Raw genomic sequence first — 115,343 nt, 5'->3', positions numbered from 1 at the left:
AGCCACGGTGATCGGGCTGGGTGGCTACACCTCGATCGTCACCGATGCCGCTCGCGAGGTGGCGGAGGACGCCGTCACGGTCACCTCTGGCAATTCGCTCACCGCGGCGTGCGCCTACGAGGTGCTCAGCGCCGAACTGGCCGCGCTACCGCCGGGGCAGCGGCGGGTCGGCATTCTCGGCGCACTCGGCAACATCGGCGCGGTCATGGCCGAACTGCTCGCCCCGCTGGCCGATTCACTGATCCTGGTGGGCAGGCCGGGCGCAGGCACGCGCTTGCGCCGAGTGGCCGCCGAGCTACCGGGCGAGGTGGTCGTGAGCGAGGATCTGACCGCACTGCGTGAGTGCCGGGTGGTCGTGACCGCCACCAACTCGGCCGAGCCGCTGATCACCGCGCGGCATCTCGCCGCCCGCCACCCGGTGCTGATCTGCGATCTGGCCGTTCCGGGCGACGTGGACCCGGCCGTCGCCGAGCAGCCGCACCTCACCCTGGTCGACGGAGGCCGCATGGCGCTGCCGCTCGGCCAGACCCCTTCCCTACCCGAAACCGGGTTGCCCGCCGGAGTCGTCTACGCGTGCATGGCCGAGACGCTGCTGCTCGGCTTCCAGCCGCGTACCGCGAGCCCGTCCTACGGCGCGCTCACCGTGGCCGGTGTCCGCGCGGCGCGGAGTCTGGCCGCTCGCCACGATTTGCGCCCGGTTCTACTGCCGACAGGAGCCACCTCCGTGATCACTCCGACGACCTCGTCCGCTCCGATGTTCCTGGGCGCGGCCGACTTCGCTCCCACTCGGGCGGGCGGCAAAGCCGCCACCCTGCACGACTTGCTGACCGACGGATTCGCCGTTCCGCCCGGGTTCGTCGTGCCCGCCGATCTGGACCTGGACGGCGTCGGCGACGACGATCTGTCCGGCTGGGTGCGGGCGATCGGCGGGTTCCCGGTGGCCGTGCGCTCCAGCGGCGTCCTGGAGGATCTCGACGACGCCAGTTTCGCGGGCCAGTACGAGTCCTACCTGGACGTCGCGGACGCGTCCGCGCTGCGCACGCACATCGAGCGGTGCCGGGCGTCGGTGCGCAACGAACGCGTGCGCGCCTATCTGTCCCGCCACGGCATGGCCGACGCCGAAGCGACCGTGGCCGTCCTGGTGCAGCGCATGGTCGAGGCCCGTTGTGCCGGTGTCGGATTCAGTATCGATGTGCTCACCGGCATCGAGGGGCACGCGGTGCTGGAGGCGTGTCACGGCGTAGGGGAGCGGCTTGTCTCCGGACAGGTCACCCCCACTCGCTACACGCTGCGGCTGTCGGACGGGGGTGTGGTGGCGCGCGAGGCGGGCGACGAGGACGTCCGGCTCGCCGACGCCGACACCGAGGCGTTGGCGGCGCTGTTGCTCGCGGTGCAGGCACGCAGGCATCGGCCGCAGGACATCGAATGGGCGATCGATGACGACGGTGGCTTGTGGCTGCTGCAATCCCGTGCGGTCACCGCGATCAGCTGGCGCACCGACATCGACCAGTTCTCCGATGCGGACCTGCGCGACGGCGGTGTCTCGGCCCGAGTGTGCACACCCATGATGTTCTCGCTGTACGACAACGCCTTCCAGTACTCGATGCAGCGTTTCTTCGAGGGTTTGGGCTTGGCCGAGCCGGGCGAGGAGCCGGACTGGATGGCTATGTACTACGGCCGTGCCTACTGGAACGTGAGTGCGGTGAAGAAGTGCTTCCAGCGCATACCCGGCTTCGACGAGCAGCATTTCGACGACGACCTCGGTGTCCTCAACGAGTACGGCCCGGAGGGGCCGATCCGCACGCCGAACACGCCGCTGTCCATCGCCCGCGCACTGCCGGTCGCGCTGGCGGTGCAGCGCAGCTACCGCGAACAGCTCACCACCGTCGACGCATTCGCCGCGAGCTGGCCCGTCAAGTACCAGGCGTGGCGCGAGCGGGTGCGCGCGCTGCCGCGCACCGACCGGGCGACCTTCGCCGCCGACCTGGCCGACTGTCTGCTCACTCTGCACGCCGCGACCGAGCGCACCTACTTCACCACGATCTACCACAACTCCAGCGTGCAGACCGACTTCAAACAGCTGCTGGACAAAATCGACGCGGCCACCGGCGCGACCAGCTCCGCCATCGACCTGATGGGTGGCCTCGCCGAGATCAGTCACATGGCGCTGCAACGCGGGATCGTCGAATTGCACTGGGTGGCCGGAGAATTCGGCCTCGACGGTCCGGAATGGGACGAGGCGCTCGCGGCTTTCCTCGCCGAGCAGGGCTTCCACGCCGACGCGGAACTCGACCTGACGTGCCCGCGCTGGTCGGAGGACCCGGGGCGGGTGCGGTCGATGATCGCGGTGATGCTCGAACACGGCACCGCGCCGGCCGACCCCGCGGCCACACTGGTGGAGCAGCGCAAGCGCTACGAGTCCGAATCGGCCGCGGTGCGCGCCCGGGTTCGTGCCCGGCCCGCGACGCGGGTGCGGTACGCCAAGGCGCTGGACAAGCAGATCGAGCGGATGCGCCGCTATCTCGTCGCCCGGGAACGGATGCGGGAGTTCTCATCGCAGTGCTACGCCATCGTGCGCGCGTACGTGGTGGAGGCGGGCACCCGCTTGGCCGCCGCGGGTGCGCTCGAGCACGCCGACGACGCCTTCCAGCTGACCATCCACGAACTCGTCGAGTTGGTCGCGGGCCGCGCCGACGCCGCGCATCTCGCGCCCGTGGTCGCCTACCGCCGTGCGATGTACGAGGGTTATCGCGATCTGACGCCGCCACACGAACTCGGTGGCGGCGTGACGGTGGCGGCGGTGCGCGCCGACGGCGACGGCGACCTGCGCGGCCTCGGATGCAGTCCCGGTGTCGCCGAGGGAACGGCCCGGGTGATCACCGCGCTCACCGGCATCGACCAATTGCGCCAGGGCGATATTCTCGTCACACGTTTCACCGACCCGGGGTGGACTCCCGCGCTCGGCTTGGTGGCGGGGGTGGTGACCGAGGTGGGCGGCATGCTGTCGCACGCCGCCGTGATCGGGCGCGAGTACGGCATTCCCGCCGTACTGAATGTGGCGGGGGCGACGAGCGCCGTGCGCTCGGGTCAGCGGATCCGAATCGACGGCAGCGCGGGCGTGGTGCGGATTTTGGACGCGGACTCGGCCGAGGCCCCGGCGGGGAACGAACCATCCACGGACCGCGGGCGAGCGGAGGTCGCCGCTCGCGCGCATCCGGAAGAGGTCGCGCCGCCGACCCACGTACACCGCGAAATTACAACGTCGGCGGCAAATCCCGCCCCATCACCCCGCGTGGGGCGCGGCTCGGGAAAGGACACGACACTGACCGCACGGAAACGGCTGATCTGCCTGGCGGGCGGTGACGGCTCGGGCAAAACCACGCAGGTGGCGCGGATCGCCGCCGAATTCGAGGCGCAGGGCCACAGTGTCGCCGCGGTGACGATCTGGGACGCCTTCCTCGACCCGAAGGTCTCCTCGAAACTCCCGTGGGGAAGTCCCGCCGAGATCTACGGCTACCTCCAGCTGCTCACCCCCCTCAGCCGCGCGCACTTCCTGTTCCACGCCATGCAGCTGTCGCTGGACCTGGCGGCCGAGCGCGGCGCGGATATCGTGCTCGCGAACGCGTACTGGTACAAGTACTACGCCACCGAGGTCGCCCATGGCGGCGACCCGGCCGTCCTGCGCAACCTCGCGGCGGGGTTCCCGGAACCCGACCGCACCTTCTATCTCGCGGTGCGGCCGCAGGACGCGCTGAGCCGCAAGCGATTGCGCAGCGACTACGAGAGCGGCTACGGCGACGAGGAGTCGTTTCTGGCCTTCCAGCAGCGCAGCCATGAGGCACTCGACGCGCTGTCGGAGGAGTTGGGCTGGATCCGGCTCGACGGCACGGCGGCGCAGGCCGAGATCACCGCCGCCGTACTCGCCCAGTTGCGCGAGGACGACCGATGAGCGGCTCGTACACCCGCCGGGTGGCCTTGGTCGGCATCGACGGCGCGGGCAAGTCCTCGGTGCTGGCCGCGCTTCGCGCGCTGGCGGTGCGGTCCGATGCCGGTGGGTTCGCGTCGATGACCTGCCCCGACTTCCACGACACCCGCGATGTTCCGCTCGCTGATCTGTCCCGCCAGCTCAGGGCCTTCAGCGTCGGCTGTGACGAGATCGGCGACGTGGCGATGAAGGCCACCGCCATGTACCTCCAGATGACCCTGTTCGGACCGGTGGAACAGCACTTCCTGCGCACCTGGGCACCGGATGTGCTGGTGTGCGAACGGCATCCGCTGATCGAACTGCTCGTCTACGGCCCGCTGTATGTGGCGCTGGCGGGCACCGACGGACGCTGCCGCGAGCGGCAGGACGAGATCGCGGCGGTGCTCGAGCGGCACCGGCCGGGCACGTTCGCCGACATCCTGGCGTGGCAGCACGCCCAAGCCGCACGGCTGGGCAGCTCGCCGGACCCGTGGCTGCTGCTGTCGGAGATCGCGGAACTGGTCGGTCGCGACATCACGGGCGCGGTGTCCGGCTTCGCCGAACGGTTCCGCACCACGCTCCCGGACGCGGTGCTGTGGCTCGACGCGCCGCCGGAACAGGCCGCGACGCGCTGTGTGCGGCGGTCGGGGCGCGGGCCCGTCGAAGCCCATGAGACCGCCGAGCGGCTGACCGCACTGCGCGCGGGCTACGAGCGGGTGCGCGAGACCCTCGCGCTCGCGTTCCCGGAGGTGGCATTCCACCGCATCGACACCGGCGACGACGTCGACCTCGAGGAATCGGTGCGCGCCTGCGTGACAGAAGGGAAGTTGCTCGGATGACCACACGCGACGACATCGGCTCGGCCGATCTGGAAGCGCGGGTCCGCGCGATCGTCGGGGAGGTGCTGTGGGTGCCCGCGGCCGACCTCGACCCGGCGGCGCCGTTGATCGATTACGGCCTCGACTCGCCGACCGCCATCGAACTCACCATCCAGCTGGAACAGGCCTTCTCCGTGAGTATTCCGGAGGACGTCGCCGTCCGGCTGACCACGGTCGCCACGATCGTGCGCTACGTCGAGGACCGGAGATGACCACTTCATCAGGGACACTGCGCCCCGGACACCCGAGCATCGTGCACGCGCTGCTGTCCGGCGGCGAGCGAGGTGCGGCGGCGGCATCGACGGTCATCATGCCCGAGCGCGCCGCCGCGCGGCACGACGACGAGATCCGCTGGCGGCATGACGATCTGGCGGGCGCCGCGTGCCGGGCGGCGGCGGGTCTGGTCGCCCGCGGCGTGCGCCGGGGCGACCGCGTGTTGCTGTGCCTGCCGACGTCGGCGGAGTTCGTCACGGCTTTCTTCGGTGCGCTGCTGCTCGGCGCGGTGCCCACCGCCATCGCCACTCCGGGTGGCTTCGGGGCCGCGGAAATCTTCCTGGACCGGTTCACCCGGCTGGTGGCCTATCTGGATCCGACGGCCGTGGTGAGCACTCCGGCGGTGTTCACCATGCTGCCCGTGCCCGCTTCGGTGGCGGCGATCGACGCCTCGGCCCTGCACGCGCTGGCCCGCACACCGGACGCTCCCGCGCTCCCGCCGCGTCTGCCCGCACCGGACGATCTCGCGTTCATCCAAGCCACCTCCGGCTCGACCGGCGCGCCGAAAGGGGTGCAGGTCACCCACGCGAATCTGGCCGCCAACTGCGAGCAGATCGCCCGCGCGGCCGCCATCGGACCCGGCGACACCTGGGTCGGCTGGCTGCCGTTGCACCACGACATGGGCCTGATCGGCGGGTTCCTCACGCCACTGTTCCGCGGCATCGACGCCGTGCTGATCCCGCCGAACCGGTTCCTGCGCCACCCGGCCGATTGGCTGCGCGCGGTGCACAGGCATCGCGGAACACTCACCGCCGCACCGAATTTCGCCTACGGCTACGCCGCGGCGCGGATCGCCGACAGCGAACTCGACGGAGTGAATCTGTCCGCGTGGCGGTTCCTGTTCTGCGGCGCGGAACCGATCCATCCGCCCACGGTGCGGCGGTTCGTCGACCGGTTCGGCGCCTGGGGGCTGCCCCCCGACGCGCTCGTCCCGTGCTACGGGTTGGCCGAGGCGTCGCTCGCGGTGACGGTGTCCGATCCGCGCGCGCCGCTCGCGTTCGACTCGGTCTCCCGCCGCGGACTGGCCGACCACGGCGTCGCGGTGGATGTCCCCGCCGGCGACGGCGACGCGCTCGACATCGTCGACTGCGGTGCGCCCGTAGCGGGCACGGAGATCCGCGTGGTGGGCGAGGACGGGACACCGTGCGGCGCGGATCTGGTGGGCCGGGTGCAATTCCGGGGACCGTCGACCACGCCGGGCTACTTCCGGCTGCCCGAAGCCACGGCCGCCGCCCGGGTGGAGGGCTGGTGGGACACCGGTGATATCGGCTACCTGCGCAACGGCCGACTGCGGATCACCGGGCGACGCAAAGACCTGATCATCATCCGCGGCGCGAACTACCTGCCCACGGACTTCGAGATCGCCGCCGAGCAGGTGCCGGGAGTACGGCCGGGCGGCGTGGTCGCGGTGGGACGAACCGAGCCGGGCGGCGGGTCGGAAGAGTTGCACATGATCGTCGAATCCGCCGTGGCACAGGCGAACTTCGACGCGCTGGCTCGCGCGGTGCGGGCCGCGGTGAGCAAACGCACCGGGGTGCTGGCCGCCGGGGTGCGGATCGTCGCGCCGCGCAGCATCCCGAAGACCACCAGCGGCAAGGTCCAGCGGATCGCGGCGCGCGTCCTGCTGGACGCCGATGCGGACGAACCGGTCGGCGCCGCGCGCGGGCAAGGCGCGGCGCGATGACACCGTCGACGGGAATCGGCGAGCGCCGCCTCGACGGCCCGGCCACCCGGCATCCGCTGGGCGCCTACCCCCGCTATCGGACCGACCCGCTCGGCTTGTTCTACGAGTCCGCGCTCCACTACGGCAGTGTCCGGCTGCGCCTCGCGCACCAGTACGTGCACCTGCTGGCCGAACCCGATCACATCGAGCAGGTGCTGGTCACCCGCGCGGGGCGCTACGAGAAGGGGATCAGCTACCGAAGCCTGAACCACCTGCTCGGTCCCGGCTTACTGACCAGCGGCGGCGAGTTGTGGAAACGCCAGCGCGCCTTGATCAAACCGGCCTTCGCGCGCCGTCATGTGGAGACCGAGATCCCGCTCATGGTCGAATGCGGTCAGCGCATGCGCACCCGCTTGGACGCCCGCGCCGCCGACGGCGCGGCCTTCGACCTGGTGCCCGAGCTGATGGGATTCGCCGCCGACGTCGTCTGCCGCGCGGTACTCGGCGCGGATCTCGACGGCGTGCTTCCGCAGATCGAAGACGACGTGCGCCAGGGCGTTTCGTGGGTCATGCGGCATATGGCCGCGCCGATCCAACTGCCACCACACCTCCCGACTCCGGGTAACCGGCGCCTGCGGGCAGCGCGGCAGCGACTGCATCGCGTGGTGGACGAGGTGATCGGCAAGCATCGGCACACCGACGACGACGCGCACTCGCTGCTCGCCCGGCTGCTCGACGCCCGCGACGACGCGGGACACGCAATGGACGACGAGCAACTGCGGCACGAGGTGCTCACCTTCTTGCTCGCCGGTCACGAGACCACCGGAGCGGCACTGGCCTGGACGATCTACGAACTGGGCCGCAACCCGGCCGTGCTCGACCGGGTGCGCGCGGAACTCGACGCGCTGCCGGACGCGCCGGACGAACCGGACGCCGTGCGGGCCGCGCTGCCCCGGCTGGAGTACACCGGCCGCGTGATCGATGAGGCGATGCGCCTGCATCCTCCGGCGTGGGCGTTCAGCCGCACCGCGCTCGAGCCGGACCGATTCGACCGATTCGACCTGCGACCGGGCGCGATCGTCGTGATCAGCCCGTTCGTCAACCATCGACTGCCCCGGTTCTGGGACGCGCCGCTGACCTTCGATCCCGACCGGTTCACCAAGGAGCGGAACCGGGCGCGGCCGCCGTTCCGGTACTTCCCCTTCGGCTGGGGCGCTCATCTGTGCGTCGGCCAGCAGATGGCGCTGATCGAGATCCGCGTGGGTCTGGCGATGGTGCTGTCGCGCTACGACATTCAACTGGTGAACGGGATGCGGGTGCGCGAGCACCCCGAGATCTCCAACACCCCCGACCCGGTCCTGGTCCGGTTGACCCGGCGCGAGCGCGCCGTCCCCGTGACCCGGACCAGACAGGAGGACGCACGATGACCAGTGCCACCACCGGCGCGATACTGCGCGCCGAAACCCTCGCGACGGATCCGGCGGCCGCCGCGAACGCGGGAGCCAAGGCCGCCAACCTCGCCGGGCTGCGGGCCGCCGGATATGAGGTGCCGCCGTTCGCCGTGCTCGGCACCGACACGTGCGCGCGGCTGCTGGCCCCGTCCGCCGATGCCGTCGCAAGCCTGCTCGCCGAACTCGATCCCGACGATCCGGCCGCCTTGCGGTCTGTGTCGACGCGGATCCGTGCCCTCGTCGAGGGCCGACAGCTACCCGGTGACATCGCCGCCGAACTCGAGGGCGTGGTCGCCGAACTGGCCGCCGCCGGTCCGGCGGCCGCGGGCGAGGTGCGCTTCGCGGTGCGATCGTCGGTGCGCGGGGAGGATTCGGCGACCGACTCCTTCGCCGGACAGCTCGACACCGTGCTGAACGTGGCGGCGGCCGAGTTGCCCGCCGCGATCGGGACGGTACTCGCCTCCGCCTGGTCGGAGCGCGCGCTGTTCTACCGGTCGCGCCGTGGCCTCGGCGACGTGCCGGTCGCCTGCGCCGTGGTGGTGCAGGTACTGCTGGACAGTGCCGTCTCGGGGGTGGTGTTCAGCTGCAATCCGCAGAGCGGCGATCCCGCCGAAGCGGTAGTGGCGGCCGCGCTCGGACTGGGCGAAGGCGTGGTGGCGGGCACGGTGGACTGCGATACCTACTTCGTCGACCGTGCCACCGGAGCCATCACCTCCCGGGTAGTCGCCGACAAGCGCAATCGCGTGGTGGCCTCGCGTCACGGTGCGGGCACCACTGTCGAAGAGCTCGCCGACCCGGTGACCGCCGCGGCGCTGTCCGACGCGGAGATTCGCGAGTTGGCCGAGGTCGCTGGCGCACTCGCCGACCACTTCGGCACGCCGCAGGATGTCGAGTTCGCCTACACGCCCGACGGACGATTGCACCTCCTGCAGGCCAGGCCGGTCACCGCGACCGGGGCGCGCGAGACCGTCTTCGACAATGTCAACGTCGCCGAGTCGTATCCGGGACTGTCGAGCCCGCTGACGTTCTCGGTCCTACGCGCCGCCTACGAGCGGGTCTTCCGCACGTGTCACCGCGATTTCGGCGCCACCGCGCGGATCGTCGACCGCAACGCCGCCGATCTGTATCCGTATCTGGTCGCCACCGCGCGCGGCCGGATCTACTACAACATCAGCAACTGGTACCGCCTGTTCCTCGAGATCCCCGGCATGGAATTCGCCATCGAAGGGTGGGAGGCCGCGCTCAATATCGAGAACCGATACCAGCGGCCGCCCACGTCGCCCCGTGGCGTGGCCCGGCTGCGCGCGCTCGCACTGCGCCTGCGGGTTTTCTCGATCATCCTGCTCGGCTGGCTGCGCTTGCCACGGCGGCTGCGCGCGTTCTTCAGCGCGTTGACCGCGGCAACCGCGGACCTCGACCGCAGGCTGGAGCCGGACACGCCGGAGCGCGAACGCGACGCACACGCGTTGCTGGCGTGGACCGAACGCTTCTTCGACGAACTCGTGCCCGCCTACTCGGTGCAGATCTTCAACGATTTTCTCGCCCAGCAGATGTTCCACCTGGTCGGACTACAGTTGCGGCAAGCCGGCCTCGCCGCGGAGGCGGCGCTCACCCTGCGCAACGAGTTGTTCTGCGGCGAAGACGGTGTCGACAGCGTCGATCCGGTGCGGTCGGCACTGGCACTGACCGCGCGGGTGCGCGCCGACGCGGCGTTGCGTGCGCTGTTCGACGGCCCTGCCGCCGCGCACCAGGTGTGGACGGCCCTGTCGGAAGACCGGTTCGCGACCTTCCGCGCGGCATGCCTGCGCCACATCGCCGAGTTCGGTGACCGTACCGTGGACGAACTCAAGCTGGAGACCGATCCGCTCAGCGAGCACCCCGAGCGACTGGTGCCCATGCTGCGGAACTACCTGCGCGGCGGGCAGAACGCCGACGACATGATCGCGCGTGAGCAGGCGATCCGGCGGGCGGCCGAGCGGACGGCGGCCGAACTGTTCGCGGGTGAACGCTTGCGGCGGTGGGTTTTCCGGCTCGCACTCCGGCTCGCGCGCGAACACGTGAAGCAGCGGGAGAACATGCGACTGGGCCGCAGCCGCTCCTTCGGTCTCGTGAAGCGGGTCTTCCGGGAGTACGGCAGGCGGCTGCACGCCGACGGCCTGCTGGACGATCCGCGCGACGTCTTCTGGCTCACCTACGAGGAGATCGCCGCACTCACCCGCGCAACGGCGGTGGACGCCGACACCACGCGCACCGTCGCCCTGCGCAAGGCGGATTACGACCGCTGGCAGCAGCAACGCCTGCCCTCCCGCATCGTCACGACCGGGATCGCCGCGGCGGGAATCAGCGATCCGGCACTGGAGCAACCGGGCCGGGACGCCGCCGAAGGAGCGCGCGTACTGCACGGCATCGGCTGCGCCCCAGGTCGCGTCGAAGCTCCCGCGCTGGTTCTGCACACCCCGGATCCGGACGTCGCGATCGACGGGCAGATCCTCGTCGCCGCGACCACCGACCCGGGCTGGGTGTTCCTCATGGTCGCCGCGGGCGGCCTGGTCAGCGAACGAGGCAGCCTGCTGTCCCATACCGCCATCATCGGACGCGAACTCGGCATCCCCACGGTCGTCGGCGTTCCCGGAGTCACCGGCCTGGTCGCGAACGGTGACGTCCTGGTGCTGGACGGCCGCGCGGGAACCGTGATCCTCGGACAGGAGCAACGACCATGACCGCACCCGATCCGACCCACGGCGAGAACTTCAGCCTGGAGCACTACCTCGACCCCGCCGCGCACACGTTCGACCAGCGTTTCGCGGAGTTCCGCCCCTATGCCCAGCACGCTCGCGGCAGCGGTTTCGTGTTGCGAGAGGTGGCCGGGCCGTCCGGCGCGGTCGTCGCGGTCCGCGATCCGGCGACCGGCGCGACCGACGAGCTGATCATGCTCGGATCCAACAACTACCTCGGCCTCGGCAACGAACCGAGCATCGTCGAGGCGGCCGTCACCGCCATTCGCGAATACGGTGTGGGACACGGCGGCCCGCCCTTGCTCAACGGCACCACCACCCTGCACCGGCGGCTCGAGGAACGGCTGGCCGAACTGAAGGGCTGCGAGTCGGCCATGGTCTTCTCCTCCGGCTACGCGGCCAATGTCGGCTGGGTGACCGGCCTGCTGCGCAAGGGCGACGTGCTGCTCTACGACGAACAGAACCATGCCAGCCTGTATGACGGCATCCAGCTCGGCCGGGTGCGGTCGATGGCCTTCGCGCACAACGACGTGCGCCATCTGCGCCACCGGCTGATGCAGATCCGCTGGCGCAATCCGGGGGCGAACGTGGTGGTGGCCGTCGAAGGCGTGTATTCGATGGACGGCGACATCGCGCCGCTGCCGGAGATCCGCGCATTGTGCGACGCGTTCGGCGCGTGGCTGGCGGTGGACGACGCGCACGGCACCGGAGTGCTCGGCGCGCGCGGGCACGGCACAGCGGAGCATTTCGGGCTCGGTCCGGGATCGGTGGAGCTGACCATGGGCACGTTCTCGAAGGTCTTCGCGGGCACCGGCGGCTTCGTCGCCGGATCCCGGGACCTGGTGGACACCCTGCGCTTCTTCGCCCGCTCCTACATGTTCTCCGCCGCGCTCGCGCCCTCGGTGGTGGCGGCGGTGCTCGCCGGAATCGACTTCCTGGCCGCGCATCCCGAACGCGTGGCACGACTACACGACAACGTCGGATATTTCGTGCGCGGGCTGCGCGCGATGGGATTCCCCGTCGACCCGCAGACCGCGATCATCCCGCTACTCGTGCCGCCGCGGCTGGCCGTCGCCGACGTGGTCAGCGCCCTGCACCGGGAGGGTGTCTTCGTCAACGGCGTCGAATTCCCGGCCGTGCCCCGCGACCAGCAGCGCCTGCGGATCAGCATGATGGCCACCCTCACCCGCGACCACCTCGACCGCGCGCTGGACCGCATCGACACCGTCGCCCGCCGCTTCGGCTTCCATCCCCAACAGGAAGGGATCGCTTGACATGCCCGACACCGTGATCGCCGCGGGCGGAACGGACGCCGAACGGCTGCTGGTGCACGCCGCGCTGGCCGCACCCACCGGAGAAGAACGCGCCGAACTGGTCGAGCTGGCCCACCGGGTCACCGACTGGGCGGCCTTCTTCGAGCTGGCGCAACTCAACGCGACCGTTCCGCTGTCGCGGCGCTCCCTGATCGCCGCCGAGGTGTACGAGCTCGTGCCGCCGCTGGTCCGGGTACGGTTCGACGCCGCCACCGAACGGATCGCGACCGCGAACGACCGCCGCCTGGCCGCGGCGGTCGGGCTGTTACGGCGGTTCGACGAACGGGGCGTGCGCTGCGTGGTGCTCAAGGGCATGCTCTTCGCCACCGAGATCTACCGCGACCCGCGCTACAAGCGCATGAACGACCTGGACATTCTGCTGGAACCGGACCAGATCGCCACGGCCGTCGAGATCTACCGGGAACTCGGCCTGTTCGCGACTTCGGAGTTGCTGGGCAAGGCGCCCAAGGTGCGGGTCGAGCGATCTCACCACCTGCCGTCGTTCGTCTCGCGCGACGGCGCGCTCGTGGTGGGCACGCACTGGGGACTGATCACACCTCTGGCGCCCTACACGGTGGACTACACCGCGATCTGGAACCGCGTGCGGCCCATCGACTTCCACGGCGTACCCGCCTGGGCGATGGCGCACGAGGACAACCTGCACCATCTGGGTATCCACCTGCCCTACTACAAGACCGGCGTACGCGAACTCGGCGACATCTGGAACCTGGCCCGATACGCGGGCGCGGACCTGGACTACGACCTGCTTGCCGACCGGGTCGCGGCGGCGGGCAGCGAGAGTCTGATGTACCACGCCCTCGCGCTCGCACACCGTTTGGTGCCGAACCCCGACTTCGCGGCGCTGCTGGAGCGGATCGCGCCGCGCGTGGACCGATTCACCCGCGCCGACACCACGCGCAAGGTCGCCGACGCGCACACGCTACTGCGCAGCCGTTCCACCCACACCTCCCGGATCGAGAAGGCCTACACCGAATTCAACATGACCGCCGACGCGCGGGAGAAACTGGACGGCTTCGGGCGGCTGTGGTCCGGGCTGCTGCTGGTCCCCGGTGTGGAGGCGGCCCGGATGAGTTCGCTGCGCGACCCGGGCGCTCTGGCCGCCGTCGGCGCCCGGCTGATCGCGCCCTACCGGCTGACCCGGGTGTTCCAGCGTGACCTCGGCCGGTGGCTGTTCCCCGCCGCACTGGCCAAGACGGTCTACGACCTCGGCGCGGCATACGCCGGTGAACTCCGGTCGCGTACCGGACTCGGCGGTGCGCGGTCCGCGCCACCCGGCATCGACGACTACGCCGCTCGCCTCGGGCTGACCAGAGCCGATCTCCAAGCGGTACTGGACAGCCAGGAATGAGTTCACGAGCGACCGTCCTGTGGGATCTGGACGGCACGTTGATCGGGCAGCGGCGGCGCGCCTTCGCGACGCTGATGCCCGCGGGCGCTGCCTGGGCGTTCCGCGATCTGGTTCCACCGCATCGTTTCTTACCGCTACTGCGCCGCACGCTGGGTGACGTGCGGGCCAACGACAGCGACCACACCAACACCGAGCTGATGGTCCGGCTGCTCGCCGAACGCCTCGGCACCGGCCGCGACGTCGTCACCGACCGCCTGGCCCGGCTCGCGGAGGTCGAATTCGCCCGGTTGCGCGCGTGTTTCCCGCCGCGCCCTGCGGCGGTGGCGACGGTGCGCGGGCTGGCCGAGGCGGGGGCGCGGCAAGTGGTCGCGACCAATCCGCTGTGGCCGCGCAGCACCGTCGAGGCCAGGATCCGCTGGGGCGGACTCGATCTCACCTCGTTCGCCTTCGTCACCAGCGGTGACTCCATGCGCCGCGCCAAGCCGCGGCTCGAGTTCTATCGCGAGCTGCTCGACCGGCTGGGCGCGGTCGCGGCCGACTGCGTCATGGTCGGCAACGACCCGGCCCATGATGGCCCGGCCGCGCAGCTGGGCATCCCGGTCTTCCTGGTCGGCGCGCGCGCCACCGATATACCACCAGCCGTGGCCCGGACCGGGCTGGTCAGCACGGGAGACCATCGCGCACTACGCCGATGGCTCGGCATCGAGGAGGATTCGTGCTCGTCGTCCTGAACCCGCGCGCGAACGCGGGCACCGCGCTGCGACGCTGGGAGCCGGTGGAATCCGCGCTGCGCGCCCGTCACTCGGATCTGTCGGTCGAACTGCCCGCCGACGCACGGCACGCCACCGATCTCGTGCGAGCGGCCGTCACCCGGCCGGATCCGCCGTCTGTGCTCGTCGCCGCGGGCGGCGACGGCATGGTGAACCTGGTGCTGAACGCGCTCATGGACCCGGCCACCGACCGCCCGCACGCCCCCGGCTCCGCTTTGGGTGCGGTGGGACTGGGCAGCTCGAACGACTTCCACAAACCGGTGCCCGACAGCGGGCGTATCGGGGCCGTTCCCGTGCGAATCGACGCCGCGCGCACCGAACTCGTCGACGTGGGCAAGGCCGGCGTACTGCTGGCCGACGGCACGCGCGCCGTGCGCTATTTCTTGCTCAACGCGAGTATGGGACTGGTCGCCGCGGGCAATCATTCGTTCAACCAGGCCACCGGGGTGGTCGGCTGGCTCAAGGCGCGCAGCGTGGAGGCGGCCATTCTCGCCACCGCGCTGACCACCATCGCCACCCATCGGCCGTTGCCGGTCGCGGTGCGTGGCCGCGACTGGAGCCATGCGGCCCCGATCACCAACATCGGCGTGCTCAAGAGCGTGCACTTCGCGGGCGGCATGCGTTACGACACGGCGGTCACGCGCGCCGACGGCCGGTTCGACGTGAACATCTGGGCCGAGGCGGGGAGGCTCCGGACGCTCGGCTTGGTCGCGGGCCTGTACGCGGGCCGATTCCGGCGGTCGCGCCTGGCGGTATGCCATCGAGATTCGGTCGTGGAGCTGCGGCCGGATCGTCCGGCGCCGCTGGAACTGGACGGCGAGATCACGATGGTGGAGTCGGCGCGGCTGGAGATCCTGCCGCGCGTACTGAAGGTGTGTGCCGCGTGACGGTCGTGCTCGTCACCGGAGCCGCCAACGGCATGGGCGCGGCTACCATGCACCATCTCGCGGAGCTGGGGTACACGGTCGAAGGATGCGACCGAGTCGCCGCGTCCGGAATCGCGCGGGTCGACGTCCGCGACGAAGAGGCGGTGAACCGCTGGGTTCGCGACGTGCATGCCAGGCACGGCAGCATCCAGGCAGTCGTCACGTTCGCGGCATACGGCGTCGTCGGCGCGGTCGAGGAGACCACACCCGAGGAGGCCGCGGCGCTCTACGACACCAATGTCCTCGGCACGCACCGCGTACTGCGCGCGGTGCTGCCGTTGTTCCGCGCTCGAGGGGCGGGCCGCGTGATCGTCGTGAGTTCGGGTGCGGGCGCTGTCGCCGAGCCCTACGGTGGCTGGTATTCCGCCACGAAGGCCGCTGTGGAGCGGATCGGCGAAGCCGCGCGGACGGAGGCCGCCGGGACGGGCGTCCATGTGTCGGTACTCATCCCGGGGTGGACCGTCACCCCGATCATCGACACGGCGGTACACGTCTCGCGGCCGATCGCCGCCTACGACCGCGACCGTGCCGCCGTGCTGAACCTGGTACGCGGCTACCTGGCCGCGGGCCAGCCCGCCACTGCCGTGGCCCGCAAGGTCGTGACGATCCTGGCCTCGGACCGGCCACGGCAGACCTACCTGTGCGGCCGTGACGTCCGCTTGTCCTTCTGGACACGAAGGCTGCTTCCGGGCCGCGTATACGAGCGAATGGTGCAGCGATACTACGGTTTTCGACCGAAGCCTGTCCTCCGGTGATTCGCCCTGACCATGTCCCTCGAAGAGGTGGTCAGCCACGCAGGTGCACCGGACAGGGAGTCCGGGGACCAGCCGGGTCCGACCTCGACGACCCGATAGGCACCCTTGCGCGATCCGGCCATGCGCCCTAGGGACCCACCGAGTGCTTCGACAAACGCGGATCGGCGCCGCGCCGACGCGCCGGATCTCCTGAGGGCCAGGCCAGGGAAGCCGAAGCCTGGTTTCGCCGGGCTGCCGACGCCGAGTACCTCGACGCGATGTTCGTCTCGGGGGTTGTGCTCACCGGGCAGGACCGGTACGAGGAAGCGGGGGTCCCGGTAGTCTCAGCCCACCCGTTCAGGCGCCGGCGACCGGTTCGGGTAGCGCGGCGAGTTGGTCGGTCAGCTTCGTGTGGATCGCGGTGACAGCGTCGAGGCCCAGCGGCAGTCGCAATGGCGGCGCGGGGGATTCGACGGCGGCGACGATCTGCTGTGCCGCATGGGAGGGGTCACCGTACGCGCTCGGGTCGAGATTGCTCAGGCGCTCGAGCGCCGCCTCGACGCTGTCGGCGTAGTCGGGTTGCCGCACGGGCGTAATGTCCAGTGCGGCAACGAAATTCGTGCCGAACATGCCGGGATCGACGATCGTTACCGAGATGCCGAGGTGCGCGACTTCCTTCGCCAGGCCCTCGTTCATGCCCTCGACGGTGAACTTGGTGGCCGCGTAGAGACCCAAACCCGGCGAGGGGGCGGCGACACCGGCCACCGACGAGATCTGCACGATATGGCCGCTTTTCTGCGCACGCATGACCGGCAAGCAGGCACGGATCACGTTGAGCGATCCGAACACATTCGTCTCGAAGGCCGCCCGTACCGCACTGTCGGGGATCTCCTCCAGCGCCCCGAAAACCCCGTAGCCCGCATTGTTCACCACGACATCCAGGCCGCCGAAACTTTCCACAGCCTGCGCCACCGCCCGCCGGGCCTGCTCGGCGTCGGTGACATCCAACGGCACGACCAGGACCCGACCGGGATGGGCCGCCGCCAGCTCCCGCAACGACTGCGATCGCTCGGGATTGCGCGCCGTCGCGACCACCCGGCCACCGCCGGCTGCCACTGCCCGGCTGAGCTCATAGCCGAATCCCGACGACGCACCGGTTACCAGCCACACTCGATCAGTGTTCATGAAGAACTCCTTACCAGGCCATATTTACGATACTGACCATATCGTATCTAAAATGCTAACCTAGTGCCATGGCGGAGTCGATGGGTGCGCGCGGGCCGGGACGACCACGTAGCGAGCGATCACGCCGCGCGGTACTCACCGCAGCGCGGGAACTGCTGACCGACCGTGGGCTACCCGCGCTGAGCATGGACGACATCGCCGCGCGAGCCGGTGTCAGCAAGAACACCATCTACCGGTGGTGGCCGACCAAAGCGGCGGTGTTGATGGACGCCTTCACCGACGCCTTCGCCGACCGCATGGCAACCCCCGACGACGGCGATGCCCTGACCCGACTACGGATCCAGGTCCGGCGCGTGGCGCAGTTGATGAACACGCCCGAGGCTCGTCGCCCCTTCATAGCCCTGGTCGCAGCCGCCCAGCACGACCCCGAACTCGCCACCGCACTACGCGAACGGTTCATCGACGGCCGACGCGCCGACGTGAGCCGGCTCATCGCCGCCGGGATCACCGACGGCCAACTCCCGGCCGACCTCGACGCCGACGTCGTCATCGACCTGATCTACGGCGCCCTCTACTACAGGCTCCTCGTCAGCGGCGCGCCGATCGACCCGGCGTACGCCGACCGGCTCGTCCACGCGCTGGCCCCCGTCCTGCGAACCTGAAAAGCCAGCCGGCTGGTGGGGGCGTCTGTGGCGTGCTCGGTGATCGGCAGATCGGTGGCGTTGCCCAGGATCTCGTCGAGCACACGGTGGGCTTCGACGCGAGTCGCGACGATGCCCTTGTTTCCGTGGGTTGCCCCTGGTCGGTCATATTGCCTGACGCGTTGGGCTTGTCCGTGCGACCCGATACTCCGCGGCAAGTGAAAACTGGTGTGCGCGGTGCTATACCACCCATAGGCCCACGACAGCACCGCTCCGGCCGGGCGAAGGCCCCCGGAAAATTCGATATGAGAGGCGAACCGTCCGTCGCCGGCAACCAGTAATCCGAACGGCGCGGCAACAAGCGTCCGTGCCCTCGCAATCCGCTCGACAACCGCGCGAACCACGCATTTCGATCCAGCAATGGCGCGAGTTGAGTGCGACGCACCTTTCGACGAGATGCCCGCTGTCCGAGAAGGCTGGTGCAAGACACCTGTCACACGGTCATGTCGAGATCATGATGGCCATCGGCAAGTCATGATCTTCGGCATTCCCGAGACGAAACATCCGGATGGCCGCGGCGCCTGGACCTGGGAGGTGGCGACGGGCACATCCACCGCGTCGGCCACCCGCCGTACAACGTCGAGGTAGCGTCCGGCGGGTTCGACCATCACCAGATCGGCACCCTCCTCGACGTCGAGCAGTACCTCGCGCAGCTGCTGGGGCCACCAAGTGGGCTCCGGCTTCGGCTTGTGCCGGCGCGACCCGCCTGCTCGACGGGAGCACCGGCCGCCACGCGTTTCTGCCCGCCTGGCGGGATCCGGCAACCCGCCCCTGTCCGGCGCGTACGTCCCCGGCGCGCGGCGGTATGCCCACCGAGCGGCCCGCGCACCCGCTGCCCGGTAGGCATCGGGGTTTCCGGGCCTCTTCCGAGCCGACCGCTGGGACCGCGCGGCCGGATCGAATGTTGTGACGAACCGAGAAAACCACTGCCTCAGACTTTTTCGACGGGGGATCCCGGAGGAACGCTTCGCCGCCACCGCCGATCCGGTCGTCGTTGGTTCCGCAGGGCCGCGCAGCCGCTGCCAGGCGTGGCGCCGTGACTTCGAACAGTTCGCGCCGCAGCTGGTCCGGCGTGAACCGGCCGGACCCGCGTCTGGTGTGCCGCCCGAGGGGGGCAGCCGCCGAGGGGCACGCCCTTGCTGGGGAACTGACGGGCTTTTCGGTAGTCCGGTATGTGATCGATTCGCGATCGAATTCTCCTGTCGCCGCTGTCCGTCTCCACGAGTATTCATTGAACATCCAACGGACTTTTGTTCAATGGTGTGAACAAAACTGATCGTTATGCAATGCAGTGAAATCTCGTCTATATAGAACGATGGGGAGAATCCATTGCGGATCGGTCCGAGATCGTGCGGTATTCCCGGTTTCGAAGTTGGTAGATCGCGGTGCGCTCGATATTGAATACCCATTGCGTAGCCTTTCGGAATGGAGGGCGCAAATGAATCGGGCGCGCCTTTCGTATTCGGCGAGAGTAAATCTCAGGAGGCAAATCGGCCGCTGGTCAGAGCCGGTCGGGCCCCGGTCTTCAGCAAACGGTTCTGGCGCGTCGCTTCGCGGCGTGGTCAGGAGCCGGCCGATGTGCTTCGCTCGGGCGGGACGCCGCCGCGGCCCCTGACCCGCAGCGAGGCCCAGGTTCTCGGCCGTGGTCCGCGCCCATCCGGCGAAGTGGCGCGCACGCTCGGCGTTCGCACCTGCCTTAGCTGCAACCGGTCCGTTGCGGGGATTCGCGTCGCCGCTTCGGGGCCGCGGGCGCCCTGATTCGACCTCGGTGGCCCGCGGAAGGCGCGCCGGATCTTTGCGGGAACAAGCGGTTCGCGGATCACTTGCGGGAAAGCAGAACGGCTGGCAGGCTAACGCTCAGCACGCGACTGGACGGTTGTCCTGGCGCTTTGCCTGCCGAAGAAAGAATGCAAATGTGCTATGGATTCGTCTTCTCAGCTCTGGGAAGTAAGGTGCTCGCCTCGGATAAAGATCCGTGGTACACAGGATGCTCCGCTGTGTCGGCTTTTCCGTCACTGACGGTAACGTTGAGATGTCCGTCTTGATAACCGTGGAGAAACATTCCTCCGCGGAAATGCGCGGTTGCGGCGCGCGTCGGCCTCGTCTGCCGCTGGCGTGCGCCTCGACCGGCTGCTTCGTCACCGCTACCTGACCGAACACTCGGCAGTTCTTGCGAACCCGCGCCGCTGCTCGCGACGCCGGGCTTCTTTGTCGACCCTGCGAAACCCGGGATGTGAAACGTGGACAACGGCGCTGGCGACTCGTCCGACCGCATGTTGGAGTACCTGAAGAAGGTCACCGTCGAACTCATGACGACGCGCGACGATCTGACCCAGCTGCGGGAGAAGATCGACGAGCCGATCGCGATCGTCGGCATGAGCTGCCGGTATCCAGGCGGGGCCGAATCGCCGGAGCAGTTGTGGGAGCTGGTCGCGGGAGAAGCGGACGCCGTGGGTGGGTTCCCCGCCGACCGGGGCTGGGACCCGGAGGGGCTGTTCGATCCGGACCCCGACCGCTTCGGAAAGGTGTACACGCGCTCCGGCGGCTTCCTGCGGGACGCGGGGGACTTCGACGCGGGATTCTTCGGCATCGGCCCCCGGGAGGCGGCGGCCATGGATCCGCAGCAGCGCCTGCTGCTGGAGGCTTCCTGGGAAGCCCTGGAGAACGCCGGAATCGCCCCGACCTCGCTGCGGGGCAGCGATACCGGCGTGTTCGCGGGCGTGATGTACGAGGACTACGAGCACACCGCCAGAGCGGCCGGACCGGTCGCGGAGGGCTACGCGGGAATCGGTTCGACGGGCAGCGTGGTCTCCGGCCGGGTGGCCTACACGCTGGGCCTGGAAGGCCCCGCCGTGTCGGTGGATACGGCGTGTTCGTCGTCGCTGGTTGCCATCCATCTGGCCTGTCAGGCGCTGCGCCGCGGCGAGACATCCCTCGTGCTGGCCGGTGGCGTCACGGTGATGTCGACGCCGTTCCTGTTCATCGAATTCTCCCGTCAGCGCGGGTTGTCACCGGACGGGCGCTGTAAGGCGTTCTCCGCGTCGGCCGACGGCGTGGGCTGGGGCGAGGGCGTGGGTGTGCTGGTGTTGGAGCGTTTGTCGGACGCGCGGCGCGCGGGGCACGAGGTGCTGGCGGTTATTCGTGGTTCGGCGGTGAATCAGGACGGTGCGAGCAATGGTTTGACCGCGCCGAACGGTCCATCGCAGGAGCGGGTGATCGCGGCGGCGCTGGCCGCGGCGGGGCTGGCGCCCGCGGATGTGGACGCGGTGGAGGCGCACGGCACGGGCACCTCGCTGGGTGATCCGATCGAGGCGCAGGCACTGATCGCCGCGTACGGACAGCAGCGCGACGAGCCGCTGCGCATCGGATCGCTGAAGTCGAACATCGGCCATTCACAGGCCGCGGCGGGTGTCGGCGGCATGATCAAGATGGTGCAGGCGCTGCGGCACGAGGCATTGCCGAAGACGCTGCACGTGGACGCGCCCTCGCCGCATGTGGATTGGTCGGCGGGATCGGTGCGGTTGCTGACGCAGGCGGAAGTGTGGCCCGCGGGTGATCGGGTGCGCCGCGCGGGTGTGTCGTCGTTCGGGATCAGTGGGACCAACGCGCATGTGATCCTGGAGGAAGCGCCCGCGCCGGCCTCCGGCGACGAGACCGAGGACAGCGACACCGGTCCCGCCTGCGCGGCGGGCGCCGTCCCGTTGCTCGTATCCGCGAAGACCGAGGAGGCGCTGCGCGCCCAAGCGGCGCGGTTGCACGAGTGGCTGCTCGGGCATCCTGACGCCGACCCGTGGAGCGTGGCCTCCGCGCTGATCGAGACCAGGGCGCAGTGGAACCGCCGCGCCGCGGTGGTCGGCCGAGACAAAGACGAGTTGCTTGCCGGGTTGGCGGAGCTGGCCGCCGGCACCGCGAGCGGTGCGCTCGATGGTGTGGCCCTATCCGGGAAGACGGCGTTCTTGTTCACGGGTCAGGGTGCGCAGCGGGTGGGTATGGGGGCGGGGTTGTATGCGGCGTTCCCGGTGTTCGCGGGGGTGTTCGATGAGTTGTGTGGGGAGTTCGATCGCCTGTTGGGTGTTTCGTTGCGGGATGTTGTGTTCGGGGTGGCGGGTGGGGATTTGGTGCATCGGACGGAGTTCACTCAGCCTGCGTTGTTCGCCTATGAGGTGGCGTTGTTCCGGTTGGTGGAGTCGTTCGGCATCACTGCGGATGTGTTGATCGGTCATTCGATCGGTGAGTTGGTCGCGGCGTATGTGGCGGGGGTGTGGTCTACCGCGGATGCGTGTGCGTTGGTGGCGGCGCGGGGGCGGTTGATGGGCGGGTTACCCGAAGGCGGCGCCATGCTCGCGGCCGCGGTGACCGAGCAGCGCGCCGTCGAGCTCACCGCCGCCCACGGGGACGCGCTGTCGGTCGCGGCGGTCAACGGCCCGTCGTCGGTGGTGATCTCCGGTGACGCGGACGCCGTCGATCGGGTCGAGCGACAGCTGTCGGATGCGGGCGTCAAGACATCCCGGCTGCGGGTCAGCCACGCGTTCCATTCCGCGCGAATGGATCCCATGCTGGCCGAATTCCGCGCCGTCGCCCAGCGGCTGACCTACCGGACGCCGACGGTCGCGGTGGTGTCGAATGTTTCCGGCATGCTCACCGAGGCCGAACTCACCGAACCGGGCTACTGGGTCGAGCAGTTGCGCGGTTGTGTGCGGTTCGCGCCGGGCGTGGACACCCTGGTGGCCGCCGGGGTCCGCCGCTTCGTCGAAATCGGTCCCGACGCGGTGCTCGCGGCGACGACACGCCGGTGCCTGGCCGAACATCCGGAGGCGGAAGCCGAGTCGATGGTGACCGCAGCGTCACGTCGCTCGGCCGACGAGGTGACGCAGTACGTCACCATGCTCGCGCACGCCCACACCGCCGGTATCGACGTGCACTGGCGGCCGCTGTTCGCCGGTCGGCCGCTGACCCGTGTGGCGTTGCCGACGTACGCGTTCCAACGACAGCGGTACTGGTTGGAACCGCTCGCGATCGAGGCGTCACTGAAGTCATCGGATCATCCGATGCTCACCGGCGCCGTGCCGTTGGCCGGGCGGGACGAATGGCTGTTCACCGGCCGGCTGTCGGTGCGGACGCATCCGTGGCTGGCCGACCACGTCGCCTTCGGGTCGGTGCTGCTGCCGGGCACCGCCTTCATAGAACTGGCGCTGAGCGCGGGCGCCCGGCTCGGCACCGGCCTCGTCGAGGAGCTGCTGCTGGAGGCGCCGCTGCTGCTCGCCGACGACACCGCGGTCGATATCCAGTTGACCGTCGAACCCGCCGACGAAGCGGGTGCGCGCCGGTTCGTCGTCTATTCGCGCGCGATCGCGGCCGAGGATGCCGATGCGGGCGAGTGGGTGCCGCATGCCAACGGCGTCCTCGCCCCCGGGACGGACGGTGTGCCCGCGTGGGTCGAATCGGGATGGGCCGCCTCGGCGGCGGACGCGGAATGGCCGCCGGCCGGGGCCGAACCGGTGCCCGTCGACCGGCTCTACGACCAGCTGGCGCGCCTCGGGTTCGATTACGGTCCGGTGTTCCAGGGCGTCACATCGGCCTGGCGCGACGGTGACGACTTACTCGCGGAGGTGTCGCTTCCGGCCGAATCCGGCGCGCAGGCATCGGCTTTCGGGATGCACCCAGCCCTGCTGGACGCCGCCTTCCACACCGCGATCACCGAACTCGCCCAGGACATGCCCGCGGGCAGGCTGCCGCTGCCGTTCTCGTTCGGCGGCGCCCGGCTGTACCGCGCGGGGGCGGACGCCATCCGGGTGCGGCTGGAGCGCTCGGGCGCCGGACGCGTCCGGGTGACCGCCGTCGACGAGACCGGTGCGCCCGTGCTGAGCCTGGAATCGCTCACCGCTCGCCCGGTGGACGCCGAGGCGCTCGGCCGCGGAGCCGGGCGGCGCGCCTCCCTGTCGGACATCGAATGGGTACCGGTGTCGCCGGCCCCGGGCGGAACGGCCGCGACGGTGGCGCTGCTCGGCGACGCCGACGTGACCGGTGCCGAACTCCGCGGCGCGGAACTCGCCGATCTGCTCGGCGAGCAGGCGCCGGAGATCGTCGTGTGGTCGCCAGCCGGGGCCGAAAGCGACGTGATGGCACGGACGCGAGACTGCCTGCGGGCGACACTGGAGCTGTTGCAATCGTGGCAGGCCGGGGGAGGGCACGAGTCGCGGCTGGTGATCCTGACCCGAGCAGCCGTCGGTCTGCCCGACGAGCGGCCGGACCCGGCCGGTGCCGCGGTGTGCGGTCTGGTGCGCAGTGCCCAGGCCGAGCACCCCGGCCGGTTCGTTCTCCTCGACGCTTCCCCGGAGGACGAGGTCACCGCTGAGATGGTCACCGCGGCGGTGCGGTCGGACGAGCCGCAGCTGGCCGTGCGCGGCGGCGGCCTGCGCGTCCCGCGACTGCGCAAACAGCACGCGGCGGTCACCGCGGACGGCAATTCGTTCGGCGCGGGCGCGGTGCTGATCACCGGCGGCACCGGCGGACTGGGCGCGGAGCTGGCGCGGCACGTCGTCGCCACGCACGGCGTGCGGCGACTGGTGCTGGTATCGCGGCGCGGTGAACACGCCGACGGGGTGCCCACGCTGGTGAGCGAGCTGACCGCCGCGGGCGCGCAGGTGCGCGTGGCGGCCTGCGACGTGAGCGATCGGGCCGCGGTCGCGGCGCTGCTGGCTGGACTGCCCGGCGAATTCGCGCCCAGCGCGGTGATCCATTCCGCGGGTGTACTCGACGACGCCACCATCGAGACCTTGACCACCGGGCAGCTCGACCGCGTGCTGGCGTCGAAGGCCGACGCCGCGTGGCATCTGCACGAGCTGACCCGCGACCTCGCGGCATTTGTGCTGTTCTCTTCGGTCGCGGGTGTGGTGGGCTCCCCCGGCCAGGGCAACTACGCGGCGGCGAACGCGTTCCTGGACGCGCTGGCGTTCCGGCGGCGCGCGGCGGGCTTGCCCGCGGTATCGATCGCATGGGGCTCGTGGAACCAGAGCATCGGCATGACCAGCGGTCTGGGCGGTGCGGCGATGGCGCGGATGGGCCGTCTCGGCGTGCGGCCGTTGACGACAGCGGACGGCTTGGCGCTGTTCGATCGCGCCGTCGCCGCGCCGTCGCCGGTCCTGATCGCGACGGAGTTCGATACCGAGGCGCTGGCGGTGCAGGCCCGCGAAGGGACGCTCCCGCGGCTGTTGCAGTCGATCGTCGCGATGCCCGTGCGGCGGGCCGCGGACACGAGCGGGACATTGGCGCGGCGCCTGGCCGCCGCGCCGGAACACGATCGTGCGGCGATCGTGCTGGACGTCGTGCGCGAACAAGTCGCCGGTGTGCTCGGCCATATCTCCGGCGACGCCGTCGATCCCACCGCGCCGTTCACCGAACTCGGCTTCGATTCGCTGGCCGGGGTCGAGTTCCGTAATCGTCTCGCCAAGGCCACCGGCGTTCAGCTGCCGTCCACGCTGGTGTTCGACCACCCCACCGCCGCGGCGGTGGCCACGTTCGTGCGCTCCCGGGTCGGCGACGGGGACGAGGCCGACGCGGGCCGCGCCGCCCGGGTCAAACGCCGCGCCCGCACCGACGAGCCCATCGCGATCGTGGGAATGAGCTGCCGGTACCCGGGCGGCGTCAGCTCACCCGACGGACTGTGGGAGCTGGTGGCGGCCGGAACGGATGCGATCGGCGAGTTCCCGGCCGACCGCGGCTGGGATCTGGACCGGCTGTTCCATCCCGACCCCGATCACTCAGGGACCTCGTATCTGCGGTACGGCGGCTTCCTCGCCGAAGTCGCGGAGTTCGACGCGGGGTTCTTCGGGATCGGGCCGCGCGAGGCGGCGGCCATGGATCCGCAGCAGCGCTTGCTGCTCGAGGCGTCGTGGGAAGCACTGGAGCACGCCGGCATCGACCCGGCGTCGTTGCGGGGCAGCGACGCAGGCGTCTTCACCGGCGTGTCGTACCAGGACTACGAGGAGATCGCCAAAGCCGCGGGCGCGATCGCGGAAGGTTATGTCGGCACCGGCTCGACCAGCAGCGTGCTCTCCGGCCGGGTGGCCTACACGCTGGGGTTGGAAGGTCCGGCGGTCACCGTGGACACGGCGTGTTCGTCGTCGCTGGTGGCCATCCATCTGGCCTGTCAGGCACTGCGCCAAGGGGAGAGTTCGCTGGTGCTGGCCAGTGGCGCGCAGGTGATGTCTACGCCGTTCATGTTCTTGGAGTTCTCCCGCCAGCGCGGCTTGTCACGCGACGGGCGCTGTAAGGCGTTCTCCGCGTCGGCCGACGGCGTGGGCTGGTCCGAGGGTGTCGGTGTGCTGGTGTTGGAGCGTTTGTCGGACGCGCGGCGCGCGGGGCACGAGGTGCTGGCGGTTATTCGTGGTTCGGCGGTGAATCAGGACGGTGCGAGCAATGGTTTGACCGCGCCGAACGGTCCGTCGCAGGAGCGGGTGATCGCGGCGGCGCTGGCCGCTGCGGGGCTGGCGCCCGCGGATGTGGATGTGGTGGAGGCGCACGGCACGGGGACGCCGCTGGGTGATCCGATCGAGGCGCAGGCGTTGATCGCGACATACGGACAAGGGCGCGCGGAACCGTTGTGGGTCGGTTCCCTGAAATCGAATATCGGTCATTCGCAGGCCGCCTCGGGAATCGGCGGCGTGATCAAGATCGTGCAGGCGCTGCGGCACGAGGCATTGCCGAAGACGCTGCACGTGGACGCGCCCTCGCCGCATGTGGATTGGTCGGCGGGATCGGTGCGGCTGCTCACCGAGGAACGGCCGTGGCCCGCGTCGGTGGACCGGGTGCGCCGGGCCGGCGTGTCCTCGTTCGGCATCAGCGGCACCAACGCGCACCTGATCCTCGAGGAGGCCGCCGCGGAGCACGCCGCCGCGCCGGTCACGACGGACACTCCCGCCGCGGGCGCGAACATGGTGCCGCTGGTGGTGTCGGCGAAAACCGAAGCGGGCCTGCGCGCGCAGGCCGGGCGGCTGCGCGACTGGGTGGCGGCGCATCCGGAGGCGGACCCGGCGGACGTCGCGCACACCCTGCTGACCACGCGCACGCGGTTCGATCGGCGCGGCGTCGTCGTCGCGGGCGACCGGGAGGCCATGCTGACCGGTCTGGCGGATCTCGCGGCGGGTGTCTCGTCGCCGGGTGTGGCGGAAGGCGCGCCGGTGGGCGGCAAGATCGCGTTCTTGTTCACGGGTCAGGGTGCGCAGCGGGTGGGTATGGGTGCGGGGTTGTATGCGGCGTTTCCGGTGTTCGCGGGGGTGTTCGATGAGTTGTGTGGGGAGTTCGATCGCCTGTTGGGTGTTTCGTTGCGGGATGTTGTGTTCGGGGTGGCGGGTGGGGATTTGGTGCATCGGACGGAGTTCACTCAGCCTGCGTTGTTCGCCTATGAGGTGGCGTTGTTCCGGTTGGTGGAGTCGTTCGGCATCACTGCGGATGTGTTGATCGGTCATTCGATCGGTGAGTTGGTCGCGGCGTATGTGGCGGGGGTGTGGTCTACCGCGGATGCGTGTGCGTTGGTGGCGGCGCGGGGGCGGTTGATGGGCGGGTTACCCGAAGGCGGCGCCATGCTCGCGGCCGCGCTTCCGCAGGAGCGGGCGGCCGAAGCCATCGCCGGATTCCGCGGGCGGCTGTCCATCGCGGCGGTCAACGGCCCGTCGGCGATCGTGTTCTCCGGCACGGAGGACGCCATCGCCGAACTCGAGCCCGCGCTCGCCGCCGACGGGGTCAGGACAACCAGGTTGCGGGTCAGTCACGCGTTCCACTCGGCGCTGATGGAGCCCATGCTGCCGGAATTCGAGGCGTTGGCCGCCGAAGTCGCTTACGGGACTTCGCTGCTGCCGGTGATCTCCAACGTGTTCGGGGTCGTCGGCGGCGAGGCGTTCGCCGACTCCCTGTACTGGGCCGGTCACGTGCGCGACACCGTCCGCTACGCCCAGGGCGTCGACACCCTGGTGGACCTGGGCGTCCGGCGATTCCTGGAGCTGGGGCCCGACGCCGTGCTGGCGGCGATGACGCGACAGTGCCTGCCCGAGGAGATCGGATCCCGGTCAGTGGTCGCGGCGGCCGGACGGCGCGACGCCGACGAGGTGCGGCATTTCCTGACCTTCCTGGCCCACGCCCACAACAGCGGCATCGAGGTGGACTGGGAGCCCTTGCTCGCGGGCCGGTCCCCGAGGCGTCTTCCCTTGCCTACCTATGCCTTCCAGCGTCGCCGCTTTTGGCTGGACGTGGTCCGGCCGGTCGCGGCCGGCGCCATCGACCATCCGATCCTGCTGGACGCGGTCCCGGTCGCGGGCAAGGACGAATGGCTGTTCACCGGGCAGCTGTCGGATGCCCGGCATCCGTGGGTCGCCGACCACGTGGTGTTCGGTACACCGGTGGTCCCGGCGACGACGTACCTCGAACTGATGTCGGCGATCGGCGATCGCCTCGACGTACGCTCGGTGGAGGAGATGCAGCTGGACATCCCGCTCGTCCTCGGGGAGCACGCGGTCGACGTGCAGGTGTCGGTCGGTGCGCCCGAAGCAGGCGGACGGCGGCGCTTCACCCTCTACTCCAGGACCGCGGACTCCGACGACGCCGAGGCCTGGGTGCCCCATGCCGGTGGCGTGCTCGCCGCCGACCACGGCCCCGGCCACTCCACCGGCTGGGATCGGGTCTGGCCGCCCGCGGGCGCCGAAGAGCTCGACGAACAGGCGATCTATCGCCGGATCGCGCACCTCGGCATGGATTACGGTCCCGCTTTCCGCGGCATGCGCGCGGCTTGGCGGCGCGGCGACGAGGTGTTCGCCGAGGTAGCGCTGGACGACGCCACCGCCGCACAGGCATCGGGCTACGGCATCCACCCCGCGTTGTTCGACGCCTGTCTGCACCCCGCGCTCGACTTCGTCATGGACGACCTGCCCGCCGGACGGGTGCCGCTGCCGGTCACGGTCGGTGGGCTGCGGACGGTCCGGTCGGGCTCCGGGCCGGTGCGGGTTCGCGCGGTGCTGTCCGGCGGTTACCGGATCCGGATGGATGTGGTGGACGAGACCGGCGCACCGGTACTGAGCGTGGACTCCGTGGTGGTGCATCCGGTCGAGCGGCGCACGGTGGAGCGGGTCCGGTCGAATACCGCGCCGGTGCCGCTGCACGGGATGGAGTGGGTGCCGGTGCCCACCGGCGACGCCGGGCCTGCGGGATCGATGGCGATGCTCGGCGCGGGCAGCGTGGCGGGAATCGACCTGCGCGTCACCGGCCCACGCGAACCGGACGACGACGGTTCGGACACGGCGACGATCGTGTGGGTGGCCGAGACCGCCGACACGGTGGACGCCGACCCGGCTGACGCGGCACGGCAATGGGTCACGCGGACCGTGGAACTGGCGCGATCGTGGCTCACCGATACGCGGTACGGCGCGGCCCGGCTGGTCGTGGTCACCCGTAACGCGCTCGGGTTGCCAGGTGAATCGCCCGACCCGGCGGCCGCCGCTGTCGCGGGTCTGCTGCGCAGCGTACAGGCGGAACATCCGGGCCGGATCGTGCTCCTCGACCGGGACGGCGATATCGACGCCGGGACGGTGTCGGCGGTGCTGGCCGCGGGTGAACCGCAGGTCGCGGTGCGCGACGGCCGGTTGTCGGCGCCCCGCGTGCGCCGGATCGCGGCGGCGCGGGAAACGGAGGCGATCTCCTTCGGGGCGGGCACGGTTCTGGTGACCGGCGGCACCAGCGGTCTGGGCGCGCTGATCGCGCGACATTTGGTGACCGAGCACGGGATTCGGCGGCTCCTGCTGGTCTCCCGACGCGGTCGGGACGCCGCGGGGGTCCCCGAACTCCTCGCGGACCTGTCGGCGCTGGGCGCCCGGGTGGACGTCGAGGCGTGTGACATCGCGGATCGCGACGACCTGGCCGCGGTCTTGGCCGCGGTACCCGAGGAGTTCCCGCTGTCCGGCATCGTGCATGCCGCGGGTGTGGTCGACGACGGGACGATCGAGACCCTGACCGCCGCGCAGGTGGACCGCGTGCTGCGCCCGAAGGTGGACGGGACCTGGCTGCTGCACGACGCGACCCGGGACGCGAATGTCTCGGCGTTCGTGGTTTTCTCATCGGTCGCCGGGCTGGCCGGTTCCCCCGGGCAGGGCAACTACGCGGCGGCGAACTCGTTCGCCGACGCGGTGGTCCGGCTGCGCCGCACCGTGGGCCTGCCCGCCGTATCGGTGGCCTGGGGCCCGTGGAACGCGGGCACCGGGATGACCGCCGACCTCGGTCCGGCGGGGTTGGAACGGCTGCGGCGCTTGGGTTTCCGCCCGCTCGGCGACACGACGGGGTTGTCGCTGTTCGACGCTTCGCTCACCGCGGGGTCGGCGCTGGTGATCGGCGCGGAATTCGATCGATCGGGACTGGCGGAACAGGCCGAGGCGGGAGCCTTGCCCGCACTGCTGAGTGCGCTCGCGCGGCCGGGCCGCACCGGCGGGGAGCCGGTCGGACGGCTGGCCTCGGCCACGCCCGCCGACCGCGCCGAAGTGGCCTTGGCCGTCACCCGGGAACAGGCGGCCGCGGTACTCGGGCACGCCACCGCTGAGGCGATCGACCCCGAGACCGCGTTCACCGAGCTGGGTTTCGACTCGCTGGCCGGTGTGGAATTCCGGAACCGGCTCGCCCAGGCCACCGGCCTGTCGCTGCCCTCGACCCTGGTGTTCGATCATCCGAGCGCCCGTGCGGTGGCGGAGTTCCTCGTGTCCAGGATCGGGGATGCGCCGGCCGCGCGACCACGCCCGGCGCGGGTGACGCCGCGGACCCGGGTCGACGAGCCGATCGCCATCGTCGGAATGAGCTGCCGGTATCCCGGCGGCGTGGGTTCGGCGGAGCAGCTGTGGCAGCTTCTGGTCTCGGGTACGGACGCGATCACGCCCTTCCCCACGGACCGCGGCTGGGACCTCGATCGGCTCTACCATCCGGACCCGGACCAACCCGGCACCACCTACGTGCGCGAAGGCGGATTCCTCACCGACGCGGGCGCGTTCGACCCCGCCTTCTTCGGAATCGGCCCCCGTGAGGCGACGGCCATGGATCCGCAGCAGCGGCTGATGCTGGAGGCCGCCTGGGAAGCCCTGGAAGACGCGGGCATCGATCCGACCGCGCTGCGCGGCAGTGACACCGGAGTCTTCGTCGGCGCCACTCCGTCCGGCTATTCCGAGCGGGTTGTCGGTGCGTACGAGGGCTTCCGGATGACCGGCAATTCCGACAGCGTCACCTCGGGACGGGTGGCCTATGTCCTCGGCTTGCAGGGCCCGGCCATGACGGTGGACACGGCGTGCTCGTCCTCGCTGGTGGCGCTGCACCTGGCCTGCCAGGCGCTGCGGAACGGGGAGACGTCGCTGGCGCTGGCGGGCGGAGTCACCGTGTCGGGCAGCCCGGAGCTGTACGTGGACTTCGCGCGGCAGCGGGGGCTGGCCACCGACGGGCGGTGCAAATCCTTCGCCGCCGCCGCGGACGGCGTCGGTTGGTCGGAAGGGGTCGGCGTGCTGGCCCTGGAACGACTCTCGGACGCCCGGCGGTCGGGCCACGAGGTGCTGGCGGTGATCCGGGGTTCGGCGGTGAACCAGGACGGTGCGTCGAACGGGCTGACCGCGCCGAACGGTCCCTCGCAGGAGCGGGTGATCGCGGCGGCGCTGGCCGCGGCGGGCTTGGAGCCGGCCGACGTCGACGCGGTGGAGGCACACGGGACGGGAACCCCGCTGGGCGATCCCATCGAAGCGCAGGCCTTGATCGCGACCTACGGCCAGGGCCGGCGGGAACCCGTGCGGATCGGCTCGCTGAAGTCGAATATCGGCCATTCCGTCGCGGCCTCGGGCGTGGGCGGCGTGATCAAGATGGTGCAGGCGCTGCGGCACGAGATGCTGCCGAAGACGCTGCACGTGGATGCCCCTTCGCCGCATGTGGATTGGTCGGCGGGTTCGGTGCGGTTGCTGACCGAGGCGGAGCCCTGGCCTGCCGGGGAGCGGGTGCGGCGTGCGGGGGTGTCGTCGTTCGGGATCAGCGGGACGAACGCGCACGTCGTCGTCGAAGAAGCGCCCGCGCGCGACCGCCTGCCCGCCGCGCGCGACCGCGGATCCGAGCCGGACGGCGTGATCGCGTGGGTGGTGTCGGCGAAATCGGAGGCCGGTCTGCGGGCACAGGCCGACCGGCTGCGCGCCTGGGCGGTCGAGCATTCGGACGCCGACGCCGATTCCATCGGACGATCGCTGGTGCAGACCCGCGCGCAGCTGGAATGGCGCGGCGCCGTCGTCGGCGACGATCGGGAGCAATTGCTGGCCGGACTCGCCGAATTGGCGGCCGGTCCTGGGTCCGGTGTGATCGAGGGAACGGCCGGCTCGGGCAGGACCGCGTTCCTGTTCACCGGCCAGGGCTCGCAGCGAGCGGGCATGGGTGCCGAGCTGTACTCGACCTACCCCGTCTTCGCCCAGGCGCTGGACGAAGTGTGCGCCGAATTCGACCGGCTGCGGACGAACTCCGGTGCGGCGCAGACGCCTCCGACCGGCGATCCGGCGCCGTCGTTGCGGGAGGTGATGTTCGCCGATCGGTCGGGTGTGCTGGATCGGACGGAGTGGACGCAGCCCGCGTTGTTCGCGTTCGAGGTGGCGATGTTCCGGTTGGTGGAGTCGTTCGGCGTGTTCCCGGACGTGCTGATCGGGCACTCCATCGGTGAGCTGGTGGCGGCGTACGTGGCGGGGGTGTGGTCGCTGCCGGACGCGTGCGCGCTGGTGGCGGCGCGCGGACGCTTGATGGGTGCGCTGCCGGAGGGCGGAGCCATGCTGGCGGTGTCCGTCTCCGAAACCGATGCGGCGCGGCTGCTCACCGGATTCGGCGACCGCGCCTCGATCGCCGCGGTGAACGGACCGGAGTCGGTGGTGCTCTCCGGTGACGACGACGCGATCGGCGAACTGGAACGGACCATCGCGGCGCAGGGGCACAAGACGACGCGGCTGAAGGTGAGCCACGCATTCCACTCCGCGCGGATGGAACCGGCGCTGGCCGGGTTCCGCGCCGTCGCCGCGGAGCTGACCTACCGGCAACCGCTGGTGCCGATCGTGTCGAATGTGACCGGGGCGGTGGGGGAGACCTTCACCGAGCCGGAGTACTGGGTCGGGCAGATCCGCGCCGCGGTCCGGTTCGCGCCCGGTATCCGGGCGCTGGCCGACACCGGCGTGCGCCGGTTCCTCGAGATAGGTCCGGACGCCGTGCTCACGGCCATGACCCGCGGCTGCCTCGGGGACGAGGCCGCGAGCGGCCTGCTGACCGCCGCCGCAGCCCGCCGCGTGGGAGCGGAAGCACGGCACTTCGTGACCTTCCTGGCCCGCGCGCACGTCGCCGGGGTGGCGGTGGACTGGCAACCGCTGTGGGAAGGCAGTTCGGCGCGCCGGGTTCCGTTGCCGACGTACGCGTTCGATCATCAGCGGTATTGGCTCGCCGCCACCGAGCACACCCCCGACGTGCGGTCCTCCGGCCTGGACGATGTCGACCATCCGCTGCTCGGCGCCGCCGTCTGGCTGCCGGACTCCCGCGGTGTGGTGGCGACCGGCCGTTTGTCGCTGTCGAGCCATCCGTGGCTGGCCGACCACATGATCGGCGGAACCGTGCTGTTGCCGGGGACGGCCTTCGCCGAGCTGGCGCTGTACCTCGGTGCGATGACCGGCAATCCGCGCCTGGCCGAGCTCGTGGTGACGGCGCCATTGGCGGTCCCGGCCGACGGCTCGGTCGAAGTGCGGGTGCTGGCGGACGGCCCCGACGACACCGGCGCGCGTGCGGTGTCGGTGTATTCGCGTCCACATCGCGCCGGCGCACCGGAACAGGCGGAATGGATCCGGCACGCCACCGGATCCCTTGTCGCGCAGCCGACCTCGCCCGAGACGAGCGCGACGGTGGAACCATGGCCGCCGGTAGGGGCGCTGCCGGTGGACGTCAGCGACATGTACACCGAGTTCGCCGACCGCGGCTACGGACACGGGCCGTTGTTCCAGGGATTGACCGCACTGTGGCGGCGCGACGACGAGGTCTTCGCCGAAGTGCGCCTACCCGGACAGGAGAATTCGGCGACCGACCGCTTCGGGCTGCATCCGGCCCTGCTGGATGCCGCGCTGCACGCGATACGGTTCACCGGGCTCACGGGCGAACCCGCCGCGGACGAGATCTACGTGCCTTACTCGTGGGAGGACGTGGACCTGCACGCCGTGGGCGCGGGCGCGGCGCGGGTACGGTTGGCCGCGGCCGAGCACCGATCCGGGGACAGGGACAACCAGCCGATCACGGTGACCCTCACCGATGCGGACGGGGAGCAGATCTTCCGGGTCGCGGCGTTGACCATGCGCCCGATCCCGATCGACACGCTGCGGTCCGCCGGCGCCGCCCGCACCGGGCACGATCCGTATCGGCTCCGGTGGGTGCCGCTGCCGGCCGGGGAGCGCGCCGGACTCGGCGCGGACGAGCACTGGGCGCTTGCCGGCGCCGACGAGATCGTGCGCGTCGACGGAGGTTCCGTCGCGGTGCTCCGGGTCGAGGACACACCGGTGGACAGCGACATGCCCGATCTGGTGCGCACCCGGCTGGCCGATACGGCGGAACGGATCACCGAACTCCTGACCCGCCACGACCGTGTCGTCGTCGTCACCCGCGGGGCGGTCGCGGTGACACCGACAGCGCCGGTGGACCTTGCCGGCGCGGCGGTGTGGGGACTGCTGCGCAGCGGGCAGCACGAGAACCCGGGCCGGATCCTCCTTCTCGACGTGGCGGACTGGGCGGGATACCGCCGTGCCGTCGCGCTTCTGCTGGCCATGGCCGACGAAGCCCAGGCGGCCGTGCGTGACGACGCCGTGTACGTGCCCCGGTTGAGCCGGAGCGTGGCCGGCCCGCACGGAAGACCGGCTCCGCGCCCGAATCCCGACGGCACGGTGCTGATCACCGGCGGCACCGGAAGCCTCGGCGGGCTCACCGCCCGGCACCTGGTCGCCGAGCACGGTGTGCGCAGGGTGCTGCTGGCGAGCAGGCGCGGTCCGGACGCGCCGGGCGCCGCGGAGTTGGCGGCGGAACTGATCGAGCTCGGCGCACACGTGGAGGTGCTGGCTTGTGACGTGAGCGACCGGGCTGCGGTCGACCGGCTGCTGTCGACCGTCCCGCCGGAGCATCCGCTGACCGCCGTCGTGCACACCGCGGGTTCCCTCGCCGACGGACTGCTGACCGACCTCACCCCGGCGCGGCTCGCCGCCGTCCTGCGGCCCAAGGCCGACGCGGCCTGGCACCTGCACGAAGCCACCGCCGCACTCGAGTTGTCGATGTTCGTGCTGTTCTCCTCGTTCGCGGGCACGATCGGCAGCCCGGGCCAGGCCAACTACGCGGCGGCGAACGCCTTCCTCGACGCGCTCGCGCAGCACCGGCACCAGCGCGGACTGCCCGCCACCTCGCTCGCGTGGGGACCGTGGCGCGCGGACAGCGGAATGACGAGCACCCTCACCGGTACCGACATCGCACGGATGCGCCGCGAGGGTCTGATACCGCTCGACGACGACTACGGAATGTCGTTGCTGGACAGCGCCATAGCCGCGGGTGAGCCGACCGGTGTCGGCGTGCGTCTGGATCCCGCGGTGCTCAACGCCCTCGCCGCGGCGGGCGCGTTGCCCAGGATGCTCGGTTCCCTGGTCACCGCCGCGCCGCGCCGGGCAGGCGGAGTGCGGTCGCTGGCCCGGCAGCTGGCCGTGACCGCCGAAGCCGAGCACCACGGCGTGGTGCTCGCCGCGGTGCGCGAGCACATCGCGGCGAGCCTCGGCCACGCCTCCGGCGACGCGATCGATCCACGGGCTCCGTTCACGGAATTGGGATTCGACTCGCTGGCGGGCATCGAGTTCCGCAATCGCTTGGCCGAGGCCACCGGGCTGACGCTGCCGTCGACACTCGTCTTCGACCATCCCACCGGCGAAGCTCTCGCGGCGTACGTGACTTCCCGGATTGCGGAGATGGCCCCCGTGGACGCGCCCGCCACCGCGGTGGCGGTGCCCGTGGAAACCGGATCCAGGGGCGCGCTCACCGAGCTGGTGCTGGCCGCGCACCGGCGCGGCCGAGTCGGCGCCGCGATTCCGATGCTGCTGGCGGGCGCAGAACTCGTGGACACCTTCACCGATGTGGCGGAACCGGCGCCGATTCCGCTGAGCAGGGCCACCGGACCGGCGACCCTGCTCTGTGTCCCGTCGTTCGTGGTCGGCACCGGGCCGCACCAGTTCGCCCGGCTGGCCAGGGAACTCGGCGCCGACCGGACGATCGCGGCGCTGCGCCTGCCCGGCACGCAGCCCGGCGAGGCGCTGCCCGAATCCTGGGACGTGCTGCTGGAACACCTGGCGGCGGCGGTGCGCAACCGCGGCGACGACCGGCCGGTCGTGCTCCTGGGCTATTCGGCGGGCGGCGCGATCGCGCACGCGCTGGCGCATCGGCTCGAGCGCGACGGGCGCGGCCCGGCCGCGGTGATCCTGCTGGACACGTATTCACCCGACGATCCGGAGCAGAACCGCCGGGTGCTGCTGAGCGCGATCGGCTCGGTCCTCGACCTGGGACACGAGGTCACCGAGGTCGCGGATCACGGTCTGGTCGCGATGGCGAAATACGCGCGTCTGTTCGAGCAACGCCTGCCGTTGCCGATCACCGCGCCGACGTTCGACCTGCGGGCCGCGACACCGCTGCCGGGGCTGGACCTGGCCGAGCCGGTGCCGGCCTGGCTGCACACCGGCGAGACGGTCGAGCTCGACGCCGATCATTTCTCGATCATCGGAGCGGCCACCTCGGCCGTCGCGGCCGAGATACGGCGCTGGCTGGGCGAACTCGACGAAACGGAGCCGGCGCTCGCGCGTTCGGCGGCAGGCAGTGACGGTGCTCCGCGATGACCGCCGGGCGGGCGTGACACGTGGCATCGAAGAGGCGAGACAGAGGAAATCCCATGGTCGAAGCAGCGAGTGATATCGCTATCGTCGGAATGTCGTGCCGCATGCCGGGCGCGTCCGACCTGGAGAAGTTCTGGCGACTGCTGCGCGAGGGCCGCGATGCCGTCGGGTCCGCGTCCGCCGACCGGCCCGGTGTCGAGGAGACAGCGGGATTCCTCGACTCGGCCACGGAATTCGATGCCGGATTCTTCGGTGTCCCACCGAACGAGGCGAATGCCCTCGACCCCCAGCAGCTGCTCGGCCTCGAGCTCAGCTGGGAGGCATGGGAGGACGCCGGTTTCGGTGACGTGACCGGGGCGCGGGCCGGAGTCTTCCTGGGTTGCACCGGAACCGATTTCGCCGAAATCGTGGCCGCACAGGGCAGTAGCGGCATTGGCAGGCATTCGCTGTGGGCGGTCGGCCGAGGGGTGACCGCCAACCGGATCTCGAACTACTACGGGTTCACCGGGCCGAGCTTGGTCGTCGACAGCGGACAGTCCTCGTCATTGGTCGCGGTGCACCTGGCCTGCGAGTCCATCCGCGGCGGCGAGTGCGACGTGGCCGTGGCGGGCGGATTGAATCTCATCCTGTCCCCGTTGAGCGGCGAAAGGTACGAACAGTTCGGCGCGCATTCGGCGACGGGGAAATGCCATACCTTCGATGATCGGGCCGACGGCACCGTCCGCGGTGAAGGCGGCGGCATGATCGTGCTCGAGCCGGTGGCGCGCGCGATCGCGGCGGGACACCGGATCTACGCCGTGATCCGCGGCAGCGCCGTCAACAACGGCAACGAGCGGCAGGTGTTGAGCGCACCCAGCGCCGCTACCCAGGCCGCCGTCATCCGGGCCGCCCTGACGGCGGCCCGGATCGACGGCTCATCGGTGCAGTACGTGGAGCTGCACGGTACCGGTACGCCCGCGGGCGACCCGGTGGAGGCGGCAGCTCTGGGCGAGACATACGGGGCGGGCCGTCCGGCGGGTGAGCCGCTGGCCGTGGGGTCGGTCAAAACCAATATCGGCCATCTGGAAGGCGCCGCGGGAATCGCGGGGCTGATCAAGACCGCACTGTGCCTGCGGCACGGGCAGCTGGCGCCCAGCTTGAACTTCCGCAATCCCAATCCCCGCATCCCGCTGGACGACCTGGGGCTGCGGGTGCAGACCAGCACGCAGCCGTGGGCAGGTGATGCGCCTCGCCGGGCCGGGGTGTCGTCGTTCGGGATGGGCGGAACGAACGCGCACGTGATCCTCGAGCAGGCGCCTGCCACGGCTGCCGTCGAGGTGACCGGCGCGAGCGGTGAATCACGGCCTGCGGTGTGGGTTCTGTCGGCGCGCAGCCGGGAAGCTCTGCGGGAGCAGGCTGTTCGTTTGCGGGAATGGCTGGCCGACAGCCCGCGGGCTGGTGCCGCCGAGGTGGCGTACTCGCTCGCCCATACCCGGACTCCGTTGGAGTGGCGGGCAGCGGTTGTGGGGTCCGGCACCGATCGGATGAGCGCAGGGCTGGCCGCTCTGGCCGAGCCGGCGCCGGACACTGCCGGCGGCGATCCCACCGTGGTGTCCGGCCGGGCCGCGGCGCGGCGAGTGGTGTTGGTGTTCCCGGGCCAGGGCAGCCAGTGGGTGGGAATGGGTGCCGGACTGCTGGCCTCGGACGAGGTCTTCGCGGCATCGATCGCGGAATGCGAGGCGGCGCTGACGCCGTTCGTGGACTGGTCGTTGACCGAGGTGCTGCGGGGGACGCCGGGCGCCGCCTCGCTGGATCGCGTGGATGTGGTGCAGCCTGTCCTGTTCGCGATGCTGGTATCGCTGGCACGGCGGTGGCAGGCCGCCGGGGTGCGACCGTCGGCCGTGGTGGGGCATTCCCAGGGCGAGATCGCCGCCGCGGTGGTGGCCGGTGGATTGTCGCTCGAGGACGGGGCGCGCGTGGTGGCCCTACGGTCGCGCGCGGTCGCGGAACTGCTCGCGGGATCGGGCGGTATGGCGTCGGTCGGCTTGCCGGGCGACGCGGTCGCGGACCGGCTGGCGGCCTTCGGCGGCCGGCTGTCGGTAGCGGCGGTGAACGCCCCCGGCCAGACGGTGGTGTCCGGGGCAGCCGACGCGATCGAGCAGTTCCTCGCGGGTTGCACGGCCGAGGGAATCTGGGCGAAACGAATCCCGGTGGACTATGCGTCGCATTCGGCTGCGGTGGAAGGGATTCGCGACCGGGTGCTGGCCGACCTGGCGCCGATCCAGCCGAAGACCGGTGACATTCCGTTCTTCTCGACGGTGACGGCCGAGTTCGTGGATACAGCCGGGCTGGACGCGGCGTACTGGTATCGCGGGTTGCGCGAGCAGGTGCGCTTCGGCGAGGCGATCGAGGCGTTGCTGGGTGCGGAGATGACGGCGTTCGTGGAGACGAGTCCGCATCCGGTGGTCGCCTCGGCGATCGAACTGGTGGCCGCGGCACTGGGCGCGGCCGACCGGGTGGCGGTGTGCGGCACCCTGCGACGTGGTCACGGTGGACCCGAGGAGTTCGCCGCGGCGGCGGCGCGGGCCTACTGCGCGGGTATCGACGCGCTGGCGGCGGAGTTGGCCCCGCCCGCCGCGCGAGTGGACCTGCCGGTCTATGCGTTTCAGCGCCGCCGGTGCTGGACACCGGAGGCCGGCGGCGGGGCGGGTGCCGCGGATATGCGCCGCGCCGGGCTGATCGCGCCGGACCATCCGATTCTGGGCGCCGCGGTGGCGGTGGCGGAGCGCGACGAATGGCTGTTCACCGGGCTCCTGGCCCCCGACATCCACCGCTGGCTGGCGGATCACGTCGTCTCCGGGGCGCCCGCGGTCCCCGCGGCCGTCTGGCTCGAGGCCGCGTTGAGCGTGGGCATCCGGGTGGGCGCCGGGGAGGTCGAGGAACTGCGGGTCGAGACGCCGCTGCCCGCGAACCTGCCGTGGGCGATCCAGCTGCGCGTCGCGGCGGCCGACGAGAGCGGGCGGCGGGCGTTCTCCGTCCACGCCCGCCCCCCGGCCACCGAGGCCGCCCACGCCGCCGCGGAATGGTCTCGGTGCGCGCAAGGGGTGCTGGCCGGAGGCCGTGACGCGATCCCCGTCCGGCCGGGCGTCGAGTGGCCGCCCTCCGGGGCCGAGCCGTTGGCCGCCGAAGAACTGTACGACCGCCTGGCCGGTCGTGGGCTCGGTTACGGCGTCGCGTTCCAGGGAGTCACGGCGTCCTGGCTGCGAGGCCGCGAGGTGTTCGCCGAGGTGTCGCTGGACGAGTCGGTGGGCGATCAGGGCCGGTTCGGCATCCATCCCGCGCTGCTCGACGCCATGGCGCACCCCGCGGCGGATCTGCTCGCCGACGACTCGCCCACCCGGACCCCGATGCCGTTGTCGTTCAGCGGCGTTCGGCTGTACCGCGACGGTGTCGCCGCCGCCAGGGTTCGGATCGAGCAAGTCGGCGCGGACACCATGCATGTGACCGCCGTCTCCGAGGACGGCGACCCAGTTCTCGTGATCAGATCGCTGGGGCTGCACATTGTCGACCGGGCAGTGGACGAGACCCGGCCGGGGGTGGCCGCGTCTGCGCCGGCCGTTGCTCCCGCCCGCCGCAGGCGTGCCGCGGTGGAGGGTCCGCTGGCGCCGAGGCTGTTCGCCGTTGCGGAGCCGGAGCGGGACGCGCTGGTGTTGAAAGTCGTCGCCGAGCAGGCCGCAGCGGTACTCGGCTACGAGTCGGCCGAGGCCGTCCCCTCCGATCTGCCGTTCACGGCCTTCGGATTCGACTCGCTGAGCGGAGTCCAGCTGCGCGACCGGCTGGCCGCCGCCACCGGGCTGGCGCTGCCCGCGACGCTGATGTTCGATCACCCGACGCCCACCGCGGTGGCGCGGCTGGTGCGCGCGCGCCTAGAAGGCGTGGATTCCGCCGCGCCGCGCGCCGTGCGCCGCACCCGATCGGACGAGCCGATCGCCATCGTCGGGATCGGCTGCCGCTTCCCCGGCGGTGTCGGATCGGCCGACGATCTGTGGCGTCTCGTCGCTTCCGGAACCGACGCGATCACGCCGTTCCCCGAAGACCGTGGCTGGGACCTGGAGCGGCTGTTCCATCCCGATCCGGCTCAGCCGGGCACGGTCTATATCCGGGAAGGCGGATTCCTCTCCGCGGCGGCGGATTTCGACGCCGGGTTCTTCGGCATCGGCCCGCGCGAGGCGGCGGCGATGGATCCGCAGCAGCGGCTGATGCTGGAGGTCGCCTGGGAAGCTCTGGAGGACGCGGGCCTGGATCCCGCCGCGCTGCGCGGTACGGACACCGGCGTGTACGTCGGCGCCTGCGCCTCGGGTTACGCGGAGGGCGTGACCGGGGAGTACGAAGGTTTCCGGCTGACCGGGACCTCGCACAGCGTGATCTCCGGCCGCGTGGCCTACGTCTTCGGCCTGGAAGGTCCCGCCGTCACGGTCGACACCGCGTGTTCCTCGTCGCTGGTCTCGCTGCATCTGGCGTGTCAGGCGCTACGACAGGGCGAGACATCCCTCGCGCTGGCCGGTGGCGTGAGTATTTCGGCGAGTCCGGCGCTGTTCGTCGACTTCGCGCGCCAGCGGGGGCTGGCGGCGGACGCGCGGTGCAAGCCGTTCTCCGCCGCGGCCGACGGCGTCACCTGGTCCGAAGGCGTCGGCGTGCTCGTCGTCGAGCGCCTCGCCGACGCCCGCCGCCTCGGGCACCGGGTCCTGGCGGTCGTGCGCGGGAGCGCCATCAACCAGGACGGTGCGAGCAATGGCCTCACCGCGCCGAACGGTCCGTCGCAGGAGCGGGTGATCGCCGCGGCGCTGGCCGACGCGGGGCTGACACCCGCCGAGGTGGACGCGGTGGAGGCGCACGGAACCGGCACGGCGCTCGGGGATCCGATCGAGGCGCAGGCGCTCATCGCGGCCTACGGCGCCGGGCGGGCGCAACCACTGCGCATCGGATCGGTGAAATCGAACATCGGCCATGCCGTCGCGGCCGCGGGCGTCGGCGGAGTGATCAAGATGGTGCAGGCGTTGCGGCGCGAAATGCTGCCGAAGACGCTGCATCTCGATGCGCCGAGCCCGCATGTGGACTGGTCGGCGGGGTCCGTGCGGCTGCTGAGCGAGCCGGAGCCCTGGCCGGCCGGCGACCGGGTGCGCCGGGCCGGGGTGTCGTCGTTCGGGATGAGCGGGACCAACGCGCACCTGATCCTGGAGGAGGCGCCGTCGTCGGTGGTTCCGGCCGGAAGCGCCGGTGTCTCGGACGATTCCGGTGATCGGAGCGTCCGGACGTGGACCGTGACGGCACGCACCCGGGAGGCGCTGCGCGCGCAGGCACTTCGGCTCACCGAATGGCTGACCGAGCGGGACGACGTGCACGCGGACGATGTGGCGCACACCCTGCTGCGGCATCGCGCGCAGCTGGAGTTCCGCGCCGCGGTCGTCGGGCGCGACCTCGATGATCTGCGGTCCGGGCTCGCGAGTCTGGCCGGATCCGCGAGCGCCGACGGCGATGCCGTGGTGACCGGCCGGGCCGCGGCGCGCAGGGTGGCGTTCGTTTTCCCGGGTCAAGGCAGCCAGTGGCCCGCGATGGGCGCCGAACTGCTCGCCACACACGAGGTCTTCGCGGAGTCGATCGCGGAATGTGAGGCGGCGCTGTCGCCGTTCGTGGACTGGTCGCTGACCGCGGTGCTGCGCGGAGAGCCGGGCGCGGCATCGTTGGACCGGGTGGACGTGGTGCAGCCCGCGCTTTTCGCGGTGCTGGTGTCGCTGGCGCGAGTGTGGCGGACGAGCGGGGTGGAACCCGCCGCGGTCGTGGGACATTCGCAGGGGGAGATCGCGGCGGCCGTGGTCGCGGGCGGGCTTTCGCTCGCCGACGGTGCGCGTGTGGTCGCCGTGCGGTCGCGGATCGTGGCCGAGGAACTGGCGGGAGCGGGCGGCATGGCGTCGGTCGGTCTGGCGGCGGACGCGGTTGCGGACCGGTTGACCGGGTTCGGGAACCGTTTGTCCGTGGCGGCGGTGAACGGTCCGGCGCAGACCGTGGTTTCGGGGGAGACCGCGGCCGTGGACGAATTCCTGGCGGCCTGCGCGGCCGACAGCGTGTGGGCGAGACGGATTCCGGTGGACTACGCGTCGCATTCGGCCGCGGTGGAGTCCATCCGCGATCGGATCCTGGCGGAGCTGGCCGAGGTCGCGCCGCAATCCGGTTCCGTGCCGTTCTTCTCGACGGTGACCGCGGACTATGTCGACACCGCCCTGCTGGATGCCGCCTACTGGTATCGCGGCCTGCGCGAGCCCGTCCGGTTCGCCGAGTCGGTCGAAGCGCTACAGCGAGTGGGGGTGAACGCTTTCATCGAGGTCAGCCCGCACCCGGTCCTCACGGTCGGGATCGAGTTGACGTCGGACGCCATCGGCGCGTCCGATCGGGTGGCCGTCCTGGGCACCTTGAAGCGCGAACATGGCGGGCCGCGGCAGCTCGCGCTCGCGCTGGCCCGCGCCCACTGCGCCGGTATCGACCTGGCGGGGCACGTGTCGGCGCCCGTCGCCACCCGGGTGGACCTGCCGCGGTACGCGTTCGAGCACCGGCGGCACTGGCTGGCGCCGAGCGGTGCGCCGGATCTGCGGCAGTCGGGCCTGGACGAGGCGGCGCATCCCTTGCTGGCGGCGATGGTGCGGTTGCCCGACAGCGACGAGGCGGTGTTCACCGGCAGGTTGTCGCGTTCGGCGTATCCGTGGCTGACCGATCACGCGGTCGCGGGCGTGGCCGTGCTGCCCGGAACCGCCTTCGTGGAACTCGTCCTGTATGTGGGCGCGGTGGTCGAATGCGCGCTGTTGGCCGAACTGGTGCTCGAGGCGCCCCTGGTGGTCCCGTCGACGGGAGCCGTCGAACTACGGGTGGTGGCCGCCGCTCCGGACGAGAAGGGCACCCGCTCGGTGTGGGTGTATTCACGGTCGGAGGGGGCGGCCGACGAGAGCGCGGGCGCACCGCGGTGGGTTCGCCACGTCTCCGCCACCATTACCGCGGAAGCGGACGCCGGTGGCCCGGCGGTGGCCGCCGCGCCACCGGCCGGTGTGCCCGCCATCGATATCGCCGGTGCCTACGCGGATCTGGCCGAACGCGGTTACGACTACGGTCCGGTGTTTCAAGGGCTGACCGCACTGTGGCGCGGTGACGGCGAAGTCTTCGCCGAAGTGACACTGCCGGAGCCCGGCCGCGCCGGGGCCGCCGGATTCGGGGTGCATCCTGCTCTGCTGGACGCGGCGCTGCATCCGATCCTGCTGGGCGGGCTGGTATCCGACGTGCCGGAAGGGACGGTCGCGGTCCCGTTCTCCTGGGAGAACGTCAAGTTGTCCGCGACGGGAGCGACCACGGTGCGGGTCCACGCGGCCGTAGTCGGTGTCACGGCCGCGGCCGAGCGGATCGCGGTCACCCTCACCGACGCATCGGGTCTGCCGGTGGCCGAGGTGGGCGCGTTGACCATGCGCCCGATCCCGGTCGCGGCACTCGGACGGTCCCGGCCGCGCAGCGAGGGACTCGGCTACCGGGTGGAGTGGATCGCTTTGCCCGAGGCCGGCACGGTCGCGGACACCGGCGTCTGGAGCGACGCCGAGGAGAGCGAGACCGTGCATCTCGCGGGCCGGGCGGCGACGGTGATCCGGCTGGACGAGGCCGGGGACCGCGACGTGCCGGAATCGGTGCGAGATGTGGTGACCGCGGTGACCACCCGGCTCCAGCGGCTGCTGGATCGGGAAGACACCATCGTCGTGGTCACCCGCCGGGCCGTGGCGGCGCACCCGGGCGAGCCGGTCGATCCGGCCGCCGGAGCGGTGTGGGGCTTGCTGCGCACCGTTCAGCGCGAGCATCCGGATCGGATCCTGCTCGTCGACGTCGACGACTGGGCCGGTTACCGGCACGATGTCGCCCTCGCGATCACCACGAGCTCCGAACCGCAATTCGCCGTTCGCCGTGGCATCCCGCACGTCGCGCGCCTGCACCGGGCCGCGGGCGAGGTCGGGAACGCGAGTGTGGCGACGCGGGAGCAGGCGTGGGCGCTGATCCACCACGGCAAGGGCACCTTGTCCGGCGACAACCTGACGTTGCTGGAGACGCCGGAGGCGTTGCGGACGCTCGGCCCCGGCGAGGTCCGGGTGGCGGTGCGTGCGGTCGGCCTCAACTTCCGCGACGCGCTCATCGCGTTGGGAATGTACCCCGACCCGGACGCTGTGCTGGGTGTGGAAGGTGCGGGTGTGGTGGTCGAGGTCGGCGTAGGGGTGACGGAACTCGCCGTCGGTGCACGGGTTTTCGGGTTCTTGACGGGTGTGGGGTCGCTCGCGGTGACTGATTCCCGGTTGCTGGTGCCGATTCCCGCGGGGTGGTCGTTCGCGCAGGCGGCGGCGGTGCCCGCGGTGTTCGCGACGGCGTTCTACGGGTTGGTGGACGTGGCCGGGACACGGGCCGGGGAGACGGTGCTGGTGCATGCCGCGACGGGTGGAGTGGGCATGGCCGCGGTGCAGGTGGGGCGGTGGTTGGGTGCGCGATTGCTGGTGACGGCGAGTCGGCCGAAGTGGGATGTGTTGCGACGGTCGGGCTTCGGCGATGAAGAGATCGGTGATTCGCGATCGCTCGATTTCGAGGAGAAGTTCGGTGCGCTGACCGGTGGGCGTGGTGTCGATGTGGTGCTGGATTCGTTGGCGGACGAGTTCGTCGACGCGTCGTTGCGGTTGTTGGCGCCCGGTGGCCGGTTCGTGGAGATGGGGTTGCTGGATCGCCGTGACCCCGAGCGGGTAGCCGCCGAACACCCCGGAGTGCGGTACGCGAGTTTCGTCCTGCTGGACGTGGCGCCGGAACGGCTGCGGGAGATCCTGACCACGGTCGTGGAGCTGTTCGAGACCGGAACCTTGCAGCCGTCCCCGCTGACCGCGTGGGATCTGCGGCAGGCACCGGAGGCGTTGCGATTCATGAGTCAGGCTCGGCATATCGGCAAGAACGTGCTGACCGTGCCGAGGCCGTTGCGGCCGGAGGGCACGGTGTTGATCACCGGTGGCACCGGTGGTCTGGGTGCGTTGGCGGCACGGCATCTGGTCACCGAGTACGGGGTGCGCAGGCTGGTGCTGACCAGTAGACGCGGCCCGGACACGCCCGGTGCGGCCGAACTGCGTGCGGAACTCGTGGCCGCGGGTGCGCACGTGGAGGTCGTCGCCTGTGACGCGGCGGACCGGGACGCCCTCGCGGCGACGCTCGCGGCGATCCCGTCCGAGCATCCCCTGACCGGCGTCGTGCACGCCGCGGGTGTGCTGGCCGACGGTCTGTTCACCGACCTGACGGCGGAGCGGATCGCGGAAGTGTTGCGGCCGAAGGTGGACGCGGCGTGGAATCTGCATGCGGCGACGCGTGATGCGGATCTGTCGATGTTCGTGTTGTATTCGTCGATCGCGGGTGTGATCGGCAATGCGGGACAAGCGAATTACGCTGCGGCGAACATGTTCCTCGACGCGCTGGCCCAGCACCGGCATGTGCGCGGTCTGCCCGCGACCTCGATCGCCTGGGGATTGTGGGGTCGCAGCACCGGCATGACGAGCGCGCTCGGTGACGCCGACATCGCCCGGTTGCGGCGGGAGGGTTTCCCGCCGTTGGGCGAGCAAGAGGGCATGGCCCTGTTCGACGCCGCGCTCGCGAGTGGCGCGTCCGGGTTCGTGGCCGTCCGCGTCGACCGCGACGCCCTGGCGGAGACGAAACCTCGTGCGCTGACCGGTGATCTGGCGCGGCCGTCGCGCCGCCGGGTCGCCGATGACGTGGCGCAACGACCGGAATTGGCCGCGCGGCTGGCGGGTCGTTCCGCTGCCGAGCAGGACCGCGTCCTGCTCGACCTCATCCGCGCCCAGGCCGCTGCGGTGCTGGGGCATACCGGCGCGGAATCGATCCCGGCGGACACACCGTTCCGCGAGATCGGATTCGACTCACTCGGTGTCATGGAATTCCGCAACAGGCTGTCCGAAGCGACTGGTCTCCAGTTGCCCTCGACGCTGGTCTTCGATCACCCGACCGCGACCGCGATGGCGAAACTGGTGCGCTCCCTGGCGATGCCCGACGCCGCGCCCGAACCCGCCGAGCAGACGCCGCGGCGCAACCGACCGGTCGACGAACCGATCGCAGTCGTGGGCATGAGCTGCCGCTTCCCCGGCGGAGTCACCTCACCGGAGAGCCTCTGGGAATTGCTGGCCACCGGCACGGACGCCAGCGGAGACTTTCCCGCCGACCGCGGCTGGGATCTGGCGCGACTGTTCGACACGGATCCCGACAAACCGGGTACCTCCTACACCCGGCGCGGGGGATTCCTGTCCGGCGCGGGCGATTTCGATGCCGCCTTCTTCGGCATCGGCCCCCGGGAGGCGTCCGCCATGGATCCGCAGCAGCGCCTGCTGCTGGAAGCGACCTGGGAGGCGCTGGAGGACGCCGGTATCGACCCGGCCGCGTTGCGCGGCAGCGACACCGGGGTGTTCGCCGGAGCGTGCTCATCCGGTTACGGTGACCGGATCACCGGAGACCTGGAGGGCTACCGTCTCACCGGCACCACGCACAGCGTGATCTCCGGCCGGGTCGCCTACGTCTTCGGTTTCGAAGGTCCCGCCGTCACGGTGGACACCGCGTGCTCGTCGTCGCTGGTCGCCTTGCATCAGGCCACCCGGGCGCTGCGCAACGGAGAGACCTCGCTGGCGCTGGCGAGCGGTGTGACGGTCGCGGCGGATCCATATCTGTACGTCGACTTCGCCCGCCAGCGCGGGCTGGCGCCCGACGGACGCTGCAAATCGTTCTCCGCGGACGCCGACGGCGTCGGTTTCGCCGAGGGCGTCGGGGTGCTCGTGCTCGAACGGTTGTCCGATGCCCAGCGCCTCGGGCACCCTGTTCTCGCTCTGGTTCGCGGCAGCGCGGTCAACCAGGACGGTGCGAGCAATGGCCTGACCGCGCCGAACGGTCCGTCCCAGGAGCGGGTGATCGCCGCGGCGCTGGCCGACGCGGGGCTCACACCCGCGGACGTGGACGCGGTGGAGGCGCACGGAACCGGCACGACGCTGGGCGATCCGATCGAGGCCACGGCCCTCATCAACGCCTACGGGCACGACCGCGCCGGTCGCCCGCTGTTCATCGGGTCGGTCAAATCCAATCTCGGCCACACCATCGCCGCCGCGGGTGTCGGTGGCGTGATCAAGATGGTGCAGGCGCTGCGGCACGAAACCCTGCCGAAGACACTGCACGCGGACGAGCCGAGCCCGCACGTGGACTGGTCGGCGGGTGACGTGCGGTTGCTGACCGAGCCGCAGCCATGGCCGTCCGGTGACCGGGTGCGTCGAGCGGGCGTCTCGTCGTTCGGTGTCAGCGGCACCAACGCGCACGCCATCCTGGAAGAGGCGCCCGCGCCGGCGCCGGTCGTGTCCGCTGCCGGGCCTCCCCTCGAGACGGCCGTGCCCTGGCTGGTGTCGGCCGACTCCGCGTCGGGGCTGCGAGCGCAGGCCGAGCGGCTGCGGCAGTGGTCGATCCACCATCCCGACGCCGCCCTGTGGGACACCGCGCATGCGCTGATCACCTCCCGCGCACAGCTGCCGTGGCGTGGCGCCGTCGTCGGCCGCGGCCGGGACGAACTGCTCGCCGGGCTGGCGGAATTGGCCGCAGGTGCCCCGGGTGCGATCGCGGCGAAGGCGAACACGAGCGGCCGCACCGCGTTCCTGTTCACCGGTCAGGGCGCGCAGCGCGCCGGGATGGGCGCCGGTCTGTACGCGGCGTTCGGTGTGTTCGCCACGGCTTTCGACGAACTGTGCGCCCACATCGATCCGATGCTCGGCCGGTCGCTGCGGGAGTTGGTCTTCGACCCGGACGGCGCCGGGCTGCTGGATCGGACCGAGTTCACCCAGCCCGCCTTGTTCGCGTTCGAGGTGGCGCTGTTCCGGCTGCTGGAATCGTTCGGCGTCGTTCCGGATGTGCTCATCGGACATTCGATCGGCGAACTGACCGCCGCCTACCTCGCCGGAGTGTGGTCGCTGCCGGACGCGTGCTCGCTGGTTGTGGCGCGCGGGCGGTTGATGGGCGCACTGCCCGGCGACGGCGCGATGCTGGCCGCCGCGATACCCGAGGACAGGGCGGTGGACGTGCTCGGCGAGTTCGGTGGCCAGGTCTCGATCGCCGCGGTCAACGGGCCGGAATCGGTGGTGTTCTCCGGGGCGGCCACCGCGATCGGCGCGATCGCCGATCGGCTGGCCGCGGCGAATGTGCGGACCTCGCGGCTGCGGGTGAGCCATGCGTTCCATTCGGCGGCGATGGATCCGATGCTCGACGAATTCCGGCGTGTGGCAGAAGGTTTGACATACCATCGGCCGTCCGTCCCGATCGTGTCGAATGTGTCGGGCGCTCTGGTCGACGCCGAAGCGACCGACCCGGACTACTGGGTGGCCCAGGTACGCGGGTGTGTCCGGTTCGCGCCCGGCATCGCGACCCTGATCGACGACGGCGTCCGGCGGTTCCTCGAGGTCGGCCCGGATGCAGTGCTGGCGGCGATGGTCCGGCAGTGTCTGGCCGAAATGCCCGCGGCGGAAGCGGAGTCGATCGTGGTCGCGGCCGCTCGGCGCTCGACCGACGAGCCGGATCGGTTCGTGACCGCGCTGGCGGAGTCCGCCGCCGGAGGTGTGCCGGTGGACTGGACGCCGTTGTTCGCGGGCCGTGCGACCACGCGGGTAGCGTTGCCCACCTACGCCTTCGAGCGGCAGCGGTACTGGTTGCCGCCGGTCCGGGTGGCGGACGTCGCGCACTCGGGTCTGGACGACGCGGGTCATCCACTGCTGGGCGCTCTGGTGCGGTTGCCGGACTCGCCGGATGTCGTGTTCACTGGGCGATTGTCCGCAGCGGATCATCCGTGGCTGGCTGATCACGCGGTCGGCGGGGCGGTCGTGTTCCCCGGCGCCGCTTTCGTCGAACTCGTCCTGCACGTCGGCACGGTCCTGGGCTGCCCGGCGGTGTCGGAGCTGGTGATCGAGGCGCCCCTGCCGGTGCCCGCCGCAGGTGCGATCGAGTTGCGGGTGGTCGCCGGTGGCCCGGAGGAATCCGGTGCGCGGGCGGTCACGGTGTATTCGCGGTCGCGCGACGGTGCGGAGCCCGATGCCGACGCTCCGTGGGCGCGTCACGTGACCGCGACGGTGACCGCGCGGGCGGATGGCCCGTCGGCCGCCACGGCGGGGGCGAGCGGGCCACCGTCCGGTGCGACAGCGCTGGACCTGGCTGGCGCCTATGCGGATCTGGACGAACTCGGCTATGCGTACGGCCCGGCTTTCCGTGGGCTGACCGCGCTGTGGCGCGGCGACGGCGAAGTCTTCGCCGAGGTCGTGCTGCCCGAGTCCGCGCGCACCGAGGCCGGCGGGTACGGCCTGCATCCGGCGCTGCTGGACGCGGCGCTGCACTCCGTCCTGGTCGGCGGGCTGGCGCCCGATCCGGTGGCCGGTGCGGTGACCGTGCCGTTCTCCTGGGAGGACGTCAGACTGCATGCCGCCGGAGCCACCACGGTGCGGGTCCATGCCGCCGTGTCCGGCGCGGCGGGGGGAGAAACCCGGATCGCGGTGACCCTCACCGACGCTTCGGGACGGCTGGTGGCCGAGATCGGTGCGTTGAGCCTGCGCAGTCTCGCGACCGGCGCGTTCACCTCGGCGCGGCACCGCGCAGTCGGCTACGAACTCGACTGGACAGCTCTGCCTGCGGCAGAACCGAGCGGCACCGGGGTCTGGGGCGTCGCCGGTGACTTCGAGACCGTGCACGTCGCGGGCCGGGACATCACGGTGGCCCGGGTCGAAACCGACGTCGACGGGGTCGAGCTGCCCGCGACCGTGCGCGCGGTGGTGACCGCGACGGCGACACGCCTGCGGGAGTTGCTGGCACGGGACGGCCGCGTTGCCGTAGTGACCCGGCGGGCGGTGGCCGTCCACGCCGGAGAGTCCGTGGATCCGGCGGCGGCCGCGGCGTGGGGGTTGCTGCGCACCGCTCAGAGCGAACACCCGGACCGGCTCGTCCTCGTCGACGTCGACGAGTGGGATCGTTTGCGGCACAGCGTCGTATCGGCGCTGGCGCTGGAGGCCGAACCGCAACTGGCCGTCCGCGGCGGAGTCCCGCACGCACCGCGACTGCACCGTGCCGGGCACGCCGGTCTGCGCGGCGCGGAGCTACTGCGCGCCGCCGGGCCCGCCGACCACCGGGAATGGGAACTCGCGCCGATCGGGAAAGGCACGCTCGGTGCGGACAACTTCGATCTGCGTGAACTTCGGGACGCCCGGGCGCCGCTGGCTCCGGGGCAGATTCGGGTGCGCACGATGGCGGTCGGCCTGAACTTCCGCGACGTGCTGGTCGCGCTCGGCACTTACCCCGACCCGGATGCTGCGCTGGGTGTGGAAGGTGCGGGTGTGGTGGTCGAGGTGGGTGCGGGTGTGTCTGAAATCGTGCCCGGTGACAAGGTTTTCGGGTTCTTGACAGGGGTGGGGTCGTTGGTGGTGGTTGATCGCCGGTTGGTGGTGCGGATGCCCGCGGGGTGGTCGTTCGCGGAGGCGGCGGCGGTGCCCGCGGTGTTCGCGACGGCGTTCTACGGGTTGGTGGATGTGGCAGGGGTGCGTGCCGGGGAGACGGTGTTGGTGCATGCGGCGACGGGCGGTGTGGGGTTGGCCGCGGTGCAGGTGGGGCGGTGGTTGGGTGCGCGGTTGTTGGTGACGGCGAGTCGGCCGAAGTGGGGCGTGTTGCGAGGGTTGGGTTTCGGTGCGGAGGAGATCGGTGATTCGCGGTCGTTGGAGTTCGAGGGGAAGTTCGGTGCGCTGACCGGTGGTGTGGATGTGGTGCTGGATTCGTTGGCGGGTGAATTCGTGGACGCGTCGTTGCGGTTGCTCCGGCCGGGTGGCCGGTTCGTCGAAATGGGCATGCTGGATCGGCGTGATCCAGCCCAGGTCGCCACCGAACACCCCGGAGTCGCCTACAGCGGGTTCATGCTCATGGACGTGGACCCCGACCGGCTCCACGAGATCTTGACCCGTGTAGTCGACCTCTTCGAGGCGGGTGTGCTCACCGCCTCCCCACTGACCGCATGGGACGTGCGGGATCTTCCCGAGGCGTTGCGATTCATGAGTCAGGCTCGGCATATCGGCAAGAACGTGCTCACCGTGCCGAGGCCGTTGCGGCCGGAGGGCACGGTGTTGATCACCGGTGGCACCGGTGGTCTGGGTGCGTTGGCGGCACGGCATCTGGTCACCGAATACGGGGTGCGCAGATTGGTGCTGGCCAGCAGGCGCGGCCCGGGCACGCCCGGTGCCACGGAGTTGCGTGAGGAGCTCGTCGCCCTCGGCGCGCAGGTGGACGTGGTCGCTTGTGACGCCGCGGACCGGGATTCGTTGCACGCGGTACTGGCGGCGATCCCGCCGGAGCATCCGTTGACCGGCGTCGTGCACGCGGCAGGGGTGCTGGCCGACGCGCTCCTGGAGAACCTGACGGCGGAGCGGATCGCGGAAGTGTTGCGGCCGAAGGTGGACGCGGCGTGGAATCTGCATGCGGCGACGCGTGATGCGGATTTGTCGATGTTCGTGTTGTATTCGTCGATCGCGGGTGTGATCGGCAATGCGGGACAAGCGAATTACGCTGCGGCGAACATGTTCCTCGACGCGCTGGCCCAGCACCGGCATGTGCACGGTCTGCCCGCGACCTCGATCGCCTGGGGCCCGTGGCAGGCGGACACCGGTATGACTCGGGCGCTCGGCGACACCGACTTCGCCCGGTTGCGGCGGGAGGGTTTTTCGCCGTTGGGTGAACAAGAGGGCATGGCCCTGTTCGACGCCGCCCTGTCCGACGGTAGTGCGGCGTTCGTCGCGGCCCGGGTCGCGCTCACGGAGGTCGCCGATCACGATCCGCGCCCGATCATGCGCGACCTGCTGGGACCCAGCCGCCGCCGGGCCGAGAACGCGGGGACCGGAACACCCGAGCCGGTGCACCGCCTGGCGGGCTTGCCGACTGCCGAGCAGGACCGCGTCGTCCTCGATCTGGTACGCGGCGAGGCCGCGGCGGTGCTCGGAAGTGACATCGAGTCCATCGCCGCCGACAAACCCTTCACCGACATCGGATTCGACTCGCTCGGTGTCATGGAATTCCGCAACCGGTTGAAATCGGCCGCGGGCGTCCCGGTGCCCGCGACCGCGATGTTCGACTACCCGAGTCCGCGGGAACTGGCCGGCTACCTGCGTCAGGTGATCGCGCCGGTGGAGGACCCCGCGAAACGGATCGCGGCCGACGTGGAAGCGCTGGGTCGCAGCGTCGCCTCCGCCGAACTGTCGGCCGCCGACCGGTCGTCGCTGGCGACCACATTGTCCGCCCTGCTGCGTGAACTCGAAGGCAGGGACGCCGGTGCGGTCGATCCGAGCGGCGACGCCGACCATCTCGACACCGCGGACGATCACGAACTCTTCGAGTTCATCGACAACCTCAGCTGAACTTGCACGATCAGGAGCCCCACCGATGGCCGACACCGACGAGCTTCGCCGCTATCTGAAGAAGACCGCGAAGGAGCTCTACGAGACCAAACAACACCTGCGCGAACTCACCGATCGGACGCGGGAGCCCATCGCCATCGTCGGAATGGCCTGCCGGTACCCCGGCGGCGTCCGATCCGCCGAGGACCTGTGGCGCGTCGCCGCCGAGGGTGTGGACGCCGTCGGCGGGTATCCCTCCGACCGCGGCTGGGACCTGGAGCGGTTGTTCGACCCCGATCCGGACGTCCCGGGGACGGTCTACACGCGGGAGGGCGGTTTCCTCGACAGCGTCGCCGATTTCGACGCGGGCTTCTTCGGCATCAGCCCGCGCGAGGCCGCCGCGATGGACCCACAGCAGCGCTTGATGCTCGAGGCGGCCTGGGAGGCCCTGGAGGACGCCGGCATCGACCCGCTGTCGCTGCGCGGGAGCGACACCGGCGTGTTCGCCGGGGTGGCCCACCAGAACTACGGGCCCCGCGTCGGCTCCCCGGATATCACGGCCGAAACGGAAGGCCATGCCTATCTGGGTGTTTCCAGCAGCGTGCTGTCGGGCCGGATCGCCTACACCCTCGGGCTGGAGGGGCCGGCCGTCTCGATCGACACGGCATGCTCGTCGTCGCTGGTCGCCCTGCACCTCGCGTCCCGAGCGCTGCGCAACGGCGACGCCACCCTCGCCTTGGCGGGCGGGGTCACCGTGATGTCGGATCCGTCGCTGCTCATCGCGTTCGCGCGGCAGCGCGCCCTCTCTCCCGACGGCCGGTGCCGGGCATTCGCGGCGGCGGCCGACGGCACCGGTTTCTCCGAGGGACTCGGCGTGCTGGTGCTCGAACGGCTGTCCGACGCACGGCGGCTCGGGCACACCGTCCTGGCGGTCGTCCGCGGCAGCGCGATCAACCAGGACGGCGCGAGCAACGGGCTGACCGCGCCGAACGGCCGGTCGCAGGAAGCCGTGATCGGGCAGGCGTTGCGCGATGCGGGCTTGACGCCCGCCGACGTCGACGTGGTGGAAGCGCACGGTACGGGCACGATGCTGGGCGATCCGATCGAAGCACGGGCGCTGATCGCCGCCTACGGTGCTCGGGAGACCGAGACGCCCTTGCGGCTGGGATCGCTGAAGTCGAATATCGGGCACACCTCGGCCGCGGCGGGCGTCGGGGGCGTGATCAAGATGGTGCAGGCCATGCGGCACGAAATGCTGCCGAAGACCTTGCACATCGACGCGCCCACTCCCCATGTGGACTGGTCGGCGGGTACCGTGCGGCTGCTGCGGGACAGCGAGCCGTGGCCCACCGGTGCCGGAGTCCGGCGCGCGGGCGTGTCGTCGTTCGGCGCCAGCGGCACCAACGCCCATGTCGTCCTCGAGGAAGCGCCCGCCGACCCGGCCCCCGCCGAAACGGAGTCCGAGCCCGCTCCCGCCGAAACGAAAGAAGCGTCGCTGCACGCTGTTCCGTTGCTGTTGTCGGCGGGCTCCGGCGCCGCACTGCGGGAACAGGCGGACCGCTTGCGCCGCTGGATGACCGACGCCCCGGAGACGGATTCGCGGGATATCGCGCATTCGCTGCTCACCTCCCGTGCCCGGCTGGAGTGGCGAGGCGCCGTCGTCGGCCGCGACCGGGACGAACTCCTGGCCGGTCTGGCGGCCCTCGCCGAGGGACGCTCCACGCCGGGCGTGATCGAGAGCCGCGCCCGCGCGGGACGCACGGCGTTCCTGTTCACCGGTCAGGGCGCGCAGCGCGCCGGAATGGGACGGGAACTGTCCGCGGCGTTCCCGGTGTTCGCGGCGGAGCTGGACCGGGTGTGCGCCGAATTCGATCCGCTGCTCGGACGTTCGCTGAAGGACCTCCTCGCTGCCGAGGCGCCGGACGGCGACAGCGCGCCGGGACCGCTGGATCGGACCGAGTTCACCCAGCCCGCGCTGTTCGCCTTCGAGGTGGCGCTGTACCGGCTCGTCGAATCCTTCGGTCTGACCCCGGACGTGCTGCTCGGCCATTCCATCGGCGAATTGGCGGCGGCATATGTCGCCGGAGTGTGGTCGCTGCCCGACGCGTGTGCGCTGGTGGCGGCACGCGGCCGTCTCATGGGGGGCCTGCCGGCGGGCGGTGCGATGCTGGCGGTGGCGGTTCCGGAAGAGGAGGCGTCGGCCGCGCTCGACGGGTACCACGGCCGGGTCTCCGTGGCGGCGGTGAACGGGCCGTCGTCGGTGGTGCTGTCCGGTGACGCCGACGCGGTCGCGGAACTCGAGCGGCACTTCGGCGAGCGAGGTCGCCGGACGAACCGGCTGCGCGTCAGCCACGCCTTCCATTCGGCGCGGCTGGACCCGATGCTGTCCGAGTTCCGGACGGTGGCTTCCACTGTCGCCTATCGACGGCCGACGATCCCGATCGTCTCGAACGTCTCGGGGGTGATGGCAGGCGACGAACTGACCGACCCCGAGTACTGGGTCCGTCAGGTCCGGGCGGCGGTGCGGTTCGCGCCGGGCGTCCGGGCGCTGGCCGTGAGCGGGGTGGTGCGATTCCTGGAGGTCGGTCCCGACGCGGTGCTGTCCGCGATGACCCGGGAATGTCTCGCCGACCAACCCGATATCGAGGCCCGCTGCACGGTGGTCGCCGCCGTGCGGCGTGGCGCGGACGAGGCCGGGCAGCTCACCGCTTTCCTGGCCGCAGCCCACGCCGCGGGCGCCGAAGTGGATTGGCGGCCGCTGTTCGCCGGCCGCGCGCCGCGCCGAGTCGCCCTGCCCACCTATGCTTTTCAGCGTCAGCGGTACTGGCTGCCGCCGACCGACGGGATCGGCGATGTGAGCCGCGCCGGTCTTACCGCGATGGACCACCCGATGCTCGGCGCGGCGCTGGCGCTGGCCGGCACGGACGAGTGGCTGTTCACCGGCCGCCTGTCCACGCTGTCGCAGCCGTGGCTGGCCGACCACACGGTGTTCGGCACGGTGCTGTTGCCCGGCACCGCGTTCGTGGAGTTCGCGCTGGCGGTCGGCGCGCGACTGAACGCCGCGACGGTCGACGAACTGGTCCTGGAGGCGCCGTTGCGGCTGGACGAGGGAACCGAGGTCGATCTCCAGATCAGCGTCGAATCGCCCGACGACACGGGGCGCAGGCGCTTCGTCATCGCGTCGCGGACAGTCGGTGAGCGGACCGCCGGGTCCACGCACGCACGCGGTGTGCTCGCGCCCGCCACGGAAGACGCGCCGGCCTCCGGCGGTACCGACGGGCCGACCCCGGACGAGGACGCGACGACCGGAGACGCGCTGTACGACGAACTGGCCGCACGCGGCCTCGATTACGGACCCGCGTTCCGTGGCGTGCGCCGGATCTGGCGCCGCGACGATGCCGTCCTGGCCGAAGTGCGCCTCGGCGAGACGACCTCGGACGCCGCGCGTTTCGGTGTGCACCCAGCTCTGCTGGATGCCGCACTGCATGCCGCTGTCGACGTATTGGCCGCCGATTCGCCCGCACATCAAGCGCCGCTGCCGTTCTCCTTCACCGGCGTGCGGTTGTCTCGTGGTGGCGCGAGCGCGGCGCGGGCGCTGATCCGGCCCATGGGCGCGGACGGGGTGCGGGTCGAGTTGCGCGACGATATGGACGCGTTGCTGCTCACCATCGACGCGCTGCAGGCGCGGCCGGTCGACAGCGACGCGGTGCGCGACACCCGCTCGGCCGCACCCCACGGTCTTTACGACGTGCAGTGGGTGGCGGTGTCCTCCGGCGCGCCGTCCGGCGCGGTGCGGCTGGCCGCGGTCGGCGGACCGGCCCGATCCGATTTCGACGAACACCATTCGGATATGGCCGCGTTCACCGCGGTCGCCGGGACCTCCGACGGCCGCCACGCCGACGCGGTGGTGTGGTTCGCCGAGCCCGGAACCGAGCCTACCGACAGCGCCGAGGCCGACAGGGTGCGCCGCAGCGCGAACACCGCGCTGGTCACGGTGCAGTCCTGGTTGCGCATGCCGGAGTCCGGCGATACCCGGCTGGTCGTGGTGACCCGCAACGGCGCCGGGCGGCCCGGCGAGGATCCGGACCTGGCGGCCGCGGCGATCTGGGGACTGCTGCGCAGCGCGCAATCGGAGCATCCGGGCCGGATCGTCCTGGTGGACGCCGAGCGCGACGCGGTCGTCGGGCCCGAGCTGATCTCGGTGGCCCTCGCCACCGACGAGCCTCAGCTGGCGGCGCGCGGGGGCGACCTGCTCGCGCCCCGGCTCACCCGGCGCGGCGAGGTGACCGGCGCGCCCGTCGGCCTGGGCTCGGGCGCGGTGCTGATCACCGGCGGCACAGGTGGATTGGGCGCCCTGGTGGCCCGGCACCTGGCCGCGACGCATGGTGTGCGGGACCTGGTCTTGGTGTCCCGCCGTGGCGAACGGGCCGACGGTGTGGCCGAGCTGGTCGCCGAACTGACCGGACTCGGTGCCCGGCCGCGGGTGCTGGCCTGCGACGTCGCCGACCGTGCCGCGGTGCGGGCCCTGCTCGGCCGGTTGGCCGACGGTCCGGAGCTGACCGCCGTGATCCATGCCGCGGGCGTCCTGGACGACGCGACGCTCGACGCGCTCACCCCCGACCGGATCGAACGGGTCTTCGCGCCCAAGGTCGACGCCGCCCTCCACTTGGACGAACTCACCCGGGACCGGAACCTTTCGGCGTTCGTTCTCTTCTCGTCGATCGCCGCGGTCCTCGGCTCGGCGGGCCAGGGCAATTACGCCGCCGCCAACTCGGTGCTGGACGCGCTGGCCCGGCGTCGCGCCGCGGCGGGACTGCCCGCGGTCACGGTGGCCTGGGGTCCGTGGAATCAGAACGGCGGGATGACCGCCGACCTGGGCCGCGCCGGTCTGGAACGGCTGTCCCGCATGGGTTTCCGGCCCCTGACCGAGTCCGACGGGCTCGCGTTGTTCGACCGTGCCGCCGGCGCGGACACGCCGGTGGTCGCGGCCGTGGATTTCGACACCGCGGCATTGTCCGCGCAGGCCCGCGCGGGGTTGTTGCCGCCGCCGCTGCGTTCGCTGGTAGCGGTACCGCGCCGCGCCGCAGGGGGTGGCGGCGACTTGGCGGAGCGCCTCGCGTCGGCGCCGCCGGACCGGAGCGACGAGATCGTGCTGGAATTCGTGCGCGGGCAGGTCGCCGAGGTATTGGGCCACCCGACGGGCGATCTCATCGAGGCCGACAAACCGTTCAGCGAGCTGGGATTCGACTCGCTGGGCGCGGTGGACCTGCGCAACCGCCTGACCAAGGCCACCGGTCTGCGTCTTCCGTCCACCCTCGCCTTCGACCACCCGACTTCCGCCGCCGTCGCTCGGCTGCTGCGTTCCCGGATCGAGGGCGCCGGACCGGGAGTCCGCCGCGCGCGGCAGCGCACGCGAGCCGACGAACCGATTGCGATCGTCGGCATGGCCTGCCGATACCCCGGCGGAGTCACCTCGCCGGACGACCTCTGGAATCTGGTGGCCTCGGGTACGGACGCCATCAGTGAGTTCCCGGCGGATCGCGGCTGGGATCTGGATCGCTTGATCCATCCGGACCCCGAGCACCCCGGCACCTCCTACGTCAAGCAGGGCGGGTTCTTGACGGACGCGGCCGGCTTCGACGCCGGATTCTTCGGAATCGGCCCGCGGGAGGCGAACGCGATGGACCCGCAGCAGCGTTTGCTGCTGGAGGTGTCGTGGGAAGCGCTCGAGCACGCGGGTATCGATCCGGTGTCGCTGCGGGGCACCGACACCGGCGTCTACACGGGCGTGATGTATCAGGACTACGAGGTCTTGACCCGCAAAGCCGGTCCCGAGGCCGAAGGCTACGTCGGTACCGGCTCGGCGGCGAGCGTGGTCTCGGGGCGCATCGCGTATTCGCTCGGCCTGGAAGGTCCCGCGATGACGGTGGACACGGCGTGCTCGTCCTCGCTGGTGGCGCTGCACGTGGCGTGCCGGGCGCTGCGTCAGGGGGAGAGTTCGCTCGCCCTGGTGGGCGGTGCGACGGTGATGGCCACGCCAACGGTGTTCGTGGAATTCTCCCGTCAGCGCGGCCTGGCCGCGGACGGGCGGTGCAAATCGTTCTCGGCCGCCGCCGACGGGGTGGCCTGGGCGGAGGGCGCGGCCGTCCTGGTGGTCGAACGGCTGTCGGACGCACGACGACTCGGCCACAACGTGCTCGCGGTAGTGCGCGGCAGCGCGGTGAACCAGGACGGCGCCAGCAACGGCCTCACCGCGCCGAACGGCCCGTCGCAGGAGCGGGTGATCGCGGCCGCGCTGGCCGACGCCGGGCTCGGCCCCGCGGAGGTGGACGCCGTGGAAGCGCACGGGACCGGCACGACCTTGGGCGACCCGATCGAGGCACAGGCGTTGCTCGCCACATACGGGCAGGGCCGTCCGGAGCAACCCCTGCGGGTCGGATCGCTCAAGTCCAATATCGGCCACACCCAGGCGGCGGCCGGAGTCGGCGGCGTGATCAAGATGGTGCAGGCCCTGCGCCACGAGTTGTTGCCGAGAACCCTGCACGCGGACGAACTCTCCCCGCACGTGGATTGGTCGGCCGGATCGGTGCGGGTGCTGACCGACGCCGAGCCGTGGACCGTCGGCGACCGGGTACGACGCGCGGGAGTGTCGTCGTTCGGCATCAGCGGCACGAACGCGCATGTGATCCTCGAGGAAGCGCCCCCGTCCGCGCACGACGAGCGCACGGCGGCGGGCCCCGATCCGGTGGCGGGCGACACGGTGCCGCTCGTGGTCTCCGCGAAAACCTCCGAAGCGCTGCGGGCTCAAGCCGAACGCCTGCGCTCCTGGCTGCGGGACGAGCCGGAGATCGACTCGCGGCGGGTGGCGCGTGCGCTGCTCGACTCCCGCGCGCTCCTGGATCGCCGTGGCGTGGTGGTCGGACGCGATCGGCAGGAACTGCTCGCCGGGCTGGCCGCGCTGGCGGCGGGCGCGACGTCGCCTCATGCGGTCGAAGCACAGGCGGTGCCTGGCGCCACGGCCTTCCTGTTCACCGGCGGCGGCGCGCAGCGCGTCGGCATGGGCGCGGACCTGTACCGGGCGTTCCCGGTCTTCGCGAGCGCGCTGGAGGAAGTCTGCGCGGAGTTCGACCGGCATCTCGGAGGTTCGCTGCGGGAGGTGATGTTCACCGACGCCGCCGGGGTGCTGGACCGGATGGACTGGATGCAGCCCGCGTTGTTCGCGTTCGAGGTGGCGATGTTCCGGCTGCTGGAATCGTACGGTCTCGTGCCGGATGTGCTGGCGGGTCACTCGCTCGGCGAACTCGTCGCGGCATACGTGTCCGGGGTCTGGTCGCTCGCCGACGCCTGTGTCCTGGTGGCGGCGCGAGGACGGTTGATGGGGGCCGCGCCCTCCGGTGGGGCGATGTTGGCGGCCGCGGTGTCGGAGACGGAAGCGGAGGACCTGCTGACCGGCCTCGGTGACAGGCTCGCGATCGGGGCGGTGAACGGCCCGGAGTCGGTGGTGTTCTCGGGGTACGCCGATGCCGTCGGCGAGATGCAGCGGCGGCTGACCGAGGCGGGACGCAAGAACACCCTGCTGCGGATCTCGCACGCGTCCCATTCGATGCTGATGGAGCCCGTGCTGGAGGAATTCCGTACGGTGGCCGAGGGACTGACCTATCGCAGGCCCGCCGTGCCGATCGTGTCGAACGTTTCCGGCGCGCAGGCCGGTGACGAGGTGTGCGATCCGGGCTACTGGGTGGCGCAGGTGCGCAGCTGTGTGCGTTTCGCTCCCGGCGTGCGCAGTCTCCTCGACGCCGGGGTACGCCGTTTCGTCGAGGTCGGTCCGGACGCCGCGCTCACCGCCATGACCGGGGAATGCCTGGCCGAGCGTCCGGAGGTGGCGGCGAAGTCGCTGGTGGCGGCGTCGTCGCGGCGGTCGGTCCACGAGGTGACCCAGTTCGTCACCCTCCTCGCGCAGTCCTACGCGGCAGGGGTACCGGTGCGCCTGCGGTCGCTGCTACCCGCGGGAGACGCACGGGTGACGCTGCCGACGTACGCGTTCCAGCGCCGCCGCTATTGGGTGCAGCCCGCTCCCGAGATCGCGACGGGGTCGTTCGGGCATCCGCTGCTGACCAGCGCGGTACCGCTGGCCGGGAAGGACGAATGGCTGTTCACCGGCCGGTGCTCGACGCGTACCCAGCCTTGGATCGCCGACCACGCGGTGTTCGGCTCGGTGTTGCTGCCCGGAACGGCCTTCGCGGAGATGGCGTTGGCCGCGGGCGCGCATCTGGACGCCGGGGTGGTCGAGGAACTGCTGTTGCAAGCTCCCCTCCTGCTCAGCGCGGGCGTCGAAACCGATGTGCAGCTGAGTGCCGGTGGGCGGGACGAGGAAGGGCGGCGCAGTTTCGCCATCCACTCCCGCCCGGCGGCCCGGGACGCGGCCGACGCGGGGGAGTGGGTGCAGCACGCGAGCGGTGTCTTGAGCACGGCAGACGACGAACTCGCTCCGGTCTGGGGCGAACGGGCATGGCCGCCTTCGGATGCGGCGCCGTCGGACGGGTCGCTCTACGACCGACTGGCGGAGCGCGGCCTGGACTACGGTCCCGGCTTCCAAGGCGTGACCGCGCTGTGGTCGCGCGGTGAGCAGACTTTCTCCGAGGTTTCCCTCGACGAATCCGTCACCGCCGCGGCGGCGTCGTACGGTATCCACCCGGCGCTGCTGGACGCCTGCCTGCACGCGGCGCTCGGCGATCTGATCGGTGAGCTGCCCGCCGGGCAGGTGCCGTTGCCCTTCTCGTTCGCCGGTGTGCGGTTGTGGCGACCTGGACCCACCGCCGTGCGCGTTCGCGTCGTCCGCGATGCCGAGGGACAGGTCGCGATCGACATCGCCGACGAGACCGGCTCGCCCGTGGCGCGCATCGATGCGGTCTCCGCCCGTCCCATCGCGGCCGACGCCTTGGGGCCCGTGGCCGCGGCGCGTCGTGCGGCGCCCCTGCTCCTGCGCTGGACGCGAGCGGAGCTACCGGCGTTGCGGGCCGTGCCCGACCGCTTGGCGACGATGGGACAGACCCGGGTATCCGGCGTCGACCGCCACTACGCCGATGTCACCGAACTGACTGCGGCCGAACCGCTTCCGGAAGTGGTCGTGTGGTCGCCCGGCGACGATCCGGCGAACCCGGTGGATCCGCGGGCCGTGCGGCACGCGACCCGCACGACATGGCAGTTGCTGCGGTCCTGGCTGTCGAGCGAGCGGCTGGCGGAGACTCGGCTCGTGGTGGCGACCCGCCGGGCGACGGGCTTGCCCGGCGAATCGATCGATCTGGCCGCCGCGGCGGTGACCGGCCTGGTCCGCAGCGCGCAGTCCGAACAACCGGGCCGCATCGTGCTCCTGGACCACGACGAGGACCTGGACGCGAACACGGTGCTCGGCGTCGTCGAATCCGGGCACGCCCAAGTGGCGGTCCGCAGGGGAGAACTGCACCTACCGCGCCTCGCCGCTGCCGACCTCCCCGAAACACTCGGCAACACAGGCGGTTTCGGTGACGGAACGGTGCTGGTCACCGGTGGGACCAGCGGACTGGGCGCGGTGCTCGCCCGGCACCTGGTCGTCGCACACGGCGTCCGGCATCTGCTGCTGGTGTCGCGCCGCGGCGCGTCCGCCGACGGGGTGGCGGAACTGGCCGCCGAGCTGGACGGGCTGGGTGCGCGCACCCGGGTCGCCGCGTGTGACGTGGCCGATCGCGAGGGCCTGGCCGCCGTGCTGGAGTCGATCGGCGACGAGCACCCGCTGACGGCGGTCATCCATTCCGCGGGCTTGATCGACGACGCCACCATCGAGACGCTGACCGAACGACAGCTCGATCGCGTGCTCGCCCCGAAGGTCGACGGCGCACTGCACCTGCACGAGCTCACTCAGGGCCGGGACTTGGCGGCGTTCGTCGTGTTCTCATCGGCGGCGGCGATTCTGGGGTCGCCCGGACAGGGCAACTACGCGGCCGCGAACGCGTTCCTCGACGGGCTCGCGCATGCCCGCCGCGCACAGGGGCTGCCCGCCTTGTCGGTCGCCTGGGGTCTGTGGAACCAGGGCACGGGCATGACCGCCGAAATGGACCGCGCCACGGTGGCGCGGCTGCAGCGCATGGGTCTGCGGATCCTCGGTGAGGCGGACGGGACGGCGCTGTTCGACGCCGCGCTCGCCACGGACGCGGCCGTGGTCGCCTGCGTCGAATTCGACCAGCCCGCCCTGGCGGCGCAGGCACGTGCCGGGCTGCTGCCCGAGGTGCTGAGCGGCCTGGTGCCCAGCCGTGCGCGGCGAGTCACGGCCGCGCGCGTGTCCGGCGGTCTGCTGGCCGACCGGCTCGCCGCGGCGCCGGAGGACGAACGCGACGCGTTGGTGCTCGGATTCGTGCGCGAGCACGCCGCGGCGGTACTGGGCTACCGGTCCGCGGCCGCCATCGATCCCGAAACACCGTTCAGCGAGATGGGTTTCGATTCGCTGGGCGGCGTCGAACTGCGCAACCGGCTGTCGGAAGGCACGGGGACGCGTCTGCCCTCGACCCTGGTATTCAACTACCCGACGGTGAGCGCGGTGGCGAAATTGCTGCGGTCGCACTGGGAGGCGACCGCGACCACCTCGGCGATCGACGACCAGATCGCCGCGCTCACCGCGTTGTTCGCGACGCTGCCGTCCACGGAGGACAAGGCCCGGCTGGCCGAACGGATCCGCGCGGCGCTGACCGACGCCGTGGACGAACCCGAACCCGAAACCGAATCCGAGCCCGCCGCCGCGCAGGGCCGGGACGCCGTGGCGGCGGCCGCCACCGCGGACGAACTGTTCGCTCTCATCGACCGGCAGATCTCCGGAAAGTAGAGGAAGTCATGACACTCAACGACCTGTCGGCGATTGCGGTGACCGATGGCGTGCGCTCGCTGCACCTGGAGTGGGACGACCCGGGCATCGCCGTGCTCGGCATGATCCAGCTCTCCCGCGACGAACTCGTCGAGCGCATCCGCACCGGCGCCGTGCCGCTGCCGCCGCTGGCCAAACTGCTCAACATCGAGGTGGTCGACGCCGAGCCGGGGCGGATGACCTTGAGCCTCAACCCCGACGAGCGGCATGTGAACTTCCTCGGCGTGGTGGGCGGCGGTGTCGTCGGTACGGTGCTCGACGTCGCGATGTGGGGCGCGGTCCAGCTGTCTGTGGACGACAAATCCATGCTCACGACCGTGAGCATGACCTCCAATCTGGTGCGCGGAGTCTCGCACAACCAGGGTGCGCTACAGGCGATAGCGGAGGCGGTGCACGTCGGCCGAACCACAGCCACCGCCGAAAGCCGCCTCGTCGACGCCAACGGCAAGGTCTACGCGACCGCCGTCGCGACCTTCGTGCGGATGGGCGGCGGAAAGGGGTGACTGCCGGTGGGCCCGGGGACGTGGTCCCCGGGCCCACCGCGGTCCACGGTCAGAGTTCCGCCGCCAGCTGGGTGCCCTGCTGGATGGCGCGTTCGGCGTCGAGCTCCTTCGCCTCGTCGGCTCCTCCGATGACATGCACGCGCACGCCCAGGGATTCGAGCTGGTCGCCTAGGTCGCGAACCGATTCCTGGCCCGCGCACACCACGACGTTGTCGACTTCGATCACCCGGCGGCCCTGCCGTTGCGGGCCGAAACTGATGTGCAGGCCGCGATCGTCGATCCGCTCATAGTTGACGCCGCCGATCTGCTGGACACCGCGCGCCTCCAGGGCGGCGCGATGGATCCAGCCGGTCGTCTTCCCGAGAGTCAGTCCGAAGGGCCCCGACTTGCGCTGCAGGAGGGTGACTTCCCGGATTCCCGGGGCGGGCCTGCGGGGCCGCAACTGGCCTGGAGCGTGGATGTCATCGGTGACACCCCACTCGTCGCGCCATTCGTCGAGCGTCAGCGGGCCCTGGTGACCGGCGGTGAGGAATTCGCCGACGTCGAATCCGATTCCGCCCGCGCCGATGACGGCCACCCGGTCCCCGACGGGCTTCTCCCGCCGGATCAGTTCCGGATACGACAGCACCATCGGGTGATCGATTCCGGGGATGTCGGGAACGCGGGGACGCACGCCGGTGGCCAGCACCACGTCGTCCCAGTCGCCTGCCGCGAGCTGTTCGGCGGTGACGCGGGCGTTCAATCGCACGGTGACGCCGGTGAGTTCCAGCTTGCGCCGGTAGTACCGGATCGTCTCGTCGAACTCTTCCTTGCCGGGAATGCGGCGGGCGAGGTCGAACTGACCGCCGATCCGATCCTCGGCTTCGAAGAGTTCCACCTGGTGCCCGCGCTCGGCCAGCCCGATCGCTGCCGACAGCCCGGCCGGACCGGCCCCGACGACCGCCACCCGCTTGGCCCGCCTGGTGGGCAGCAGTTGCAGCAGCGTCTCGTGGCAGGCGCGGGGATTCACCAGGCAGGACACGGTCTGCCGGGTGAAGGTGTGATCCAGGCAGGCTTGGTTGCAGGCGATGCAGGTGTTGATCTCGTCCACGCGGGATCCGGCGGCCTTGTTCACCCACTCCGGATCGGCCAGCAACGGCCGGGCCAGCGAGATGAGGTCCGCTTCACCCCGCTCCAGGATCTGTTCGGCGACCTCGGGCATGTTGATCCGGTTCGACGCGCACACCGGAATCGAGATGTGTTCCTTGAGCGCCGCGGTGTATCCGACGAACGCGGCCCGCGGCACCGAGGTGACGATCGTCGGCACCCGCGACTCGTGCCAGCCGATATCGGTGTTGATGACGTCCACCCCGGCGGCTTCCAATTCCTTGGCCAGGTCGATGATCTCCGCGTAGGTCTGCCCGTCCTCCACGAATTCCGCCAGCGACATCCGGAACATGATGAGCAGGTCGTCGCCGACGGCGGCTCTGGTCCGGGTGGCGACCTCGACCGGGAACCGCCGCCGGTTCGCTGCCGATCCGCCCCAGCGATCGGTGCGGGTGTTGGTGCGTGGCGCGAGGAACTGGTTGATCAGGAAGCCTTCGCCGCCCATGATCTCGACACCGTCGTAACCGGCCAGCTGTGCCAGCCGCGCGCAGCGCACGTGATCGGCGATCGTGGTCTCGATCTCCTGCTCGGTGAACGCCCGCGGCTCGAACGCGGTGAGCGGCGACGCCACCGCCGAGGGAGCCAGATTGGTGGGAATGTTCGAATCGCGGCCCCCGTGCAGGATCTGCAAGGCGATCTTGCCGCCCGCCTCGTGGACGGCCTCGGTGATCACGCGGTGTCGCTCCGCGTCGGTCTCGTCCAGCATGGCGCACGCGAACGGCCACAGCCATCCGTCGCGGCTGGGGGAGTATCCGCCGGTGACGATCAGCCCCACCCCGCCGCGTGCGCGTTCGGCGAAGAACGCGGCCAGCCGGTCGATGTGCCAGGCCCGGTCTTCCAGGCCGGTGTGCATGGAGCCCATCACGACTCGGTTGCGCAGTCGCACCCTCCCCAGGTCGATCGGCGACAGCAAATGAGGAAAGGCGGAACTCATGGGATGAACCTAACGGCAGCTACCCGCCTCCGCAATCGCTGGCGGCCCATGCCATCAGCGACGCACGGCCGGAGTCGTCCCCGCTCCGGGGTAGGGGCGACAAGTCGGCAACTCGAACCCCCGGAACGGCCGCGCCGCCCGGCGATCGGGCCGCGCCGTTCCCGGCATCGGGAAGACGCTTATTGACAATCTTCCTCGTCGCACCTACATTTACCCGGCCCTACCGGAATATGAAACACGTTGTGCGCGAGCAGGATCCATGCAGGCGAGGCGGTCCATCGCGTAGCGCCTGCGGCGGGCCTGGTCACTGCCTCGTGCCGGTATCCGGTTCGACGCGCAGATCCTTCTTGCGTGCGGTGGGCTGCGGCGCGGCGGCATTGTTCGCCGCCTGCACCGGATTCGCCGCCGGCGGTAGCGGCGGGATGGACAGAGGTGGCTGACGACGTTGCTGGTTCGGCGTTGTTCCGTCAAAGGCTCGAGGTCATGGCGTTACTTCGAATATGCCCGCTGAACCCATGCCGCCGATGCACATGGTGACTACGTCGTATCAGCGTTTCGTCGCCCTCATCGCGGCTCCGATGCCGCGCCCCGCCGCCTGTCACGATGGCGCTTTTCTCGCTGGCCGACGGACACCGTCGTGGACCGAACGCGCATGCGTCAGCGGGCTCCGGATCGGCGGAATCGAGAGTTCACCTGTCGCGTGGCCGACAGTCTCCCGCCGTCGGGTGACTCCGACCGCAGCCCACCTTGGTGGGATCGAACCACGTGAAGGGTGAGTTGCTGTGCACCCTGTGTGGCCTTTCGGCGCGGGCCTGCGTCGATGAGTCTGGACAGCGTCATCACGACAGCGGGACCGCCCCGCCACACCATCCGAAGGAGCACGAACATGACCATCAACCAGCGCTCGACTCGCCGCAGCCACCGGTTCACACGCGCCCTGGCGATCGCCGCGGCACCCGCCGTGCTGGGCGTCGGCCTGGTGACGGCCGGAGTCGCCCACGCCGATCAGGACCCCAACCTGCCGACCTGTCGCTGGCCCAACTTGGTGTGTGGCCCGCAGACCAATCTGACACCCGGCGGGCAAACCAACCTCACCCCCGGCGGCCAGACCAACCTCACCCCGCACCGGCCATACTCCCGAATGATCGACTGACCGCCCCGCTCGTGATCACCATGCCTGCGCGCGGCCACGCCAGCCCCGGCGGGGCCGCGGCACGCAGAGACGCGGGATCGGCAGCCGTCGACGCCGCCCCGTCGACCAGACAACAGCCGCGCCGTGCCCGAAACCAACCACTCAACTGTTGAGTAGTTCGCGGGCGAGGGTGTCGGTCCACCAGCGCTCGATTTGGTTGGGTTGCCAGGCTCGCTCGGTGGCGAGGATGGTGTAGACGTCGATATTGCAGAGCGCGGCGTAGATATCAACGGCGGCTGGGAGATCTGGGCGGAGGGTGCCTGCCGGCCAGGAGGAGAACACTTCGACCCGGGTTCGGTCGGCCGACTGTCGGCCCTGGCGGTAGAGGTCGGCGAAGTCGGGTTCGGTGCGGGCCGATTCACGCACGAGCATGATCAGATCTCCGGCCTGTTCGAACAGTCTCCTGTCGTAGCCGGCCATCGCGGCGAGCTGCTCGGCGGGTGTGGTGGACGATTCCAGTTCCGACAGCATCCGTCGGGGGTCGGCGGACAGATCCGCGGCGTGTACCAGCGCCCACACCAGTCCTGCCTTGTTCCGGTAGGCCGCATAGACGGTCGGTGTGGATACCCCGGCCTCGTCGGCCACCTCGCGCATCGTCGTCGCCGCCCAGCCCCGCGTGACGAACAGTCGGCGAGCAGCGTCGGCTATCTCGGCACGCGTTTCGCGCGCCTGCGTTTCCCGGCGTAGTGAGTCGTAGCGCCGTCGGCTCTGTCGATCCTCCACTTCCGCACTGCCTTCCTACTGCCTATATTGAATAGAAGCTATGTTAATCCAATATGGGCGGGAGGCCGGGGTTCGCCCTTGGTGGCGCGACGCCCCGCTTCTCACAAGGGGAGGGTGTGTCGATGAGCGTGATCACAGCGGCCGGTATCGCTGGTCTCGGGTTCGTGCTGACGGCGATCGTCGTCAACGTCGGCTATGTGCGGGCCCGGTTGCCGTTTCCGGCGGCGGCCGAAGGCCTGGACGCGGTCACCGACGCCTTCGCGACAGTCGGCGCCCGGCTCAGACGGCCCTCGGTGCTTGCGCCGGTCGGATGGTTGTGCCTGACCGTCTTCGCCGCGGGCGTGTTGTCGGTGTTGTGGCGCGGCGGATCAGGGGTTTCGGCCTGGGCGTTGGTGGGGTTCGCCGGTGTCCTCATGCAGAACGTCGCCTTCATGTGCGTGGAGGCGCTGCGTTTCGGCCTGGCCGCCGCCGCGCACGATCGGGCCTCGACCGCGGGCTTGTGGGGTTTCAGCAACGTACTGTTCGGCTTCAACCAGGTTTTCCTGGCCATGGCAGTGCTCGGTTTCACCATCGCCGGCGCCGGTGTCGGATTCATCCCCACCTGGCACATCGGGCTCGGATATGTCAGTGCCGCACTGCTTTTCATATCAGCGGCGGCCAGTCCCTACAACGCCGAAGGCACAAGCCGTCTCGCCCCGATCGGCCTCATCGGCTGGCTCGGCTGGGCCGGCTGGATCATCGCCTACAGCATCGCGCTGATACGTCTATAGGGACAACGCCCACAGGTGTCACGCATTCTCGCAAACGATCGGACACGAGAGTTCTGCGAGAGACCGCGAAGCGGCAGGATTACCGGCCTTTGCCTGCGTTCTGGTCGGCTTCGGCGTCGGATCGGTGTCCACGGCGGTCGCCGCAGGGCTCGCCCAGGTGATCCGTGAGCGGTGCGAGCGTGCCGGGGCCGCGGCGCCGGCGGCCTCCGACCCGGCCGCTGCTCGTGCGGCCGTGCGAGCGATTATCGACCGAATTCCCGACGCGCCGCCTGACTATCTACGAATGTCCTTCCGCCGCAGATCATTACGCGGGAACAATGGACATGGAGTGCACCGCTGATACCGACGGGGCGCTGACCGCCGCTCGGGTCAACGGCGCGCCGGTTCGATGTCGAGCGCGCGTTGCAGCTGGGTTGCCCACCAGCGCAGCTGAGCGGTCGAGTCTTGTGCTGCGGCGCCGGTGATGCCGGCGCTCCGCCGGAAGTCGCTGCCGTAGAGCGGCTCGGTTGCCATCGCCTGGTGAAGGGCCGCGACCGCGAGTCGCGTCTCGTCGAGAGAACTTCCGGGGGGACGACTCCGATGCAGAGCGTCGACGACCGGGTCGAGCATGCCGGCACCACGGTCGCGCCATCCCGCCGCGTGCAGCGCCACCGCGAGTTCGCCGTAGCCACCCCGGTACACCGTCTCCAGGGACTCGATGAGGTCGAGGAGATCGGTGCCGTGCTCCAGCCATGCGGCGACGACGTCTTGGAGCGCGGCTCGAAGCCGGCGTCCACCGTGACGAAGGAGTTCGGCGAGCAGCTTCTCGCGATTACCGAAGTGATGCGTGACGCCCGCATCGGTCATACCGACCAGCGCTGCCACCGCGCGCACCTGCACAGCGGCGACGCCTCCCTCGGCCAGCAGCGAAGCCGCGGCATCGAGGATCAACCGGCGGGCTTCGTCCGGTGGTCTGCGCGTTCTCGCGTTGGTCACCGCCGGAATCTTACCTTGACTTACCAAGGTTCTCCGGCGTACCGTTACCTTGATGAATCAAGGTAGATGGGGAGGGCATGTCGATAATCGAAATCACCGAGCCGAGAGGGAAATTCGGCAAGGAGGTGGCTCAGCGATGGCAGACATGAGCCTCACGCTGCACGACGTCACACTTCGGGCCACGGTGACCGGCACGGGGCCCGCGGTCCTGTTGCTGCACGCGGGCGAAGAGCGTCGCGACGTCTGGGCACCGGTCACGGAGGGGATGACCGAGTGCGGACTGCGGACGGTGGCCTTCGATCTGCGCGGGCACGGCGAGAGTTCCGGGCGGGCGACCACTTTGCGGGTGATCGCCGACGACGTGATCGAGATGGTGGCTCGCGAACCGGCGCCGATCGTCGTGGTGGGCGCCTCCCTCGGCGGGTTCGCCGCCGTCGCCGCCCTCGCGGAGCGGTCCGTCGCGCAGCGCGTCGTCGGCCTCGTGCTCGTGGACGTCGTTCCTGATGTCGATGCGGATCGCGCCCGCCGCTGGCTCGACGACCACGGGCTCCTCGCGCGCAATACCCAGCTCGCCGAGGACATTCTCGCGTCCCGCTCCGAGCTCCACGCGATCGTCGCGGCATCGGACCTGCCCATCCTGCTCGTGCGGGGAGGACGAAGTTCCCCGCTCGGCGACGCCGACGTAGACCGGCTACGCGCGGCCAACAGACGCGTCACCGTTACCCGCGTACCCGACGCCGGGCATCTCGTCGCTCGCGACGCCCCCGGGGAACTCGCCCGCATCGTTTCGGCGCACGCCACCAAGTGGCTCGGTACCGACGACGTCGTCCGTCGCGCGTTCGAGCTGCAGCGCACGCTCGGCGCCGAACGGATCGATCACCCAGGCGGGACCCTGTTCGAGCACCTACGCCGGGTGCACGCCCTCACCGTCGAATGGAACGCCGCGCCACGAGCCCGGCTGGCGTCGATCTGTCACGCGTCATACGGCACCGACGGGTTCCGGCACGCCCTGCTGCCGACCACCGATGACCAACAGCTGCGCCACGTCATCGGCCCTGACGCGGCGGCGCTGGTGTATCTCTACGGCGCATGCGATCGCTCGCGCACCTACCGCGAGCTCGGCCGACGGCCCTTTCCCGTGATCGATAGATTCACCGGCGGATCGAAGACGATCGAAGGAACCGAACTCCGCGATTTCGCCGTCCTGACCATCGCCAACGAACTCGACATCGCCCGCCACGCCCAGCTGCCACCGTCGATCCGCAGCGATATCCGTGACCTCGTCACCGCGCTGGCCACTTACGCGCCGGACGAGGCGGCGGTAGCTCTCGCCGACGAAGCGCTCGCTCCAGCGGACGCCGAGTGACCCGACCGGCTGAGCCGCAGTCCGGCAGGCGCTGTCGTGATCTCGTGGGAGCTCATCCGCGAGTGCGTTACGCGCCAGCCGGTGAACCGAACCAGTGCGTGAGCGCCGCGCGCAGCGTCTCGGCGGCGGTGTCGGCTGGTTCGCCGATCGCCGCAACCCAAGCCAGGTGACCGTCCGGACGGATCAGCAGGGCGTCGGCGGGCTGGTCTTCGGCTTTCCCGCGGTGGATCTCGACGACGTCACTCCACTCCTGGGCGATCGCGCGCAACCCCGGCTGGTCGGCGAGTTCGAGAAACACCGGCCGCGCGTTGTGCATGAGTTCCGCGACACAGGTGGCGCCCGCTTCGGTGTGCAGGGCGAGATCGGGCGCGAAGGTCCCGGCCAGCGGGTGTTCGACGCCCGGCATCGGATAGCGGATATCGCTGTGGCCGATCAGTCCTCCCATCCGGCGTAGCGCCGGCTCGTCGAGCAGCAACTCCTGCACGACCTGGCGCAGCGCCTCGTCGGCGTCGTCGCGGCCCCGCCGCAGCGCCACCTGCGCCCGGGTCTGCATCCGGGCCCTGGCACCGGCCATGTGCCGCTCGTCGTGATAGCTGTCCACCAGGCCTTCCGGCGCCCGGCCCCACACGGCCGCCGCCAGCTTCCAGCCCAGGTTCACCGAATCGAGCATGCCGACATTGAGCGCCGTGCCGGTGGCGGGCAGCAGGTGTGCCGCATCACCGGCCAGCAGGATCCGGCCGTCGCGATACCGCTCGGCCTGCCGATCCTTGAAGGTGAAGCGCGAGAGCCGCTTCGGGTTCGTCATCGGGAGGTCGACGCCGAGCACCCGCCGCACGCCGGCGCTGAGCTCGGCTAGGGTCAGCGGCTCCTCGTCGTCGTATTCGGTGGTCTCGTTCTCGGTGGCCATCAGGCTCGTTGTCCCGGATTCGGGGTCGATCGCGAACGCGAATACACCCCGATCGTTGCGGGTGAAGCCCTTGGCGACCCGCCCCAGCCCAGGCACATCGATATCGCCGTTGTCGAGCACGGTGACCGCGTCGCCCAACCGGACCTGGCCCAGCCGGTTGACCTCCGGATAGGTGGTGCCCGGGAACGGGATTCCGGCCACGTCGCGAATCCGACTGCGGCCGCCGTCGCAACCAACCAGGTAGCCGGCGCGCACCTGGTACGTCCCCTCCGGGCCACGGACCTGCGCGGTGACCGCGGCCACGTCCTGGCTCACGCCGAGCACCTCGTGTCCACGGCGGATCTCGGTGCCGAGTTCGCGAGCGCGTTCGTCGAGCAGTCGCTCGACGACGTGCTGCGGGATCGGCATCGCGCGCATCGGCGGATCAGCCAGCTGGGTGAAGTCCAGCTGCAGCGTGCCGAACGGGAACCGCGGCGCGATATTCGGGTCGCTGCTGGCCGCTTCGAAGCGCTCCAGCAGCCCGCGGTAGCGCAACACGTCCAGGATCCGCCCGCCGATTCCGCTGGCCTTCTGGGTTTCCCGGGGCACCAGGTGCTTTTCCAGCACCAACGGGCACACGCCGGCCAGGCTCAGTTCAGTGGCCAGGGTCAGACCGGCCGGACCGGCACCCACGATGATCACGTCGAAATCCGGCATTCGGACACTCCCTCTTTCCACAGCTTCTGGCGTAGCCGGGCAATTCTGCGGTATGAACCGGGTCTTGCCGCAAGCCCCCAGGTGCGCTATACCTTTAGCAGGGGAAAAGATCCGTCGTTTGCCGGGTTCGCTAACTTCAAGCTTCGGTAGTACCGAGCATTCCGTCTTCGACTGGTCACCCGCCCGCCTCGGGAGCGCTACAGAAGAAACAACGTGGGCCTCTCTATGCCGAGATCCTCGACGATCGCCGGCACCAGTTCGTCCAGCTCGTCATCGGTCACATAGACGGCGAGACGGCATTCAACTGGGACGCGCGCCGGGTCGTACGCCTCGTCCCACGCATGCGAACACCGCCAACGGTCGGAAATGACATCGCCCGCCTGCGTGGCAAATCCATTGTGCTGCAAGATCTGTGGCACCCGGTGCCGCGTGTGGGGGAGGAGCAGGACAGGTGTTGCCGGCGGGCTGCTGAAAGAGGACTTTCCGGTCGGCCGCGCGGAGGAATCGACACCCTGTCCAGCTGCACGGAAAGTGACCGCGGCGACGAGATCACGTCCGTCGCCATCGTCGGCACTGTGGTTGCGGAGGGATGAGTCTGGTCCAGAAATCGTGGCGTACGGCGTCCCACAACGTGTTGAGGTCCGGAAGGAGTTCTCGCGCCCGAACGAGGTCCGGTAGATCGTCGGGACCGAAGGATACGATTGTCGTGGCGTCAGAGGCATCGTGGACGGCGACGATAGAGATGAGGTGGTCCTGAAACACCCGCCAGGTCGCCCGCAATCCGCCTGCTTCAGTTAGTCGAGTATCATCCATGATTTTCTTTCACATAGCGCTGTGTTCCACTCCGTTACCGACGTTGTCGGCACCGACGGTGCGCGGACATTCCACTGTATTCAGGTCGAGGGGTATTCAGTCGCGCGAGAATCTGCGATTGGGCGCAACTCGCGGCGCTGTCCGGCGGGACAAAGCAATCCGCCGCGGTCGCAATAGTGGGCGAGCATCGACTGGAGTATTTCCGGACCCGATCGACCGCGTTCCGCTCATTTGCGGTATGTGCGGGCGACCAGTGCCGAACGCAGGCGCCAAAGTCCGCTCGCCTGGACGGGATCGAAACCTGTGAGCTGACCGATCCGCTTGAGCCGGTAATCCACGGTGTTGGTGTGTACGTGTAGTAGCCGCGCAGTGCGCCGGCGGTTGAGGTTGTGCGCTATATGGATTTGCAGAGTCTCCAGCAGTTCCGGATATTCCTCCAGTGGATCGAGCAGCGACCCGAGCTGTTCGCGGGCGGGGCCGGGGCGGGTGAGCTGGTATTCCAGAGCCAGCTCGTCGAAGTGATACAGGCCCGGCAGCAACCCGAGCCGGGTGACCATGTCGAGCAGTTCGTGGGCTTGATCCGCGGCGGTGGGCACGGTGTCGGTAGAGGCGGTCACCTCGGTGGCGGTGATGTGCACGCGGGCCGCTCGCGACAGATGCCCGATCAGGTCCTTCAGGGCGCCCTTGGTGATGTGATCGGCGGGAATGAGCAGGGTGCCGCCGTCGACCGAAAGCAGCGACAGCACGGTGTCGTCGCAGCGGGTGGCCAATTCCGCCTGCACACGCCGGAGTTTGCGGCGGGCAACGACTTTCGCGTCCAGCATCGAGTTGGACTCGTCCGGGTGGGACGGAATGGCGAGGGCTATTACGCGGTAGCGGTCGGAGATGTCGATGCCACACTCGCGGGCCATGGTGGAAGTGGGGTGGCCCCCCAGCAGCGCCGAGGTGAGCGTGTGCACCGCGGTGTGGTGCTCCGACACAACCGCGCGCAGTTCGCGCACATAGGCCACCGAGACCGCCGTGGTCATGGTGTCGAGCATTTCGACGACGAGTTTGGCGGCGTCGAGGATGCTTTGATAGTCGGCGGCGCTGACGGTGAGCATCGGCTCGGTGTCAGCTGAGCCGGAGGCACGCTGCTCGGCCAATGCGGTGGACACCACCAGGTCGAAGCCGATCTTGAAGCCCTCATGGATAGCGTGGTGAATGGTACCGATGGGCACACCTTCGCGAGCCCATTGCGCCGCGGCGTCCTCGAGTTGCCCGGCCTTCTCCGGAATGTTGCTGCCGTCCAGCATGCTTACTGCCAACTCCAAGCATGCGCGGGTGATGACGGTGATGTCGCCATGGATCGCATCGCCAGGCAAGGTGCCGCAGGGGGCGACGGTTTCGACGAAATGCCCGACCATCTGCCGCGACAAGGCGCGCACGTCTTTCAGCGGCAGCGACATGGGCCGACCGGATACAGTTAGTCCTTGCCGTCCGGCGAAGGTGAGAGACATGGTGGAGCTTCCTTCCACCCCCGTTAACTGCTCTATTGCACCAGCGTAGCTAGCGCACGAACCCAGAGAACGGATTACTCCGAGTAACGTGAATTTCAGGAGGAGCGGTCGGCAGGCGATAGTGATACGTCACAATGACAGTCTCCGAGACCGACCCGATCTGCCGAGGGCTACCTCGGCTCACGTGCGCCGGCAGGTGCGTGGCTCGGGTAGATCACCCGTAGGCGATCTTCTCCAGTAGATCCAACGCTTCATGCACCTTGCTCCGTTCGTCGGGTGGCAAGCTCTCCGATACGAGACGCGCGAGAGTAATGTTCGGCGACCCCCGTTGCCCGCGCACCCAGGCCAGGCCGTCGTCGGTGAGTATCAGGTTCACGCGGCGTCCGTCGACCGGGTCGCGTACGCCGACGATCAGCCCCTGATCTCGTAGCCCGTCGACGACATTGCGCATGGTCTGCGGGCGCAGCATCTCCAGGCGAGCCAGATCGACAGCGGCCATGGCTCCGCCTCGATGCAACCGTCCCAGCACCGCCCACTGCGTCGCGGACAATCGACACTCATTCGGATCCCTCCGGATGCGGCGCAGAATCACGGTCAATGCGATGCGCAGGCGCGCCGCTGTGGCGGCCAGTGCTGTGGGGTCCGCGACATCAACGGCCAACGTGCAACTCCTGACTCTCACCCGACCGGAAGCGAATTGTGGGCGGCGTTCTGCCTCGACACCGCCCGCCGGGTGCTCGATCACGTCGAGGGCCGATGCGCCGCCCGGGCAGCTCCCTCCGCGCCTGGTGACCGGCCGGTGTGCGGGGCTGTTCCCCCGATCCCGGCGCCGACCCCCACGATCAGCGAGGGATGGTGCCCAACCCGGGCGGTCTTCTGTGTGCCTTGCCTGGCGTCCCTCAACCGGCGGCCATGTTGCGCAGGCTGCGCGGCGGTGACGGCTTCGAACCGGGAAGCGCGCCGTGGTGCTCACCCTGGACCGTGTCGGCACCGCCGCGTGCCACTCCAGCTAGCCGATAGGCAGGCAGAAGGTGTTCTCGGCCGAGCCAAGGGGGATGGGAATACACAATTCCACCGAGCCCGTGACGGGGGTGGCCGCGGCCGCATCCGCCGAGGCTGTGCCGACACCGAGGGCGGTGGCCGATAGTGCGAATGCGGCCACGGCGAGCGGGCGGATAATTCTCGAGTTCATGCAGTCATCCTCAGTCGTGTTCATGGAGAATTTCCCGGGTTCGGGACGAAACGATCAGATCACGAACTCGAAGGCCCTTCCAGGTCCTTTTCCAGAATTTGGATTTCTAGATCAACTCTTTCCCCAGTCGTCGTAGATCATCACAGTAATCAGTGGCATCAACACTAACTGTGACCCGAATACACACGATAGTTCTGCTCATTGCTTGTGGCCTTTCGTCGCCCGGCATCGAATATGCCGACGTCGACCATGAGTGCCTGTCGTGCTACACCCGGTCCCTGCACTGTCGGGTGAAACCTCTGCACAGCGGCGGTATTCGCCGACGCAGGTAACTCATTTCTGAAGCAAAATTTGCCCGGGGACGCGTTGTGATGCCGAGGAAGATGCTTTCCCTCGGAATAGTGCCGGTCACAAACATTCGTTCGTCCCGTTTTCCACTGCGCTTTTGCCAGTACGTTGATCTTGGAAAACTCCCATGGCGGAGAGGCTGCGGGCACTGATTTTCCGGAATCGTGCCGCAGCTGTTCGGGATGCCTGGAGAACATGTTCGACCGACCAGACCGGCCCGTAGGGCCTGGTGAAGGAGAAATATGCCCACCGACACCGATGCGAACCCCCTATCGGCCGCTCCGCCGGGGAGCGCCTGGTCCGATCGACTTTTGTCGATCTCCCGGCATGATCTGCCCGCCTCGATCGTGGTGTTCCTCGTCGCCCTGCCGTTGTCGCTGGGCATTGCCATCGCCTCGGACGCCCCGATTGCCGCCGGCCTGATCGCGGCCGCCGTGGGTGGCATCGTGGTCGGCTTCCTTGGTGGGAGCCCGCTGCAGGTCAGCGGGCCTGCGGCCGGGCTCACAGTGGTCGTCGCCGAGACCATTCATCAGTTCGGCTGGAAGACAACCTGTTTCATCACCACTGCGGCCGGCCTGTTGCAGATCCTGTTCGGATTGAGCCGGATCGCGCGCGCCGCGCTGGCGATCGCACCGGTCGTCGTGCATGCCATGCTCGCCGGTATCGGAGTCACCATCGCGCTGCAACAGGTGCACGTGCTGCTGGGTGGGGCGTCGCGCACCTCGGCCTTCGAGAACATCACCGAACTCCCCGGTCAGCTGCTGAACGCGCACGGTGACGACTTCGTCGTCGGCGTGATCGTCATCGGTATCATCGTTGCCTGGCGCCGGGTACCCGACAGGGTTGGCCTGATCCCGGGCCCGCTGGTCGCGGTGCTGATGGGTACGGTGCTTTCGCTGGTGCTGCCCGGTAGTCCGGACCGCATCGAGATCGACAGCTCGCTGTTCGACGCCACCGGCCTGCCTGTCCCGCCCAGCGGCAACTGGGCCGGAGTAGCGCTGGCGGCGCTTACCATCGCCTTGATCGCCGGCGTGGAGAGCCTGCTCTCGGCGGTCGCGGTGGACAAGCTGCACACCGGCAGGCGGACCAACTTCGACCGTGAGCTGGTGGCTCAGGGCGCGGCCAACATGACCTCCGGCATCCTCGGTGGACTCCCGGTCACGGGCGTGATCGTGCGCAGCTCCACCAACGTGGCCGCCGGTGCACGCACCCAGGCCTCGGCGATTCTGCACGGCGCGTGGATCCTGGTGTTCTCCATCGCGCTTGTCGGCGTCGTACAGCAGGTCCCGAAGTCGGCGCTGGCCGGGTTGCTCGTCGTGGTGGGTGTCCAGCTGGTGAAACTGGCGCACATCCAGCTCGCCCATCGCACCGGCGACCTGGCGGTATACGCGGTGACCATGGTCAGCGTGGTGTTTTTGAACCTGCTCGAGGGGGTGCTGATCGGCCTGGCCGTGGCGTTCGCGATGTTGCTGTGGCGAGTGGTGAAGGTATCGGTGCAGGTCGCGCCAGAGACGGGCACCGATCGCTGGGTCGTCCGCGTCGAGGGCACGTGCACCTTCCTGGCACTGCCGAAGCTGACCAAGAAGCTGGCCACGGTGCCGACCGGTACCGACGTACTGGTCGAGCTGACCGTCGACTTCCTCGACCACGCCGGCTACGAGGCCATCCACGATTGGGCCCGGCAGCACGAAAGTAACGCTGGAAGAGTGGAATTCGTCGAGATCGGTACCGCGCGCATGGAACACAGCAGGACCGGCCCGCCTCGACGCGGCCGGGCTCGTGGCATGCTCGATGAGGTGCTCGTCCCGTGGCGCGACCGAAACGGCGACGCGGTCGCGGCCGGCGTGATCGCCTACCATCGCAGTCACGCCCACGTGATCCGGCCGCACCTGGACCAGTTGCGTGACCGGCAAGATCCGCACTCGTTGTTTCTCACCTGTGCCGACTCGCGCATCGTGCCCAATGTGATCACCAACAGCGGTCCTGGTGACCTGTTCACCGTCCGCAACGTCGGCAATCTGCACCCCGCGGACGGATCGGACGTCTCGGTCGAGGCGGCCCTGTCTTTCGCGGTGGACAACCTGAAGGTGAACAACGTGGTGGTGTGCGGCCATTCCTCCTGCGGTGCTATGGAGGCCGTGCTGGTCGGCGCCTCCACCGGACCGCGACTGGACACCTGGCTCGCCCATGCCCGCCCGAGCCTGGATGCCTACCTTGCCGGGCACCCGGTTCAGATCGCTGCGGCTGCCGCGGGTTATGGCGAAGCCGCCCAGCTGAGCATGGTCAACGTCGCCGTTCAGCTCGAGACTCTGCGACGCCACCCGGTGATCCGTCGGGCCGCCGCTGCCCGCGGCCTGACGGTATCGGGCCTGTTCTTCGACATCTCCACCGCCTGCATGCTCGAGGTCACCACCGACGGCGTCAGCGAATTCGACGTCTGCGCAGTGCGGTGAAGACCTGGTCAGCGGCGAGGTGGTCCGGGCAGTCGCCCGGCTCGCCACCGTGCCGTTGCCCGCCCGATATCAGTTGCCGGCGGCTCGCCGTAGAGCCACTCACGGGCCAGCCGATGCCAATTGTTGCTTGTTTCGAGCTGGCCGAGTGCGGCGAAGGTGAACAACTCCGCGCGCCTGGAGAACACGTGCTCCGCCGGAAGCAGTTGATGCCGCATACCCCGGAACTCGTCCGCCCTCGGGTCGACGGCGAGGACTACCGCCGCGGTGGCGAGTTCGGGAGTGATCGTGATCTCCTCATCGAGCAGATGCCAACCCGACGCCGCCCACACGTATTCCAGGCATTCCTGTGGTGTGACGCCCGCGGCCGGGTCGATGATGCCGCGGCCGACCCACGCCTGGTACAGATCCACGGCCCGGTGTTCCGCAGCCGCCAGCAGGGACGCACGCTCGAACTCGGCGTCCGCGGGATCCATCCGGTAATACAGCCCGAAATCCACGAAAACGACGCGACCGCCTTCGTCCAGAAGGATGTTGCCGGGATGCGGGTCCCCGCAGAACTCGTAGTCGGAGAACAGTGAACCGATGTAGAAGCGGTAGATCAGCTCACCGATCCGATCTCGGTCGGTCCCGGGCAGAGCCCGCATCTCTTGGAAGGACTTCCCTTCGACGAACTCTGTCACCAGAACGTGGTGCGTGCTGTGTTGTTCGACGCTGTCGGGGACGATGATGAAGGGATGTTCGTGGAAGCGCGCGGCGACTTCATGCTGAGTCCGTGCTTCGCGCAGGTAGTCGAGTTCACCGCCGATGTTGCGTGCGATCTCGTCCAGGACGGCGGCGTCGGCCGCGCTCGGCAGCACCGATCTCCACAGCTTGGCGAACAACTGCAAGTTACGCATGTCCGCCTGGACGGCCTCGTCCACACCTGGGTACTTCACTTTCACCGCGACCATTCGTCCGTCACGCAACCTCGCCCGGTACACCTGTCCGATCGAGGCGGCGGCCACCGGCGTCTCCTCGAAATCGGCGAACACTCGGGACATCGGCCCGAGATCACCCTCGAGGACCTTCCGCATCGCCCTGAACGGAACCTCCGGCGCGCGGTCTCGAAGCTCGGCGAGCTTCACTCGAAACAGTTCACGGTGGGATTCGGGGACGAGGTCGATATCGAGAACCGACAGCATCTGGCCCAGCTTCATCGCCGCACCCTTCATGCCGCCGAGCACTGTGACCATTTGCTGCGCGGCTTGCAGAGTGGACCGCTCGGCGAGTATCCGACGGGCTTCCTCAGGCCGGCCGACCATGGACAGCCGAGTCCCGACTCCACGCACTGCTTGGCCCGCGACCAGTCGGCCCAGGCGACTGCCCCGCAGCAGTCTGCCTCTGGGCAGCTGACCGGCCGCCATCAGCACCTCCGTTGGTCGGCCCATGATTTATCTCGCGCGCCGTGGGTATCGGCCGTTCCCGCGACGTCGGCCGTCGATTCAACGGTCTAACAACATACAACAAACGGCAGTGACATTCGACAGCTGGAGCTGAGGTGAGCAAAGCTCACTCCGCGACCACGAGACAGGGAAGTGTGATGCCGCAGAAGGCTGCCCGACAGCGCCGTCGCCCAACCCAGCAGCGCGCGAAGGAAACGAGGGAGCAGATACTCGACACCGCGGCCCGGTTGTTCGGTGAGTGCGGAATCGCTGAAACCTCGACGAACCGGATCGCGGCGGAGGCCGGGTTGAGCATCGGCACGGTCTACCGGTACTTCCCCGATCGGACCGCGATCGTCGATGAGCTGCGCGAGCGCCTTTTCGACAACGCGGAACGGCGCTTCACCCGCTGGTTATCCGACTTGTCGCAGCGCCCGGTTCCCGAGCTGCTCCCCTTGGTTCCGAAAGTGTCCACCGAGAAGCTGGAGCTGCTCACCGAAGAGTTGTTCGCCAACGCGCATCTGGTGCGCGCGCTGGGCGGCGAAGTGCAATGCCGCGGCAGCGGCATTCCCGAGTTCGAAGCGCGTCTACGTCCGCTGGTAAAGGTGCTGTTGATCCAGCTGCTCGGCCCGGGAGACGATCACAGGTACGACGTGATGGCATACGTGCTGGTCGATATCGGCTTCACGGCTGTGCTGCGCGCAACGGCCCGGGAGGTCCACGACCATGAACGCCGCGAGGCCATCACGATGACCGCTCGGATCATCGGCGCATGGCTCGAGTCCGAAATACGGCGGCTCAACTGACCTCACGACCCTGAGCCCGGCGAACAGGACTGTATCTCGCCGACCACTCGATCGCCCGCGATCTGCTGGACGACCTATGGACCGCACCGAATCGGGCATTCCGCCCCGATCGCGCACGGCGACGGGCGTCCACGGTTGGATCCAGCGGCAGCAAAACGCGCGACCGATGTTCGTTGCGCGCTCGACCTGTGAGTGCTACCGCAAAAAGTGAGCAATCGTTTCACGCAACGAGCTGGATATCTCTTCGAACGTCGTGCGAACGATCTTCCGCCGCATGTTGCCGCCGTGATCCACCGCCGGTAATGGGTTGCCGAAGAAGAGTGGAAGGTGAGTTCAGGATCCTCTTATCGTTGGACCACGACCGATCAGGCCACAGGTCGAAAGCGATCGCCGTGGGAGTTCGGCCGCCTGGCACGGCTGCTGACCGCACCATCGGCCGGTAGAACCGCAGCAACTGGGCGGAAGGGAGTCGACGATGACAACCAACGGGGCACTTCGGCGTGGATCGACCGTCTCGGGCGAACCGATGCCATTCCCCGCACAAGGCGTGCAGCAGTTGGTCGGGCAGTCTGTCGACAACGTGATGGCCCGCGCCGTGCTTCCCGGTGACGACGTCGCCCGGGTCTGCCTCGAGCTGTCGGTCAGCATGCTGGACGGGCAGGATATTCCGGCGAAGACCGCCCGGCTGGCCGATGCGGCAACTGACTGGGCCCGCGACGGCATGCCGATCGACATGGTCCTGCACTCCATCCATGAAGGATTGAAGCTCGGTATGGATCTCATCTTCTCGAACGGGACGGTGCGGGACTACGCCGATCTGGTGAACAGCATGAAACTCGTCGTGGAAAGGCTCGACATCATGTGCGCCACCGTCGCCCGTGCGTATGTCCGTGAGCACAAGGCGGCGGTCGGTGAGCGCCACACTGCCGTCCACGCTCTGACTTCCGCTCTGCTGGGGGGATATTCCACCGCACTAACGGCCCGCGCGGACGGAATCGGCATCGCCGAGGAGTATTCGATTCTGGCACTGCATGTTCCGAAACATCCGGACGAGGAGCATCCGATGCTCGACGGCAAGGTCGTGGCCCGCCGCAAACTGCGCCGCCTGCAGGCCGAACTCGCCAGCCGCTGCGGCGAGAGCGCACTAGCGCTGCTGAGTGTGGACGGCGGGACGATCCTGATCCCGACCGCGACGCTGAGTGACGAGCGCCTCGACGAACTGCTCGCCCAGCTGTCAGCGGCCGCGCGCGTACCGGTGACAGCGGTCGTTGTCACCGCGTCGGCCGCGTTGGTGCCCGGCGCAGCCGACCGCGCTCACGAACTGCTCGACACGGTGCGTCGGCTGCAATACGCCCCCGGTCTGCACCGTTTCGCCGATATGGCGCTGGAATACCAGCTGACCCGGCCGGGTCCGGGTCGTGAAGCTCTCGGGTCGCTGCTGAACCCCCTCGATGAGTATCCCGAGCTTCTCCAGACCTTGCGGAGCTATATCGGCAACAACCTCAATCGCCAACGCACCGCCCGCTCGTTGCAGGTCCACCCCAACACCGTCGACTATCGGCTCAGGCGCATCAGCCAGGTCACCGGACTCGACCCCACCACCACGTCGGGAGTGTGGCAGCTGCGTTCGGCGCTTATCGCCCGCACGTTCAGCCAGCACAGCCAACCCGATTCCCGGGTCGGCACCGTATGAATCGCCGGGCGCAGGGTGGTCATCCGAGGTTCGACGAAGCCGCGATTTCCGCTTCGGCCCCAGCCGCGATCAGGCGGGCGGTCATGGCGATGACTTCCCGGCGCTCGCCGGTGTCATCGTCGAGCAAAGCGGCGCGGACTGCCGCCGCGAAACCGACGTTCACCAGAACGAAGGCCATCGCGTCGTGGCCCTGGTCATTGCCGGGGCCGAGCACCCGGATCAGCAGGACTTTCAGCAGCGCGCGCAGGCGTGGTTCGAATTCCGGGAGACCACTCTTGTAGTAGGCCAGCCCTCCCGCCAACGCTCGCACCAGCCCAGCGTTGGCCGCCAGTTCGTCGGTGATGGCCTCGAGAATGGTGACGGCCAGTTCCAGAACGGTTCTGCCGACGGAATCGGACACGCTGCGAATGAGGTGCCGTTCGATATCTTCCAGCAGCCTTTCCAGCAATTCGTCCACCATGACCGCACGGTCGGTGAAATATCGATAGACGGTATTGACGCTCACCCCGGCCTGGGCAGCGATCCGGTTGGTCGAGGTATTGGCGATCCCGTGTTCCCCGAACAGGCATGCGGCGGTATCGAGGATGTGCTCCCTGGTGGCCTTCGCGCGTTCCTGTGTCGGACGACGAGTCGCCTTCTTCGGCGGGGTCACGTACTCGCTCCTGTCTGCCGGCCCGGGAGGCGGGGTTGTGCGACCTGACGGTGCGTCGATTGTTCCGCATCGACTGCGTCATACCGAGTGCTGCGTGCGTTCGGATTCGATCCACGCCGCGACGGCCCGCGCGGTGACGGTGAGGGCCTGTCCGCGTTGTTGGTTGTCGATCTCGAGCACCGACGCGCGGAGCGCCGCCGCGATCCCGGTGTTGACCAGCACGATGCTCATGATGTCGTATTTGTGGTCGTCGCCCGGGCCGAGCAGTTGGATGACGAGCACCTTGGCGAACAGACGCAGACGGAGTTCCAGGTCGGGGATGCCGGTGTCATAGAACGAGACCCCGACCGCGAGTGCACGTATCAACGGAGCGTTGGCCACCAACTCGTCGGTGACGACTTCGAGGATGGACGCCACGAGCTCCGCGGTGGTTTGCTCCGCGAGACCGAAAACACGTTCGGTGAAGCGTTGTTCGGCATCTTCGACCAGCCGATCGATGAGCTTGTCCACCATGACCGTGCGGTCGGAGAAGTAGCGATAGACAGTGCCGACGCTCACTCCGGCATCGGCGGCGATCCGGTTGGTCGAAGTGTCGGCGATCCCGTGTTCCCCGAACAGGCGTGCGGCACTGTCGAGAATGAGCTCACGGGTCGCGGTCGCACGTTCCGGTGGCGGACGACGGGTCCCGCGGTTCGGCGGCATAAGAAACTCCTGCCTGCTGTCGCTGGGAACGGCCATCGTCGCCAACCCTACGGTCCGTACCAGCGGCCGCGGCCCGAATTTTCGATACGCGGGTCGTAAGGTGGGGATGATCTCCGTTGGGTCTCATGTCGTCCCGACTGGCCATGACGGGCATTCTCGAGCTGCGCAGAGGCGATCCGCTCCCCGCCTGACTCGATCACATCCTTGGATCGGTCGGTCAAGCTCAGATAGCCGTCCTAGGCGATCGAGCCGATGTCGCCGGTGCGCAGCCAGCCGTCGCGGAAACTTCTCTCCGTCGGGGCACCGGGGTGTCGATCGGCGATTCGATCGCGGGCCCGTAAGCGGCGTTCGGCGCGATGCCGGCGCTGTTCCGGCGCGAGCGCGACCGGGCCTCGCGGCGTACCGGTATCCAACATGGCTACACCCAGGCCGATACTTCCGCACACGACCCCGAGGCCGATGAACGGCACTACCGCGACCTGCTGGCCCTATTCGATCGCAATTTGCGCCGAGCCGGGCTCGGCCGACCTGGCGGAAGCACCTGTCAGGTCGGCGGCGCGTGTCGGATGCCCCGCCACCCTAGCGGGAATCGGACCCCGGAGGCCTGGACGTCGTGAATCAGCTGCGCATAGCCTTCGCAGACCTCACCGAGGTGAAACCATGCCTCGTGCCGCACGTCGTTGTCATCGACGTGCAGAACCGTCCACCACGCGTTGGCATAGATCTTTGCGATATGGCTGATGACCTCACCCAGGGAATGAGTGTGCCTGCGCGCTCCGGGGGCACTCGGAACATGGACGAACGTCCACGAATCGATCTCGCTGACGATCTCGGCAATGTCGATGTGGACGCGGGCTTCATCGAATTCAGCGGGAAGACGCGTTCGATTCAGGCGCGCTGGGATCAGTGCCGCGTGCAGATCGCCCAACTCCCTAGCCCACTCGATCAGCGATGATCCTTGCGTAAGGTGACCAGCGATCGCCCCCAACAACTGATCGGGCCCGAGCAGCGGTGCTTTCCCTTCCTCTGGATCGCTGTCGTCGCGCGGCCGGGGTGGTTCGGCTCGAGAGCAGAAGACGGTGGCGGTCATCGTCGCACCTCATATCGAGGCGCGATGGAGGTCGGTACGGTTCCCTCGGCAAGGTGAACCGCGTCGCGGAGTCCCTGATCATGAGCTGCGCCGGAGGTGAATTCGACGCGTTTGTCCAAGCGTCCCACTGGAGTTCCTTCGAACCGGTTTTGCCGTAGCTTCTTCTCTTCGAATAGATTTCCGTCGGCTCGGTTATGCGAGTGCCGAGAGCGTGACGGTGTGCCTAGGTCATCTGGGCGGGCGCCGGGGATCGACAATGCTGTCGAGGGTGGTCGTCGCCGATGACCAGTGCGGACAGTAGAGATCTGCCGCACCTTGACCTGATCAACTGTTATCACCAGAGTGTATACACTATTGCATCGGAGAATGAGCGAGTCAAGGCTCTATGCCCGAATGCGGTTGGGCATGCGACGCGATGCGGGCTCGAACGGGATCTTGCTCAATGCCATTCGTAGGTGCCGCGACCGAGTGACAGGCGCATCGAGACACTGCCCTCGTTGAGGCGCCACCTATGAACGACGAAGCTGCGCAGACCCGCCGTGACGAAGGGATCCGCTGACGCGATGGCGGTTGCGCCGGCTTCGTCGAAGGCGCGCAAGACCGTGACGCCCGATCCCGGGCCGGCGTCGGGGCCGCTGACGAGGGGGCCCGACAGGAAGACGAGGCCGCGTTCCTCGAGGTCCAGCAGCCAGGCGATGTGGGCGGGGGCGAGGGCGTCGATGTCCTCGGAGGTCGTCCCGGTCGAAGGGGTCGAGGTCACCATCCAGTAGTCCCGGCCCAGGAGTGGCGCGGGTTCCGGAGCGTCGCGATCGGTGGCGGGAGGCGATAAATTCATCACCTAACTGTATGCACTTTCTGGCCGCAGCAACATACCGGGCGGCCTTGACAGTGAAACTGCATACACATTACCGTCGAATGCGTAGCGAACAGGAGTGACGCCACCTGCGGACTCCTCGGCCGGGCAGTTCCAGGCGCACTCGATCGACCAGCACGTCGCCCGGCCGCCACCACGCGAAGGAAGGTTCACCATGCCGATCGCTGAACTCGGTCATTTCGGAGTTTTCTGCAATGACCTGGAAGCCAGTACAGCGTTCTACCGCGACGTCCTCGGACTCACGGTCACCGATGAGGACCTGGATCTGGGCATGCGTTTCTTCAGTGCCCGACCGAACTTCGAGCACCACGAGTTCCAGCTCGTCGAAGGCCGGACAGTGGCGCGCGCCGACGAGAACACCAAACTCATTCAGCAGGTCTCGTTCCGGGTCAATCATCTGACCGAGTTGATCGAGTTCCACCACAGATTCCTCGAGCACGATGTCGACTTCGACATGATCGTGACGCACGGCAACGCGTTCGGCATCTATTTCTTCGATCCCGAGGGCAACCGCTGCGAGGTGTACTGGCAGACCGGACTGCCCGCCCGCCAGCCATTCCTGGCAGCGATCGACCTCACCGACCCGATCGAGAAACTGCTGGCCGACAACGCGGCGCTGGTAGCTCGGTACGGGGAGACCGGCTATCTACAGCCGGGGCTGGTGAAGAACCTCATCCCGGACGCGATCGACGCCTGACAGCGTGCGTTCGGCAAGTTTTCACGAGAGAGAACACCCATGATCACGCTGACCGACATCGCCTATGTGCGGTCAGGAGTCGCCGATCTCGGGACCGCCGTCGACTTCGCGACCCGCATCGTCGGTCTCGAACTCGCCGGTGAGACCGAACCGGGGGTCGCACACCTTCGGGCCGACTCCCGCCACCACTGCCTGGCTCTGGTCGAGGGGGTTTCGGGGGTCCTGGCCTCCGGGTTCACCGTCGCCGACACGGATGCGCTGGAGGCTGCCGAGAACGAACTCGAGCAGGCCGGTTTCACGGTGCGGCGCGGGTCGAAGCCAGAGGCTCGCTCGCGACGTGTGGCCGAGTTCATCGGCTTCGACGATCCCTTCGGCAATCGCATCGAACTGGTCAGCCAACAGGAGACGATCACCCGCCCCGTCGCTTTCGCTCGGCCGGCCGGCATCACGGAGTTCGGGCACCTCTGCCTCGACGCACCGGATGTGCGCGAGGCCTACCGGTTCTGGAACGGGCACTTCAACGCCCGGGTGTCGGATTGGATCGGCGACGCCGCGTGCCTGATGCGGATCGATCCCGTGCACCACAAGCTCGCCGTATTCCAGGGCGAGAGCGCTGGTCTGTGCCACATGAACTTTCAGGTGGAGTCCATCGACGACGTCTTCCGTTCCTGGCACTTCCTGCAAGAACACGACGTCCAGATCGAAATGGGCCCTGGTCGTCACCCGCAGTCGACAGCGGTGTTCCTCTACTTTCTCGGTCCCGAAGGCTTCACCTACGAATACTCGTTCGGGGTGCGTCGCATCGAGGACGACGCGGCTTGGCGACCGCGCACGTTCGATCCGGACGAACCCGGTTCGATCGACATGTGGCTGGGTCCGGTCAAGCGGGTCTCCACGCAGCACGCGGCCTCGGTGGCCGGAACCCGACCCACCCCGATGAGGAGTTAGCAAGTGGCCGTCATCACCAGCGATCATCCGACCGCATCGATACGCGAAGTCGATGGGGTGCGCACCGCTGTCATCGACACGGGGGAGCCCGCAGGCGAGAGCGCGCAGCCGCCGCTATTGCTGCTGCACGGATCCGGTCCCGGTGTCAGCGCCGCGGCCAACTGGCGTCCCGTGCTGCCGTCCCTGTCGCAGAGCAGGCGCGTCATCGCCCCCGACCAGTTGGGCTTCGGTGGCACAGCCACCGGTGAGGCGCGCACGTGGGGCCGACAGGCGTGGACCCGGCACGCACTCGCGCTCATGGACGAACTCGGCATCGAGACCTACGACATCATCGGCAACTCGATGGGCGGGGCAATCGCCTTGTCACTCGCGGCCGAGCGTCCCCAGGCTGTTCGCCGACTCGTCCTCATGGGCTCGATGGGTGTCGCGATGGCACTACCACAAGGGCTCGACACCGTCTGGAACTACCGGCCGGGAATGGAGAACATGCGCGAGATCATCGGGCTGTTCGCCTACGACCGGGGGCTGATCACCGATCAGCTGGTCGAGATGCGATATAGGGCGAGTGTAGAGCCCGCCGTCGCGAAATCGTGGGAAGCGATGTTTCCCGAACCGCGCCAACGCTGGGTCGACGACCTGGCCCTGTCCGGTGCCGAGTTGACCCGGGTGGCACAGCCGACCCTCATGATTCACGGGCGAGACGACCGGGTGGTGCCGTGGAAGGAATCCTCGGGGGCGTTGCTGGAACTTCTTCCGGACGCCCGGCTACACGTGCTCGGCAACTGCGGCCACTGGACCATGATCGAGAAGACCGCCGACTTCCTCGGCGTCGTGGAACCGTTCCTGTCCGAGGCCTGACCTCGCTCAATGTGGCTTTCTGTGGGGAAGTCGTCGATGGAAGAAGGAGTTCCGATGTTGAGCACCATGCAGGACGAGCCGTTGTCGTTGGCGACGTTGCTGCGCTACGCATCGACGTTCGCCGGGGATTCGACTGTGTCGACGTGGACCGGTACCGGCGTGCGCACCATGACCTACCGTGAGGTCGGCGCCGAATCGGCGCGGTTGGCGAACGCGCTGCGCTCGTTGGGCATCGGGGTCGGCGATCGGGTCGGCACGTTCATGTGGAACAACAACGAGCACCTGGTCGCCTATATCGCGGTGCCCGCGATGGGCGCGGTGCTGCACGCGCTGAACATCCGGCTGTTCCCCGAGCAGGTCGTTTACGTGGCCGATCACGCCGAGGACCAAGTGGTGCTGGTGGACGGCACGCTGGTGCCGCTGTTCAGCCAGATCCTGCCGCACCTGAGGACGGTCCGCCACGTCATCGTGGTCAACGGAGACGCGGCGACGCTCACCGCGCCCGAGGGCGTGCAGGTGCACTCCTACCCCGAGTTGCTCGGCGCGCAGCCGGACACCTACGACTTCCCGGTGATCGACGAGCGTTCCGCCGCGGCAATGTGCTACACCTCCGGCACCACGGGCGATCCGAAGGGCGTGGTGTACTCGCACCGCTCGAACTGGTTGCACGCCATGCAAGTGGCCGCGAACAACGGGATGGGCCTGTTCGAAACCGACACCATCCTGGCGATCGTCCCGCTGTTCCACGCGAACGCCTGGGGTCTGCCGTACGCGGCGCTGATGTCGGGGTCGAATCTGTTGATGCCCGACCGGTTCCTGCAGCCGGGTCCGTTGCTGGAGATGATGGCTGCGCAGAAGCCGTCGTTCGCCGCCGCGGTGCCGACGATCTGGGGTGGGGTGCTGGCGGCGCTGGCGGCGAATCCGCAGGACATCACGCACCTGCGCTCGGTGGTGGTGGGTGGTTCGGCGGTGCCGCCGTCGATGATGCGCACCTTCGAGGACGCCCACGGCGTGCGGGTGCTGCACGCGTGGGGCATGACCGAGACCTCGCCGCTGGGCAGTGTGGCGCATCCGCCCGCCACCGCGGTCACCGACGAGCAGAAGTGGGCGTATCGGGTGACCCAGGGCCGTTTCCCGGCCGGTGTGCGCGCGCGTCTGGTCGGTGACGACGGTGTGGTACCCAACGACGGTGTGGCGTTGGGCGAGTTGGAAGTGCGCGGTCCGTGGATCACCGGCTCGTACTATTCGCCCGACGGCGCGGTGATCGATCCGGAGAAGTTCGACGAGGGCTGGTTGCGCACCGGCGATGTCGGCAAGATCAGCCCCGACGGTTATCTCACGCTGGTGGACCGATCCAAGGACGTGATCAAGTCCGGTGGGGAGTGGATCTCCTCGGTGGATCTGGAGAACGCCGTGATCGGCCATCCCGCGGTGGCCGAGGCCGCGGTGATCGGGGTGCCGGACGAGAAGTGGGACGAGCGCCCGCTGGTGGCGGTCGTGCTGGCCGAGGGCGCCGAGGTGAAACCCGAACAGCTGCGGGAGTTTTTGGCCGACAAGTTCGCCAAGTGGCAGTTGCCCGAACGCTGGGCGTTCATCGCCGAGGTCCCCAAGACCAGTGTGGGCAAGTTCGACAAGAAGCGGCTACGCGCCCAGTACTCCGACGGCGACCTGGACGTCACCACGCTCGGCTGACCGCGCCGCCCCACGTCACCACTTCAGCATCGGCAGCGGTGACGTGCGGTAACCACGCAACCGCCGCGCGGGCTGCTGGTGCCACAGCGCGAGCCGGGCCTCGACCTCATCGCGAAGATCATCGGCTTCACGGCGGTTGCTCACCCGTCAGTCCGGAACGCCGACCATCTCCAGGGCCAATGCCACAGCGGTCGGCTGGTAGTCGGGCGAGGTGTCGCTCAATACTTTGAGAGCGGTGTGGGCCAAGTGACTCGCCATGCGGGCTTGGGCCGTGGCCTTGGCGCCCTCCACCAGCGCGGACAGAATCTGCGCGTGTTCGCGATCACCGGCCTTGTGCCAGCTGTTCGGCTCGCCACCCTGGTAGATCCGGATGTACCGGACACACCGGTCGGCCAGTTGACGCAACTGCTTCTGCATGGTGTCACCGGCACCGCAGGTGATCGTGCGGTGGAACGCCGAATGGATGACGAACCAGCGCTCGGTCTCGCCTTCCTCCGCGGCCACGCGCATGGCCGCCAGTTGCTCGGTCGCGTGATCTCGGGCGTCGTCGTCGAAGCTGTCCACTGTCATGGCGACGGCCAGCGACTCCAGCACGACTCGGCTCGCATAGATCTCGTCGAGCTCACGCGGGTCGAGCATGGAGACGCGGGTGCGCTGGTTCGGTTCGATCTCGACCAGACCCTCCTCCTGCAGCATCCGCAGCACCTCGCGCAACGGCGTGCGGCTGACACCGAGCTGCTCGGCCAGCGACACCTGCGAGAGCTTCGTCCCAGGCCGCAGCGTGCCGTCGAGAATCCTTTCGCGCAGGTAGGCATGTACGTACGGGATAGCTTGGCGTGCCTCGGGTAGTTCCACCCTGGTGATGTGCGGGACGAGCACTTTGCGACTCATACCCCTAGCGTAAGCGATGTGTATACATGTTCCTTCTCTTTCGGATACCGCTGGCGTAAACTGCATACAGTTATTGAGTGGTGGCGTCCGCGGAGGCGTCCCTCCCCGCATGAAAACCTGTGAGGACGTGACCAATGTGAGCATTATCGGAGTCATCGGACTGGGCAAGATGGGCCTGCCGATCGCTGAGAACTTGCTGGCCCGGGGGTTCGACGTCGTAGGGTACCGGCGCAGCATCGAGTGTCCCGAGCTCGAGGCCGCGGGCGGCACCGTCGCGTCGTCGCCGGCGGAACTGGCCACCGCGTGCGAGGTCATCGTGTCGATCCTGCCGACCGCGGATGACGTCGAGCGCGTGGTCAGCGGACCCGAGGGCACGCTGTCGACGACGCGCCCCGGAGCGATCCACCTCGAGATGAGCACGATCCCGGTGACGCGCAAGCTCGCACTGATGCGTCAGCTCCAGCATGCCGGGGCCACCATGCTCGACTGTCCGATCAGCGGCAGCCCCGGAATGATCGGCCCGCGGCTGGCCAGGATCTTCGCCTCCGGAGCGGCGGAGGCGATCGATCGAGTCGCCGACATCCTGGACGCCATCTCGGGGCCCTGGATCAGAACCGGCGACTTCGGGACCGGCACCCACCTGAAGTACATCTCCTCCATGCTGGTGGCGACCCATACGGTCGCGGCCGCAGAAGCGATCGTGCTGGCCCGCCGCGACAACTTGGACCTCGAGATGGTCCAGTGCGCCCTGGAGACGTCCATCGCGGGCTCGGCGCTGTTCGAGCAGCGAGGTCCGGTAATGGCGCAACGCTCATGGCTGCCCGCTCCCGGGCCCGTCGCGACGCTGCACGAGATCCTCGACCAGGTCGAGGCGCACCTGCACGATCTCGGTGAGCGTCGGCCGGTGTTCGAGGCGGCCAAAGCGGTCTTCGACCAGGCCTTGGCCGACGGTTGGGGACAACTCGATATAGCCAGCGTGCACGACCAGATCTCCGCCCAGAACGCATTCGCCCAGGAAGTCACCACATGATCTACGTCACTCACCGCCTCCCGGTCAACGAGACCGGCGAACCCACGCTCGATCGGACAGCCGTGTGGCAGGGCCTCGCCATGAAGGCCGCCAACGCGTTGCCCTTCGTGCCGGCCATGTCCCATTGTCTTGTCACCGCTCGTCTCGACGACGACACGTTCGAGCGCGAGATCGAACTGTTCGGCGACCGCTACTCCGAGCGAGTCAGCCTCCAACCGCAACAGCGGGTGATCTTCACGCGCATCTCGGGGCCGGTCCTCGGCACGATCGTCAACGACATCGAGGAAGACGAGGGGGAGCTGTTCCTCCGCTTCAGCTTCGCGCTGGTGCTCGAAGGCGTACAGAGTGGTTCTCCCGAGGAGGCGGCGTACGCCGAGGAAACGACCACGCAGTACATCGCGGCGGTCGGCGCAACGCTCGCGGCCATACGTCGGGTCGCAGGCGGAGAAGCGTCCGTCACGCTGCCCATGAGCTGACGTCCGTACCGTCGGCGACGGCCCCGCGTTCCGGCGCGGGGCCGTGCGCTCCCCGGCGGGCACCGCATACGCCCGAATTCACTTTCACCGCAATCCGGTCCACTCCGGTCGGCATGGCGACGAGATCGCAGTCCAGCGGCGTTGAGCCTTGGGTGGCATACGCGCGTGGGGTTCAATGAGCGGCGCGCGTCGTCGCCGCTTTGCGCAGCAGGTGTGCCCCCAGTCTGGGCAGTAGTTCGTGTTTGACGGCTTGCCATGAGCGAATCTCTTCCGCCGACATGGCGGCGATTGGTGCGTCCCTCGTCTCGAGCCAGACGGTGCACGCGGCGGCAAGCACCGACATGGTGGCGACTGCGGTGGCGGGGTCGGCTGCCATCGTGATCGCGCCGTTGCCACGCAGAATGATCGCGTCCGACACCCCGATCGCCTCGGCGAGTCGACGGCCGCGGTCGGCCTGGCGGACCAGGAGCGCGGAGGGGTACACCGGCACGGAGTCGCCCAGCCAGCATGCCTGGCCGTGGGTCGGGGCGATGCGGTCGGCGAGCATGCCGACGGCCAGCGATGCCGCCGGCTGGGCCCGCGCGATCGCTCCGGTCGCCGGGAAACGGTCGTAGAGGGCCAAATGGGCCCACGCCTCGGCCGGGCATCCGGGTGGCAAAGAGGTCGCGTTCAACAGCACGCGGATGCAGTTCGACGCCTCGACGGTCTCGAGATCCGCGGCAGGTGTGATCACCATGTGGTCGAAGTCCCTGGCGGACACATGCCCGAACGCGTCGACCAGCCCCATGGTGGCCATGGCGCGCGCTGCGTCGGAAACCTGGACTTCGAGGGGTTGGGCGGTGGAAGAGTTCACAGGCATAACTGTATGCACTTTCAGCCCGGGCGCCAAGACCGGGGCGGAAATCGACGCTTCGGGGAGTTCATTCCCGTCGAGCCATCACGCATTCGGACGTACCGGTCGGGGTAGAGCGTGAGCAGCTCCGCGGCGTCGGCCACGCGCAACCTACCGTTCTCGCGCAGAGCGACGAGGAGCGTGAGCACGTTCTCGGCCGAAGAGATCGACTCGTGGGATGGCATGGTCCCTGCCCTCATCGACGATGGACGCCCCTGGTCATGCCGCGACCATTCTGTTCTCCAGTCGACCGAGGCCGTCGATCTCGCTGACGACCAGGTCGCCGGCGTTCAGGAAAGTCTTGCGCGGCAGGCCGACGCCGGCCGGTGTACCGGTCAAGATGACGTCACCCGGCTCGAGGGTCAGCACGCGGCTCGCGGCGGCGATCAACCGCGGCACCGTGATCACCATGTCCGCGGTGGACGCTTCCTGCTTGATCTCCCCGTTGACCGTCAGCCGAAGCGTGAGGTCGTGCGGATCGCCGATCTGCCAGCTGGGCACGAGTCCGGGCCCCAATGGGCACGACCCGTCGAATGCCTTGTGCTGGAACCAGTCCCAGCCGAATGGTGCGAGGACCGCGTCTTTCCTCGGGAACAGTCCCCGGGCGGACAGGTCGTTGGCGACCGTGTAGCCCGCCACGTGATCGAGGGCCGCGCGCTCATCGATATCGCGACCGCCTGCGCCGATGACGACGGCCAACTCGACCTCCCAGTCCACGTCGGCGCGTTTCGGCAGACGCACGTCGTCGTGCGCGCCCCGGACCGTCGTGGTGGGCGGCTTGAGGAAGAAGAAGGGCTCACCGTCCGGATCCGGACGCTGCGTGCCCATCTCCTCCGCGTGTCCGTAGTAGTTCGCCCCGGCGCAGATGACCTTACGGGGGTAGGTGAGAGGTGCGACGAGCTCGACATCCGGCATGACCTCGAGCGCCGAGGGCTGGAAATTCTGGAGCAGGGGCGTGAACTCGGCCCACCGATCGAGAACTTCCAACAGAGTGAGCCCCGCCATCGGCTCCGGCGCCCGACCGACTTCGCCGTCGGCGAGCACGCCGACACTCGGCTGCGCTCGGTTGCTCCCGACGAACTGGACTAGACACCACTGCTGCGACGACATGAAAACCCCTTAGGAATCAAGAACTCTCTAAAGTGCACACACTTTTAGGGCGGATGTCAAGCCGGGCCGTTCGACAGGCTCGCTACTCCGGAACCGGCGTGCGCAATGGCGGTGAAGTGCGGGCACTGCGTCACCTCGAACGGCCGCGACGGTCGGCTCGTAGTCCCGCGTCGGGTACGCGCCTCACGAAACTGCCTGTTGCCCAACCAAAATCAGATACGCGACCGCGACGGCAGCGATCGCGATCGCTGGAATCAGCTGCGCGAACCGGTCGCGAACGCGGAGGTGGCTGATAGCGGCGCCGACCATCAGCGCCACGATGCCCACCGCGGCGAGGGCGCCGACGGCGGGGATCGTCAGCCCCAGGAGTACGCCGATCGCACCGAGTAACTCCAGGACCCCGATACGGCGGAAGGCGTTGACGCTGAATCCGAGGTGCGTCGCGGTGTCGCGTTGGAAGGTGACGGCCAGAGTCATGGTCGCACCGGCCCCTAGCAGAACGATCGCGAGCAAAGCGGCGAGGATGGTTGTTGCGGTCATGGCGACCTCCCTGTTGTCGGTGCGGATTGGTCCCTGGACATCCAGGGCGGTGGGCATAGCTGATCGCTGTCTGCCTCATATGAGGCTCGAATGCAGCCCCTCAGCTCGGGGTGGGGCTGATGCCGACGATCTGGATCTCGCCGAAGTCGACGCCTCCGTCCAGCGGTTCGGCGCGGGCCTGCCTTCAGGTCCGGGGCCGCTGGTCGCAGGCGATAGGGGTGGCTCGAGGTGCTCCCGGCACAGGTGTGCTTCTGCCGTGTCCGGTCGTAGACGAGGGGAGCGCCGGGCGAATTATCGGGCCGTCCTGTTCACTCTCCTTCCAGGATCGGCAGGAGCAGACGTGACCTGGAGTGCACCGTGTTGACGCTCGGGCTGCCAATGGGGGCGTGACTGAACAGCAGCATGGGGCGGAAGTCCTCGCGGCTGTCGTCACTGGTGAGGATGAGCCGGATGCGGTGCCCGCGGCGGAATCGGCGGGCGTTGGCCACCAGCGGGATGCGGTAGTCGACCGGCTCCCCCACAGGGACGGGATCCCACGTTCTCATGGGGAGGACGGGCCTGCCCGTCGCGCTCGCGTCCTCGTCGACGTAGCGCATGCCGGCTCGCAGCCAGCCCTGGGTGACGTCGATGGTTTTGCCGTCCGGTCCGACGTCTTGCAGGAGCAGGATCCATGCCGTGTCTGCTGCACTGCTGGTGGCGGTGAGCCGTAGCTCGGGGTGACCGACCATGTCGAGGTTGCCGAGAAGGGGATCGCTGGTCCAACTCAATTGTGCGGGCATGGCGTTCGCGCCGTCCGTGGCGTAGTCGCGCTCGCCTGGTTGCTCGTCGGCCGTGAGGGAGCCGTCGGGATTGAGCGACATGGCCATGTGTGTCGCAGGCGGGGGCCAGGAGTCGGCGGTGAGCCACCGTTCGGCCCCGGGCAGCCAGTAGCGGATGGCGGGGCCTTCGAGAATGCCGGTGTCGCGCCCCTTGAGCCAGTAGTCGAACCAGGCGAGGGCCTCGATGTGCATGCTCTCCCATGGCCAGGGCAAGCTGTGCTCGCCGAGCATGGTCATGCGCACGTGCGGGTTGTGGGCGAGGGCCTTCCAGGCTTGGAAGAGGCCGGGTAGATGGAGAGGGACGTTGGACCACTCGCCGCCGAGGTAGACGGGGATATCGACGCGGGAGAGCAATTCGGTCAGGTCACGGTCGTCCCACCACGCATCTCGGGTGGGGTGTTCGGTGGCCACCGCGTTCAGCAGGGCCTCCCATGGGTGGGCATCGTGGCGGAAGCGACTGACCAGCCGCAGGCCGAGGGTCGCCTGGACGCCGTCGGTGTGCCTGAACCGGCGGTGGACGGCGGGAATCGCGAGAATTCTGCGCAGGAGACGGGACAGGCCCTTGCGGTAGAGAAGATCGCCGTGGGCGGACAGGACGCCCAGCGCACGGAACCACGGGGTGATGAAAGCCTGGCTCAGCAGGCCGTTGTGGTAAGAGGCTTCCCAGGCCTGGACGGTGACATTGAACGGGAACAGGGCCTTGAGGTGAGGTGGGCGCTGGGTTGCCGCCTCCATCTGGGTCATGGCGTAGTAGCTGATGCCGATCATGCCCACGTTGCCGTCGCACCACGGCTGCCCGGCGACCCACTCGACCAGGTCGAACAGGTCTTGGCGCTCCTGCTCGTCGAAAAAGGTGTAGGTGCCGTCGGAGCCCACTGTGCCACGAAGGTTGGCGATGACATGGGCGTAGCCGCGTGGAACCCAGAAGTCGGTGGTGCCGGCCTCGATGACCGCCGCGGGGGCACCGAGGTCCTGGAGTTGGCGGGGATAGGGTGCCGCCGCGATGAGCGCGGGAAATCTGCCGTCGGCGTCCGGGCGGTGAATATCGGCCAGCAGCCGGGTGCCGTCACGGACCGGGACAGGCACATTGTTCTCGCGGGTCGTCCCGTGGAGAGCGGGGGACAGGTCGCGATACTCGCGACCTGTGGTCTGCGGTCCGTTCAACTGACGCTGACCAGGCTCCGCACCGGCTGCTCTTACCCGAGCCACGGCATCCTCATTTCCACATGTACAGAAATTAACGGCCTAACGGTACGCCCGGCGGCCCGCTACAGGCAAGAGAAATTTCCATACATGCTGAAATATCGGTCGTAGGCGGCCCGAGCGCCGCGAGAGGCATTGACTCGTGAGGCCGCGATGGCCTTCGACGTGTGGCCTATCGCTATCGCTGGTCTCCGGACGCAGGGGGAACGAGACCGAGGGCCTGGGCCTTTCGCAGCGCCGCGATGCGGTCGTGCACACCGAGCTTGCGATAGAGGTTCTCGGTATGTTTCGTGACCGTCGCCGCCTTGATCCCGAGTCGGGTGCCGATGGCATGTGCGGTAAGGCCGTCGCACAGGAGCGCGAGCACCGCCGACTCCCGGGGAGTGATCTTGTACTCCGCGGGATCCGCGCGCATGGTGTGGTGTGCGAAGGCTGCCGCCTCGTGCGCTTCGACCGTGTCGAGCAGCGACCGGGCGAGCACGGCGTATTCGAGATCGCGGTCGCTGAACCCGCCCCCGCTGCGGCTCATGATGACGCCGCGGATCCGGCCGGGTTCGGAACTCAACGGCAACGCCAGCTGGCGGTCGATGCCGATGGCATCCTTTCCTGCCCGGTAGGCCTCACCCTTCCACCAGCGATCGTCGGCTACCTCATCCATCGTCAGCGGGGTTTTGTCTCGCGTCAGCGCATAATGTCGAAGCAGAGGGTGAGACCGCATATGCGCGTGGATCAGTGCGTCAAGCGGTGCCTCGTGTAGCCAGTCCGGCGATCCGGTGAGCGCATGGCCGATTCCTGCCCGCCAGTTCAGGTCGATGAGAACCGCCAAGTCACACGGTAGATCGGCGGTCAAGCGTTCCATCAGCAGCGGCCAGACACAGACCGGCTCCTTTTCGGTGATGATCTGCAACGCGAGATCGTGGATGCGTTTGGCGTCTCCCCCTGGCACAGCCTCCATTCCAGCATTGTGCAGCACCGGTTCCCGGAGATCAGCTCGAGCCGAGAGCGGTATACGAAGTTCTTCGTATACCCGCCTTAGAGCGCCGAACTTATCGTTGGTCTCGGAAGTATCTGGCGGACCGCCCCTTTGGATCGACACGGCGTCGGCCGCATCGAAGGATGGTTCGCCAGAGAAGCGGACTACGAAGCACGTTGCGCCGGAAGCGCGCGGAAGTTTGCCGGGGGAATGCATGCGAACATTTGTCGTCAATCTCGATCGTGATACCGAGCGACTGACCGTGATCTCCGAGAATCTGGCACGTCACGGGATGCTCTTCGAGCGGTGGCCTGCCACCGACGGGCGGACGCTGGATCTCGATCATCCGGAGCGGGGCGAAGCTGTCGAGGGCTTCGGCCGCTGGGCGGCGCTGGAGGCCGCCTGCGGGATCAGTCATATCAGGCTCTGGCGCCATATCGTCGACAACAGGATTCCGTGGACGATCGTGCTCGAGGACGACGCCGAGTTGATCTCTCCGCTACCCCACGACGTCGATGAGTGGGGACTCCCTCCCGACTGTGATCTCGTCTTCCTGAGCAGCAGGGCCGCACCAGGCCGGATCCGCTCGACCAGCGGCAGGTTCTCCTACGCCGACCTGATCGGCGGGGCGGGTACCGAGGGGTATCTCGTCGGACTCGCGGGCGCGGCCAAACTCCTGCAGATCATGACTCCACTCAAGGATCCGCTCGACTTCCAGATGTACGCCCACGTCGAGTCCCTACAGCGACACGATGCGTTCCCTTACTTCTGGAAACTGCCCATCAATCCGGCCGCGGCGCATGTGCGGCTCAACGCCTACCGCCTCGTTCCCGATGTCGTACGCCATACCGGAGCGGAATCCAGTATCGGGAACAGCCGCCATCCCAGAGCCAGATTCTACTGTCGGCTGCTTCTCGGGCTCGACTTCGCCGACGGAGGATACGGATCGGGCGGCTACACGAACATTCGAGCCGAGTTCGCCCGGCATACTCGCGATTTCGCCGCACGACAGCCATCCCGGCACGTCACCGACTTCTTTCACGGAGTCGACCTGTCGCATTGCCCGCGTGGGCGCGCGTACGAGGTCGCGACGACACTCGCCGACCACGGAGTGAACAGCGTTCGCCTGAGCGTTTGGGTCGACGACAACTCGCCGATGAACCTCGAGCACGCCATCGGCTTGGCTCAGGCCGCTCGATCCGCCGGACTCGCGATATGTCTCACTCTGCACTATTCCGACACCTGGGCGGATCCGGGTAAACAGTTCAAGCCGAGGGCGTGGGCATCGATGCCGATCCGGACGCTGATCGAGGAAGTTCGCCGCTACACCGCGCACACCCTCACCGAGTTCCGCCGACATGGCATCCAGCCGGCCATGGTGCAAGTCGGCAACGAGATAACCAACGGGATGTTGTGGGCGGAGCCGGGACAGGATCAACGCAGCGGCGCGCGGCTGCACCCGGAAGACGGCGTCGAGAGCGACTGGAATTCAGCCGATCAATGGGTGATCCTGTCCGAACTCCTGCGCGCGGCGACGATGGGCGTGCGGGAAACGGCCGATTCCACCCTCATCTCTGTTCATCTCGACCGCGGCGCCGACGTCGAGGGCGCCGAGTGGTGGTTGCGATACGCGGACCATTTCGACGTCGACTACGACGCCGTGTCGCTGTCGTTCTATCCACTGGCACATGACGACGCTACGATTTCGCGGCTACGCCAGATCGAATCCCTCTGCGCATCGCGACCGCACAAGAGCGTGTTGATCGGCGAGACAGCGTATCCCTTCAGACCGATCGCGGGGAACGACCGTACCTACACCGACATCGAGCGGGAGTTCTCCTTCGACGAGCGCGGGCAGCACGAATACCTCAGATCCGCTCTGCGATCCATCGGAAACCTGTCGACGGGATGCGGACTGTTCTGGTGGGGAGCATGTTTCATCGACAACAGCGTCGAGCGGTCCGTCGACTACTTCCGTGCCCACGCCCTCTTCGACGCCGATTGGCGCCCTCTTCCTGCGCTCTCTGCCTTCAAGGAGAATCCGGGGTCGAGGGCCGAACACACTCATCGCCGAAGCCGCGGGCCACGGTAGTGCCGTACGCCAGGCCCGACCGGACAGTCACGGGCACAAGCGCTGGATCTAGGCCTCTTCGACGGCTTCGCCGATTTGGTGAGCGACGCGATTGTGCTGGTCCTGCGCCAGCCAGTGACCGGCCGCGGAATTTCTTCAGTTCGGTCCTCGGACCTCGGGATCCGCCAATCGAGTCGAGGTGCGTGTCCTGGAGGCCGCTTGCCAATTCGAGGCCGAAACCGAGTGCTCGGTCGCACGCGATGTGAAGGCTCACACCAGCTGACCCGGGCCCTCCAGTCCCGGAACGTGACTGGCACGGGGGTCACTGGCGTGCCAAGAAGTCGGTGAGCAGCGGGAGCAGTGCCGGTAGCCCGTCTACCGGAACGATGTGGCCGCAGTCGGAGATTACTGCCTCGGTCAGATCGTCGGTGCAGGACCGCAGCTGCCGGGCGAGGGCGTCGCCGACCGGATGTGCCCCGACGGCCAGCGTCGGCATCCGCAATCGGGTTGTGGTGGTGGCGTTCTCGATCTGGCGGGTGCTCTCGGATAGGGCGCGGTAGTGCGCGAAGGCGGCGCGCAAGGCGGCAGAGCCGGTGTAGGCGGTGACGAACGCGGCGCGCAGGTGCGCGGGCACACCGCGGCCGCGCGTGCCCGCGGTCAGAAACCAGTCGATATAGGAGGCCTCGTGCCCGGTGAGCACCGCCTCGGCCAGGTCCGGGACGGCGTGGAAGCCGAACCACCACGGCGGTCCGTCGCGCAGGAAATCCTCAGCCCCGGGTAACCGGCCCAGAATCGCCTCCATGAGCACTAGGCGCCGGACCCGATCCGGGTGATGCGTCGCGGCCAGGAACGCCGGCGCGGCGCCGAGATCGAAACCGACGATATCCGCCCGGGTTTCGCCGAGGGCATCCAGCACGGCGATCGCATCCATGGCCAGATTCCCGGCGTCGTAACCGCCTTCCGGCCGGGAGGTCGCACCTAGACCGCGCAGATCGGGTGCGATCACCCGATGCGTGCCCGCGAGTCTGTCCAGCACCCCCCGCCACACCTGCCAGGTATGCGGAAACCCGTGCAGCAGCAAGACCGCGGGACCCGTTCCGGCGACGGCGACGTTCATGTCGATCCCGTTCGCCGCGACCCTGTGCAGCGCTATGTCTGCGCTCATCTCCACCTCGAGACCGGTAACCATCAGTGACCACATCACGGTAGGTAACCTTGTCGGATCGGCCAAGACGGCACTTTCGATTCAGGTGGTGAGGTCCAGGTGACTACCCGGCGCGGAGATCTGTTCGATCCGGCTTGTCCGACCCGGCAACTGCTGGACCGGATCGGCTCCAAATGGGTGTCGATGGTGGTGAAAATCCTTGCGGCGGCGGATCCGCCCGAGGTGCGCTTCGCCGATCTGCGCCGCCGCCTCCCGGGTATCTCCCAGAAGATGTTGTCGGTCACCCTCGGCCAACTAGTGCGCGACGGTCTGGTCGCCCGCCGCGTCGACCCTACGGTCCCGCCCCAGGTCCACTATCGCCTCACCGAGCTCGGTATGTCCCTGGAAGTTCCGCTCGCAGCTCTACGGGAATGGGCCGAGCAGCACATGCCGTCCATCAACGACAGGCCCCCTGCCGACCGGTGATCCGCTGGGTTGCGGTGGAGCCTGTCCACACACCCGCAGATGCCGGGGCGCGTGCGGGCTGAAGACAGAAGGGGCGAAGTGTGAGCGGCGGAAACGAATCGGTCCGGGGCCAGCGTGCGGACCGGTACGCTCCCCACGGCCGGGTACCCGGTCGCAAGGGGAGGCGCGGCTATGACCCTGTACCGCTAGAGGTATCTCTGCTCGCACTTCGCACTGCGCGGTCGGATGGCACGACGGCCCATACTGCCGGTACCGGCGTCCGGAGCCACGGCCGATCACCCCCGGCGAGATGCGAACGATGCGGTACCTGCGCGAGCTGGAGCAGGCGGGCGTACTCGAGAGGCCGCGCCCGCTGGATCTGCGATGGTTGTGGCTGGCACCGCCCGCCGTAGTGGCCTTCTTCCTCCTCATGCTGCTGTGACCTCGTAGGGTTCCGGTTTTCGACATGAAACCCAGAGCGCGGTCTCGCGGTTCAGCAGTTGAACGGGAAGCACGACCGCGGCTGTGCCGGTGCGAGGGTTGACGGCACCACTGCGGTGTCGGCCGGCCTGTCGGGCGATCCTATGTGGGTGAGGACCAGCACGACCAGCACGAGGATCGGACCGACCACGAGCGCTGCGATGCCCCATAGGATCGGCGTGGGCGATGCACTGCGGTAGCCGTGGTAGTCCGGGGACCGGTAGCGCCCCGGTCGTTGGGGTGCGCGTCGATCGGTGAAACGGACCGACCCCCTCACGTAGCTCCCGCCTACCCGCCCCCTGCGCGAATGCCCCCGCACGGCTTCATACCCCATGACCGTCAGTATGGCGCGAGGATCCGACGACATGCAGCAGTTCTGTCGTACAACGGTCCATCATCATGTGGACCCTGGCGATGTCGGCCGCGGCGCGGGCGCTCATGCGGCGAAGCGGCGCGCGAGGAGCTGATCGAGTACCCGCGGCGGGTACACCACCAACAGCGCTCGCTGGGGTCTGCGGCCGGCAAGACCCGGCTGTGGATGCGGATGCCCGCCCCGCGCCGGACCGGCGCCGGCAGCGACAGGTGCCCACCCCTGGGTGACACCGCAGCGGCCGTAACCAGGGCGGGTGATCACGATCAGTCCGCCCGCGATCCGCCACGACAGCAGATCCCCAGGCCGCCAGTCAAACGCCGTCAGCACGGCCTTGTCGACCACGCGGCCGTTGGAACCACCCGGGCGGATGCTGTGTACCGCCGTGCGCGCGGGAGGTTGCTCGACATTGCTCAAAGGCAAGCCGGGCGCACGCGAGACCGCCCGATTGCCCACGGGCTGGTCGACCGCGGCGAAGGGCGGGAGGACCGGCAGTAGTCTCGGTCACAATTTCACCCCCACTGTGAGTCGTGGGTGTTGTATATGGTCAGTCCTGATGAGCGAGTTGGGCGCGGAGTGTGTCCAGGCCCATGCCGCCGAGTTCGAGCGCGCGGGTGTGAAAGTCTTTCAGGTCGAACGCTTGCCCGGCGCGCTGACGGGCTTCGTCGCGGGCGGTGAGCCAGAGTCGTTCGCCGAGCTTGTAGGCGGGTGCTTGGCCCGGCCATCCGAGGTAGCGGTCGATCTCGTCGCGGGCCTCGGCTGGGTCGAGGACGGTGCGGGTCAATAGGAATTCCGCGCCGAGGTCCGGTGTCCACCGTTTGCCGGGGTGGAAGCCGGCACCAGCGGGGATCTTCAGCTGCAGGTGCATCCCGATATCGACGATCACCCGTGCGGCGCGGAACAGTTGTTGTGCGAGCATGCCGAACAGATCGCCGTCGTCGCTGAGGTATCCGAGGTCGCGCATGAGGCGCTCGGCGTAGAGTGCCCAGCCTTCACCGTGCCCGGCGGTGAACGACAACATGCGCTGGTAGGTGTTGAGCGATGCGCCTTGGGCGACCGCTGTCGCGACCTGCAGATGATGTCCGGGTACTCCCTCGTGGTACACGGTGGAGACCTCGCGCCAGGTGGCGAATTCGGTCTTGTCCGGGGCTACCGACCACCACATCCGGCCGGGTCGCCGGAAGTCCGCGCTGGGCCCGGTGTAGTAGGCGCCCAGAGTCCCACCGGGCGGCGCGATCGTGCATTCCAACCGCATCAACGCATCGGGGATATCGAAGTGTGTGCCGCGCAACGATGTCAATGCCCGGTCCGACAGGTGTTGCATCCAGGCTTCGAACTCGCTGCGCCCGTGTACCCGGTAGCGGGCGTCCGCGTCGAGGGCCGTGGCGGTTTCGGCGAGCGTCGCGCCCGGGGCGATCCGGGCGGCGACCGATGCCATGTCGGCCTCGAGTCGTGCGAATTCGTCCCAGCCCCACTCGTAGGCTTCCCGCAGATCGACCGTGCTGCCGAGATGGTATCGGGACCAGAGCCGATACACCTGCTCGCCAACGGCGTCAGCGGCCGGTGCCAGCGGTCCCAGCTCGTTGCGCAGGAAGCCGGCCAGGTCGGCATACGCGTGTTCGGCCGCGCGTGCGGCTTGCCGTAATCGCTGCGCCGGCGCGCCGTGCACACGATCGGCGGCGGCGACGAATGTGGAAAAGAACCCTGCCCCACCGCGCAGTCCCGCCCAGATTTCCGCCTGCTCGGCGGTCTTGGTGATCTGCCGTTGTGCGGATACCTGTCCGCGCTGGGCGGCGCTCAGCAACGAGGCATTCAGGCCCTGCAGCGTGCCGGGAATCTTCGCCAGTCTTGTGGCGACGAGCGACCAGTCCTCGGCGGTGCTGGTGTCCATCAGATCGAACACCATCCGAATGTCCTGTACCGGGCTGGAGATCACGTTCAGCGCCGCCGCCCGCAGGCCGGCCTCGAGTATCTCGATCTCGAGTCCGACACGGTCGCAGAACACGGCTTTCGCGACCCGCTCACCGTCGTCGGCAGGCTCGGCGGCCAGCACATCGCGCAACGCCGCGCGGTAGATGTCCGCGCGCAGATCATGGCCGGCGGGCGAATAATCAGTGAGACAGTCCTGATCTCCGGTGAGCCCGAACATCGCGGCCGCCACCGGATCGGCAGCCGCATACTCGGTGACGAACCGGTCACAGATCTGATGGACACTCTCGCCTGATGCCATGCGGCGCACGCTACCGCCCGTCCGCTGGGCCGGGCACTGACGGCGTTGTGCCCACGATCGAATCGAGGGTGCCCGATATATCGAGATCATCGATGGTGACGGCGGGATCGCGGGTAACCGTACAAAGTATCCGCAGGTACCGGGCGATGACCGTATCGATCGTCGAACGATGGAAGAGGTCCGTCGCGTATTCGAGGGTCACGGGATACCCGTCGGCCGGTTCGGGGCTGTCGGTGATGAAGAAAATGAGGTCCGACCGCGAAATCCCGAGCGATACGGGATAGCCGGTGACCTGTAAACCAGGGAAGCGGACGGCCGGGAAGACGTGACTCTGGAATACCAGTGTTACTGGTAGCACGGAGGTCAGCAGTCGATCGAATGCGCCGGATCCGTCCGGATCGAGTAGTTCGACGAGATGTTGCAGCGGAAGATCCTGATGGGCGTATGCCGCCAGGGCCTTTTCTCTCACTGCGGCGAGTAGTTCAGCGAATGAAGCCGGCCCCTGGACGGAGACGCGGAGAATCCACGAAGTGTGGAAGAATCCGATGAGGTCGGTGAGGGCGTCGTCGACGCGGCCCGCGATCGGAGAGGCCATCGAGATGTCGTCACCTCCGCCGAGTTGGCCGAGCAGCACCACCAGGGCGGCCTGGAGCACCATCGGTGCGGTGGCCCCGTGAAGACGTGCGATTCGCTGTATTCCAGCGCGGGTTCGGCTGTCGATTGTGAACTCTGCCGTGCTGCTGGGATGGCTGGGCCTCGCTCGACGCGGCAGGTCGGTCGGTAGTAGGCGATCAGTGGGGAGCCCGGCGAGTTCTCGCTTCCAATAACGGGATTGGCGGGAGAACTCACTCTCGGGATCGCTGGGGTCGCCCAGAAGCTGGTTGTGCCATTGGGCGTAGTCGGCGTATTGGACCGGCAGCGGGGTCCATCGGGGTTCGGTGTGGCTCCGACGTGCGGTGTACGCGTGCGCCAGGTCACGGCCGAGCGGATGCAGGGACCATCCGTCGGCGGCGATGTGGTGAAGAACCAGCAGAACCACGTGTTCGTCCGTACCAGTGCGCAGTATCGCCGCGCGAAAGGGTATATCGGTTGCGAGATCGAATGGGTGCCGGGCGAGTTCGTCGACGATTCGTGCTGCGTCGGTCGCGTCCACCGGCGAACCGGAGGTGATGGTGATCGGGCAGTCGGCGGGGTCGTGGATGTGCTGGTAGGGCTGCCCGGTGGGGGTCTGTCGGATAGTGGTGCGCAGAATCTCGTGGCGCACCACGAGGTCGTGTATCGCGTCGGTGAGCGCGGTTGTGTCGAGGGGGCCGGTCAAGCGCACGGCGAGTGGCATGTTGTAGTTCGCCGAGGGGCCTTCGATGCGGTGGATGAGCCGAAGGCGTTCCTGGTTGGCCGACAGTGGGGGCCGCGCCGGCCGCTCCTGTGGGGTGAGGGACGGGCGTGGGGTGATGGTGTTGTCGAGGTGGGTGGTGAGTTGGGCGACGGTGGGGTTGTCGAAGATGGTGCGGAGGGGGATTTCGGTGCCGAGGGTGGTGCGGATCAGGGAGGCAAGGCGCGTGGCGCGCAGCGAGTGGCCGCCGAGATGGAAGAAATCGTCGTCGATGCCCACTGCGGGGATGTCCAGTATTTCGGCGAAGAGGCCGGTGAGTAGGCGTTCGCGGGCGGTGCGGGGGGCGCGGTACGCGGTGGTGGGGGTGCGAGTGGGTTCGGGCAGGGCGTTGCGGTCGAGTTTGCCGTTGGGGGTGAGCGGGAGATTCTCGAGTGTGACGATTGTCGTCGGGACCATGTAACGGGGTAGTAGCGATGCCGCGAATCGGCGTATCTCGTCGAGGTCGGGATCGGCTGCGGTGTCGGTGACGATGTAGGCGGTCAACTGTGTGTCGCTGGTGTTGTCACCGTGGGTGTGGGCGAGTACTACGGCGTGAGTGATATCGGGATGGCGGGTGAGTGTGTTCTCGATGTCGCCGGGTTCGATGCGGAAGCCGCGGATCTTGATCTGGTCATCGGTGCGGCCGAGGTATTCGAGTGCGCCGTCGGGGCGCCGGCGGGCGAGGTCTCCGGTGCGGTACATGCGTTCGCCTCGACTGAATGGATCGGCGACGAACCGTAGCGCGGTCGGTCCGGGCCGATTGTGATAGCCGCGAGCGAGCTGGGCGCCGGCCACATAGAGTTCGCCGGCGACTCCGGTCGGTACCGGCTGTAGCCACGAATCCAGCACCAAAACCCAGGTATTGGCCAGCGGATGCCCGATCGGTATCGGGCGATCGGGCGCGTCATCGGCGGTGAGTCGGAATATTGTCGCGAGAACCGTTGTCTCCGTCGGGCCGTAGCCGTTGAAGATGCGAACGCCGGGTAGGGCGGCCCGGCTCTGTTCGACGATTCCGCGCGGGAGGGGCTCTCCGGCGAAAATAATTGTTTCGGTGATGCTTTCGCTGTCCAATTCGTCGACCACCGCGGTGAACGCCGTAGGCACCGTGCTGACGATGCTTCCGCGCGAGTGGTTCTTCCGCAGCTCGAGAATGTTTTCGACGAGTTCTATGGATGCGCCGGAGCACAGGGCGGCGAATATCTCGAAAAACGAGACGTCGAACGCCGCGGATGTACTTGCCACGATCCGGGTATCGGCTGTAATGCCCACTGCGGACGAAAGTTCGGCGATGAGGTTGGTGGTGTTGGCGTGGGTGATGGTGACGGCTTTGGGTCTTCCGGTGGTGCCGGAGGTGTAGATGAGGTAGGCGGGGTTGTGCGGGAGGGGTGGATTGTGGGTTGTGGGTGGGGTGGGCGTGCGGAGATGCCGGGCGTGGAGGTGGAGGCGAGGTGTGCTGGTCGGAGGTAGTGGGGTGGTGGTGTCCGTGAGGATCAGCGTGGGTCGGGCGTCGGTGATGATGTCGGCGAGCCGGGCCGGTGGGTGAGTGGGGTCGAGGGGTAGGTATGCGGCGCCGGTTTTCAGGACGGCGAGCATGGCGATGATGAGGTCGGAGGTGCGGGGCATAGCGATGGCGATGATGGTTTCTGGCTGTGCGTTGTGGGTCGTGAGGTGGTAGGCGAGGTTGGTGGCCCGGGTGTCGAGTTCGCTGTAGGTGAGGGTGCTGGTGCCGGTGTGGATGGCGATGTTGCCGGGAGTGTTTCGGATTCGGGCGTGGAGTAGGTCGACCAGGGTGGTGGGGTCGGTGTGGGTCTCGGGGGTGTGGTGGAGTCGGCGGAGCTCATCGGCGGTGAGCAGGCCGAGGCGGCCGACGGCGACGGTCGGATTGCTCGCCGCAGCGTGGAGGAGCTGCTCGTATCGCGCGATCAGGGTCTTGATCGTGGCGTCGTCGAACAGGGCGGTGGCGTATTCGATGGTGATCGGGTAGCCGTCGGTGGGGTTCGAGGCATTGACGATCGTGAACGAGATGTCGACACGGGAGGTACCGCTGGTCATGGGCCGTGGAGTGGCGCGAAGATCCGGCAGTGTGAGGGTGGGTGGCGGTTCGTTGAGGAAGGTGAACAGGACCTGGAAGAGGGGATGGTGTGCGGCTGTGCGGGTGGGGTTCAGCTGTTCGACGATCTGGTCGAAGGGCGCGTCCTGGTTGGCGTATGCCGCGAGCGCCTTCTGCTTGACCTGTGCCAGTAGCTCGGTGAACGGCGCGTCAGGGGCGATGATGGTGCGCAGAACCCAGGTGTTGACGAAGAATCCGACCAGGTCGCTGAGCGCTTCGTCGGTGCGGCCGGCGATAGATGAACCGATGGGGATGTCGCGGCCCGCGCCGTACTTGTTCAGCAGGAGGGCCAGCGCGGCCTGCAACACCATGGCCGGAGTCGCGTTGCCCTCCCGGGCGAGTTGTTCGACGGCGAGACGAATGTCGGGTCCGATATGGAACGTCGCGGTGGTGCCCCGGTGATCGGCCGCGCGTGGGCGTGGTCGGTCGGTGGGGAGAGGGAGCAGATCCGGGAGCCCTGTCAGTTCGGCAGTCCAGTATCGAAGTTGTCGTGAAAGTAGGCTGTCGGGGTCGTCGATGGAGCCGAGTAGTCGGTTATGCCAAAGGGCGTAGTCGGCATAGTGGACCGGCAGCGGCGTCCACACGGGTTCGCGGCCGTCGCGGCGGGCCCGGTACGCGCTGGTCAGATCTTGTATCAGCGGAACCATCGACCAGCCGTCGCCCGCGATGTGGTGCAGTACCAGGGCGACGGTGTGGTCGTGATCGTCGTGCCGAAAGATCGAGGCCCGCAACGGAATATCGGACCACAGCTCGAAGCGATGGCTCGCCAGTTCGGCCAGTGCGGCCGTGGTGTCGGCCTCGGAGGTACTGCGATGGACTTCGATGGGAATGTGCAGATCGTCGGGATCCAGGATGCGCTGGTGGGGTGTTCCGTCGGCGTCGGCGTATACCGTGCGCAGAGTCTCGTGCCGGGCGACGACATCGGCGACGGCGGTGGTGAGCGCGGCGAGGTCGAGTGGCCCGTTCATCCGCACGGCCATCGGCATGTTGTAGGTGGCCGATGGGCCTTCCGAGCGGTGCAGGAACCACAGACGTCGTTGAGCGGAAGACAACGGCACCACCGCTGGCCGCCGCTGTGGTGTGAGGGGGGTGCGCGGGGTGGTGGTGTTGTCGAGGTGGGTGGCGAGTTGGGCGATGGTGGGGTTGTCGAAGATGGTGCGGAGGGGAATCTCGACGCCGAGCGCGGCGCGGATACGGGAGGAGAGGCGGGTTGCGGAGAGGGAGTGGCCGCCGAGTTGGAAGAAGTCGTCGTCGATGCTCACCTCGGGCAGGCCGAGGACATCGCTGAACAGATCGGCCAGTGTCTCTTCCTGGGCGGTACCGGGTTTGCGGTATGGGACCGTGGATCGGATCTGCGGTGCCGGTAGGGCGCCGCGGTCGAGTTTGCCGTTGGCGGTGAGCGGGAGGTTGCCGAGTGGTATCAGCGCCGTCGGCACCATGACGTCCGGCAGTTGTGCCGCGAGGAATTCGCGGACTTCCTGGATGTCCACGGTGGCCGCCGGGTCGGTTACCAGGTAGCCGACGAGTCGGGTGTCGCTGGTGTCGTCGCTGTGGGTGTGGGCGAGGACGACGGCCTGGGTGATGCCGGGATGGCGGGTGAGGGTGGCTTCGATTTCGCCGGGCTCGATGCGGAAGCCGCGGACTTTGATCTGGTCGTCGACGCGGCCGAGGTATTCGAGCATGCCATCCGGGCGCCAGCGGGCAAGATCGCCGGTGCGGTACATGCGTTCGCCCGGGGCGAAGGGGTTGGCCACGAATCGGGCCGCGGTCGATCCCGGCTGTCCGTGATAGCCGCGGGCGAGCTGACCACCGGCCACATAGAGTTCACCGGGCGCGGCCGGAGGAACGGGTTGCAGCCAGGGATCGAGGAGGAAGGCGTGGGTGCCGGCGACCGGTGTGCCGATGGGTATCCGATCGGGCACGGGGTCGGCCGGGGTGAGTGCGGCGGTGGTGACGTAGACGGTTGTCTCGGTGGGTCCGTATCCGTTGACGATGTGAGCGTCGGGGAGCCTGGAAAGGGTCCGACGGACGAGCGCGCCGGTCAGCGGCTCACCGATGAACACGACGGTATGCGGCGTGAGAGTCGCTGGAGCATCGATAATTGCGGCAAACGCGGAGGGGACGGTGCTGACCAGTTCCCCGGCGGTCCCGGGGCGCCGGGTGAGTTCGAGGATGTTGCCGATCAGGTCCACGGTGCCACCGGTGGCGATCGTGGTCAGGATCTCGAACACCGAAACGTCGAATCCGGCGGAGGTGGCCGCGACGACTCGACCCGGGCCCGGCGGTCGAAGTGCCGCGGCGGCGGCAATGTGGGTCGCGAGGTTCCGGTGAGTGATGGCGACGCCCTTCGCGGCGCCGGTGGTCCCGGAGGTGTAGATGAGATACGCGAGGTTGTCGGGGTGGACGCGGACCCCGGCGTCGGGCTCTGTTGCGTCTGCGTCTGCTGCGGTGGAGTCGAGGCGGACTTGGGGTATCGCGGTGGGGGGCAGCGTGATGGTGCTGTCGGTGACAATGAGCTCCGGTCGGGCATCGGCGATGATGCGGATCAGCCGAGCTGGTGGATGGGTGGGGTCGAGGGGGAGGTAGGCGGCGCCGATTTTGAGCACGGCGAGCATCGCGATGACAAGATCGGGGGTTCGGGGCAAAGCGATGGCAACGATCGAGTCGGCACCGAGGGCCGTGGTCGTGGAGCCGATCAGGCGGCGGGCGAGCCGGGAGCTACAAGTGTCGAGTTCGGCGTAGTCGAGGTGTTGATCGCCGCATATCAATGCCGTTGCGCCCGGAACCTTCCGGACATGGGTCGCAAACAACTCCAGCATGGTCGGGCCGATGTTCCCGGCGTCCGTAGCGGCTGCCGCCCCGCTCTGGACACGCAGAATCCGATCACGCTCGTCGGGGGTGAGCACCGAAAACCGTCGTACTGCCTCGCCCGGATCCGTTGCGGCGAGGGCATTCAGCAGCCCCAGAAACCGTCGATGATGTCCGGCCGCGGTATCGGCCTCGTAGCGGTCCGCGTTGACGACAAGGTCGATACGTGTGCGGCTCGGAGTTCTCGGCAGGTCGTAGATGTCGAATGCCGCGTCCTGAACCAGTCCCGCCGAAACACTGTGTGCCGCAGCGCGATGGCCACCGAATTCGAAATTCTCCAAAGATGACATGAAATTGAGCTGGAGTCCGGCAGAGTTTTCTACCCCGGTCGCGGCCCGCAGCTCGCGGGTAATGCTCTCGCCGCGATACCGATGATGCCGAACAACAGCGGATACTTCTCTGCCGACGGCGAGTAATAGTTCCGATATCGGCCCATCGGGATGAACTTCGATGCGCAGCGGAACCATATTCGCGACCGTGGCCGGCATTCGACGCAATACGCCGGATGCCCGCGCCGATACGGGAAGTTGAAGGAGCATCTCACAGCGGCCCGTCAGCTTGTGCACGTAGAGTGCCGCGGCGGCGATGAATACAGTCGACAGTCGAATACCGAGTTCTGCGGCTGAACGTTGCAGTGCGGCGACGGTATCGGTATCGAGGTAGCCGGTGTGGCGGATTACGGAGGAGACCGGGCTACGCGTATTGCGATCCGCCAGTGTGGCAGGCTCCGGGCAGCCGGCGAGGCGGCCTCGCCAATAGTCGCGGTCCGCACGGTATCGATCCGAGTTCCGATACATGTTCTCGGCATCGACCAGCGCGGCAAGCGACTCGAATCGTGACGGGGACGGCAACCGGCCGGCCGAATATGCGGAATAGAGGTCCGCGACGCGCTGAGCGATGAGGGTATAGCCCACACCGTCCATGACGATGTGGTGATACCCCTGATACCAGGCATTGCGATCGGCCGCGAGCTTGAACAGCGCAAATGTGACGAGGCCACCAACTTCCGGCCGCCGTGGATCGGAAAGCTCCGATCGCATCCAGTCTTCGGCGCGGCCGATCGGATCCGGATCGGTGCTGAAGTCGAACACCTGCAGAGTTCTCGCCGGCCGATCCGCGACGTACTGATACAGCGTGTGATCGGGCTGGGCGAATCGGGTGCGGAGCGACTCGGCTTCACACATCACCTGCCGGCATGCGCGGTCCATGAGCGTGGGATCGATCGGTCCGTCGATGAGGAAGTAGCCACCGAACCGATGGATCAGCGAGGACGGATGCAGCTGGTGCGTCAGCCAGATCTCCTGTTGCGCTTGAGTTGTCGGTAGCCGCGTACCGGACGCAGTGCCGTTGTTCATGCTCGCGCTCTCTCGATGCCTCGCCGGGCGGCCCGTGACTTCCTCAGTGGCACAGTGGTATCCATTCCTGCCTACGAACTTCGACCTGACCGAGCCGACGTGGGTGCTCGCTGCGACTGCACGGGCCATCCAATGGCTAGCACGCGGAAACGGTGCACCGCAACGATTCCCATCGCTGGCGAAGTTCGCGCCGTTCAGCTCGATAACCTCGTAGAAGGCCGCCGCGGCCAGTTCGATTCGGCCTGGTTGTCGAGAGTGACGCGGCCGGATTGGAGAACGATCATGAACGCAACGACGGGGAGTATCGCGTCCGCGGTATCGGACCTTCGGGCGACTCCGCTCGGTCAGCTGTCGGGCCAGAGCCTGTCCGACCTGATGAAGAACCTCAGCAACTCATCGGTTACGACCCTCTCCTTCAGCTCCAGGGTCTGATAGTCCGACGGAGCGAGCGAAGGCCGACTGAACCATGCACCCGAATTATGAACCGCTTCCTTTCCGGCAGTACGTGATAAAAGTGCACAGTCGGTGCGATCTGGCGTGCGACCACTGTTATATGTACGAGCACGCCGACCAGTCCTGGCGCGGCCGCCCCATGGAGTTCGCTCCGGAGACTGCCGCCCAGGTCGGGTTCCGCATCGCCGAGCATGCCGCGGGCCATGCGCTGCGGCGTGTCTCGCTCGTTCTGCACGGTGGCGAGCCCTTGTTGCTCGGTCCGGCCCGTACCAGGGAGACACTGGCTACGCTGACGGCGGCGATCGCCCCGGTCGCCGAGCCGGACCTCTACATCCACACCAACGGGGTACGGCTGGATGAAGAGTTTCTCGATCTCTTCGTGGAATACAATGTCCGCGTCGGTGTCTCGCTGGACGGCGACCGCGCCGCGAACGACCGTCATCGTCTCTACCGCAACGGGCGCAGTAGCTACGACAAGGTGCTCGCTGGTCTGGAGTTGCTGCGAAAGCCACAGTACCGGCAGCTGTACACCGGCCTGCTGTGTACCGTGGACATCGCAAACGACCCGGCGGCCGTGTATCGAGGCTTGCTCGAACAAGAGCCTCCCGCGCTGGATCTTCTACTTCCGCATTCCAATTGGGAACACCAGCCGCCCGGTCTGCGCGCGCCGCGCGACCCCGACGACCCGACTCGCGGCGGCGGTGAGTATTCCGACTGGCTGATCGCGATGTTCGAGGCGTGGAACGCCGATGGACGGCCGGTGCCGTTACGCACCTTCGATTCGCTGCTGGCAGCGATGTACGGACGGCCCAGTGGCGCGGAGTCGTTCGGGCTGGATCCGGTCGACCTCCTGGTCATCGAGACCGACGGCACATTGGAACAGGTCGATTCGTTGAAGACGGCGTATCCCGGCGCGGCGGCCACCGGCCTGGATGTCTGGCGCAACAGCCTCGACGAGGCGGCCGCGATTCCGGGAATCACCGTGCGCCAGCAAGGCGTCGACGGCATCGGCGAAACATGCCGGTCCTGCACGCTGGTGCAGGTCTGTGGCGGTGGCTTCTACCCGGATCGATACCGGCCGGGCGCCGGTTTCGACAACCCCTCGGTGTATTGCGCGGATCTCAAGGAGTTGATCGAGTACATGGCGAAGACAGAAGCCGACGCAGGTCGGGGTGGTGCGCAGACAGCGGCTCGGGATTCCGCGGCGTCGGCGCACAGTTTGTCGGATGAGCAGTTCGCTCGGTTGGGGGCTGGTTTCGGGGATGCTGCGGCGGTGAGTTGGTTGGGGGCGGCGCAG

Annotated in this window: 57 protein-coding genes and 2 pseudogenes (1 of these 59 running past the window's edge); 32 read left to right on the top strand and 27 right to left on the bottom strand. The window is 68.8% G+C overall.

Annotation, left to right across the window (positions count from 1 at the left end; genetic code table 11):
* The 11 genes in view from ABZ803_RS13625 to ABZ803_RS13575 are tightly spaced (at most 1 nt apart) and all read left to right on the top strand, a layout consistent with a single transcriptional unit that may run on beyond the window.
* On the top strand, window positions 1–3,949 hold the 3' portion of the coding sequence (locus ABZ803_RS13625) for an aminotransferase class III-fold pyridoxal phosphate-dependent enzyme (protein ID WP_357036699.1). 2,021 nt of this gene lie to the left of the window's left edge; only the last 3,949 of its 5,970 coding nucleotides appear in the window; the start codon falls outside the window, past its left edge; its stop codon occupies window positions 3,947–3,949.
* Entirely contained in the window at window positions 3,946–4,803 is an 858-nt protein-coding gene (locus ABZ803_RS13620) for a hypothetical protein (protein ID WP_357036696.1), read from the top strand. Before ABZ803_RS13625 ends, ABZ803_RS13620 begins: the two co-directional genes overlap by 4 nt.
* Window positions 4,800–5,054, top strand: a complete 255-nt coding sequence (locus ABZ803_RS13615) for an acyl carrier protein (RefSeq protein WP_357036693.1) — start codon at window positions 4,800–4,802, stop codon at window positions 5,052–5,054. The genes ABZ803_RS13620 and ABZ803_RS13615 overlap by 4 nt, the downstream gene beginning before the upstream one ends.
* Complete coding sequence (locus ABZ803_RS13610) at window positions 5,051–6,799, top strand: AMP-binding protein (RefSeq protein WP_357036690.1); 1,749 nt, start codon at window positions 5,051–5,053, stop codon at window positions 6,797–6,799. Before ABZ803_RS13615 ends, ABZ803_RS13610 begins: the two co-directional genes overlap by 4 nt.
* Complete coding sequence (locus ABZ803_RS13605; RefSeq protein ID WP_357036687.1) at window positions 6,796–8,205, top strand: cytochrome P450; 1,410 nt, start codon at window positions 6,796–6,798, stop codon at window positions 8,203–8,205. Before ABZ803_RS13610 ends, ABZ803_RS13605 begins: the two co-directional genes overlap by 4 nt.
* Window positions 8,202–10,949 (top strand): PEP/pyruvate-binding domain-containing protein, encoded by a 2,748-nt coding sequence (locus tag ABZ803_RS13600; protein WP_357036684.1) that lies wholly within the window; start codon window positions 8,202–8,204, stop codon window positions 10,947–10,949. The genes ABZ803_RS13605 and ABZ803_RS13600 overlap by 4 nt, the downstream gene beginning before the upstream one ends.
* The gene (locus ABZ803_RS13595) at window positions 10,946–12,238 is read left to right on the top strand and encodes an aminotransferase class I/II-fold pyridoxal phosphate-dependent enzyme (protein ID WP_357036681.1); all 1,293 of its coding nucleotides are present in this window, start codon (window positions 10,946–10,948) and stop codon (window positions 12,236–12,238) included. The genes ABZ803_RS13600 and ABZ803_RS13595 overlap by 4 nt, the downstream gene beginning before the upstream one ends.
* A 1-nt stretch (window position 12,239) precedes the next feature.
* Window positions 12,240–13,646, top strand: coding sequence for a nucleotidyltransferase family protein (locus ABZ803_RS13590; RefSeq protein ID WP_357036678.1), 1,407 nt, complete (start codon window positions 12,240–12,242; stop codon window positions 13,644–13,646).
* A complete protein-coding gene (locus ABZ803_RS13585; protein ID WP_357036675.1) occupies window positions 13,643–14,377 on the top strand; it encodes an HAD family hydrolase in 735 nt (244 codons plus the stop codon). The genes ABZ803_RS13590 and ABZ803_RS13585 overlap by 4 nt, the downstream gene beginning before the upstream one ends.
* Window positions 14,362–15,303: a diacylglycerol kinase family protein gene (locus ABZ803_RS13580; RefSeq protein WP_357036672.1), complete on the top strand. Its 942-nt coding sequence runs from the start codon at window positions 14,362–14,364 to the stop codon at window positions 15,301–15,303. The genes ABZ803_RS13585 and ABZ803_RS13580 overlap by 16 nt, the downstream gene beginning before the upstream one ends.
* Window positions 15,300–16,097, top strand: coding sequence for an SDR family NAD(P)-dependent oxidoreductase (locus ABZ803_RS13575; protein WP_357036669.1), 798 nt, complete (start codon window positions 15,300–15,302; stop codon window positions 16,095–16,097). Before ABZ803_RS13580 ends, ABZ803_RS13575 begins: the two co-directional genes overlap by 4 nt.
* Window positions 16,098–16,433: 336 nt before the next feature.
* On the opposite strand, the gene ABZ803_RS13570 is transcribed toward ABZ803_RS13575, so the two are convergent.
* Window positions 16,434–17,261, bottom strand: coding sequence for an SDR family NAD(P)-dependent oxidoreductase (locus ABZ803_RS13570; RefSeq protein ID WP_357036666.1), 828 nt, complete (start codon window positions 17,259–17,261; stop codon window positions 16,434–16,436).
* A 68-nt stretch (window positions 17,262–17,329) separates the two neighbouring features.
* On the opposite strand from ABZ803_RS13570, the gene ABZ803_RS13565 reads away from it, so the two are divergent.
* Window positions 17,330–17,923, top strand: coding sequence for a TetR/AcrR family transcriptional regulator (locus tag ABZ803_RS13565; RefSeq protein ID WP_357036663.1), 594 nt, complete (start codon window positions 17,330–17,332; stop codon window positions 17,921–17,923).
* A 575-nt stretch (window positions 17,924–18,498) separates the two neighbouring features.
* Here the strand turns inward: ABZ803_RS13565 and ABZ803_RS13560 are convergent.
* Window positions 18,499–18,621 (bottom strand): annotated as a pseudogene (locus tag ABZ803_RS13560) (porphobilinogen synthase); the annotation flags it as partial.
* A gap of 1,581 nt (window positions 18,622–20,202) precedes the next feature.
* Between ABZ803_RS13560 and ABZ803_RS13555 the strand changes: the two are divergent.
* From ABZ803_RS13555 to ABZ803_RS13540, 4 genes are read left to right on the top strand one after another with little or no spacing between them, the layout of a single operon-like run.
* On the top strand, window positions 20,203–36,882 hold the full coding sequence (locus ABZ803_RS13555) for a type I polyketide synthase (protein WP_357036661.1): 16,680 nt from the start codon (window positions 20,203–20,205) through the stop codon (window positions 36,880–36,882).
* A gap of 53 nt (window positions 36,883–36,935) precedes the next feature.
* Complete coding sequence (locus ABZ803_RS13550) at window positions 36,936–53,375, top strand: SDR family NAD(P)-dependent oxidoreductase (RefSeq protein ID WP_357036658.1); 16,440 nt, start codon at window positions 36,936–36,938, stop codon at window positions 53,373–53,375.
* A 25-nt stretch (window positions 53,376–53,400) separates the two neighbouring features.
* Complete coding sequence (locus tag ABZ803_RS13545; protein ID WP_357036655.1) at window positions 53,401–64,206, top strand: type I polyketide synthase; 10,806 nt, start codon at window positions 53,401–53,403, stop codon at window positions 64,204–64,206.
* 8 nt (window positions 64,207–64,214) lie between these two features.
* Window positions 64,215–64,748 carry a PaaI family thioesterase gene (locus ABZ803_RS13540; protein WP_357036652.1) on the top strand — a complete coding sequence of 178 codons (534 nt, stop codon included), beginning with the start codon at window positions 64,215–64,217 and terminating at the stop codon, window positions 64,746–64,748.
* A gap of 49 nt (window positions 64,749–64,797) precedes the next feature.
* On the opposite strand, the gene ABZ803_RS13535 is transcribed toward ABZ803_RS13540, so the two are convergent.
* On the bottom strand, window positions 64,798–66,828 hold the full coding sequence (locus tag ABZ803_RS13535; RefSeq protein WP_357036648.1) for an NADPH-dependent 2,4-dienoyl-CoA reductase: 2,031 nt from the start codon (window positions 66,826–66,828) through the stop codon (window positions 64,798–64,800).
* Between the two features lie 886 nt (window positions 66,829–67,714).
* On the opposite strand from ABZ803_RS13535, the gene ABZ803_RS13530 reads away from it, so the two are divergent.
* Window positions 67,715–67,981: a hypothetical protein gene (locus ABZ803_RS13530; RefSeq protein ID WP_357036645.1), complete on the top strand. Its 267-nt coding sequence runs from the start codon at window positions 67,715–67,717 to the stop codon at window positions 67,979–67,981.
* 141 nt (window positions 67,982–68,122) lie between these two features.
* Here the strand turns inward: ABZ803_RS13530 and ABZ803_RS13525 are convergent, their stop codons facing one another.
* Complete coding sequence (locus tag ABZ803_RS13525; protein ID WP_357036642.1) at window positions 68,123–68,743, bottom strand: helix-turn-helix domain-containing protein; 621 nt, start codon at window positions 68,741–68,743, stop codon at window positions 68,123–68,125.
* Window positions 68,744–68,865: 122 nt separating this feature from the next.
* On the opposite strand from ABZ803_RS13525, the gene ABZ803_RS13520 reads away from it, so the two are divergent.
* Complete coding sequence (locus ABZ803_RS13520; RefSeq protein WP_357036639.1) at window positions 68,866–69,513, top strand: 2-oxoglutarate/malate transporter; 648 nt, start codon at window positions 68,866–68,868, stop codon at window positions 69,511–69,513.
* A 369-nt stretch (window positions 69,514–69,882) separates the two neighbouring features.
* Here the strand turns inward: ABZ803_RS13520 and ABZ803_RS13515 are convergent, their stop codons facing one another.
* Entirely contained in the window at window positions 69,883–70,488 is a 606-nt protein-coding gene (locus ABZ803_RS13515) for a TetR/AcrR family transcriptional regulator (RefSeq protein WP_357036636.1), read from the bottom strand.
* A 136-nt stretch (window positions 70,489–70,624) separates the two neighbouring features.
* Between ABZ803_RS13515 and ABZ803_RS13510 the strand changes: the two genes are divergently transcribed.
* Entirely contained in the window at window positions 70,625–71,854 is a 1,230-nt protein-coding gene (locus ABZ803_RS13510) for an alpha/beta hydrolase (RefSeq protein ID WP_357036633.1), read from the top strand.
* Between the two features lie 67 nt (window positions 71,855–71,921).
* Here ABZ803_RS13510 and ABZ803_RS13505 read toward each other — a convergent pair whose 3' ends face one another.
* From ABZ803_RS13505 to ABZ803_RS13485, 5 genes are all read right to left on the bottom strand, one after another.
* Window positions 71,922–73,457: an FAD-dependent monooxygenase gene (locus ABZ803_RS13505; protein ID WP_357036630.1), complete on the bottom strand. Its 1,536-nt coding sequence runs from the start codon at window positions 73,455–73,457 to the stop codon at window positions 71,922–71,924.
* A gap of 197 nt (window positions 73,458–73,654) precedes the next feature.
* Entirely contained in the window at window positions 73,655–73,876 is a 222-nt protein-coding gene (locus tag ABZ803_RS13500) for a hypothetical protein (RefSeq protein WP_357036627.1), read from the bottom strand.
* A gap of 621 nt (window positions 73,877–74,497) precedes the next feature.
* On the bottom strand, window positions 74,498–75,718 hold the full coding sequence (locus tag ABZ803_RS13495) for a helix-turn-helix domain-containing protein (RefSeq protein ID WP_357036624.1): 1,221 nt from the start codon (window positions 75,716–75,718) through the stop codon (window positions 74,498–74,500).
* A 265-nt stretch (window positions 75,719–75,983) separates the two neighbouring features.
* Window positions 75,984–76,319 carry a MarR family transcriptional regulator gene (locus tag ABZ803_RS13490; protein ID WP_357036621.1) on the bottom strand — a complete coding sequence of 112 codons (336 nt, stop codon included), beginning with the start codon at window positions 76,317–76,319 and terminating at the stop codon, window positions 75,984–75,986.
* Window positions 76,320–76,778: 459 nt separating this feature from the next.
* Window positions 76,779–76,985 carry a hypothetical protein gene (locus ABZ803_RS13485; protein ID WP_357036618.1) on the bottom strand — a complete coding sequence of 69 codons (207 nt, stop codon included), beginning with the start codon at window positions 76,983–76,985 and terminating at the stop codon, window positions 76,779–76,781.
* A gap of 566 nt (window positions 76,986–77,551) precedes the next feature.
* Here ABZ803_RS13485 and ABZ803_RS13480 point away from each other — a divergent pair.
* The gene (locus ABZ803_RS13480; protein WP_357036616.1) at window positions 77,552–79,762 is read left to right on the top strand and encodes a bifunctional SulP family inorganic anion transporter/carbonic anhydrase; all 2,211 of its coding nucleotides are present in this window, start codon (window positions 77,552–77,554) and stop codon (window positions 79,760–79,762) included.
* An 8-nt stretch (window positions 79,763–79,770) separates the two neighbouring features.
* Here ABZ803_RS13480 and ABZ803_RS13475 read toward each other — a convergent pair whose 3' ends face one another.
* Window positions 79,771–81,189: an AarF/ABC1/UbiB kinase family protein gene (locus ABZ803_RS13475; RefSeq protein ID WP_357036613.1), complete on the bottom strand. Its 1,419-nt coding sequence runs from the start codon at window positions 81,187–81,189 to the stop codon at window positions 79,771–79,773.
* Window positions 81,190–81,341: 152 nt separating this feature from the next.
* On the opposite strand from ABZ803_RS13475, the gene ABZ803_RS13470 reads away from it, so the two are divergent.
* Window positions 81,342–81,989, top strand: a complete 648-nt coding sequence (locus tag ABZ803_RS13470; protein ID WP_357036610.1) for a TetR/AcrR family transcriptional regulator — start codon at window positions 81,342–81,344, stop codon at window positions 81,987–81,989.
* Between the two features lie 475 nt (window positions 81,990–82,464).
* Window positions 82,465–83,682 (top strand): helix-turn-helix domain-containing protein, encoded by a 1,218-nt coding sequence (locus tag ABZ803_RS13465; protein ID WP_357036607.1) that lies wholly within the window; start codon window positions 82,465–82,467, stop codon window positions 83,680–83,682.
* A gap of 19 nt (window positions 83,683–83,701) precedes the next feature.
* On the opposite strand, the gene ABZ803_RS13460 is transcribed toward ABZ803_RS13465, so the two are convergent.
* The 5 genes and pseudogenes from ABZ803_RS13460 to ABZ803_RS13440 form a co-directional block, all read right to left on the bottom strand.
* The gene (locus ABZ803_RS13460; protein ID WP_357036605.1) at window positions 83,702–84,334 is read right to left on the bottom strand and encodes a TetR/AcrR family transcriptional regulator; all 633 of its coding nucleotides are present in this window, start codon (window positions 84,332–84,334) and stop codon (window positions 83,702–83,704) included.
* Window positions 84,335–84,412: 78 nt separating this feature from the next.
* The gene (locus ABZ803_RS13455; RefSeq protein ID WP_357036602.1) at window positions 84,413–85,072 is read right to left on the bottom strand and encodes a TetR/AcrR family transcriptional regulator; all 660 of its coding nucleotides are present in this window, start codon (window positions 85,070–85,072) and stop codon (window positions 84,413–84,415) included.
* A gap of 116 nt (window positions 85,073–85,188) precedes the next feature.
* Window positions 85,189–85,320: pseudogene (locus tag ABZ803_RS13450) on the bottom strand (fatty-acid--CoA ligase); the annotation flags it as partial.
* A 260-nt stretch (window positions 85,321–85,580) separates the two neighbouring features.
* Window positions 85,581–86,126, bottom strand: coding sequence for a hypothetical protein (locus ABZ803_RS13445; RefSeq protein WP_357036599.1), 546 nt, complete (start codon window positions 86,124–86,126; stop codon window positions 85,581–85,583).
* Between the two features lie 439 nt (window positions 86,127–86,565).
* Window positions 86,566–86,961 carry a YciI family protein gene (locus ABZ803_RS13440; protein WP_357036596.1) on the bottom strand — a complete coding sequence of 132 codons (396 nt, stop codon included), beginning with the start codon at window positions 86,959–86,961 and terminating at the stop codon, window positions 86,566–86,568.
* A 97-nt stretch (window positions 86,962–87,058) separates the two neighbouring features.
* On the opposite strand from ABZ803_RS13440, the gene ABZ803_RS13435 reads away from it, so the two are divergent.
* Genes ABZ803_RS13435 through ABZ803_RS13420 form a run of 4 tightly spaced genes read left to right on the top strand, consistent with a single transcriptional unit; the run spans window position 87,059 to window position 91,195 of the window.
* Entirely contained in the window at window positions 87,059–87,697 is a 639-nt protein-coding gene (locus ABZ803_RS13435; protein WP_357036593.1) for a VOC family protein, read from the top strand.
* Window positions 87,698–87,736: 39 nt separating this feature from the next.
* Complete coding sequence (locus ABZ803_RS13430; RefSeq protein WP_357036590.1) at window positions 87,737–88,645, top strand: VOC family protein; 909 nt, start codon at window positions 87,737–87,739, stop codon at window positions 88,643–88,645.
* Window positions 88,646–88,648: 3 nt separating this feature from the next.
* A complete protein-coding gene (locus ABZ803_RS13425; RefSeq protein WP_357036587.1) occupies window positions 88,649–89,503 on the top strand; it encodes an alpha/beta hydrolase in 855 nt (284 codons plus the stop codon).
* A gap of 54 nt (window positions 89,504–89,557) precedes the next feature.
* A complete protein-coding gene (locus ABZ803_RS13420; RefSeq protein ID WP_357036585.1) occupies window positions 89,558–91,195 on the top strand; it encodes a long-chain fatty acid--CoA ligase in 1,638 nt (545 codons plus the stop codon).
* Window positions 91,196–91,210: 15 nt separating this feature from the next.
* On the opposite strand, the gene ABZ803_RS13415 is transcribed toward ABZ803_RS13420, so the two are convergent.
* Entirely contained in the window at window positions 91,211–91,339 is a 129-nt protein-coding gene (locus ABZ803_RS13415; RefSeq protein WP_357036582.1) for a hypothetical protein, read from the bottom strand.
* Between the two features lie 3 nt (window positions 91,340–91,342).
* Complete coding sequence (locus ABZ803_RS13410) at window positions 91,343–92,086, bottom strand: GntR family transcriptional regulator (protein WP_357036579.1); 744 nt, start codon at window positions 92,084–92,086, stop codon at window positions 91,343–91,345.
* Window positions 92,087–92,222: 136 nt separating this feature from the next.
* Here ABZ803_RS13410 and ABZ803_RS13405 point away from each other — a divergent pair, with 136 nt between their 5' ends.
* The gene (locus tag ABZ803_RS13405) at window positions 92,223–93,116 is read left to right on the top strand and encodes an NAD(P)-dependent oxidoreductase (RefSeq protein ID WP_357036576.1); all 894 of its coding nucleotides are present in this window, start codon (window positions 92,223–92,225) and stop codon (window positions 93,114–93,116) included.
* On the top strand, window positions 93,113–93,592 hold the full coding sequence (locus ABZ803_RS13400; RefSeq protein ID WP_357036573.1) for an SRPBCC family protein: 480 nt from the start codon (window positions 93,113–93,115) through the stop codon (window positions 93,590–93,592). The genes ABZ803_RS13405 and ABZ803_RS13400 overlap by 4 nt, the downstream gene beginning before the upstream one ends.
* Before the next feature lie 172 nt (window positions 93,593–93,764).
* Here ABZ803_RS13400 and ABZ803_RS13395 read toward each other — a convergent pair whose 3' ends face one another.
* From ABZ803_RS13395 to ABZ803_RS13375, 5 genes are all read right to left on the bottom strand, one after another.
* Window positions 93,765–94,445, bottom strand: coding sequence for a class II aldolase/adducin family protein (locus ABZ803_RS13395; protein ID WP_357036570.1), 681 nt, complete (start codon window positions 94,443–94,445; stop codon window positions 93,765–93,767).
* A 258-nt stretch (window positions 94,446–94,703) separates the two neighbouring features.
* Window positions 94,704–95,594, bottom strand: coding sequence for a fumarylacetoacetate hydrolase family protein (locus ABZ803_RS13390; protein WP_357036568.1), 891 nt, complete (start codon window positions 95,592–95,594; stop codon window positions 94,704–94,706).
* A 183-nt stretch (window positions 95,595–95,777) separates the two neighbouring features.
* Window positions 95,778–96,191 (bottom strand): DoxX family protein, encoded by a 414-nt coding sequence (locus ABZ803_RS13385; protein ID WP_357036565.1) that lies wholly within the window; start codon window positions 96,189–96,191, stop codon window positions 95,778–95,780.
* A gap of 251 nt (window positions 96,192–96,442) precedes the next feature.
* Entirely contained in the window at window positions 96,443–98,161 is a 1,719-nt protein-coding gene (locus ABZ803_RS13380) for a CocE/NonD family hydrolase (protein ID WP_357036562.1), read from the bottom strand.
* A 172-nt stretch (window positions 98,162–98,333) separates the two neighbouring features.
* The gene (locus ABZ803_RS13375) at window positions 98,334–99,110 is read right to left on the bottom strand and encodes a helix-turn-helix transcriptional regulator (RefSeq protein ID WP_357036559.1); all 777 of its coding nucleotides are present in this window, start codon (window positions 99,108–99,110) and stop codon (window positions 98,334–98,336) included.
* Between the two features lie 7 nt (window positions 99,111–99,117).
* Here ABZ803_RS13375 and ABZ803_RS13370 point away from each other — a divergent pair, with 7 nt between their 5' ends.
* Window positions 99,118–101,220, top strand: coding sequence for a glycosyl hydrolase 53 family protein (locus ABZ803_RS13370; RefSeq protein WP_357036556.1), 2,103 nt, complete (start codon window positions 99,118–99,120; stop codon window positions 101,218–101,220).
* Window positions 101,221–101,521: 301 nt separating this feature from the next.
* On the opposite strand, the gene ABZ803_RS13365 is transcribed toward ABZ803_RS13370, so the two are convergent.
* Window positions 101,522–102,364, bottom strand: a complete 843-nt coding sequence (locus tag ABZ803_RS13365) for an alpha/beta hydrolase (RefSeq protein WP_357036553.1) — start codon at window positions 102,362–102,364, stop codon at window positions 101,522–101,524.
* Between the two features lie 99 nt (window positions 102,365–102,463).
* Here ABZ803_RS13365 and ABZ803_RS13360 point away from each other — a divergent pair, with 99 nt between their 5' ends.
* Window positions 102,464–102,829, top strand: a complete 366-nt coding sequence (locus ABZ803_RS13360) for a helix-turn-helix domain-containing protein (protein ID WP_357036550.1) — start codon at window positions 102,464–102,466, stop codon at window positions 102,827–102,829.
* 289 nt (window positions 102,830–103,118) lie between these two features.
* Complete coding sequence (locus ABZ803_RS13355; protein WP_357036547.1) at window positions 103,119–103,250, top strand: hypothetical protein; 132 nt, start codon at window positions 103,119–103,121, stop codon at window positions 103,248–103,250.
* 474 nt (window positions 103,251–103,724) lie between these two features.
* Here ABZ803_RS13355 and ABZ803_RS13350 read toward each other — a convergent pair whose 3' ends face one another.
* The 3 genes from ABZ803_RS13350 to ABZ803_RS13340 form a co-directional block, all read right to left on the bottom strand.
* Window positions 103,725–104,075 (bottom strand): hypothetical protein, encoded by a 351-nt coding sequence (locus tag ABZ803_RS13350; protein WP_357036545.1) that lies wholly within the window; start codon window positions 104,073–104,075, stop codon window positions 103,725–103,727.
* A 130-nt stretch (window positions 104,076–104,205) separates the two neighbouring features.
* Window positions 104,206–105,888, bottom strand: a complete 1,683-nt coding sequence (locus ABZ803_RS13345) for a DUF885 domain-containing protein (RefSeq protein WP_357036542.1) — start codon at window positions 105,886–105,888, stop codon at window positions 104,206–104,208.
* A 10-nt stretch (window positions 105,889–105,898) separates the two neighbouring features.
* Window positions 105,899–113,593: an amino acid adenylation domain-containing protein gene (locus ABZ803_RS13340; protein WP_357036539.1), complete on the bottom strand. Its 7,695-nt coding sequence runs from the start codon at window positions 113,591–113,593 to the stop codon at window positions 105,899–105,901.
* A gap of 466 nt (window positions 113,594–114,059) precedes the next feature.
* On the opposite strand from ABZ803_RS13340, the gene ABZ803_RS13335 reads away from it, so the two are divergent.
* The coding region (locus ABZ803_RS13335) for an FxsB family cyclophane-forming radical SAM/SPASM peptide maturase (RefSeq protein WP_357036536.1) at window positions 114,060–115,343 on the top strand (1,284 nt) is incomplete at its 3' end.

Origin of the sequence: Nocardia sp. NPDC047648 (genome assembly GCF_040642815.1) — a bacterium.
Taxonomy (GTDB): Bacteria; Actinomycetota; Actinomycetes; order Mycobacteriales; family Mycobacteriaceae; genus Nocardia; species Nocardia gamkensis.
Note: the sequence above shows the minus strand (reverse complement) of the source record. Positions and strands in the feature narration are given on the sequence as shown.

Coding starts and splice junctions, on each gene's coding strand:
- ABZ803_RS13345 (WP_357036542.1), bottom strand. CDS start 105,888: ATGGCATCAGGCGAGAGTGTCCATCAGATCTGTGACCGGTTCGTCACC.
- ABZ803_RS13600 (WP_357036684.1), top strand. CDS start 8,202: ATGACCAGTGCCACCACCGGCGCGATACTGCGCGCCGAAACCCTCGCG.
- ABZ803_RS13610 (WP_357036690.1), top strand. CDS start 5,051: ATGACCACTTCATCAGGGACACTGCGCCCCGGACACCCGAGCATCGTG.
- ABZ803_RS13485 (WP_357036618.1), bottom strand. CDS start 76,985: ATGAACACGACTGAGGATGACTGCATGAACTCGAGAATTATCCGCCCG.
- ABZ803_RS13375 (WP_357036559.1), bottom strand. CDS start 99,110: ATGGAGGCTGTGCCAGGGGGAGACGCCAAACGCATCCACGATCTCGCG.
- ABZ803_RS13605 (WP_357036687.1), top strand. CDS start 6,796: ATGACACCGTCGACGGGAATCGGCGAGCGCCGCCTCGACGGCCCGGCC.
- ABZ803_RS13495 (WP_357036624.1), bottom strand. CDS start 75,718: ATGTCGCTGCCGCTGAAAGACGTGCGCGCCTTGTCGCGGCAGATGGTC.
- ABZ803_RS13510 (WP_357036633.1), top strand. CDS start 70,625: ATGGCAGACATGAGCCTCACGCTGCACGACGTCACACTTCGGGCCACG.
- ABZ803_RS13620 (WP_357036696.1), top strand. CDS start 3,946: ATGAGCGGCTCGTACACCCGCCGGGTGGCCTTGGTCGGCATCGACGGC.
- ABZ803_RS13455 (WP_357036602.1), bottom strand. CDS start 85,072: ATGGCCGTTCCCAGCGACAGCAGGCAGGAGTTTCTTATGCCGCCGAAC.
- ABZ803_RS13400 (WP_357036573.1), top strand. CDS start 93,113: ATGATCTACGTCACTCACCGCCTCCCGGTCAACGAGACCGGCGAACCC.
- ABZ803_RS13390 (WP_357036568.1), bottom strand. CDS start 95,594: ATGTCGTCGCAGCAGTGGTGTCTAGTCCAGTTCGTCGGGAGCAACCGA.
- ABZ803_RS13590 (WP_357036678.1), top strand. CDS start 12,240: ATGCCCGACACCGTGATCGCCGCGGGCGGAACGGACGCCGAACGGCTG.
- ABZ803_RS13615 (WP_357036693.1), top strand. CDS start 4,800: ATGACCACACGCGACGACATCGGCTCGGCCGATCTGGAAGCGCGGGTC.
- ABZ803_RS13570 (WP_357036666.1), bottom strand. CDS start 17,261: ATGAACACTGATCGAGTGTGGCTGGTAACCGGTGCGTCGTCGGGATTC.
- ABZ803_RS13585 (WP_357036675.1), top strand. CDS start 13,643: ATGAGTTCACGAGCGACCGTCCTGTGGGATCTGGACGGCACGTTGATC.
- ABZ803_RS13565 (WP_357036663.1), top strand. CDS start 17,330: ATGGCGGAGTCGATGGGTGCGCGCGGGCCGGGACGACCACGTAGCGAG.
- ABZ803_RS13430 (WP_357036590.1), top strand. CDS start 87,737: ATGATCACGCTGACCGACATCGCCTATGTGCGGTCAGGAGTCGCCGAT.
- ABZ803_RS13595 (WP_357036681.1), top strand. CDS start 10,946: ATGACCGCACCCGATCCGACCCACGGCGAGAACTTCAGCCTGGAGCAC.
- ABZ803_RS13540 (WP_357036652.1), top strand. CDS start 64,215: ATGACACTCAACGACCTGTCGGCGATTGCGGTGACCGATGGCGTGCGC.
- ABZ803_RS13550 (WP_357036658.1), top strand. CDS start 36,936: ATGGTCGAAGCAGCGAGTGATATCGCTATCGTCGGAATGTCGTGCCGC.
- ABZ803_RS13465 (WP_357036607.1), top strand. CDS start 82,465: ATGACAACCAACGGGGCACTTCGGCGTGGATCGACCGTCTCGGGCGAA.
- ABZ803_RS13480 (WP_357036616.1), top strand. CDS start 77,552: ATGCCCACCGACACCGATGCGAACCCCCTATCGGCCGCTCCGCCGGGG.
- ABZ803_RS13410 (WP_357036579.1), bottom strand. CDS start 92,086: ATGAGTCGCAAAGTGCTCGTCCCGCACATCACCAGGGTGGAACTACCC.
- ABZ803_RS13365 (WP_357036553.1), bottom strand. CDS start 102,364: ATGAGCGCAGACATAGCGCTGCACAGGGTCGCGGCGAACGGGATCGAC.
- ABZ803_RS13530 (WP_357036645.1), top strand. CDS start 67,715: ATGACCATCAACCAGCGCTCGACTCGCCGCAGCCACCGGTTCACACGC.
- ABZ803_RS13475 (WP_357036613.1), bottom strand. CDS start 81,189: ATGGGCCGACCAACGGAGGTGCTGATGGCGGCCGGTCAGCTGCCCAGA.
- ABZ803_RS13535 (WP_357036648.1), bottom strand. CDS start 66,828: ATGAGTTCCGCCTTTCCTCATTTGCTGTCGCCGATCGACCTGGGGAGG.
- ABZ803_RS13445 (WP_357036599.1), bottom strand. CDS start 86,126: ATGACCGCCACCGTCTTCTGCTCTCGAGCCGAACCACCCCGGCCGCGC.
- ABZ803_RS13505 (WP_357036630.1), bottom strand. CDS start 73,457: ATGCCGGATTTCGACGTGATCATCGTGGGTGCCGGTCCGGCCGGTCTG.
- ABZ803_RS13420 (WP_357036585.1), top strand. CDS start 89,558: ATGTTGAGCACCATGCAGGACGAGCCGTTGTCGTTGGCGACGTTGCTG.
- ABZ803_RS13355 (WP_357036547.1), top strand. CDS start 103,119: ATGCGAACGATGCGGTACCTGCGCGAGCTGGAGCAGGCGGGCGTACTC.
- ABZ803_RS13520 (WP_357036639.1), top strand. CDS start 68,866: ATGAGCGTGATCACAGCGGCCGGTATCGCTGGTCTCGGGTTCGTGCTG.
- ABZ803_RS13440 (WP_357036596.1), bottom strand. CDS start 86,961: ATGAATTTATCGCCTCCCGCCACCGATCGCGACGCTCCGGAACCCGCG.
- ABZ803_RS13545 (WP_357036655.1), top strand. CDS start 53,401: ATGGCCGACACCGACGAGCTTCGCCGCTATCTGAAGAAGACCGCGAAG.
- ABZ803_RS13385 (WP_357036565.1), bottom strand. CDS start 96,191: ATGCCCACCGCCCTGGATGTCCAGGGACCAATCCGCACCGACAACAGG.
- ABZ803_RS13470 (WP_357036610.1), top strand. CDS start 81,342: ATGCCGCAGAAGGCTGCCCGACAGCGCCGTCGCCCAACCCAGCAGCGC.
- ABZ803_RS13340 (WP_357036539.1), bottom strand. CDS start 113,593: ATGAACAACGGCACTGCGTCCGGTACGCGGCTACCGACAACTCAAGCG.